At 67.2% G+C, this 115343-nt stretch carries 98 protein-coding genes, 2 tRNA genes and 1 pseudogene (2 of these 101 running past the window's edge); 66 read left to right on the forward strand and 35 right to left on the reverse strand.

Going from position 1 to position 115343, the window contains the following annotated elements:
- The 6 genes from hutI to AC3WLY_RS26860 all read left to right on the forward strand — a co-directional run.
- A protein-coding gene (gene hutI / locus AC3WLY_RS26835) for an imidazolonepropionase (RefSeq protein ID WP_492310520.1) crosses the window boundary here: on the forward strand, positions 1–993 show its 3' portion. 231 nt of this gene lie to the left of the window's left edge; the window shows 993 of its 1224 coding nt (coding positions 232–1224); its start codon lies off the left edge, out of view; the stop codon is at positions 991–993.
- A gap of 153 nt (positions 994–1146) precedes the next feature.
- Positions 1147–2523, forward strand: coding sequence for a formimidoylglutamate deiminase (locus AC3WLY_RS26840; RefSeq protein ID WP_492310519.1), 1377 nt, complete (start codon positions 1147–1149; stop codon positions 2521–2523).
- A 59-nt stretch (positions 2524–2582) separates the two neighbouring features.
- Complete coding sequence (hutG, locus tag AC3WLY_RS26845) at positions 2583–3380, forward strand: N-formylglutamate deformylase (RefSeq protein WP_072436964.1); 798 nt, start codon at positions 2583–2585, stop codon at positions 3378–3380.
- 746 nt (positions 3381–4126) lie between these two features.
- Positions 4127–4933 carry a gamma-glutamyl-gamma-aminobutyrate hydrolase family protein gene (locus AC3WLY_RS26850; RefSeq protein WP_175964148.1) on the forward strand — a complete coding sequence of 269 codons (807 nt, stop codon included), beginning with the start codon at positions 4127–4129 and terminating at the stop codon, positions 4931–4933.
- 12 nt (positions 4934–4945) lie between these two features.
- Entirely contained in the window at positions 4946–6283 is a 1338-nt protein-coding gene (locus AC3WLY_RS26855) for a glutamine synthetase family protein (protein ID WP_175964147.1), read from the forward strand.
- A 28-nt stretch (positions 6284–6311) separates the two neighbouring features.
- Entirely contained in the window at positions 6312–7709 is a 1398-nt protein-coding gene (locus tag AC3WLY_RS26860; protein ID WP_492332731.1) for an aspartate aminotransferase family protein, read from the forward strand.
- A 213-nt stretch (positions 7710–7922) separates the two neighbouring features.
- Here the strand turns inward: AC3WLY_RS26860 and cysC are convergent, their stop codons facing one another.
- The 3 genes from cysC to AC3WLY_RS26875 form a co-directional block, all read right to left on the reverse strand.
- Positions 7923–8465: an adenylyl-sulfate kinase gene (gene cysC / locus AC3WLY_RS26865; RefSeq protein ID WP_310141567.1), complete on the reverse strand. Its 543-nt coding sequence runs from the start codon at positions 8463–8465 to the stop codon at positions 7923–7925.
- A gap of 374 nt (positions 8466–8839) precedes the next feature.
- A tRNA-Val gene (locus AC3WLY_RS26870) sits at positions 8840–8914 on the reverse strand.
- 82 nt (positions 8915–8996) lie between these two features.
- Positions 8997–9479: an Lrp/AsnC family transcriptional regulator gene (locus AC3WLY_RS26875; RefSeq protein ID WP_175961275.1), complete on the reverse strand. Its 483-nt coding sequence runs from the start codon at positions 9477–9479 to the stop codon at positions 8997–8999.
- Between the two features lie 191 nt (positions 9480–9670).
- On the opposite strand from AC3WLY_RS26875, the gene AC3WLY_RS26880 reads away from it, so the two are divergent.
- From AC3WLY_RS26880 to AC3WLY_RS26895, 4 genes are all read left to right on the forward strand, one after another.
- On the forward strand, positions 9671–10885 hold the full coding sequence (locus AC3WLY_RS26880) for an amino acid aminotransferase (protein WP_492309321.1): 1215 nt from the start codon (positions 9671–9673) through the stop codon (positions 10883–10885).
- Between the two features lie 33 nt (positions 10886–10918).
- Complete coding sequence (locus AC3WLY_RS26885; protein ID WP_310141574.1) at positions 10919–11305, forward strand: RidA family protein; 387 nt, start codon at positions 10919–10921, stop codon at positions 11303–11305.
- A gap of 74 nt (positions 11306–11379) precedes the next feature.
- The gene (locus tag AC3WLY_RS26890) at positions 11380–12447 is read left to right on the forward strand and encodes a porin (RefSeq protein ID WP_492309320.1); all 1068 of its coding nucleotides are present in this window, start codon (positions 11380–11382) and stop codon (positions 12445–12447) included.
- A gap of 91 nt (positions 12448–12538) precedes the next feature.
- Positions 12539–13957: an amino acid permease gene (locus tag AC3WLY_RS26895; protein ID WP_492309319.1), complete on the forward strand. Its 1419-nt coding sequence runs from the start codon at positions 12539–12541 to the stop codon at positions 13955–13957.
- A gap of 25 nt (positions 13958–13982) precedes the next feature.
- Here AC3WLY_RS26895 and AC3WLY_RS26900 read toward each other — a convergent pair whose 3' ends face one another.
- Entirely contained in the window at positions 13983–14885 is a 903-nt protein-coding gene (locus tag AC3WLY_RS26900; protein WP_492309318.1) for a LysR family transcriptional regulator, read from the reverse strand.
- A gap of 173 nt (positions 14886–15058) precedes the next feature.
- On the opposite strand from AC3WLY_RS26900, the gene AC3WLY_RS26905 reads away from it, so the two are divergent.
- From AC3WLY_RS26905 to AC3WLY_RS26915, 3 genes are all read left to right on the forward strand, one after another.
- On the forward strand, positions 15059–16810 hold the full coding sequence (locus AC3WLY_RS26905; RefSeq protein ID WP_492309317.1) for an acyl-CoA dehydrogenase family protein: 1752 nt from the start codon (positions 15059–15061) through the stop codon (positions 16808–16810).
- Positions 16807–18015, forward strand: a complete 1209-nt coding sequence (locus AC3WLY_RS26910; RefSeq protein WP_175961269.1) for a CaiB/BaiF CoA transferase family protein — start codon at positions 16807–16809, stop codon at positions 18013–18015. The genes AC3WLY_RS26905 and AC3WLY_RS26910 overlap by 4 nt, the downstream gene beginning before the upstream one ends.
- Positions 18016–18117: 102 nt before the next feature.
- Complete coding sequence (locus AC3WLY_RS26915) at positions 18118–19530, forward strand: MFS transporter (RefSeq protein WP_175961268.1); 1413 nt, start codon at positions 18118–18120, stop codon at positions 19528–19530.
- Between the two features lie 108 nt (positions 19531–19638).
- On the opposite strand, the gene AC3WLY_RS26920 is transcribed toward AC3WLY_RS26915, so the two are convergent.
- Positions 19639–19914 (reverse strand): oxidative damage protection protein, encoded by a 276-nt coding sequence (locus AC3WLY_RS26920; protein ID WP_006478357.1) that lies wholly within the window; start codon positions 19912–19914, stop codon positions 19639–19641.
- 51 nt (positions 19915–19965) lie between these two features.
- Entirely contained in the window at positions 19966–21345 is a 1380-nt protein-coding gene (gene argA, locus AC3WLY_RS26925; RefSeq protein ID WP_072436978.1) for an amino-acid N-acetyltransferase, read from the reverse strand.
- 23 nt (positions 21346–21368) lie between these two features.
- Here argA and hrpA point away from each other — a divergent pair, with 23 nt between their 5' ends.
- From hrpA to AC3WLY_RS26950, 5 genes are all read left to right on the forward strand, one after another.
- Positions 21369–25571: an ATP-dependent RNA helicase HrpA gene (hrpA, locus tag AC3WLY_RS26930; protein WP_492309316.1), complete on the forward strand. Its 4203-nt coding sequence runs from the start codon at positions 21369–21371 to the stop codon at positions 25569–25571.
- A 182-nt stretch (positions 25572–25753) separates the two neighbouring features.
- Positions 25754–26743 carry a YVTN family beta-propeller repeat protein gene (locus AC3WLY_RS26935; RefSeq protein WP_310141590.1) on the forward strand — a complete coding sequence of 330 codons (990 nt, stop codon included), beginning with the start codon at positions 25754–25756 and terminating at the stop codon, positions 26741–26743.
- A 16-nt stretch (positions 26744–26759) separates the two neighbouring features.
- The gene (locus tag AC3WLY_RS26940; RefSeq protein WP_492309315.1) at positions 26760–27734 is read left to right on the forward strand and encodes a sterol desaturase family protein; all 975 of its coding nucleotides are present in this window, start codon (positions 26760–26762) and stop codon (positions 27732–27734) included.
- Positions 27735–27845: 111 nt separating this feature from the next.
- Positions 27846–28673: an EI24 domain-containing protein gene (locus tag AC3WLY_RS26945; protein ID WP_072436982.1), complete on the forward strand. Its 828-nt coding sequence runs from the start codon at positions 27846–27848 to the stop codon at positions 28671–28673.
- Positions 28670–29485 carry a competence/damage-inducible protein A gene (locus AC3WLY_RS26950; protein ID WP_072436983.1) on the forward strand — a complete coding sequence of 272 codons (816 nt, stop codon included), beginning with the start codon at positions 28670–28672 and terminating at the stop codon, positions 29483–29485. Before AC3WLY_RS26945 ends, AC3WLY_RS26950 begins: the two co-directional genes overlap by 4 nt.
- A 110-nt stretch (positions 29486–29595) precedes the next feature.
- Here the strand turns inward: AC3WLY_RS26950 and AC3WLY_RS26955 are convergent, their stop codons facing one another.
- Positions 29596–30060 carry a rhodanese-like domain-containing protein gene (locus AC3WLY_RS26955; protein ID WP_034183537.1) on the reverse strand — a complete coding sequence of 155 codons (465 nt, stop codon included), beginning with the start codon at positions 30058–30060 and terminating at the stop codon, positions 29596–29598.
- Between the two features lie 405 nt (positions 30061–30465).
- Here AC3WLY_RS26955 and glnA point away from each other — a divergent pair, with 405 nt between their 5' ends.
- The 4 genes from glnA (at position 30466) to AC3WLY_RS26975 (ending at position 36955) form a co-directional block, all read left to right on the forward strand.
- Positions 30466–31881: a type I glutamate--ammonia ligase gene (glnA, locus tag AC3WLY_RS26960; protein ID WP_034183538.1), complete on the forward strand. Its 1416-nt coding sequence runs from the start codon at positions 30466–30468 to the stop codon at positions 31879–31881.
- 160 nt (positions 31882–32041) lie between these two features.
- Complete coding sequence (glnL, locus tag AC3WLY_RS26965; RefSeq protein ID WP_034183539.1) at positions 32042–33184, forward strand: nitrogen regulation protein NR(II); 1143 nt, start codon at positions 32042–32044, stop codon at positions 33182–33184.
- A 46-nt stretch (positions 33185–33230) separates the two neighbouring features.
- The gene (ntrC, locus tag AC3WLY_RS26970) at positions 33231–34748 is read left to right on the forward strand and encodes a nitrogen regulation protein NR(I) (protein WP_175961264.1); all 1518 of its coding nucleotides are present in this window, start codon (positions 33231–33233) and stop codon (positions 34746–34748) included.
- Positions 34749–34837: 89 nt separating this feature from the next.
- The gene (locus AC3WLY_RS26975) at positions 34838–36955 is read left to right on the forward strand and encodes a prolyl oligopeptidase family serine peptidase (protein ID WP_492309314.1); all 2118 of its coding nucleotides are present in this window, start codon (positions 34838–34840) and stop codon (positions 36953–36955) included.
- 20 nt (positions 36956–36975) lie between these two features.
- Here the strand turns inward: AC3WLY_RS26975 and xth are convergent, their stop codons facing one another.
- The gene (gene xth, locus AC3WLY_RS26980) at positions 36976–37752 is read right to left on the reverse strand and encodes an exodeoxyribonuclease III (RefSeq protein ID WP_492309313.1); all 777 of its coding nucleotides are present in this window, start codon (positions 37750–37752) and stop codon (positions 36976–36978) included.
- A 182-nt stretch (positions 37753–37934) separates the two neighbouring features.
- On the opposite strand from xth, the gene AC3WLY_RS26985 reads away from it, so the two are divergent.
- Positions 37935–38011, forward strand: a tRNA-Met gene (locus tag AC3WLY_RS26985).
- A 112-nt stretch (positions 38012–38123) separates the two neighbouring features.
- Here the strand turns inward: AC3WLY_RS26985 and AC3WLY_RS26990 are convergent.
- A complete protein-coding gene (locus tag AC3WLY_RS26990; RefSeq protein ID WP_425131663.1) occupies positions 38124–38816 on the reverse strand; it encodes an aspartate/glutamate racemase family protein in 693 nt (230 codons plus the stop codon).
- Positions 38817–38953: 137 nt separating this feature from the next.
- On the opposite strand from AC3WLY_RS26990, the gene dinB reads away from it, so the two are divergent.
- The gene (gene dinB, locus AC3WLY_RS26995; RefSeq protein ID WP_034183544.1) at positions 38954–40117 is read left to right on the forward strand and encodes a DNA polymerase IV; all 1164 of its coding nucleotides are present in this window, start codon (positions 38954–38956) and stop codon (positions 40115–40117) included.
- Between the two features lie 73 nt (positions 40118–40190).
- Here the strand turns inward: dinB and AC3WLY_RS27000 are convergent, their stop codons facing one another.
- The 4 genes from AC3WLY_RS27000 to fixL all read right to left on the reverse strand — a co-directional run bounded on the left by AC3WLY_RS27000 (position 40191) and on the right by fixL (position 46769).
- Complete coding sequence (locus AC3WLY_RS27000) at positions 40191–42278, reverse strand: M3 family metallopeptidase (protein WP_175961260.1); 2088 nt, start codon at positions 42276–42278, stop codon at positions 40191–40193.
- 249 nt (positions 42279–42527) lie between these two features.
- The gene (gene folD, locus AC3WLY_RS27005) at positions 42528–43388 is read right to left on the reverse strand and encodes a bifunctional methylenetetrahydrofolate dehydrogenase/methenyltetrahydrofolate cyclohydrolase FolD (RefSeq protein WP_175961259.1); all 861 of its coding nucleotides are present in this window, start codon (positions 43386–43388) and stop codon (positions 42528–42530) included.
- Positions 43389–43617: 229 nt separating this feature from the next.
- Entirely contained in the window at positions 43618–44256 is a 639-nt protein-coding gene (gene fixJ / locus AC3WLY_RS27010) for an oxygen response regulator transcription factor FixJ (protein ID WP_006493245.1), read from the reverse strand.
- Positions 44253–46769 carry an oxygen sensor histidine kinase FixL gene (fixL, locus tag AC3WLY_RS27015; RefSeq protein WP_310141613.1) on the reverse strand — a complete coding sequence of 839 codons (2517 nt, stop codon included), beginning with the start codon at positions 46767–46769 and terminating at the stop codon, positions 44253–44255. The genes fixJ and fixL overlap by 4 nt, the downstream gene beginning before the upstream one ends.
- A gap of 273 nt (positions 46770–47042) precedes the next feature.
- On the opposite strand from fixL, the gene aceE reads away from it, so the two are divergent.
- The 3 genes from aceE to lpdA all read left to right on the forward strand — a co-directional run bounded on the left by aceE (position 47043) and on the right by lpdA (position 53507).
- Positions 47043–49739 carry a pyruvate dehydrogenase (acetyl-transferring), homodimeric type gene (aceE, locus tag AC3WLY_RS27020; protein ID WP_175961257.1) on the forward strand — a complete coding sequence of 899 codons (2697 nt, stop codon included), beginning with the start codon at positions 47043–47045 and terminating at the stop codon, positions 49737–49739.
- 68 nt (positions 49740–49807) lie between these two features.
- Positions 49808–51469, forward strand: a complete 1662-nt coding sequence (gene aceF / locus AC3WLY_RS27025; RefSeq protein ID WP_492332732.1) for a dihydrolipoyllysine-residue acetyltransferase — start codon at positions 49808–49810, stop codon at positions 51467–51469.
- A gap of 277 nt (positions 51470–51746) precedes the next feature.
- A complete protein-coding gene (lpdA, locus tag AC3WLY_RS27030; protein ID WP_492309310.1) occupies positions 51747–53507 on the forward strand; it encodes a dihydrolipoyl dehydrogenase in 1761 nt (586 codons plus the stop codon).
- Between the two features lie 206 nt (positions 53508–53713).
- Here lpdA and AC3WLY_RS27035 read toward each other — a convergent pair whose 3' ends face one another.
- A complete protein-coding gene (locus AC3WLY_RS27035) occupies positions 53714–54280 on the reverse strand; it encodes a phasin family protein (RefSeq protein WP_034183551.1) in 567 nt (188 codons plus the stop codon).
- A 651-nt stretch (positions 54281–54931) separates the two neighbouring features.
- Here AC3WLY_RS27035 and pbpG point away from each other — a divergent pair.
- Positions 54932–56095 carry a D-alanyl-D-alanine endopeptidase gene (pbpG, locus tag AC3WLY_RS27040; protein WP_175961254.1) on the forward strand — a complete coding sequence of 388 codons (1164 nt, stop codon included), beginning with the start codon at positions 54932–54934 and terminating at the stop codon, positions 56093–56095.
- 100 nt (positions 56096–56195) lie between these two features.
- Here pbpG and AC3WLY_RS27045 read toward each other — a convergent pair whose 3' ends face one another.
- Entirely contained in the window at positions 56196–57005 is an 810-nt protein-coding gene (locus tag AC3WLY_RS27045) for an IclR family transcriptional regulator (protein ID WP_034183553.1), read from the reverse strand.
- Between the two features lie 182 nt (positions 57006–57187).
- On the opposite strand from AC3WLY_RS27045, the gene AC3WLY_RS27050 reads away from it, so the two are divergent.
- From AC3WLY_RS27050 to iscX, 12 genes are all read left to right on the forward strand, one after another.
- Positions 57188–57910: a (Fe-S)-binding protein gene (locus tag AC3WLY_RS27050; protein WP_034183554.1), complete on the forward strand. Its 723-nt coding sequence runs from the start codon at positions 57188–57190 to the stop codon at positions 57908–57910.
- 35 nt (positions 57911–57945) lie between these two features.
- Positions 57946–59358, forward strand: coding sequence for an LUD domain-containing protein (locus AC3WLY_RS27055; RefSeq protein ID WP_310141618.1), 1413 nt, complete (start codon positions 57946–57948; stop codon positions 59356–59358).
- A gap of 129 nt (positions 59359–59487) precedes the next feature.
- Positions 59488–59715 (forward strand): hypothetical protein, encoded by a 228-nt coding sequence (locus tag AC3WLY_RS27060; RefSeq protein WP_175961252.1) that lies wholly within the window; start codon positions 59488–59490, stop codon positions 59713–59715.
- A 101-nt stretch (positions 59716–59816) separates the two neighbouring features.
- A complete protein-coding gene (locus AC3WLY_RS27065; RefSeq protein WP_492309309.1) occupies positions 59817–60299 on the forward strand; it encodes a low molecular weight protein-tyrosine-phosphatase in 483 nt (160 codons plus the stop codon).
- 114 nt (positions 60300–60413) lie between these two features.
- A complete protein-coding gene (gene iscR / locus AC3WLY_RS27070; protein ID WP_009691731.1) occupies positions 60414–60953 on the forward strand; it encodes a Fe-S cluster assembly transcriptional regulator IscR in 540 nt (179 codons plus the stop codon).
- Between the two features lie 65 nt (positions 60954–61018).
- Positions 61019–62242 carry an IscS subfamily cysteine desulfurase gene (locus AC3WLY_RS27075; protein ID WP_175961250.1) on the forward strand — a complete coding sequence of 408 codons (1224 nt, stop codon included), beginning with the start codon at positions 61019–61021 and terminating at the stop codon, positions 62240–62242.
- Between the two features lie 67 nt (positions 62243–62309).
- Positions 62310–62717: a Fe-S cluster assembly scaffold IscU gene (iscU, locus tag AC3WLY_RS27080; RefSeq protein WP_006481982.1), complete on the forward strand. Its 408-nt coding sequence runs from the start codon at positions 62310–62312 to the stop codon at positions 62715–62717.
- Between the two features lie 65 nt (positions 62718–62782).
- Positions 62783–63106 carry an iron-sulfur cluster assembly protein IscA gene (iscA, locus tag AC3WLY_RS27085; RefSeq protein WP_175961249.1) on the forward strand — a complete coding sequence of 108 codons (324 nt, stop codon included), beginning with the start codon at positions 62783–62785 and terminating at the stop codon, positions 63104–63106.
- A gap of 94 nt (positions 63107–63200) precedes the next feature.
- A complete protein-coding gene (gene hscB, locus AC3WLY_RS27090) occupies positions 63201–63728 on the forward strand; it encodes a Fe-S protein assembly co-chaperone HscB (RefSeq protein WP_175961300.1) in 528 nt (175 codons plus the stop codon).
- A gap of 54 nt (positions 63729–63782) precedes the next feature.
- Positions 63783–65651: a Fe-S protein assembly chaperone HscA gene (gene hscA / locus AC3WLY_RS27095; RefSeq protein WP_175961248.1), complete on the forward strand. Its 1869-nt coding sequence runs from the start codon at positions 63783–63785 to the stop codon at positions 65649–65651.
- Between the two features lie 88 nt (positions 65652–65739).
- Positions 65740–66081: an ISC system 2Fe-2S type ferredoxin gene (gene fdx, locus AC3WLY_RS27100; RefSeq protein ID WP_047898490.1), complete on the forward strand. Its 342-nt coding sequence runs from the start codon at positions 65740–65742 to the stop codon at positions 66079–66081.
- Between the two features lie 17 nt (positions 66082–66098).
- Positions 66099–66308 carry a Fe-S cluster assembly protein IscX gene (gene iscX, locus AC3WLY_RS27105; RefSeq protein WP_175961247.1) on the forward strand — a complete coding sequence of 70 codons (210 nt, stop codon included), beginning with the start codon at positions 66099–66101 and terminating at the stop codon, positions 66306–66308.
- Between the two features lie 123 nt (positions 66309–66431).
- Here the strand turns inward: iscX and AC3WLY_RS27110 are convergent, their stop codons facing one another.
- The 5 genes from AC3WLY_RS27110 to AC3WLY_RS27130 all read right to left on the reverse strand — a co-directional run bounded on the left by AC3WLY_RS27110 (position 66432) and on the right by AC3WLY_RS27130 (position 73155).
- Complete coding sequence (locus tag AC3WLY_RS27110; protein ID WP_492309308.1) at positions 66432–67163, reverse strand: glycine zipper 2TM domain-containing protein; 732 nt, start codon at positions 67161–67163, stop codon at positions 66432–66434.
- A 348-nt stretch (positions 67164–67511) separates the two neighbouring features.
- Positions 67512–69038, reverse strand: a complete 1527-nt coding sequence (gene lysS / locus AC3WLY_RS27115; protein ID WP_492309307.1) for a lysine--tRNA ligase — start codon at positions 69036–69038, stop codon at positions 67512–67514.
- Between the two features lie 83 nt (positions 69039–69121).
- A protein-coding gene (gene prfB, locus AC3WLY_RS27120; RefSeq protein WP_110281339.1) for a peptide chain release factor 2 occupies positions 69122–70226 on the reverse strand; the annotation gives its coding sequence in 2 pieces (ribosomal slippage) (positions 69122–70144 and positions 70146–70226; 1104 coding nt in all).
- A 152-nt stretch (positions 70227–70378) separates the two neighbouring features.
- The gene (recJ, locus tag AC3WLY_RS27125) at positions 70379–72076 is read right to left on the reverse strand and encodes a single-stranded-DNA-specific exonuclease RecJ (RefSeq protein WP_175961244.1); all 1698 of its coding nucleotides are present in this window, start codon (positions 72074–72076) and stop codon (positions 70379–70381) included.
- Positions 72077–72090: 14 nt separating this feature from the next.
- Positions 72091–73155 (reverse strand): regulator, encoded by a 1065-nt coding sequence (locus AC3WLY_RS27130; RefSeq protein WP_492309306.1) that lies wholly within the window; start codon positions 73153–73155, stop codon positions 72091–72093.
- Between the two features lie 162 nt (positions 73156–73317).
- Between AC3WLY_RS27130 and AC3WLY_RS27135 the strand changes: the two genes are divergently transcribed.
- From AC3WLY_RS27135 to ftsB, 9 genes are all read left to right on the forward strand, one after another.
- Positions 73318–74571 (forward strand): lipoprotein-releasing ABC transporter permease subunit, encoded by a 1254-nt coding sequence (locus AC3WLY_RS27135; protein WP_310141630.1) that lies wholly within the window; start codon positions 73318–73320, stop codon positions 74569–74571.
- Entirely contained in the window at positions 74564–75322 is a 759-nt protein-coding gene (gene lolD / locus AC3WLY_RS27140; RefSeq protein ID WP_371287048.1) for a lipoprotein-releasing ABC transporter ATP-binding protein LolD, read from the forward strand. The genes AC3WLY_RS27135 and lolD overlap by 8 nt, the downstream gene beginning before the upstream one ends.
- Before the next feature lie 69 nt (positions 75323–75391).
- Entirely contained in the window at positions 75392–76180 is a 789-nt protein-coding gene (locus AC3WLY_RS27145; RefSeq protein WP_492309305.1) for a TatD family hydrolase, read from the forward strand.
- Positions 76181–76237: 57 nt separating this feature from the next.
- Positions 76238–78721: a DNA internalization-related competence protein ComEC/Rec2 gene (locus AC3WLY_RS27150; RefSeq protein WP_492309304.1), complete on the forward strand. Its 2484-nt coding sequence runs from the start codon at positions 76238–76240 to the stop codon at positions 78719–78721.
- Between the two features lie 137 nt (positions 78722–78858).
- A complete protein-coding gene (locus AC3WLY_RS27155; RefSeq protein WP_492309303.1) occupies positions 78859–79704 on the forward strand; it encodes an alpha/beta fold hydrolase in 846 nt (281 codons plus the stop codon).
- Between the two features lie 179 nt (positions 79705–79883).
- A complete protein-coding gene (gene pyrG, locus AC3WLY_RS27160; RefSeq protein ID WP_492309302.1) occupies positions 79884–81542 on the forward strand; it encodes a CTP synthase in 1659 nt (552 codons plus the stop codon).
- Positions 81539–82393, forward strand: coding sequence for a 3-deoxy-8-phosphooctulonate synthase (gene kdsA / locus AC3WLY_RS27165; RefSeq protein WP_175961238.1), 855 nt, complete (start codon positions 81539–81541; stop codon positions 82391–82393). Before pyrG ends, kdsA begins: the two co-directional genes overlap by 4 nt.
- Positions 82394–82499: 106 nt before the next feature.
- Positions 82500–83783: a phosphopyruvate hydratase gene (gene eno, locus AC3WLY_RS27170; RefSeq protein ID WP_011352544.1), complete on the forward strand. Its 1284-nt coding sequence runs from the start codon at positions 82500–82502 to the stop codon at positions 83781–83783.
- An 81-nt stretch (positions 83784–83864) separates the two neighbouring features.
- Entirely contained in the window at positions 83865–84290 is a 426-nt protein-coding gene (gene ftsB, locus AC3WLY_RS27175) for a cell division protein FtsB (protein WP_492309301.1), read from the forward strand.
- An 86-nt stretch (positions 84291–84376) separates the two neighbouring features.
- Here the strand turns inward: ftsB and AC3WLY_RS27180 are convergent, their stop codons facing one another.
- From AC3WLY_RS27180 to AC3WLY_RS27190, 3 genes are all read right to left on the reverse strand, one after another.
- On the reverse strand, positions 84377–84727 hold the full coding sequence (locus AC3WLY_RS27180; RefSeq protein ID WP_492309300.1) for a hypothetical protein: 351 nt from the start codon (positions 84725–84727) through the stop codon (positions 84377–84379).
- A 129-nt stretch (positions 84728–84856) separates the two neighbouring features.
- Positions 84857–85807, reverse strand: a complete 951-nt coding sequence (gene hslO / locus AC3WLY_RS27185) for an Hsp33 family molecular chaperone HslO (RefSeq protein ID WP_034183574.1) — start codon at positions 85805–85807, stop codon at positions 84857–84859.
- Positions 85808–85832: 25 nt separating this feature from the next.
- Positions 85833–86357: a gamma carbonic anhydrase family protein gene (locus AC3WLY_RS27190; RefSeq protein WP_034183575.1), complete on the reverse strand. Its 525-nt coding sequence runs from the start codon at positions 86355–86357 to the stop codon at positions 85833–85835.
- A 143-nt stretch (positions 86358–86500) separates the two neighbouring features.
- Between AC3WLY_RS27190 and AC3WLY_RS27195 the strand changes: the two genes are divergently transcribed.
- The 10 genes from AC3WLY_RS27195 (at position 86501) to AC3WLY_RS27240 (ending at position 95585) form a co-directional block, all read left to right on the forward strand.
- Entirely contained in the window at positions 86501–87355 is an 855-nt protein-coding gene (locus AC3WLY_RS27195) for a DUF455 family protein (protein WP_310141650.1), read from the forward strand.
- Between the two features lie 186 nt (positions 87356–87541).
- Complete coding sequence (locus AC3WLY_RS27200; protein ID WP_175961235.1) at positions 87542–88432, forward strand: alpha/beta fold hydrolase; 891 nt, start codon at positions 87542–87544, stop codon at positions 88430–88432.
- Positions 88433–88520: 88 nt separating this feature from the next.
- On the forward strand, positions 88521–89351 hold the full coding sequence (locus AC3WLY_RS27205; protein ID WP_492309299.1) for a 3',5'-nucleoside bisphosphate phosphatase: 831 nt from the start codon (positions 88521–88523) through the stop codon (positions 89349–89351).
- Between the two features lie 72 nt (positions 89352–89423).
- Positions 89424–90056: an L-threonylcarbamoyladenylate synthase gene (locus tag AC3WLY_RS27210; RefSeq protein ID WP_175961233.1), complete on the forward strand. Its 633-nt coding sequence runs from the start codon at positions 89424–89426 to the stop codon at positions 90054–90056.
- Positions 90057–90107: 51 nt separating this feature from the next.
- Positions 90108–90770, forward strand: a complete 663-nt coding sequence (locus AC3WLY_RS27215) for a site-2 protease family protein (protein WP_175961232.1) — start codon at positions 90108–90110, stop codon at positions 90768–90770.
- 8 nt (positions 90771–90778) lie between these two features.
- Positions 90779–91981 carry a tryptophan--tRNA ligase gene (locus tag AC3WLY_RS27220; RefSeq protein ID WP_006487046.1) on the forward strand — a complete coding sequence of 401 codons (1203 nt, stop codon included), beginning with the start codon at positions 90779–90781 and terminating at the stop codon, positions 91979–91981.
- A 14-nt stretch (positions 91982–91995) separates the two neighbouring features.
- Complete coding sequence (locus tag AC3WLY_RS27225; protein ID WP_425131647.1) at positions 91996–92598, forward strand: class I SAM-dependent methyltransferase; 603 nt, start codon at positions 91996–91998, stop codon at positions 92596–92598.
- Positions 92599–92644: 46 nt separating this feature from the next.
- Complete coding sequence (gene dapA, locus AC3WLY_RS27230) at positions 92645–93550, forward strand: 4-hydroxy-tetrahydrodipicolinate synthase (RefSeq protein ID WP_175961230.1); 906 nt, start codon at positions 92645–92647, stop codon at positions 93548–93550.
- A gap of 111 nt (positions 93551–93661) precedes the next feature.
- Positions 93662–94804, forward strand: coding sequence for an NlpB/DapX family lipoprotein (gene bamC, locus AC3WLY_RS27235; protein WP_175961229.1), 1143 nt, complete (start codon positions 93662–93664; stop codon positions 94802–94804).
- A gap of 4 nt (positions 94805–94808) precedes the next feature.
- Positions 94809–95585 (forward strand): MBL fold metallo-hydrolase, encoded by a 777-nt coding sequence (locus AC3WLY_RS27240; protein ID WP_034183583.1) that lies wholly within the window; start codon positions 94809–94811, stop codon positions 95583–95585.
- 114 nt (positions 95586–95699) lie between these two features.
- On the opposite strand, the gene AC3WLY_RS27245 is transcribed toward AC3WLY_RS27240, so the two are convergent.
- From AC3WLY_RS27245 to AC3WLY_RS27255, 3 genes are read right to left on the reverse strand one after another with little or no spacing between them, the layout of a single operon-like run.
- A complete protein-coding gene (locus tag AC3WLY_RS27245) occupies positions 95700–95963 on the reverse strand; it encodes a hypothetical protein (RefSeq protein WP_041493100.1) in 264 nt (87 codons plus the stop codon).
- Positions 95893–96138: a hypothetical protein gene (locus AC3WLY_RS27250; protein ID WP_011657350.1), complete on the reverse strand. Its 246-nt coding sequence runs from the start codon at positions 96136–96138 to the stop codon at positions 95893–95895. Before AC3WLY_RS27250 ends, AC3WLY_RS27245 begins: the two co-directional genes overlap by 71 nt.
- A gap of 56 nt (positions 96139–96194) precedes the next feature.
- Positions 96195–97415: a cupin domain-containing protein gene (locus AC3WLY_RS27255; protein ID WP_175961228.1), complete on the reverse strand. Its 1221-nt coding sequence runs from the start codon at positions 97413–97415 to the stop codon at positions 96195–96197.
- A gap of 32 nt (positions 97416–97447) precedes the next feature.
- Between AC3WLY_RS27255 and AC3WLY_RS27260 the strand changes: the two genes are divergently transcribed.
- Entirely contained in the window at positions 97448–97990 is a 543-nt protein-coding gene (locus tag AC3WLY_RS27260; protein ID WP_034183585.1) for an FKBP-type peptidyl-prolyl cis-trans isomerase, read from the forward strand.
- On the opposite strand, the gene AC3WLY_RS27265 is transcribed toward AC3WLY_RS27260, so the two are convergent.
- The 4 genes from AC3WLY_RS27265 to AC3WLY_RS27280 form a co-directional block, all read right to left on the reverse strand.
- A complete protein-coding gene (locus AC3WLY_RS27265; RefSeq protein WP_425133110.1) occupies positions 97970–99241 on the reverse strand; it encodes a hypothetical protein in 1272 nt (423 codons plus the stop codon). The two genes, AC3WLY_RS27260 and AC3WLY_RS27265, sit on opposite strands and share 21 nt — an antisense overlap.
- Positions 99222–101879: a DNA mismatch repair protein MutS gene (mutS, locus tag AC3WLY_RS27270; RefSeq protein WP_492309298.1), complete on the reverse strand. Its 2658-nt coding sequence runs from the start codon at positions 101877–101879 to the stop codon at positions 99222–99224. Before mutS ends, AC3WLY_RS27265 begins: the two co-directional genes overlap by 20 nt.
- 210 nt (positions 101880–102089) lie before the next feature.
- Entirely contained in the window at positions 102090–103712 is a 1623-nt protein-coding gene (locus tag AC3WLY_RS27275) for an NAD(P)/FAD-dependent oxidoreductase (protein WP_310141744.1), read from the reverse strand.
- Between the two features lie 472 nt (positions 103713–104184).
- Positions 104185–104988 (reverse strand): inositol monophosphatase family protein, encoded by an 804-nt coding sequence (locus tag AC3WLY_RS27280; protein WP_072437022.1) that lies wholly within the window; start codon positions 104986–104988, stop codon positions 104185–104187.
- Between the two features lie 280 nt (positions 104989–105268).
- Here AC3WLY_RS27280 and AC3WLY_RS27285 point away from each other — a divergent pair, with 280 nt between their 5' ends.
- Together AC3WLY_RS27285 and cysE are read left to right on the forward strand one after the other, a co-directional pair.
- Positions 105269–106093 (forward strand): RNA methyltransferase, encoded by an 825-nt coding sequence (locus tag AC3WLY_RS27285; protein ID WP_072437023.1) that lies wholly within the window; start codon positions 105269–105271, stop codon positions 106091–106093.
- A 295-nt stretch (positions 106094–106388) separates the two neighbouring features.
- The gene (gene cysE, locus AC3WLY_RS27290; RefSeq protein ID WP_492309297.1) at positions 106389–107162 is read left to right on the forward strand and encodes a serine O-acetyltransferase; all 774 of its coding nucleotides are present in this window, start codon (positions 106389–106391) and stop codon (positions 107160–107162) included.
- Between the two features lie 56 nt (positions 107163–107218).
- Here cysE and AC3WLY_RS27295 read toward each other — a convergent pair whose 3' ends face one another.
- The 4 genes from AC3WLY_RS27295 to AC3WLY_RS27310 all read right to left on the reverse strand — a co-directional run bounded on the left by AC3WLY_RS27295 (position 107219) and on the right by AC3WLY_RS27310 (position 109969).
- Entirely contained in the window at positions 107219–108019 is an 801-nt protein-coding gene (locus AC3WLY_RS27295; RefSeq protein ID WP_175961222.1) for a UDP-2,3-diacylglucosamine diphosphatase, read from the reverse strand.
- 23 nt (positions 108020–108042) lie between these two features.
- A complete protein-coding gene (locus tag AC3WLY_RS27300) occupies positions 108043–108534 on the reverse strand; it encodes a peptidylprolyl isomerase (RefSeq protein WP_006478428.1) in 492 nt (163 codons plus the stop codon).
- Positions 108535–108622: 88 nt separating this feature from the next.
- On the reverse strand, positions 108623–109204 hold the full coding sequence (locus tag AC3WLY_RS27305; protein ID WP_175961221.1) for a peptidylprolyl isomerase: 582 nt from the start codon (positions 109202–109204) through the stop codon (positions 108623–108625).
- A gap of 39 nt (positions 109205–109243) precedes the next feature.
- Positions 109244–109969 carry a tetratricopeptide repeat protein gene (locus tag AC3WLY_RS27310; RefSeq protein WP_175961220.1) on the reverse strand — a complete coding sequence of 242 codons (726 nt, stop codon included), beginning with the start codon at positions 109967–109969 and terminating at the stop codon, positions 109244–109246.
- A 234-nt stretch (positions 109970–110203) separates the two neighbouring features.
- On the opposite strand from AC3WLY_RS27310, the gene cysS reads away from it, so the two are divergent.
- The 4 genes from cysS (at position 110204) to tilS (ending at position 115009) form a co-directional block, all read left to right on the forward strand.
- Positions 110204–111601, forward strand: coding sequence for a cysteine--tRNA ligase (cysS, locus tag AC3WLY_RS27315; RefSeq protein WP_492309296.1), 1398 nt, complete (start codon positions 110204–110206; stop codon positions 111599–111601).
- A gap of 43 nt (positions 111602–111644) precedes the next feature.
- Entirely contained in the window at positions 111645–112469 is an 825-nt protein-coding gene (locus AC3WLY_RS27320; RefSeq protein WP_492309295.1) for a DNA-3-methyladenine glycosylase family protein, read from the forward strand.
- 103 nt (positions 112470–112572) lie between these two features.
- Complete coding sequence (locus AC3WLY_RS27325; protein ID WP_006478433.1) at positions 112573–113544, forward strand: acetyl-CoA carboxylase carboxyltransferase subunit alpha; 972 nt, start codon at positions 112573–112575, stop codon at positions 113542–113544.
- Between the two features lie 46 nt (positions 113545–113590).
- On the forward strand, positions 113591–115009 hold the full coding sequence (tilS, locus tag AC3WLY_RS27330) for a tRNA lysidine(34) synthetase TilS (protein WP_492309324.1): 1419 nt from the start codon (positions 113591–113593) through the stop codon (positions 115007–115009).
- A 123-nt stretch (positions 115010–115132) separates the two neighbouring features.
- Here the strand turns inward: tilS and AC3WLY_RS27335 are convergent.
- Positions 115133–115343, reverse strand: a pseudogene (locus tag AC3WLY_RS27335) (hypothetical protein) (its annotated part continues 27 nt past the right edge of the window); the annotation flags it as partial.

The following is a 115343-nucleotide window of genomic DNA, read 5'->3' on the forward strand; positions in this document are numbered from 1 at the left end:
GCCGACGAATTCGCGCAGCGCCTCGCGGGCGTCAGCTACGAGGAAATCGCGCGGCAGGGCGGCGGGATCGTGTCGACGGTGCGCGCGACGCGCGCGGCCGACGAGACGACGCTGTTCGTGCAGGCCGCCGCGCGCCTGCAGCCGCTGCTCGCCGAAGGCGTGACCGCGATCGAGATCAAGTCGGGCTACGGGCTCGACCTCGCGACCGAACGCAAGATGCTGCGCGTCGCGCGCCAGCTCGGCGAGCGCTTCCCGGTCACCGTCTACACGACCTTCCTCGGCGCGCATGCGCTGCCGCCCGAATACGCGGGCCGCGCGGATGCATACATCGACGAAGTGTGCGAACGGATGCTGCCGGCATTGGCCGACGAGGGGCTCGTCGACGCGGTCGACGTGTTCTGCGAACGCATCGGCTTTTCGCTCGCGCAGACCGAGCGCGTGTTCGAGGCCGCGACGCGGCGCGGGCTGCCGGTGAAGCTGCATGCGGAGCAACTGTCGAACGCGGGCGGCACCGCACTCGCCGCGCGCTACCGCGCGCTGTCCGCCGACCACCTCGAATTTCTCGACGAAGCCGGCATCGAGGCGATGAAGGCGGCCGGTACGGTCGCCGTGCTGCTGCCCGGCGCGTACTACTTCATCCGCGAAACGCAAATGCCGCCGATCGAGCTGCTGCGCAAGCACGGCGTGCCGATCGCGCTCGCGACCGATCACAACCCCGGCACGTCGCCGCTCGAATCGCTGCTGCTGACGTTGAACATGGGTTGCACGCTGTTCCGCATGACGGTGCCCGAGGTGCTGCAGGGCGTCACGCGCCATGCGGCCGCAGCGCTCGGCCGTGCGGATCGGCACGGTGCGCTCGAGGTAGGGCGTCAGGCCGACTTCGCCGCATGGTCGGTCGGTTCGCTGTCGGACCTCGCCTACTGGATCGGCCGGCCGCTGTGCGAGCAGGTCGTGCGCGGCGGCGCGACCGTGTTTCGTCGGATGAACGGATAGATTTGCATGGGGCCGGACCAAGCGCTGAAGCGTATTTCGGTCTGGTCGACTGCAACGGGGCACGCGCCAGCGCCGATGCGCCGGCACCTGCCAACCGTGGAATGGGATCGGATCGAGCGCTGGAGCGTCGATTCCGGTCAATGAGGACTCGCAATGACCGACACCATGTTGTTCGCGGACCATGCCTACCTGCCCGATGGCTGGCGCCGCAACGTGCTGCTGCGCTGGGATGCAGCCGGCACGCTGACTGAAGTGACGCCCGACACCGATGCACCGGCAGGCGTCGCGCGCGCGGCCGGGCCGGTGCTGCCCGGCATGCCGAACCTGCATTCGCACGCATTCCAGCGCGCGATGGCAGGGCTCACCGAATACCGAGCGAATCCCGCCGACAGCTTCTGGAGCTGGCGCGACCTGATGTACCGCTTCGCGTTGAAGATCACGCCCGACGCGCTCGCGGCGGTCGCGCGCTGGCTGTACGTCGAGATGCTCAAGTGCGGCTACACGTCGGTGTGCGAATTCCACTACGTGCATCACGCTCAGGACGGTTCGCGCTATCCGCAGATCGCGGAACTTGGCACGCGCGTGGTCGACGCCGCGCGCTCGGCCGGCATCGGCATCACGATGCTGCCCGTGTCGTACCAGTTCGCGGGCTTCGGCAACAAGCCGCCGCGCGACGACCAGCGCCGCTTCATCAACACGCCCGAAGGCGTGCTCGAACTGCTCGACGCCATGCGTCGCGCCGCGCCCGAGCACGGCGGGCTGCGCTACGGCGTCGCGCCGCACTCGCTGCGCGCGGTGTCCGAGAACGGGCTGCGCGCGCTGCTCGACGGGCTGCCCGACGACGCACCGGTGCATATCCATATCGCCGAGCAGACGGCCGAAGTCGACGACTGCGTCCGTACATACGGGGCGCGCCCCGTGCAATGGCTGCTCGATCGCTTCGACGTCGATGCGCGCTGGTGCCTCGTGCATGCGACGCACATCGACGCGGCCGAAACCGCAGCGCTCGCGAAGCGTCGCGCGGTCGCCGGCCTGTGCCTGACGACCGAAGCAAACCTCGGCGACGGTGTGTTCCCGGCGGTCGACTATCTCGCGCAGGGCGGCGTGATCGGCGTCGGCTCGGACAGCCACGCATCGGTCGACTGGCGCGCCGAGCTGCGCCTGCTCGAATACGGGCAGCGGCTCGTGCACCGCGCGCGCAACGTGCTGGCGAGCGACACGCAGGCGCATGTCGCCGATCGCCTGTTCGATGCATCACTCGCGGGCGGCGCGCAGGCCAGCGGGCGGCGCGTCGGTGCGCTGCGCGAAGGCTGCCGCGCCGACTGGCTCGTGCTCGATCCCGATCATCCGGCGATCGCCGAACACGGCAGCGCGTCCTGGCTGTCGGGCACCGTGTTTGCCGAGCACGGCGAGACGCCGGTGCTCGACGTCTACACGGGCGGCGAGCGCGTCGTGAGCGGCCGCCGCCATCGCGACGAAACCGTCGCGTATGCAGACTACCGCGCCGCGCTGGCGCAACTGCTGCGCTGACGCGCGGCAACCGGCGCACGCCGCCCGCGTGCGCCGGCAGACTCTAACGGTGATGCGACATGACTGAACAACCGGCTGTAATTACGCTGAAGCAGGGCACGCTGCCGCTGCTGATCTCGATTCCGCACGCAGGCACGCACATCCCCGACGACATCGCCGCGACGATGACGCCCGACGCGCGCTTCGTCGACGATTGCGACTGGCATCTCGAGCGGCTGTACGGGTTCGCGGCGGGCCTCGGCGCATCGATCCTCGTGCCGTCGCATGCGCGCTACGTCGTCGACCTGAACCGTCCGCCGGACAACGAGAACCTGTATCCGGGGCAGGACACGACGGGGCTCGTGCCGGTCGATACGTTCGACAAGGCGCCGCTGTATCCGGCGAACGCGCTGCCCGGCAACGACGAGATCATGCGTCGCCGCGACCGCTACTGGCGTCCGTATCACGACGCGCTGCAGGGCGAGGTCGCGCGCCTGAAGCGCGAGCACGGCCGCGTGCTCGTGTGGGAGGCGCATTCGATCCGCTCGCACGTGCCGCGCTTCTTCGAAGGCCGCCTGCCGGACTTCAACTTCGGCACGTCGGGCGGCGCGAGCGCAGCGCCGGGCCTCGCGGAGGCACTGGCCGAGCGCGTGCTCGCACATGGCGGTTATACGGCCGTCGCGAACGGACGCTTCAAGGGCGGCTACATCACGCGTCACTACGGCGTGCCCGACACCGGTGTCGAAGCCGTGCAGCTCGAGCTGTCGCAGATCACCTACATGGAAGAGACGCGCCCCTACGCGTACGACGAAGCGCGTGCAGCGCGGATCGTGCCGCTGCTGCAGACGCTCGTCGAAACCGCGCTCGCGTATCGCTGAGCACGGGCCGCCCGCTTGCGGCGGCGCGGCGGAGCAGCGGGCGGCAGCCCGCCGGCGCGCAGTATGTGCGCCGACGCAATGCACAACACGGCATCGATCCCGGCGATCGATGCCGTTTTTTTGTCTGATCGATATCGTCATCGGGACCTGAAAATTTGACGCAATTTTTAGGTGATATAAGCTGAATGTCAGGAAGTCGTCTCGCGCGCGCACCGGCGGCGGAGCCATCGATCATGGCCGCACCGCGCCGGAATCCGTTGCGAGACACCTTGCCGACGTGTCGCCGCGCGGCATTGCCGCATGCGCTTCATCGCGACACGTGTCCTGCATCCGTCAGTCAGTCGAGTACGATCGTGAAAGCCGCCAGCCCTTCGATACGCCGGACCCGAAGTCCGTCGGCGGGCGCGCCGCCTCAGGCCGGGCCGATCCGGCATGCTGATCGCGGCACGCGTGCCGCCCCTTTACGCGAGCCTCGTTTATTCGCTGTTTCCCATCGCGTGCTGCGCCGCTACAACCTCGTGACCGCGCACGTGTTCAGCGCGGTGCAGTGCGACGGCAGCGCATCGTTGTTGCCCTAGCGTCCTTTTCCGCTTTCGTCCCGGGCTGCATCGCCTGTTGCCGCATTGTCCGCGCGGCGGGATCGCGCATGCCCATGCGTCGCGTCGTGGTGCGCGCGTGCGGCGCAACCGCGGACCCTTGTCGTCCCGCGCGCGAACGAGTTGCGCGCGATCACCGGAGAAGCGCCCATGCGTGCTCGCCCGATCGTAGCCGTCACCGCCGACCGTATCCTGCGCGGTGCGCATCCGAATCACACGGCTGGCGAGAAATACCTTGCCGCGCTCGTCGACGGCGCAGGCGCGCTTGCGTTCGTGCTGCCCGCGCTCGGCGCGCGCCAGCCGGCCGATGCGATTGTCGCGGCGGTCGACGGGCTGCTGTTTACCGGCAGCTACTCGAACGTCGAGCCGCATCATTACGGCGGCACTGCGAGCGCGCCCGACACGCTGCACGATCCCGCGCGCGATGCGACCGCATTGCCGCTGATCCGCGCGGCGATCGACGCCGGCGTGCCGGTGCTCGCGATCTGCCGCGGCATGCAGGAGCTGAACGTCGCGTACGGCGGCACGCTGCATCAGCGGCTGCACGCGACGACCGGCTTCGACGACCATCGCGAGCGGGCGGCCGATCCGCTCGAACGGCAGTACGGCCCCGCGCACGTCGTGCAGCTCGCGCCGGGCGGCCTGCTGCAGCGGGTCGCGCGCGGCGCGCACGAGGCGACGGTCAATTCGCTGCACGACCAGGGCATCGCGCGTCTCGGCGCGGGGCTCGTCGTCGAAGCGAGCGCGCCCGACGGACTGGTCGAGGCCGTCAGCGTGCGCGGCGCGCGCGCGTTCGCGCTCGGCGTGCAGTGGCATCCCGAATGGCGTTTCGCGGAACAGCCGCTGTCGCGCGACATCTTCGCGGCATTCGGCGCGGCGTGCCGCGCGCGCATGACGCATCGCATTCATGCGGCCGGCGGCGCGACGCCGTCGCAGGCCGCATCCGACGTCGACTGAAAGAGGCCGATCATGCAACCCGAACTGAGCGAATTCCTGCGACAACACCGCATCACCGAGGTCGAGGCGATCATTCCCGACATGGCCGGCATCGCGCGCGGCAAGATCATCCCGCGCAACAAATTCGAATCCGGCGAATCGATGCGGCTGCCGCAGGCCGTGATGGTGCAGACCGTCACCGGCGACTATCCGGAGGACGGCTCGCTGACCGGCGTGACCGACCCCGACATGGTGTGCGTGCCCGATCCGTCGACGATCTGCCTGATTCCGTGGGCTGTCGATCCGACCGCGCAGGTGATCCACGACTGCGTGCATTTCGACGGCTCGCCCGTCGAGATTTCGCCGCGCTACGTGCTGCGCCGCGTGCTCGACCTGTACAACGCGAAGGGCTGGAAGCCCGTGGTCGCACCGGAACTCGAGTTCTATCTCGTCGACATGAACGCCGATCCGGACCTGCCGCTGCGTCCGCCCGTCGGCCGCACGGGGCGTGCGGAGACCGGCCGTCAGTCGTATTCGATCGAGGCCGTCAACGAGTTCGATCCGCTGTTCGAGGACATCTACGAGTACTGCGAGATGCAGGGCCTCGATATCGAGACGCTGATCCACGAAGTCGGCGCCGCGCAGATGGAGATCAACTTCGTGCATGGCGACGCGCTGCCGCTGGCCGACCAGGTGTTCCTGTTCAAGCGCACGGTGCGCGAGGCCGCGCTGCGGCACAACATGTACGCGACGTTCATGGCCAAGCCGATGGAGGGCGAGCCCGGTTCCGCGATGCACATCCACCAGAGCCTTGCGGACGCGCGCACGGGGCGCAACCTGTTCGCCGACGAAGACGGCGCCGTGTCGCCGCTGTTCCACAGCTATCTCGCGGGTCTGCAGAAATACACGCCGGCGCTGATGCCGATCTTCGCGCCGTACATCAACTCGTATCGCCGGCTGTCGCGCTTCATGGCCGCGCCGATCAACGTGCAGTGGGGTTACGACAACCGCACGGTCGGCTTCCGCATCCCGCAGTCGAGCCCCGTGGCGCGACGCATCGAGAACCGGATTCCGGGCGTCGACTGCAACCCGTACCTTGCGTTCGCGGCGACGCTCGCCGCCGGTTATCTCGGCATGACGCAGCAGCTCGCGCCGACCGAGCCGATCGCATCGGACGGTTACGACCTGCCGTACCAGCTGCCGCGCAATCTCGAGGAGGGCATCTCGTTGATGGCCGCGTGCGAGCCGCTCGCCGGCATCCTCGGCGACAAGTTCGTGAAGGCCTACCTGGCGTTGAAGGAAACCGAATACGAAGCGTTCTTCCGCGTGATCAGCTCGTGGGAGCGCCGGCATCTGCTGCTGCACGTATGAGCGTGCGGCACTGCTTTACGGAGGAAACATGACCGACCGAAACGAAGCCGTTTCACCGCGACCGGCCGCGCACACGACCGCCGAATACCGCGCGCTCGACGCCGCGCACCACATCCACCCGTTCTCGGACATGGGCGCGCTGAACCGCTCGGGCAGCCGCGTGATCGTAAAGGCCGACGGCGTCTACCTGTGGGACTCGGACGGTAACAAGGTCATCGACGGGATGGCCGGCCTCTGGTGCGTGAACGTCGGCTACGGCCGCAAGGAACTTGCCGATGCAGCGTATCGCCAGCTGCGGGAACTGCCGTTCTACAACACCTTCTTCAAGACGACGCACCCGCCGGTGATCGAACTGTCAGCAATGCTCGCGGAAGTGACACCCGCCGGCTTCAACCACTTCTTCTATTGCAACAGCGGCTCGGAAGGCAACGACACCGTGCTGCGCCTCGTACACCAGTACTGGCGCGTGCAGGGCAAGCCGCAGAAGAAGTACGTGATCTCGCGCAAGAACGGCTACCACGGCTCGACGATCGCGGGCGGCACGCTCGGCGGGATGGGCTACATGCACGAGCAGATGCCGTCGAAGGTCGAGCACATCGTGCATATCGATCAGCCGTATTTCTTCGGCGAAGCGCAGCCGGGCGAAACGCCCGAAGCGTTCGGCCTCGCGCGTGCGCAGCAGCTCGAAGCGAAGATTCTCGAACTCGGCGCGGAGAACGTCGCGGCGTTCATCGGCGAGCCGTTCCAGGGCGCGGGCGGCGTGATCTTCCCGCCGTCGACGTACTGGCCGGAAATCCAGCGGATCTGCCGCAAGTACGACATCCTGCTGGTCGCCGACGAAGTGATCGGCGGCTTCGGCCGCACCGGCGAATGGTTCGCGCACCAGCACTTCGGCTTCGAACCGGACCTGATCACGATGGCGAAGGGCCTCACGTCGGGTTATGTGCCGATGGGCGCGGTCGGGATCCACGAGCGGGTTGCACGCCCGATCATCGACAACGGCGAATTCAACCACGGCCTCACGTACTCGGGCCATCCGGTCGCCGCGGCCGTCGCGGTCGCAAACCTGAAGCTGCTGCGCGACGAAGGGATCGTCGAGCGCGTGAAGAACGACATCGGTCCGTATTTCCAGCGCCGGCTGCGCGACGCGCTGGGCGACCATCCGATCGTCGGGGAGATTGCGGGAACGGGGCTGGTCGCCGGCGTTCAGCTTGCGCGCGACCGCGGCCGGCGTGAGCGATTCGGTGCGGATGTCGATATCGGCACGCTCTGCCGCGACTTCTGCTTCAACGGCAACCTGATCATGCGCGCGACCGGCGACCGAATGCTGCTGTCGCCGCCGCTCGTGATTCGCGAGGCGGAGGTCGACGAGATCGTCGACAAGGCGACGCGCGCGTTCGACGCGACGGCGGAGCGAGTGGGGTAGTCGCGCAACGATTGACGCGACGCGCGTGCGGCCGCAATCATGCGGCAGCGCGGTGCGTCATTATCGACGGAGATTCGATGAATTCCGGCGGGCCGGATAGGCGTGAGGTTCTGGCGACGCTGCCCGGCGTTCCCGGGTCGGCCCTTGAGGCCGGCCCGATCGCTGGAAAGCGGGCAGCGCGTCACCTGGATGTGAAATAACGACGGACCGGGATTACGCGTGCGCGAATCGCTGCCGCTCGAAATCCATGACGAGCGCTACCGAAGAGGCGATATCCATCGTTCCCGTTTCAACGACGAGATCGGGAGCGGTTGGTACTTCGTATGGGTCCGAGATGCCGGTAAATCGCGTCGTCTGGCCGGTGATCGCTCTTGCATAAAGCTGCTTCGGATCTCGTGCGGAACAAGTTGCAATATCGGTTTTCAGGTAGACCTCGATGAACCGGTCCGCGCCGACAATTTGCCGTGCCCGCTGCCGGTCGGCTTCGTAAGGCGAGATCAGGGCGACGATTACGGTAAAGCCCTGGGTATTGAGCAATTTCGCGATTTCGGCGGTGCGACGACAGTTTTCGGTGCGATCTTCCCGCGTGAAGCCGAGATCGGGAGAAACGCCCGCCCGCAATTCGTCTCCGTCGAGTATGCAGGTCGGAATATTGCGCGCGCGCAACTTCCCGGCAATTTCGCGCGAGAGGGTTGACTTGCCGGCGCCGCTCAGGCCGGTAAGCCACAGGGTGCAGCCGTTCTTCTGTGGTGACATGGGTGTGAAATTTCTATCGCCAGCCCACCATCGCAAGTCATGCCTGAATGCGATGCCGATTCGGCTGGCAGTTATATGGCGTAACGATTCTATGCATCCGGATTTCTACAAATGTTACTAAACAGTTACCAAAAGTTACACTGGTAATTTTCGTTTTTTTTCGTGCTGAAAGCCTGGTGATGGTTTGAATATATGTCTGAACTTTGTGCGGAAGCTGGACCTGCAGGTCAGATAAAGGCGCCGGCAATGGCAGCGAGCATGCTGATCGAGTTCGAAGCAGCGGATGCGTGCCGGGGGAGGGGCGAGCGGGTAGTGAATGCCGAGTACCAAAACGAAAAGGGCCTGCGTCGTGAGACGCAGGCCCTTGAATTCTTTGGTGGGCGGTACTGGGATCGAACCAGTGACCCCTGCCGTGTGAAGGCAGTGCTCTACCGCTGAGCTAACCGCCCAAAGAAGCTGAAATTATGTCAGAGCTTTTGGGGTTCGTAAAGCCCTTTCTGCAAATTTTTTTCAGGCCCGCGCAACGATCGGTCAGCCAGCCGTCGACGGCTCGACGAGATCGAGGATCGAACCGTCGCGCTTGAGCGTCGCGAGCACGATGCTCGAATTGATCGACATCACGCCCGCCGCGCGGTGCAGCCGGTTGATCACGAAGTCCGAGTAGTGATCGAGGTCGCGCGCGCGAACCGTCAGCACGTAGTTCGATCCGCCCGTCACGATCTGCGCCGCGATGACTTCCGGCCACTGCTGGATCGCCTCGACGAACCGGTCGTGCCACTCGGGCACGTCCGGCCGCATCGACACATGCACGAGCGCCTCGAACGCGACGCCGACCTTCTTCGGCTCGATCGTGCAGCGATACCCCGAAATGGCACCGCGTTCCTCGAGCAGCTTCACGCGCCGCAGGCACGCCGACGGCGACAGCGCGACCGCGTTCGCGAGGTCCTGATTGCTGATGCGTCCGTCACGTTCGAGGTGCCGGAGGATTCGCATGTCGGTTCGATCCAGAGTCATTTCGCAGAATCCGGTGAATTTTGAGACGAGAATCGCAGACTCTACTGCAATCGGGCCGGTTCGTCATCGAAAAATGAAGCTCATTCTATTTCGTCCTCGATAACATGCGCCCCATGCCTCGACCGCACGGCCCGACGCAACGCGATGTCGCCGGTCGTGCCGCCGCCTTCAATCTTTACCGTCATTCCGCCATGTACGAACACATTCCCGCCTATCCGGGCGATCCGATCCTGTCGCTGTTCCAGGCGTTCCAGCAGGATGCGCATCCGCATAAGGTCAACCTGAGCATCGGCCTCTACTACGACGACGCGGGCCGGATTCCGGTGCTCGACAGCACGCGCATCGCGGCCGGGCGCGTGCGCGAAGCCGGTGCGCCGCACACGTATCTGCCGATGGAAGGGCTCGCCGCGTATCGACAGGGCGTGCAGCGTCTCGTGTTCGGCGACGATTGCGCGGCGTTCGCGCAAGGGCGCATCGCGACGCTGCAGACGCTCGGCGGATCGGGCGCGATCCGGCTCGGTGCGGAATTCGTGAAGCGCTATTTCCCCGACAGCGCGATCTGGATCAGCGACCCGACGTGGGACAACCATCGCGTGATCTTCTCGGCGGCCGGCCTCGACGTGCACACGTATCCGTACTACGACGCAGCGCGCAACGACATCCGCGTCGACGCGATGCTCGCGACGCTCGACGCGTTGCCGGCGCGCAGCGTCGTGCTGCTGCAGCCGTGCTGCCACAATCCGACAGGGCTCGACCTCGACCGCGATGCATGGCGCGCGGTGATCGACGTGCTCGCGCGGCGCGGGCTGATTCCGTTCCTCGACATGGCGTACCAGGGTTTCGGCGACGGTCTTGCCGATGACGCATGGGCCGTGCGCACGATCGTCGATGCGGGGCTGCCGGCGATCGTCGGCAACTCGTTCTCGAAGAACTTCTCGCTGTACGGCGAGCGCGTCGGCGGGTTGTCGATCGTCTGCGCGAACGACGGCGAGGCCGCGACGGTGCTGAGCCAGTTGCAGGCCGGCGTGCGACGTACCTATTCGAGCCCGCCGCTGTTCGGTGCGCAGCTCGTGTCGACGGTGCTGAACGACGACGTGCTGCGCGCGCGCTGGGAAGACGAAGTCGCGCAGGTGCGCACGCGCATCAAGCGGATGCGCGGCGAGCTGAAGGCGCGCCTCGATGCGCGCCTGCCGGGACGCGCGTTCGACGCGCTCGTCGCGCAGCGCGGGATGTTCAGCTATACGGGCATCGCCGCGGCCGACGTCGACCGGCTGCGGGCATCGCACGGCGTCTATCTGCTGCGCTCGGGCCGCATGTGCATCGCGGGCCTGAACGACGCGAACGTCGACCATGTCGCGAACGCGATCGCCGACGTGCTCGGCGGTGCGTCGCGCCACGCCGCCTGAGCGTCCCGATCCAGATCATAAGGAGGACAAACGATGGCTGAAACGATCCCGGTCGACTTGCCGCAGCTCGCGCAACCGTTCTCGTGGGCGACCCGCGCGGGCGGGCTGATGTTTACCGGTCACGGGCCGGTCGCTGCGTCCGGCGCGATCGTCGGCGACACGATGGCCGAGCAGGCGCGCGTCACGCTCGCGAATCTCGCGAAGGCCGTCGCGGCGGCCGGCGCGACGATGGACGATGTCGCGCAGGTGCTCGTCTACCTGTCCGACGTGAAGGCGATGCCCGAATTCGACGCCGAATACCGGCGTCACTTCCGCGAACCGTATCCGAACCGTACGTGTGTCGGCGTGCAGGGTTTCGCGCATCCGGCGATGTGCGTCGAGCTCGTCGCGTACGTCGCGCTGCCCGTGGCGCGCATCTAGCAGGAACGCCGCGTTGCGCGGCGTGCAGTTACCACAATCATCGAGAAACGAGAACAGGACTGGAGGAGAGCATGATGAAGACCTATCGATTCGCACTGCCAATGATGATGGCCGCGCTCACCGCGAGCGGCGCGATGGCGCAGAGCGGCGTGACGCTGTACGGCATCGTCGACCAGAGCATCCGCTACACGACGCATGCCGACGCGTCGAACGACGCGAGCGTGCAGATGACCAACGGCGCGATCACGAACAGCCGCTGGGGGCTTAAGGGGAGCGAAGCGCTCGGCGGCGGGCTGCAGGCGATCTTCCGGCTCGAGAGCGGCTTCGAGCCGCAAAACGGGCAGCTCGACGGTGCGTTGTTCGGCCGCTACGCGTATGTCGGCCTCGCGAGCGACTGGGGCACCGTGAAGCTCGGTCGCCAGGCGACCGAGGCGTTCAACCTGTTCGGCGATCTCGATCCGCTGACGGTCGGCAACTACACGGCCAACATGTGGCCGTACTTCCTCACGCAAGGCCGCGCGAGCAACGTCGTCAGCTACGACGGCACGTTCGGCGGGCTGAACGTCGGCGCGAGCTACGGCTTCGGCGGCGTCGCGGGCAGCCTCGGCGCGAATGCATACTGGGGCACGCACGTGTCGTACACGCAGGGCGGCCTGATGGTCGGCGCGACGTACCAGCAGGTGCGCGACCTGAAGAGCCGCGCGCAGCAGGCGTGGGGTGCGGGCGCGCGCTACGCGTTCGGTGCGGCGACGCTGTACGCGGGTTATCTCGGCGGCATCGATCGCTCGGGCGTGCTCGACGAGACGCTGCTGAACGCGCCGGGCCGCCAGGTGAGCTACGGGTCGTTCGCGGACAACCCGCGCCGCGACGCGATCTTCTACACGGGCGCGAGCGTCAAGGTCACGCCGGCGGTGTCGGTGACGGGCGTCGCGTATTACGACGACATCCGCAACGTCAACGGCGTCGCCGGCAACGGCGGCAAGCGCTATACGGGCGTGCTCGAGGCCGAGTACGCGCTGTCGAAGGCGACGCAGGTCTACGCGACGGTCGACTACAACCGCGTGACCGGCGGCGCATTCACCGAAATGTCCGGGCGCGGCAACCAGACGGGCATCGCGGCCGGCCTGCGCCATCTGTTCTGAACCCGCGGCGCGCGGCGGCCGGCCGGTCCGGCGCCGGCCCGCGCGCCGCCGACGTTTCGACCGGACAATCGCTTTCGAACGAGGTCATTCGATGCAATCAGAAGGGCAATTCCAGCATATCGCGGCGCGCGAGCAAGGTCTGCGCCGCACGCTTTCCGCGCGGCAGATGGCGATGATCGCGATCGGCGGCGCCATCGGCACCGGTCTTTTTCTCGGCAGCGGCTTCGCGATCGGCTTCGCGGGCCCGAGCGTGCTCGTCAGCTACGCGATCGGCGCATTCATCTCGCTGCTGCTGATGGGCTGTCTCGCCGAGATGACGGTCGCGCACCCGACATCCGGTTCGTTCGGCGCGTACGCCGAACATTACGTGAGCCCGTGGGCGGGGTTCCTCGTGCGCTACGCGTACTGGGCGTGCATCGTGCTCGCGGTCGGCACCGAGGTCACCGCGATCGCGCTGTACATGAAGTATTGGTTGCCCGGCGTGCCGGGCTGGCTGTGGATCGTCGGTTTCTCGGCGCTGCTGGTGTTCGTCAACGCGCGCAGCGTCGACGTGTTCGGCGCGGTCGAATACGGTTTCTCGGTCGTGAAGATCGCGGCGATCGTCGGCTTCATCGTGCTCGGCGCGTATGTCGTGTTCGGCAATCCGGGGCTGGTCGGCGACGGCGCGGCACGCGCGGGCTTCCACCATTACACGGATCGCGGCGGCTTCTTTCCGAAGGGCCCGTGGGGGACGTGGGTCGCGGTGATCGTGTCGATCTTCAGCTACCTGAGCATCGAGATGATCGCGGTCGCGGCCGGCGAAGCGGAGGATCCCGAGCGCGCGGTTACGCGTGCGTTCCGCTCGACGATCGTGCGGCTCGTGCTGTTCTACCTCGTCACGCTCGCGCTGATGCTCGCGATCGTCCCGTGGACGGCGGCGGGGCGCGACGAAAGCCCGTTCGTGAAGGTGATGGAGGCGATCCGCCTGCCGGGCGCGGCCGGGCTGATCAACTTCGTCGTGCTGGTTGCCGCGCTGTCCGCGATGAACAGCCAGCTCTACATCACGACGCGGATGATGTTCAGCCTGTCGCGCGCGGGGCACGCACCCAAGGCGCTCGGCGAAGTGAACGCGCGCGGCGTGCCGTTCGGCGCGCTGATGCTGTCGACGCTCGGCATCGCGCTCGCGACGGTGCTGAGCGTGCTGTATCCGGACGCGTCGTTCACGATCATGATGGCGGTGTCGATGTTCGGCGCGCTGTTCACGTGGATGATGATCTTCGTCACGCATTACTGTTTCCGGCGGCGCCGCGCGGCGCTCGGCCTGCCGGCGCCCGCGTTCCGGATGCGAGGTTTTCCGCTGCTGACGCTGCTCGGCGCGGGCCTGATGCTCGCGGTGATGGTGACGACCTACTTCACGGCCGAATTCCACATGACGCTGATCTTCGGCATTCCGTTCCTGGTCGCGCTGTCGGTCGTGTACGCGGTGTGGTATCGGCGTGCGCAGCCGGTGCTGCAGCCCGAAGCGAAGTAGCGAAGTAGCGGAGCCGTGCTCCTGCTCAGCCCGCGAGCGCGGGCAGTGCGTCGATCGACGCGCGCACGTAGTCGGCGAAGCGCAGCGCCACCGGTTCGGCGGTGCCGCTGCGCTTCAGCGCGAGCGTGCGCGATTCGAGCGACGCGTCCTTCAGCGGCCGGAACGCGAGCCGGTCGCTTTTCACCTGCTGCAGCACGCGCGGCACCAGCGCGATGCCCATCCCGAACTCGATCATCGACAGGATCGTCTGCCACAGCCGCGCCTCGTGGCGGATCAGCGGGCTGAATCCCGCGTTCACGCACTGCGCGATGATCAGGTCGTGATAGTGCGGCGCGGCGTCGCGCGGAAACAGGATGAACGGTTCCGCCGCGAGCGCGGCGAGCGCGACCTGCTTGCGACGTGCGAGCGGATGCGCGGCCGGCAGGCAGCATACGAACGGCTCCGCATAGACGGGCGCCGATTCGACCTCGGGCGGGAAATGGCCCCAGTGCGCATAACCGAGATCGATCTGGCCGCGCTGGATTGCCTGCACCTGCGCGTGCGTGTTCATCTCGCTCAGCACGACCTCGACGCCCGGATAGTCGGCCTCGAAGCGCCGCACCGCATCGGGCAGCCCGCGATACAGCATCGAATGGACGAAGCCGATCCGCAGCCGGCCCGCGAGGCCCGACGCGGAGCGCACCGTCAGGCGCTCGGCCTCGGCTGCCTGCAGCAGCAGCCGGCGCGCTTCGCCGAGCAGCACCTCGCCCGCGTTGGTCAGCGCGACGGTCTTGTTGGTGCGCGAGAAAAGCTGCACGCCGAGCGCGTCCTCGAACTTGCGGATGTCGAAGCTCAGCGCGGGCTGCGAGATGTACAGACGCTTCGCCGCGCGCCCGAAATGCAACTCCTCGGCGACCGCCACGAAGTAGCGCAACTGCCTCAGTTCCATGGTGTCGCCTCCCGGCGTTGGCATCGATAAGCGATATCTATCGTACCGGATAAATCCTGTATTGGACGCTTATCGATCGCACGCCTACGCTCTGCGGAAGCCTTGGCACGAGGCCGGCCGGGCGCCGCGGCGCCCGCTCCGGCCGACGTGCAGGCAACCCAGGAGACGCACGCATGAACGACACCACCCGAACGCCGGATACCGGCGCATCCAACATCCCCGACAGCCGGGGCATCGATTTCTTCGCCGCCGATCCCGATCTCGGCGCGTTGCTGAAGCTGCATCTCGGCGACGCGCACTATGCCGAACTCGAACCGCAGCTCCGTGCGCTCGGCGCGCGCGTATCGGGTGAGCTCGACGAATGGGCGTCGCGCGCGGACAAGCACCCGCCCGTGCTCGAGCACCGCAACCGGCGCGGCGAGGCCGTGCAGCGGATCGACAAGGATCCCGCGTATGTCGCGCTCGAACGCGTCGCGTATTCGGAGCTCGGGCTCGCGGCGCTGAGCCACCGGTCCGAATCCGTGCCGCCGCTCGTCAAGTACGCGCTGACGTTCCTGTTCGTGCAGGCGGAATTCGGGCTGTGCTGCCCGGTCAGCATGACCGATTCGCTGACGCGCACGCTGCGCCGCTTCGGCGATCCGGCGCTCGTCGCGCGCTACCTGCCGATGCTCGCGTCGCGCGACTTCGACACGCTGTACCAGGGTGCGATGTTCATGACCGAGCAGGCGGCCGGCTCCGACGTCGGCCGCATCGCGACGCGCGCGGCGCGCGAGACCGACGCGCACGGCGAGACCGTCTGGCGCCTGACCGGCGACAAGTGGTTCTGCTCGAACGCGGATGCCGATCTCGCGATGGTGCTCGCGCGGCCCGACGGCGCGCCGGACGGCATCAAGGGTCTCGCGCTGTTCCTGCTGCCGAAGACGCTGCCGGACGGCACGCGCAACCGTTACCGGATCGTGCGACTGAAGGACAAGCTCGGCAGCCGTTCGATGGCGAGCGGCGAGATCGCGCTCGAAGGCGCGCAGGCCTACCTGATCGGCGAGATCGGTCGCGGTTTCCACCAGATGGCCGACATGATCAACATGTCGCGGCTGTCGAACGGCGTGCGCGCGGCCGGGCTGATGCGGCGCGCGCTGAACGAGGCGCTGCACGTCGCCGCGCACCGCGAGGCCTTCGGCCGCAAGCTGATCGAGATGCCGCTGATGCAGCGCCAGTTGATGAAGATGCTGCTGCCGGCCGAGGCCGCGCGCGCGATGTTCATGCAGATCGCGCTGCTGCTGCCGCAGGCCGATGCGGGCGACGAGCAGGCCGCGCGCTGCGTGCGGATCCTGACGCCGCTGATCAAGTTCCGCGCGTGCCGCGATGCGCGCCGCGTGACGGGCGATGCGATGGAAGTGCGCGGCGGCACCGGCTACATCGAAGAGTGGAGCGATGCGCGGGTCGTGCGCGATGCGCATCTCGGCTCGATCTGGGAGGGCACGAGCAACATCGTCGCGCTCGACGTCGCACGGGCCGCGCAGCGCGAGCACGCGCTCGACGCGCTGCGCGCGTTCCTCGGCGACCGGCTCGGCGCGGCGCCGCTGCCGGACGCGAGCCGCGAGGCGCTGCGGCGCGTTCTCGCGCGCGCATGCGATGCGCTCGCGCGGGTCGCGGCCGAAGGCGACGATTCGCGCGTGCGGCAGGCCGCCTCCGCGCTGTACTACACGAGCGCGGCCGTGCTGATGGCCTGCGAGGGCGTGCGGCTTGCGCCGGATTTCCGGCGCCTCGCGCTCGCGCACCTGGTCGTGCGCCACAAGCTGCTGCCGGTCGATCCGTTCGCGCCGGCGTCGCGCGACGACGAATCGGCCGCATTCGACGCGCTGCTGCGCGGCACGCCGATCGCGCTCGACACGGCGCTCGACCTGCTGCCGGAGGTCGAGCGATGAGCGCGACGCGAGGCGCACTGGACGGCCTGAAGGTCGTCGACCTGAGCCGCGTGCTCGGCGGCCCGTACTGCACGCAGGCGCTGGCCGACCACGGCGCGACGGTGGTCAAGATCGAGCCGCCGGCCGGCGACGAGACGCGCGGGTGGGGGCCGCCGTTCCTCGGCGACACCGCGTGGTACTTCATGGGCGTCAACCGCAACAAGGAAGGGCTCGCGCTCGACCTGTCGCGCGAAGAAGGGCGCGCGATCCTGTGGCGCCTGCTCGAAGACGCCGACGTGCTCGTCGAGAACTTCAAGCCCGGCACGCTCGCGCGCTGGGGAATGGACTATGCGCGCGACCTGCAGCCGCGCTTCCCGCGCCTGATCCACTGCGCGGTGACGGGTTTCGGTGCAGACGGTCCGCTCGGCGGGCTGCCCGGCTACGACGCGGTGATCCAGGCGATGGCGGGGCTGATGAGCGTCAACGGCGAGCGCGACGGCGACGCGACGCGCATCGGCTTGCCGATCGTCGACATGGTCACGGGGCTCAACGCGCTCGCGGGCATCCTGCTGGCGCTTGCGGAGCGCGAGAAGAGCGGGCGCGGGCAGTCGATCGACATCGCGTTGTACGACTGCGGCGTGTCGCTGCTGCATCCGCACCTGCCGAACTTCTTCGGCTCGGGGCGCGTCCCGGCGCGCAGCGGCAATGCGCATCCGAACATCGCGCCGTACGACAGCTACTGCACGTCGACCGTGCCGATTTTCCTCGCGGTCGGCAACGACCGGCAGTTCGCGCGGCTCGTCGCGCATCTCGGCGCGCCGGCGCTCGCGGGCGATCCGCGCTTCGTCGACAACCGCAGCCGCTGCGCGCACCGGCCCGAGCTGAAGGCCGAACTGGAAGCGCGGCTCGCCGCGCATGCCTGCGAGCCGCTCGCGCGTGACCTGATGGCGGCCGGCGTGCCGTGCGGGCCGGTGCGAACGGTGGCCGACGTCGCGCACGATCCGCATGCGCTGCACCGGAACCTGTTCGTCGAGATCGGCGCGTATCGCGGTACCGCGTCGCCGGTGAAGCTGTCGCGCACGCCGGCCACCTATCGAACGCCGCCGCCCGCGCTCGGCCGCGACACGCGCGCGGTGCTCGATCGGCTCGGCGTCGATCGCACGCTTCAGCAGCAACTGCTCGATGCCGGCGTGCTGAAAACGACACCCGGCCAGGTGCCCGACTAGGCGCACCCGACCGACACGACGCCGCCGGCCGGCGGCGCAATGCCGGCCAACCGGGAAAGGCGCGCGGCAGTCGCGCCCCCGAACACCAACCTGGAGACATCGATGAGCCGTCCGCAATCCCCGCCCGCCGTTCAGCCGCGGCCCGGCCGCGCCGCCTTCGCGGCGTTCGTCGGCACCACGATCGAGTGGTACGACTTCTACATCTACGGCACGGCCGCGGCGCTCGTGTTCGGCAAGGTGTTCTTTTCGAGCACGATGGACCCGGGCGTCGCGACGCTGCTCGCGTTCGTCACGTTCTGGGCCGGCTTCGCCGCGCGGCCGCTCGGCGGAATCGTGTTCGGGCATCTCGGCGATCGCGTCGGCCGCAAGACCGCGCTCGTGATCACGCTGGTGATGATGGGCCTCGCGACGACCGGCATCGGCCTGCTGCCAGGTTATGCGCAGATCGGCGTATGGGCGCCGGCCGGCCTCGTCGTGCTGCGCGTGCTGCAGGGCATCGCGGTCGGCGGCGAGTGGGGCGGCGCGGTGCTGATCGCGAGCGAGAACGCACCGAAGCACCGCAGCATCCTGTATGCGGCGTTCGCGCAGCAGGGCTCGCCCACCGGCAACCTGCTCGCGACCGCCGCGTTCTTCGCGCTGAGCGCGCTGCCGACGCCGTCCTTCCTGATGTGGGGCTGGCGCATTCCGTTCCTGCTGTCGGCGGTGCTCGTGATCATCGGCATGGTGATCCGGCTGAAGCTCGAGGAATCGGCCGACATGCAGCGCGTGCTTGCGCGCAAGCGCACGGTGAAGCTGCCGCTGCGCGACGTCGTGCGCGATCACTGGGTGGTCGTGCTGCTCGCGGCCGGCACGCTGCCGGTGATCAACGTCACGTATTTCCGCAGCACGTTCGCGCTGTCGTGGGCGACCAAGGAGCTTGGCTACGCGCAGGGCACGTTCCTCGGCATCCTGTCGATCTCGCTCGTCGTGCAGTTCCTGATGCAGCCGGTCGGCGCGTGGTTCGTGTCGAAGATCGACATGCGGCGCGCGATGTGCTGGATCCTGATTCCGGAAATCGTGCTGATGCCCGTGATGTTCCATGCGCTCGCGACGCGCTCGTACTGGGTGGCCGTCGCGGGCATGTGCATCTCGACGATTCCGTCCGCGATGTTCTACGGCGCGGTCGGCGGCGTGCTCGCGCGCGTGTTTCCGGCCAACATCCGCTATACGGGCCTGTCGCTCGCGTATCAACTGAGCGCGCTCGTCGTCGGCGGCGGCACGCCCGTGCTCGCGCAGGCGATCCTCAATTCGACCGGCAGCATCGTCGGCGTCGCGGTCGCGTCGGGACTTTACGCGCTCGTGTCGCTCATTTGCATGTTGGCGCTGCTGAACCGCACCGGCTATCGCGCGGACGAGCTGTCGAGCGCCGAGCGCAGCGATGCCGCGGAATGGGGTACCGAAGGCGGAAGCGCCGAAAGCGCGAGCGGCGGGCCGCAGCAGCCGGGCGACGGCGGCGCGCTGAAACCGGCCGGTTGAGTCGCGTCGATCGCGCGACCCCAAATGAAAAACGGCACCGTGCGATACACGGTGCCGTTTTCTCTGGATCACGCGGCCGGCAGGCTGCCGATTCCGCGCATCACGTCATCAGCCTTCCGTCGGCGGCACGTAGCCGGACGCCTGGTCCGCGCCGTCGCCGAAGAAGTACTTCTCGGTCTGCTTCATCAGGTACTGGCGTGCACGCGGGTCGGCCATGTTCAGGCGGTTTTCGTTGATCAGCATCGTCTGCTGCTTGAGCCAGCCCTGCCAGGCTTCCTTCGAGACGCTTTCATAGATGCGCTTGCCGAGTTCGCCCGGCAGCGGCGGGAAATCGAGACCTTCGGCTTCCTTGCCGAGCTTCGCGCATTGAATCATACGGGCCATCGTGTACTTCTCCTGTAATCGGACTGGGGGAGGGCGGGCGTCTTGCGCCGCTCAGAGCTGTTTCATCAGCACGAGCGACTTGCGCTGCCAGTTATAGAGTTTGCGGCGGTCTTCCGGCAGGTCGTCGACGCTGACCTTGACGAAGCCGCGCTTGAGGAACCAGTGCTCGGTGCGCGTCGTGAGCACGAAGATGTGCGTGAGGCCGCGCGCGCGCGCGCGCTGCTCGATGCGCTTGAGCAGGCGTTCGCCGTCGCCCGAGCCCTGCGCTTCCGGCGCGACCGTCAGGCACGCCATCTCGCCGATCTTCTCCTGCTGATACGGATACAGCGCCGCGCAGCCGAACAGCACGCCATCGTGCTCGATCACCGAGAAGTGGTCGATGTCGCGTTCGATCTGGTGGCGGCCGCGCCGCACCAGCGTGCCGTCCGTCTCGAGCGGCTCGATCAGCGACAGGATGCCGCCGACGTCGTCCGGCGTCGCTTCGCGCAGGCTTTCGAGGTTCTCGTACGAGATCATCGTGCCGACGCCGTCGTGCAGGAACAGTTCGAGCAGCATGCTGCCGTCGAGCGATTGCGGAATCAGGTGCGCACGCGTCACGCCGCCGCGGCACGCGCGGATCGAGTGCTTCAGGAAGAACGCGTCGTCGCCCTGGATGTTGCCGGAATCGAGCAGCTCCGCCGCCGCGTCGAGCGACATTTCGCGGATCAGCCCGCCTTCGTCGTCGACGATGCCGGGGCCGTCGGTCAGGAACACGATCTTGTCGGCGCGCAGCGCGATCGCGGCGGCCGACGCGACGTCTTCCATCGACAGGTTGAATGCCTCGCCGGTCGGCGAGAAGCCGAGCGGCGACAGCAGCACGAGCTTGCGGCTCGCGAGCGAATGGCGGATCGATTCGGCGTCGATCTTGCGCACGATGCCCGTATGCGCGAAATCGACCCCGTCGAGAATCCCCACCGGCCGCGCGGTCACGAAGTTGCCCGACACGACGCTGATGTGCGCGTGCGCCATCGGCGAGTTCGGCAGACCCTGGCTGATCGCGGCCTCGATGTCGAGACGCACTTCGCCGGCCGCTTCCTTCGCGGATTCGAGCGCGCGCGCATCGGTGATGCGCAGGCCGTGCGAAAACTCGGATTCGACACCGTGCAGGCTCAGCTGCTCCTCGACCTGCGGGCGCGAGCCGTGCACGAGCACGATCTGGATGCCCATCGCCTGCAGCAGCGCGATGTCGGACACGAGCGCGTTCAGCAGCCCCTGCTGCACCACCTCGCCGCCGAACCCCACGACGAACGTGCTGTTGCGGAACTTGTGGATATAGGGCGCGACGGAGCGCATCCAGTCGACGAACTGCGCGTGGCTGGCGGCCGAATCGTCGGCGGCCGGCGGCGTCGCGGCGCCGGTCTGGGCGGGAGGGAGGTCGGTTTGGGAATTCATGGGCGGGATTATAATGCGCCCCCATGTCGAATGTACCTAAAAGTCCCGCGCCGACGCGGGCCAAAGCGCCGTCGGCCCGGCACCCGGATGGTGCGGCCGATGCGCGCGAGCAGCAGGGCCGGCCGCCGCGCCAGCAGCAGGAAAAGCAGGCGGGCCAGCCGCCGCGCGGGCCGCGCGGCGACGAACGCCGCGGCGATGCGCGCCAGCCGGCCGCGGCGGCGGATGCGCCCCGCGCAGCGGATGCACGCCCTCCGCGCCGCGAGCGTGCGCCGCGCGCCGCCGTCGCGCCCAATCCCGTCCCGCCGATCACCTACCCCGAAAGCCTGCCGGTGTCGGGCAGGCGCGACGAAATCGCGCGCGCGATCGCCGGTCATCAGGTCGTCATCGTCTGCGGCGAAACCGGCTCGGGCAAGACCACGCAGTTGCCGAAGATCTGTCTCGATCTCGGCCGCGGCCTCGGCGCCGGCGGCACGGGCCTGATCGGCCATACGCAGCCGCGCCGGCTCGCCGCGTCGTCGACCGGCCGCCGGATCGCCGAGGAGCTCGGCACGCCGTTCGGCGAGGTGGTCGGCTACAAGGTGCGCTTTACCGACAACCTCGCGCCGGGCGCGTCCGTGAAGCTGATGACGGACGGCATCCTGCTCGCGGAGACGCAGACCGACCCGCTGCTGAAGGCGTACGACACGCTGATCATCGACGAGGCGCACGAGCGCAGCCTGAACATCGACTTCCTGCTCGGCTACCTGAAGGAAATCCTGCCGAGGCGGCCGGACCTGAAGCTGATCGTCACGTCCGCGACGATCGACGCCGATCGCTTCGCGCGCCATTTCGGCAGCGACGAGCGCCCGGCGCCCGTGATCGAGGTGAGCGGGCGGCTGTATCCGGTCGAGATGCGCTACCGCCCGGTGGCCGAGGATCGCCCGGCCGTGAAGCATGCCGAAGGCACGGCCGGCCGCGACCGCGTGAAGACCGCGCGCGAGGCCGAGCGCGACCTGATGGACGCGATCGTCGACGCGGTCGACGAGCTGTGTCGCGAAGGCCCGGGCGACGTGCTGGTGTTCCTGCCCGGCGAGCGTGAGATCCGCGAGGCGGCCGAGGCGCTGCGCAAGCACCATCCGCCGCACACCGAGATCCTGCCGCTGTTCGCGCGGCTCTCGGCGGCCGACCAGGACAAGGTGTTCAAGGCGTCGAACGCGCGCCGCATCGTGCTCGCGACCAACGTTGCCGAAACGTCGCTGACGGTGCCGGGCATCCGCTACGTCGTCGATACCGGTCTCGCACGCGTAAAGCGCTATTCGTACCGGAACAAGGTCGAGCAATTGCAGGTCGAGTCGATCTCGCAGGCTGCGGCGAACCAGCGCGCGGGCCGCTGCGGCCGCGTGGCCGACGGCGTCTGCATCCGCTTGTACGAGGAAAGCGACTACCAGGCGCGTGCGCGCTTCACCGATCCGGAAATCCTGCGCTCGTCGCTCGCGTCGGTGATCCTGCGGATGAAATCGCTGCACCTGACGGCGATCGAATCGTTCCCGTTCCTCGAGCCGCCGCCCGGCCGCGCGATCGCGGACGGCTACCAGTTGCTCAACGAGCTCGGCGCGGTCGACGACGACAACGCGCTGACGCCGCTCGGCCGCGAACTCGCGCGGCTGCCGCTCGACCCGCGCGTCGGCCGGATGATTCTCGCCGCGCGCGACCAGCAGTCGCTGCGCGAGGTGCTGATCATCGCGAGCGCGCTGTCCGTGCAGGACCCGCGCGATCGGCCGATCGAAGCGCAGGAGCAGGCCGACCAGGCGCACCGCCGGTTCGCCGACGAGCGTTCCGAATTTCTGCAGTGGCTGAAGATCTGGGCGTGGTTCGAGGAAGCCGTCGCGCACAAGAAGTCGAACCGCCAGCTGGTCGACGCGTGCCGGCAGAACTTCCTGTCGCATCTGCGGCTGCGCGAGTGGCGCGACGTCCATTCGCAGTTGCTGACCGTCGTGCGCGAGCATGGCTGGCGGCTCAACGAAGTCGAGGCGACCTACGAACAGGTCCATCTGGCCCTGTTGACGGGCCTGCTCGGCAACCTTGGCCTGAAGGCCGACGACGATCCGCACTACCTCGGCGCGCGCGGGATCAAGTTCTACCTGTGGCCGGGCTCCGTGCTCGCGAAGAAGGCCGGCCGCTGGGTGATGGCGGCCGAGCTCGTCGAGACGAGCCGGCTGTACGCGCGCTGCCTCGCGAAGATCGAGCCCGAATGGGTCGAGAAGATCGGCGCGCACCTGCTGAAGAAATCGCTGTCGGAGCCGCACTGGGAAAAGCGCCCGGCGCAGGTCAGCGCGTACGAGCGCGCGACGCTGTACGGGCTGCCGATCTACCACCGCCGCCGCGTCGCGTTCGGCAGGCAGGATCCGGCGCGCGCGCGCGAGCTGTTCATCCGCGGCGCGCTGGTCGAAGGCGAGTTCGACACGAAGCTCGCGTTCTTCGCGCACAACCGCAAGCTGCTCGCCGACATCGAGCAGCTCGAGCACAAGTCGCGCCGGCAGGACGTGCTGGTCGACGACGAGCTGATCTACGCGTTCTACGACCAGGCGATTCCGGAAGGGATCCACACGGGCGTCGCGTTCGAGCGCTGGTATCGCGACGAGGTGAAGCAGGGCGGCCAGCCCGAGGACAAGCTGCGGCTGCTGTACCTGTCGCGCGACGACCTGATGCGCCACGAGGCGGCCGGCGTGACGACCGAGCTGTTCCCGAAGCGCGCGACGATGGCCGGCGTCGAGATGGCGCTCACGTACCACTTCGAGCCCGGCACGCCGCGCGACGGCGTGACGCTCGCGGTGCCGCTGTACGCGCTGAACCAGGTCGACGCGCGCCGCTGCGAGTGGCTCGTGCCGGGGATGCTGAAGGAAAAGGTGCAGTTGCTGCTGAAGTCGCTGCCGCAGAAGCTGCGCCGCCACTGCGTGCCGCTGCCCGAGTACGCGGCCGGCTTCGTCGAGCGGATGGGCCGCGAGCGCTTCGGCGCGGGCGGGCTCGTCGAGGCGCTGATCGCCGACGTGCGCGGCGAGACGCAGGTCGCGATGAAGACGGCCGACTTCAAGCTCGAGACGCTGCCCGCGCACCTGTTCATGAACTTCAAGGTGATCGACGAGCACGGCCGCCAGCTCGCGATGGGGCGCAATCTCGCGCAGCTTCGCCAGGAACTCGGCGCGCAGGCGCAGCAGCAGTTCCAGAAGATCGCCGCGGCGTCGACGATCTCGACCGGCGGCGAGGCCGATGCCGGTCCGGCAGCCGGCCAGGCCACGGCGCCTGCCGCCACGGCCGGTGCCGCCGGCCGCGGTGCGAAGGCCGGCAAGGGCGCGGCGCCGCAGACGGCGGCTGCGGCGGAAGCCGGCGCGACGGCGCTGTACGAGAACCTGACGACGTGGAATTTCGGCAAGCTCCCCGAGCTGCTGGAGATCCGCCGGCGCGGCCAGACGCTGTACGGCTACCCGGCGCTCGTCGATCGCGGCACGCATTGCGACGTCGAGGTGTTCGATTCGCCGGAGGAGGCCGCGCGCATCCATCGGGCCGGCTTGCGGCGGCTGTTCGCGCTGCAGCTGAAGGAGCCGATCAAGTTCCTGGAGAAGAACCTGCCGGGCCTGCGCGAGATGGCGATGCAGTACATGTCGCTCGGCACGCAGGACGAGCTGCGCGACCAGCTGATCGACACGGCGCTCGACCGCGCGTGCCTGCAGGATCCGCTGCCCGACGACGACGCGAGCTTCCACGCGCGGCGCGACGAGGGCCGCAGCCGCCTGAACCTGCTCGCTCAGGAAATCTCGCGGCTCGTCGGGCAGATCCTCGCCGAATATGCGGGACTCGTGAAGAAACTCGCGCAGGCGAAGCCGTTCGCGCAGGCCCACGCGGATCTGCAGCAGCAGCTCGCCGCGCTGGTCGGCAAGCGCTTCGTGATCGACACGCCTTACGTGCAGCTTGCGCACTTCCCGCGCTACCTGAAGGGCATCGCGCTGCGGATCGACAAGCTGAAGGCCGATCCGGCGCGCGACGCGAAGCAGTCAGCCGACCTGCTGCCGCTCGCTCAGCAGTACCAGCGCGCGGTGTCGCAGCGCGGCGGCGTCGCCGATCCGCGGCTCGCGGAATTCCGCTGGCTGCTCGAGGAACTGCGAATTTCGCTGTTCGCGCAGGAACTGCGCACGCCGATGCCGGTCTCTGTCAAGCGTCTGCACAAGGTCTGGGAGTCAATGCAGCGTTAGCGCAACAGCGGTTCTCCGGGCCCGCACCGGCGGCCGGCCCCGGCTGCCCGCACGGCGCATGCCGCGGCGCCGGCCTGTCCGGCGCCGCGGCATGCGTCGAAGTGGCGCAACGCCGATTTCGGTCAACCGGCGAGGCCGGTTGAGCGTTTTACAATGACGGTTGTTCCACGACGTGAGTCTTCATGCCCACTTTCCTTTCCCTCGGCCGCACGCTCGCGCTGGCCGCCGCCGTACTGGCGCCCGCCGCACACGCGAATAACGTGATCGTCCTCAATTCGGCCGAAGCGACGCTTTCCCTGATCGATCAGCAGACCCGCGAGGTCGTCGGCACGATGCCGACCGGCAAGGAGCCGCACCACCTGATGGCGGCGCCCGACAATTCGTCGCTGATCGTCGCGAATTCGATCTCGAACAGCCTGATGTTCCTCGATCCGAAGACGGGCAAGCTGCAGCGCACCGTCGAAGGGATCGACGATCCCTACCAGCTCGGCTTCTCGCCCGACCGCAAGTGGTTCGCGGCGGCAGGTCTGCGGCTCGACCGTGTCGACATCTACGGCTACGACGGCCAGAACCTGAAGCTCGTGAAGCGCGTGCCGCTCGCGGTGATGCCGAGCCACCTCGCGTTCACCAAGGACAGCAAGACGCTGCTCGTGTCGCTGCAGGTGTCCGGCGAGATCGCGGCGATCGACCTGCCGACCCAGACGGTCAAGTGGAAGATGAAGGTCGGCAACGTGCCGGCCGGCCTGTGGCTCACGCCGGACGACAAATTCCTGCTCGTCGGGATGACCGGCGCGGATTACGTCGCGGTGGTCGACTGGCGCAACCAGAAGGTCGTCAAGCAGATCTACACGGGCAAGGGCGCGCACAACTTCCGCTCGCTCGCCGACGGCACGCACGTCGCGGTGACGAACCGGGTCGCGAACACGATCAGCATCATCGACGAGAACACGCTCACCAACGTCGGCGACATCACCGGCCTGCTGCCGGGCCCGGACGACATGGAGCTGTCCGCCGACAAGAAGACGCTTTGGGTAACGTTCCGCTTCGCGAAGAAGGTCGGGATCATCGACCTGGCGTCGCGCAAGCTGGTGCAGACGATCGCCGTCGGCCGCTCGCCGCACGGCATCTACTTCTACGACCGCGCGCCGTGGAAGGCGGCGAACGGCGCGTAACGGGCGGGGGCGAACGATGCTGCACCTGATCGATGCGTTCGTGTCGGACATCCAGACCTGGCTGTACGTCGACGTCGTGCAGCCGCTCCTCTTCAAGTTCAACCTGATGGACTATGACGAGGACACCTACGACGCGCTGTACTGGGTGATCATCGGCGCGCTGCAGATGGTGCTGATGTTCGCGCTGCTGCGCCCGCTCGAGGCGCTGCTGCCGGTCGAACGCTGGAAGAACCGCCGCGCCGTGCGGGTCGACGTGATCTACACGGCGATCTCGAAGCTCGGCATCTACACGCTGTTCTTCTTCTTCGCGCTGCAGCCGGTATTCGACAACTTCCAGGCATGGCTGCGCCTGCACGGCGTCGCGAACATCAACCTCGACTATCTGTGGCCGGGCGTGACCTCGCAGCCGATCGTCGCATTCGCGATCTATCTCGTCGTGCTCGACTTCGCCGGCTACTGGTATCACCGCTGGCAGCACAAGTTCGGCATCTGGTGGGAGCTGCACGCCGTGCACCACAGCCAGCGGCAGATGTCGCTGTGGTGCGACGACCGCAACCACCTGCTCGACGACGTGATCCAGTCGTGCTTTTTCGCGGCGATCGCGCTCGTGATCGGCGTGACGCCGTCGCAGTTCGTCGTGCTGACCGCGTTCACGAACTTCATGCAGAGCATCCAGCATACGAATGCGCGGCTGTCGTTCGGCCGGCTCGGCGAGCGCCTGCTCGTGAGCCCGATCTTCCATCGGCGCCACCACGCGGTCGGCTACGGCCACGAAGGCACCAAGTACGGCTGCAACTTCGGCGTGCTGTTCCCGTGGTGGGACATGATGTTCGGCACCGCGTCGTGGAACCGCACGGTCGAACCGACCGGCATCCGCGAGCAGGTCGACGGCATGTCCTACGGCGAAGGCTTCTGGGCGCAGCACGGCCTCGCGTTCGTGCGGATCTTCCGGCGCCTGTTCCCCGCGAAGCGCGGCGCGGCGTCGGCCTGATCCGGCCACACTCCCGTTGAGCGGCTCTCCCACGCGGCCCGCATGCGCTTTGGCGCATGCGGGCCGCGTGGTTTATCCTTTCCGCGTTTTTCTCCGTCGATACAGGCTCGCATGAACGATTTGCTGCGTTCCTTCGTCCGGGCATTGGCGAGCGCATTGCACCCGCGCATGCTCTGGCTCACCCTGATGCCGTTTCTCGTCTCCGCCGTCCTGTGGGGCGTCCTGCTGTGGTTCTCGTGGCAGACGCTGCTGGACCTCGCGCGCGGCGCGCTCGACGGCTTCGTGCTGACGGCCGCGCTGTATCGTGCGTTCGACATGATCGGCATGTCGCAACTGCATGCGGTCGTCGCGCCGTTCGTGGTCGTGTCGCTCGCGATCCCGCTGATCGTGCTGACCGTGCTGCTGCTGATCGCGACGATTTCGATGCCGGTCGTGATCAAGCACCTGTCGAACCGGCAGTTCGCGGCGCTCGAGCCGAAGCGGGGCGGCACTTTCTTCGGCAGCGTGTTCAATTCGCTGTGGGCGGCACTGGCCGGCGTTGTCGTGCTCGTCGTCACGATTCCGCTGTGGCTGATCCCGCCGTTCTTCGCGCTGCTGCCGCCGGTGATCTGGGGTTGGCTCACCTACCGCGTGATGACCTACGACGCGCTCGCGCTGCACGCGAGCCGCGACGAGCGCCGCGCGCTCGTGCGGCAGCATCGCTGGCCGCTGATCGGCATCGGCGTCGCGACCGGGCTGCTCGGCACCGTGCCGACCTTCGTGTGGGTATCGTCGGTCTGGATGATGGTGCTGTTCCCGTTCGTCGCCGCGGCCATGATCTGGGTTTACGCTTTCATCCTCGTCTTCTCGGCGCTGTGGTTCGGGCACTATTGCCTGCGCGCGCTGGAGGACCTGCGCGCGAGCGCGCGCGCCACCGCAATCGACATGGGGCAGGCATGAGCATCGGCATCATCATCATCGGCGACGAAATCCTTTCGGGCCGCCGGCAGGACAAGCATCTGGCGAAGGTCATCGAGCTGCTCGGCGCGCGCGGCCTCGCGCTCGACTGGGCCGAATATGTCGGCGACGATCCGGCGCGCATCACGGCGACGCTCGCACGCGCGATCGCGTCGGGCGACATCGTGTTCTCGACGGGCGGGATCGGCGCGACGCCGGACGACCACACGCGCCAGTGCGCGGCCGCCGCGCTCGGCGTGCCGCTCGAACTGCATCCGGAAGCGAAGGTGCTGATCTCGGAGCGGATCCGGGAAACGCACGGCGATCCGGCCAAACCGGTCGACTTCGACTCGCCGGAGAACCAGCACCGCTTCAACATGGGCGTGTTTCCGGTGGGCGCGACGATCATCCCGAACGGCTATAACCGGATTCCCGGCTTCTCGGTCGGCGATCTGCATTTCGTGCCGGGCTTCCCGGTGATGGCCTGGCCGATGATCGAATGGGTGCTCGATACGAAGTACGCGCACCTGCATCACGCGACGCCGCACGCGGAGCGCTCGCTGTACGTGTTCGAGCTGCCGGAATCGACGCTCACGCCGCTGATGGAGCGCATCGAGCGCGACTTCCCGGGCGTGCGCGTGTTCAGCCTGCCGAGCGTCGGCGATGCGGAGCGCGGCGGCATCTACGCGCGCCGTCACATCGACCTCGGCGTGAAAGGGGAGCCGGAAGCGGTCGCGGCCGCGTTCGTGAAGCTGCGCGAAGGCGTGCACCTGCTCGGCGGCGACGTCGTCGAGCCCGACACGTCGCGCGCCTGACCGGGAACGCGCGTACAAAAGGCGACGGGCCGCGCAACGCGGCCCGTCATCGGCATGTCATCGCCCGGCTCGACGATGAGGCTGTCGCAACCGGTCGGGCGCGCGCGCCGTCAGGCGCCGATCCACGGCAGTTTGCGGAAGCACCAGCCGTCGACCGTCTTGCGGTGGCCTTCGGCGTCCTTGGCACCCTCGAAGCCTTCGAGCAGGTCGAACGCCTTCGTGAAGCCGGCCTGCGACGACGCGACCGCGGCGAGCTTCGAGCGCGCGGCGCTGCGGCACAGGAACAGCACGGGCGTATCGGGCGCGATGGCCGCCTTCAGTTCGTTGACGAACTCGGCGTTCGGCACGCCGCCCGGGTAGCGCGTCCATTCGAGGTGCAGGTACTGGCCGTCGCCGACGAGCGGACGGCCGATCCAGTCGAGCTCGGCACGGGTGCGCACGTCGACGAGGCGTGCCGACGGGTCGAGCTGCAGCAGTTCGAATGCCTCGACCGGCAGCAGCGCGCCGGCGTAGTTGAGCGCGCCTTGTGCGCGGCGTTCGTCGGCCTTCGCGTAAAGCTGGTCGAGCGTACTCATGGTGGGAGTCTCCTGATCGGTCAAACAAATATTCTAGCGCGGCGCCGCGGCCCGGACGGCCGTATGCGGCAAGGTGGACGCACCGCACACGTGTTCACCAAAAGAGTGCAGAATGGCGCGCATGCACCAGAATGATTCGGCGGGCGCGGCGCATCGCGACGATTGCACCATCGCGGTGCTTCCGGCTGATGGCCGGTGCGGCGCCAGGCCCCGGAATCGCGCAGCGCAGCCCCGTCGCGGCGAGCGCCGGCGCGATTCGTGCCAGTCTTGCGCATGGGTGGCACGGAAGCTGCTTTATAGAATTCGGTCGAATCGGGGCGCGCTGCGCCAAAGCAAGACCCCGATCAGCTCGATAAACGAGGCGGTTCCCAGTCCGCCGGAATTGTTCAATCAGGAGAAGAGGTTATGAGTAAAACCGTCGCCGACGTCATGCAGCTCGTGAAGGACGAGGACGTCAAGTTTGTCGATTTCCGCTTCACGGATACGCGCGGCAAGGAACAGCACGTGTCGGTGCCGGTTTCGGCGTTTGACGAAGACAAGTTCGAAAGCGGTCATGCATTCGACGGTTCGTCGATCGCGGGCTGGAAGGGCATCGAGGCGTCGGACATGCTGCTCATGCCGGACCCGAGCGCCGCATTCGTCGACCCGTTCTATGAAGAGTCGACCCTCGTGCTGACCTGCGACGTGGTCGAGCCGGCCGACGGCAAGGGCTACGAGCGCGATCCGCGTTCGCTCGCGAAGCGCGGCGAAGCGTACCTGAAGAGCACGGGCATCGGCGACACGGCCTACTTCGGTCCGGAACCGGAATTCTTCATTTTCGACTCGGTCCAGTGGAACACGGACATGTCGGGCTGCTTCGTGAAGATCAACTCGGAAGAAGCGCCGTGGTCGTCGGGCAAGGAATTCGAAGGCGGCAACACGGGCCACCGTCCGGGCACGAAGGGCGGCTACTTCCCGGTCGCGCCGGTCGACACGTTCCAGGACATGCGTTCGGAAATGTGCCTGCTGCTCGAACAGCTCGGCATCCCGGTCGAAGTGCACCACCACGAAGTGGCGGGCCAGGGCCAGAACGAAATCGGCACGAAGTTCTCGACGCTCGTGCAGCGTGCGGACTGGACGCAATGGTCGAAGTACATCATCCATAACGTCGCGCACTCGTATGGCAAGACGGCGACGTTCATGCCGAAGCCGGTCGTCGGCGACAACGGTTCGGGCATGCACGTTCACCAGTCGATCTGGAAGGACGGCCAGAACCTGTTCGCGGGCAACGGCTACGCCGGCCTGTCGGAACTGGCGCTGTTCTACATCGGCGGCATCATCAAGCACGCCCGTGCGCTGAACGCGATCACGAACCCGACGACGAACTCGTACAAGCGTCTGGTCCCGCACTTCGAGGCACCGGTCAAGCTGGCCTACTCGGCACGCAACCGTTCGGCATCGATCCGCATTCCGCACGTGTCGAACCCGAAGGGCCGCCGCATCGAAACGCGCTTCCCGGATCCGATGGCGAACCCGTACCTGTGCTTCACGGCGCTGATGATGGCCGGCCTCGACGGGATCCAGAACAAGATCCATCCGGGCGAAGCAGCGGACAAGAACCTGTACGACCTGCCGCCGGAAGAGGATGCAAAGATCCCGACCGTCTGCGCGGGCCTCGACCAGGCACTCGAAGCGCTCGACAAGGATCGCGAGTTCCTGACGCGCGGCGGCGTGTTCACGGACGGCATGATCGATGCGTACCTCGCGCTGAAGGAGCAGGAGCTGGCGAAGTTCCGCATGACGACGCACCCGATCGAGTTCGAGATGTACTACTCGCTGTAATCGGCGATGGCGCTTCGATTCAGCGCCGTCACGCCGGTTCGTTCCCGTCGCGCAGCCTGCGGCGGGAACGGCGGAGTCTGAAAGGGGCGGCATCCAGCCGTCCCTTTTTTGTTCCGACGATTTTCATTTTCTGGCCCGTTGAGGCGCGACAAGCACGCAGATGGTTCTGAAGAATCTGATCAAGGCGAAGACGGGGCAGCCCGAGCGGCTGACGGACGACGAGCGGCTTGCGCGTTCGGGCCTGCTTGCGGGGCTGGAAGCGCTGCCGACGGTCGTGATCGTGCTCGACCGCAAGACGCTGCGGATCGCGTTCGCGAACCCGTCGGCGGAGGCGATGCTCGACATCTCGCGCAGGCAGCTCGCGCAGCGGCCGTGGGGCGAGATTTTTCCGAACGCGAACGAACTCGCGTCGACGATCACCGCGATCGGCGAGGAGCGCTTTCACGCGACGCACCTCGATACCGTGCTCGACCGGCCCGGCCGCGAACCGCTGCACGTGCACGCGATCGTCGGCTTCCTCGAGACCGCGCCCGATTTCGTGCTCGTCGAGCTGTTCGAGAACGAGCGGCAGTCGCGCACCGATCGCGAGGAGCGCATTCACGACCTGACCGCGGTCAACAAGCAGTTGATCCGCAACCTCGCGCACGAGATCAAGAACCCGCTCGGCGGAATTCGCGGCGCAGCCCAGCTGCTCGAATTCGAGCTCGGCGAGCGCGAGCGCGGCGAGCTGCGCGAATACACGCAGGTGATCATCAAGGAGTCCGACCGCCTGCAGACGCTCGTCGACCGGTTGCTGGAGCCGCACCGGCATCCGCACATCGTCGGCGACGTGAACATTCATGAAGTGTGCGAACGCGTGCGCGCGGTGATGCTCGCGGAATTTCCGCGCGGGCTCACGATCGAGCGCGACTACGACGTGAGCGTGCCGGATCTGCGCGGCGACAAGGAGCAACTGATCCAGGCGCTGCTCAACATCGTGCGCAACGCCGCGCAGGCGCTGCGCGAACGGATCGCGCAGGGCGACGCGAAGATCGAGCTGCGCACCCGCATCGCGCGCAAGATCACGATCGCCAAGCGCCTGTACAAGCTGGCACTGGACTTGCACGTGATCGACAACGGGCCCGGCATTCCGGAAGAGATCCGCGACCGGATCTTCTACCCGCTCGTGTCCGGGCGCGACGACGGCAGCGGCCTCGGCCTCACGCTCGCGCAGACGTTCGTGCAGCAGCACGACGGGATGATCGAGGTCGAGAGCCGGCCCGGACGTACCGAATTTCAGATTCTGCTGCCGCTCGACCATTGAGCGGCGACAGCACGATTCACCGGATTTACCCATACCTGACCGACCTATGAAGCCGATCTGGATAGTAGACGACGACCAATCGATCCGCTGGGTGCTTGAAAAGGCACTCGCCCGGGACAGCTTCGCGACGAAGAGCTTCGCGAACGTGCGCGACGCGCTGTCCGCGCTCGACCACGAGACGCCGCAAGTACTCGTGTCCGACATCCGGATGCCGGGCGGCTCGGGCCTCGAGCTGCTGCAGGCGATGCACGAGCGGCTGCCGGGCCTGCCCGTCATCATCATGACGGCGTTCTCCGATCTCGACAGTGCCGTCGCGGCGTTCCAGGGCGGCGCGTTCGAATATCTCGCGAAGCCGTTCGACGTCGACAAGGCGGTCGAGCTGATTCGCCGCGCGGTCGAGGAAAGCCTGCGCGGCGGCGCGCCGCAGGACGAGCGCGTCGCCGAGGCGCCCGAGATGCTCGGCCAGGCGCCCGCGATGCAGGACATGTTCCGCGCGATCGGCCGCCTGTCGCATTCGGCCGCGACCGTGCTGATCACCGGCGAGTCGGGCACCGGCAAGGAGCTCGTCGCGCGTGCGCTGCACCGTCACAGCCCGCGCGCGAACGGGCCGTTCATCGCGCTGAATACCGCGGCGATTCCGAAGGACCTGCTCGAATCCGAGCTGTTCGGCCATGAGCGCGGCGCGTTCACCGGCGCGCAGACGACGCGGCAGGGCCGCTTCGAGCAGGCCGAGAACGGTACGCTGTTCCTCGACGAAATCGGCGACATGCCGTTCGACCTGCAGACGCGTCTGCTGCGCGTGCTGTCGGACGGGCAGTTCTATCGGGTCGGCGGGCACAACCCGCTGCGCGCGAACGTGCGCGTGATCGCCGCGACGCACCAGAATCTCGAATCGCGCGTGCGGCAGGGGCTGTTCCGCGAGGATCTTTACCACCGGCTCAACGTGATCCGGCTGCGCCTGCCGCCGCTGCGCGAACGCAGCGAGGACATTGCACTGCTCACGCGCCACTTCCTGCAGAAGAGTGCGCGCGATCTCGGCGTCGAGCCGAAGCGCGTGTCCGACGATGCGCTGGCATACCTGACGTCGCTCCCGTTTCCCGGCAACGTGCGGCAGCTCGAGAACCTCGCGAACTGGCTGACCGTGATGGCGCCCGCGCAGACGGTCGAGATCAAGGACCTGCCGCCCGACCTCGTGCCGGCCGGTGCTCCGGTCCTCGCGACGGGCGACGGCGCGGATGCGCGCGGCAGCGGCGGCGATGCCGCGCTCGCGCAACCGATGATCGGTGCGGCGCCGGTGGTGTCCGCGCCTGTCGCGGCCGCGCCGAGCGGCGGCGCGCCGGCCGGCTATCCGGTGTGGGAGCATGGCCTGCGCACCGAAGTCGCGCGGCTGTTGCGCGAGAACTCGGCCGACGTGATGGACGAGCTCGCACGCCGCTTCGAGGCGGCCGTGATCCGCGAGGCGCTCGACTTCACGCGCGGCCGCAAGGTCGAGGCCGCGGAGCGGCTCGGCATCGGCCGCAACACGATCACGCGCAAGATCCAGGAACTGCACCTGGAGCCCTGAGTACGATTCGCGGCATGCGCGGGCGTCGCGCATGCCGCGATCGGACATAATCGCGGTTTGTACGCAGTTTCCCAATCCGCCGATCCGCAATGTCCGATTCCTTCCGCTGGCCCGCCGGGGCCGACCCGTTCCGTTTCCTCGAAGCGCTCGACAGCAAGCGCGCCCGCACGTGGGTCGACGAGCAGAATGCGCGCACGCGCGCCGCGCTGCGCGACGACGACGCGTTTCGCACGCTCACGGCGCGTCTCGCGAAAGCATATCTGCCGCGCGAACGCCCGGTGATTCCGACCCGCTGGCGCGACTGGGCCTACGACCTGTGGCAGGACGATCTCCATCCGAAGGGGCTGTGGCGCCGCACGCGCTGGGACGACTGGCGCGCCGGCCGGCCGGCGTGGGAAACGCTGCTCGACGTCGACGCGCTCGGTGCCGAGGAGGGCGAGTCGTGGGTGTTCGAGCAGGAGGCGATCCTGTATCCGGACGGCGATCGCGTGCTGCTGTCGCTGTCGCCGGGCGGCGCCGACGCGGTCGTCGTGCGCGAATTCGATCTCGTCGAGCGCCGTTTCGTCGCCGGCGGTTTCACGATCGATGAGCCGGGGCATCACACGATCGGCTGGATCGACCGCGATACCGTCTACGTGAGCTGGGATCGCGGCGCAGCGCATGCGACCGCGGCCGGTTATCCGTATGAAGCGCGGCGCTGGGTGCGCGGCACGCCGCTTGCCGACGCGCCCGTCGTATTCCGCGGCGAACCCGACGATATCAGCGCGGGCGCGGGGTTCGATCCGATCGACAACCGCCACGTCGCATGGCGCAGCGTCGATTTCTTCGACGCGCATGCGTACCGGCTGACGGAGGCGGGCGAGTGGGCGCGCTACGACGTGCCGACGCATGTCGAGGTCGGGTTCTGGGAAGGCTGGCTCGTGCTGGAGCCGCGCCTCGACTGGGACTGCGGCGGCTTGCGCCATGCGGGCGGCTCGCTGCTCGCGATCCGCGAGCAGGCGTTCCTGGCCGGGTCGCGCGAGCTCACGACGCTGTTCGCGCCGCAACCGTCGACGTCCGCCTGCACGTGGACGCACACGCGCACGATGCTGATCGCGAGCTGGCTCGACGACGTGCACAACCGCACGATGCTGTGGCAGCCGCGGCAGGCCGACGACGGCACGTGGACGTGGGACGCGCGGCCGTTCGACTGGCCGGGCGACGCGCAGATCGACGTCGAGCCCGTCGAGTCGACGCTGAACGACGAGGTCTACGTGGACGTCGACACCTATCTCGATCCGCCCGAATGCTGGCTGGCCGATCTTGCCGATCGCGCGGCCGATGCGCCGTCGCGCCGCGTGCTGCTCGACCGGCCGCCGGTGCAGTTCGATGCGGCCGGGCTCGTCGTGCGTCGTGCAAGCGCGCGCTCGCGCGACGGCACGGTGGTGCCGTACACGCTGATCGGGCCGCGCGATGCGCTGGACGCCCTCGATGCGCCCGGCAGCGCCGCGCGCGTCGCGCGGCCGTGCCTGCTGTCGGGCTATGGCGGCTTTGCGATCCCGAACCTGCCGGGCTATAGCGATGCGTTCGGCATCGGGTGGCTCGAGCGCGGCGGCGTTTTGGCGTTCGCGCACATCCGCGGCGGCGGCGAGTTCGGGCCGCGCTGGCACGTCGACGCGCAGCGCGAACACCGGCAGCGTTCGTTCGACGACTTCATCGCGGTGGCCGAGGATCTGGCGGCTACCGGCGTGACGACCGCCGCGCAGCTCGGGATCGAGGGCGGCAGCAACGGCGGGCTGCTGGTCGCCGCGTGCATGGCGCAGCGGCCGGAGTTGTTCGGCGCGGTGCTGTGCCGCGTGCCGCTGCTCGACATGCGCCGCTATCCGAAGCTGCACGCGGGCGCCGCGTGGCTCGACGAGTACGGCGACCCGGACGATCCGCGCGAGGGCGCGGCGCTGGCCGCGTATTCGCCGTATCACCGCGTGCGCGAAGGCGTCGCGTATCCGCCGCTGCTGCTGACGACGTCGACGCGCGACGATCGCGTGCATCCCGCGCATGCGCGCAAGATGGCCGCGCGCATGCATGCGCTCGGTCACGAACGGGTGTGGTACTGGGAGAACACCGACGGCGGCCACGGCAGCGCCGACGATCTGGAACGCGCCGAATCCGACGCGGCCGAATTCGGGTTCCTGTGGGCCCATCTCGGGCCGGCGCCCGCGCGGCGCTGAACGCGCGGGCTACGGCGCGATCAGCCGACGACCGCGATGACGGGCGTGTGGTCGGACGGCTGTTCCCACGTGCGCGGCGTGCGGTCGACCTCGCACGACGCGCAGGTTGCGGCGAGCGCCGGCGACAGCAGGATATGGTCGATGCGCAGCCCCGCGTTGCGGCGGAACGCCATCATCCGGTAGTCCCACCACGTGAAGGTCTTCTCGGGTTGTTCGAAGCGGCGGAACGCATCGACGAAGCCGAGCTCGATCAGCTTCGCGAAGTGCGCGCGTTCCTGCGGCGACACGAGGTTCTGGCCTTCCCATTTCGCGGGATCGTGCACGTCGCGGTCTTCCGGCGCGATGTTGTAGTCGCCGAGCAGCGCGAGCTTCGGGTGGCGCTGCAGCTCGGTGCTCAGCCATGCGTGCAGCGCGTCGAGCCACTGCATCTTGTAGACGAACTTGTCGGAGTCGGGCGCCTGGCCGTTCGGAAAATAGGCGGACACGATGCGCACGCCGTCGATCGTCGCGGCGACCACGCGCTGCTGCGGATCGTCGAAGCCGGGGATGTTGCGCACGATGTCCGATTCGTCGACGGGCAGCGTGTCGCGCGCGAGGATCGCGACGCCGTTGTAGGTCCTCTGGCCCGTGAACCAGCTGCGGTAGCCGATCGCTTCGAGATCGGCGCGCGGAAATTTCTCGTCCGGCAGCTTCAGTTCCTGCAGGCACAGCACATCGGTGCCGCTTTGCGCGAGCCAGTCGAGCACATGCTGCTTGCGGACGTTGAGCGAGTTGACGTTCCAGGTGGCGATTTTCATGAACGGGAATGGGCGTGCGGGGTGAATGCGAAGGCCGCCATCTTACCGCGAGCACGCGGCGCGAACGCGCGCGATGCGCGACGCGGCGAAGGTGTCACGCGTCGCTCCATCGAGGAGGGGAAAGAAATTGTGACAAAAGTGTTGACGTAAGCACTCCCTCACCCTATAATTTATTTCTCTGACGCGGGGTGGAGCAGTCTGGCAGCTCGTCGGGCTCATAACCCGAAGGTCGTAGGTTCAAATCCTACCCCCGCAACCAAGCACACCAGACGATGTGCAGCGCAAGTGACCGATGCGCGCTTCGTCGACAGGAACCCGGCCTCGTGCCGGGTTTTTTGTTTTCTGCGCGCGCGTCGTTGCGTGTCGTGCCGCTATCGTGCAGCCCACTCCACGGCCGCCTTCGCATGCAGCGCGGTCGTGTCGAATACCGGCAGCGGCGAGTCGTCCGCGCCGATCAGCAGCGTGATTTCCGTACAGCCGAGGATCACGGCCTGCGCGCCGCGCTTCGCCAGTCCTTCGATGATCGTCACGTACGTCGCATGCGATTCGGGCGAGATGACGCCGTGACACAGCTCGTCGTAGATGATCCGGTGCACGTCGTCGCGCCCGCGTTCGTCGGGCACGAGCACGTCCATCCCGAACTTCCCGCGCAGCCGTTCCGCATAGAACGGCAACTCCATCGTGTAGCGCGTGCCGAGCAGCGCGACGCGCTCGACGCCCGCGTCGCGCAGCGCGGTGCCTGTCGGATCGGCGATGTGCAGGAACGGCAGCGTCACCGCGGCTTCGATCGCGTCGTGCACGCGGTGCATCGTATTGGTCGTCAGCACGACGAGATCGGCGCCGGCCGCTTCGAGCTGCCGCGCGGCGTCGGCCATCCGTTCGCCGAGCGCGGCCCAGTCGTGCGTGCGCTGCAGCGCTTCGATCTCCGCGAAATCGACCGTCACCAGCACGCTCTTCGCGTTGTGGTGTCCGCCATGCAGCGCCTTCGAGTGCCGATTGATCATCCGGTAGTACTCGGCCGACGATTCCCAGCTCATTCCGCCGATCAGTCCGATCGTCTTCATCCGTCACCTTTGCGTTTCGTGTGTCGCGGCAGACGAGTATAGGCGCCGCTCCCCGCGCACGGCCGGTACGATCCGCGCAAAGCGGGCCGGTACGGCGCAGCCGGGCGCGGCTGCACGCGACAGTTGAAACCGGCACTGTGTTTTTGTACAGTATCGGCACCGTGAACCCGACCACCATTCCGCCTGCCGATCCGCACGCACCGCCGCCGGGCGACGCGCTGCCGCGCATGCGCAAGATCATTCATTGCGATTGCGACTGCTTCTACGCGTCGGTCGAGATGCGCGACGACCCGTCGCTGCGCAACCGGCCGCTCGCGGTCGGCGGCCGGCCCGACCAGCGCGGCGTGATCGCGACCTGCAACTACGAGGCGCGGCGCTACGGCGTGCATTCGGCGATGTCGTCGGCGCTGGCGATGCGCAAGTGCCCGGACCTGCTGATCCTGCCGTCCGCGATGGACAAGTACCGCGCGGCGTCGCGGCAGATCATGGCGATCTATCGCGACTACACGCCGGATGTCGAGCCGCTGTCGCTCGACGAGGCGTACCTCGACGTCAGCGGGTCCGAGCGGTGCCAGGGCAGCGCGACGCTGATCGCGCGGGAGATCCGCCAGCGCGTGCACGACACGGTCGGCGTGACCGTGTCGGCCGGCGTCGCGCCGAACAAGTTCATCGCGAAGATCGCGTCCGACTGGAACAAGCCCGACGGCCTGTTCGTCGTGCGGCCGCACGAGATCGACGCGTTCGTCGCGGCGCTGCCGGTGCGCAAGCTGCACGGCGTCGGCAAGGTGACGGCCACGCGGCTCGACCGGCTCGGCATCCAGACCTGCGCGCAATTGCGCGACTGGCCGCTGATCGACCTGCACCGCGAATTCGGCGCGTTCGGGCGGCGGCTGTACGAGCTGTCGCGCGGGATCGACGAGCGGCCCGTGCAGGCCGACCAGGAGCGCAAATCGGTCAGCGTCGAGACGACTTACGTGACCGACCTGACGACGCTCGAGCAATGCGCGGAGGAAATCCGCCGCCTGGTCGTGCAGCTCGACGCGCGAATCGCGCGCGCGGGCGCCGCGAGGTCGATCCGCAAGCTGTACGTGAAGATCCGCTTCGCCGATTTCCAGCGCACGACGGTCGAGTGCGTGGCCGACGCGACGAATGCGGATACGGCCGTCACGCTGCTCGCGAAGGGGCTGCAGCGGCGCGCGCAGGCCGTGCGGCTGCTCGGCGTCGGCGTACGCATCGACGAGGACACGGCCGAGCGTCACGGGCAGTTCTCGCTGTTCGACGACGAATCGCCCGCACCATGAAAAAAGGCACCGCCGAAGCGGTGCCTTGCGGTGCCTTTCGATGCAGCCCGAAGGGCCGGGCGGCGCGGCGCGCTCAGTGCGCGGGCGCGGTCATCCCGTTGTGGCGCAGCAGCGCATCGATTTCCGGCTCGCGGCCGCGGAACGCCTTGAACGAATCCATTGCCGGACGGCTGCCGCCGACCTCGAGGATTTCGCGGCGATAGCGCGTGCCGGTCGCCGCGTCGAGCACGCTGCCGCTCGCGGCGGCCGCTTCCTCGAACGCCGCGTACGCGTCGGCCGACAGCACCTCGGCCCACTTGTAGCTGTAGTAGCCGGCTGCATAACCGCCCGCGAAGATATGGCTGAACGTGTTCGGCCAGCGCGAGAACGCCGCCTGCGGGATCACGTGATAGCGCTCGTTGATCTCGCGCGCGAACGCGGTTACGCCGGTCGAGCCAGCCGGGTCGAAGTCGACGTGCAGCAGCATGTCGAACATCGAGAACACGATCTGGCGCAGCGTGCCGAGCCCGCTCTGGAAATTCTTCGCGGCGATCATCTTGTCGAACAGTTCGCGCGGCAGCGTGGCGCCCGTGTCGACGTGCGACGACATCGACGACAGCACGTCCCATTCCCAGCAGAAGTTCTCCATGAACTGCGACGGCAGCTCGACCGCATCCCATTCGACGCCGTTGATGCCCGACACGCCGAGCTCGTCGACGCGCGTGAGCATGTGATGCAGCCCGTGGCCGAACTCATGGAACAGCGTGATGACTTCGTCGTGCGTGAAGCACGCGGGCTTGCCGCCGACCGGCGCCGAGAAGTTGCAGGTCAGGTACGCGACCGGCGTCTGCACGGTGCTGCCGCGCTTCGCACGCGAACGCGCGTCGTCCATCCAGGCGCCGCCGCGCTTGCCTTCGCGCGCGTACAGGTCGAGATAGAACTGCGCGACGAGCGAGCCGTCGCGGTTCTCGACGCGGAAAAAGCGCACGTCCTTGTGCCATACCGGCGCGTCGTCCGGCTCGATCCGCACGCCGAACAGCGTCTCGGTGACGGTGAACAGGCCCTTCAGCACGGCCGGCTCGGGGAAGTACTGCTTGACCTCGTTTTCCGAGAACGCATAGCGCTGCTCGCGCAGCTTTTCGGCCGCGTACGCGACGTCCCACGGCGCGAGTTCGGCGAGGCCGAGTTCCTTCGCGGCGAACGCGCGCAGTTCGTCCCAGTCCTTGTCCGCGTGCGGGCGCGCGCGCGTCGCGAGATCCTCGAGGAATGCGATCACCTGCTGCGGCGATTCGGCCATCTTCGGTGCGAGCGACACTTCGGCGAAGTTGCGGTAGCCGAGCATCTGCGCCTCTTCGCGGCGCAGCTTCAGCTCGTCGGCGACGATTGCCGTGTTGTCCCATTCGGCGTTGCCGCCGCCGTACTGCGGCCCGAGTTCCGACGCGCGCGTCGCATAGGCGCGGTAGAGCGTCTCGCGCAGCGCGCGGTTGTCCGCGTACTGCAGCACCGGGAAGTACGACGGGAAGTGCAGCGTGAATTTCCAGCCGTCCTTGCCGTCCTTCTGCGCGGCTTCGCGGGCGGCCTCGATCGCGTCGCCGGGCAGGCCGGCCAGTTCGGCGTCGTCCTGCGCGAAGTACGCGTACGCGTTGGTCGCGTCGAGCACGTGGTCGGAGAACGCCTTCGACAGCGCGGCCTGCTGTTCCTGCAGTTCCGCGAAGCGCGGCTTCTGGTCTTCGGGCAGTTCGGCGCCCGACAGGCGGAAATCTCGCAGTGCATTGTCGAGGATCTTCTTGCGCTCGGCGGACAGCGTCGCGTATTCGGCACTCGCGGCGATCGCCTTGTATTTCTCGTACAGCGCGAGATTCTGGCCGACGCTCGACCAGAACTCGGTCACGCGCGGCAGGTTCTCGCCGTACGCGGCCCGCAGCTCGGGCGTGTCGGCGACCGCGTTCAGGTGACCGACGATGCCCCATGCGCGGCCGAGCGGCTCCGTCGCCTGCTCGACCGTCTCGACGACGGCGGCCCAGGTCGACGGCGTCGCGGGCGCGCTCGCGGTGTCGACCGCGCGACTGGCTGCGTCGAGCAGCGTATCGAGCGCGGGCGTCACGTGTTCCGGACGGATTTCGCCGAAGCGGGGCAGGTCGGAGAAGTCGAGGAGCGGATTGGTGTTGGCGCTGGCGGACATAAGACTCCCTGTCTGTTGCCGGATGAACCGGGATGAAAAGGGTAACGGCGCGATGGCGCCCGATACCGACATTATTGGGGCGCATCGTGCGCTTTCCAATCGTTAGTTTCTAACGGCGCGATTGACGCAGGGTCGGATGCGGGGCGGAAAGCCGTCGGGCAACGTGCGGCTGGCGTGGTGCAGCCGGCGCGGTGCGGCTGGCGAGACGCCGGCGCACGAAAACCGCGCGCCGGCTGAACGGGCGGGGGGTCAGGCGGCCGCGGCGGCAGCGCGCTCGGCAGCTTCGATCGTGTTGATCAGCAGCATCGTGATGGTCATCGGGCCGACGCCGCCCGGCACCGGCGTGATGTGGCCGGCGACTTCCTTCACGCCCGCGAAGTCGACGTCGCCGCACAGCTTGCCTGCGTCGTCGCGGTTCATGCCGACGTCGATCACCGTCGCGCCGGGCTTCACCATGTCGGCCGTCAGGATGTTGCGCTTGCCGACCGCGGCGACCACGATATCGGCCTGCCGCGTGTGCGCGGCGAGGTCGCGCGTCTTGCTGTGGCAGATCGTCACGGTCGCGCCGGCTTCGAGCAGCAGCATCGCCATCGGCTTGCCGACGATGTTCGAGCGGCCGATCACGACCGCGTTCGCGCCCTGCAGCGCGATGTCGTGCGCAGCGAACATCTTCATCACACCGTACGGCGTGCACGGGCGGAACAGCGGCTTGCCGGTCATCAGCGCGCCGGCGTTCGCGACGTGAAAGCCGTCGACGTCCTTCTCCGGCGCGATCGCCTCGATCACCTTGTGGCTGTCGATGTGCGCGGGCAGCGGCAACTGCACGAGGATGCCGTGGATCTTCGGGTCGCGGTTCAGCTCGTCGATGCGCGCGAGCAGGTCGGCTTCCGACAGCGTGGCCGGGTACGTATCCTTCAGCGAGAAGAAACCGTTGTCCTCGCACGCCTTGATCTTGTTGCGCACGTAGACTTCGCTCGCCGGGTTCTCGCCGACGAGGATCACCGCGAGGCCGGGCTGGTGGCCGCGTGCGGTCAGGGCGGCGGCGCGTTCAGCGGCCTGCGCGCGCAAGGTCTTCGAAAGGGCGTTGCCGTCGATGAGGAGGGCTGTCATGGTGGTGGGTCCTGCCGGGAAGTTGGAATGCGTGCGTACGGCACCGAAGCGCCGCAGCAAAACACGCAATTATACCGTTCGCCTGCTGCCGTCCGACAGCGAATCAGCAGGAAGCGTCATGACCGCGGCGCTCGCGCGCCGGGAGGAAAGGCCGCCGCCGCGCGAGTGGGCCGCATCGCGCGGGGCGGCTACGGGCCGGGCGGGCAGTGCCGCCGCGGCCGGCGAACGCTCAGGCCTGTTTCTTCGACAGCGCGAGGCGCAGCAGGTCGGCCACCGTGTTGACGTTGAGCTTTTCCATGATGTTCGCGCGGTGCGCTTCGACCGTCTTGATGCTGATGCCGAGGTCGTCGGCGATCTGCTTGTTCAGGCGGCCCGCGATGATCCGTTCGAGCACCTGCTGCTCGCGCGCGGTCAGCTTCGACAGGCGTTCGCTCGCGGCACGCTGTTCCTGGACGCTCTTGCTTTCGCTTCGGGCCTTGTCGAGCATCCGCTCGACGAGCTTGCGCAGCTCGGCTTCGTCGAACGGTTTCTCGATAAAGTCCATCGCACCCTTTTTCATCGTCGATACGGCCATCGGCACGTCGCCGTGACCGGTGACGAAGATGATCGGCAGCGCGGCGTTGTCGGCGATCAGGCGCTCCTGCAGTTCGAGGCCGCTCATGCCCGACATCCGCACGTCGAGGATCAGGCATGCGATCTGGCCGGCCTGCTGCGCAGGCTGGTATGCATCGAGGAATTGTTCGGCGCTCGAGAAGCATTGCACGCGATAGCCGTTCGCCTCCAGCAGCCAGCGCAGCGAGTCCCGTACGGCCTCGTCGTCGTCGACGACAAAGACGGTTTCCTGAGTGGTGGTGACAGGGCTATTCATAGTTCTCCCGTAACGGTATGTGATGCCGATGCCTCGCGCCCCCCTCGGCCGAGATCAGCGGGTTCCCCAATGGGCAGGCTGCAGTGGAACGTCGCGCCGGAAATGCGGCCATCCGGCTCGACGTTGTTGACCACCCACAGACGCCCCCGATGCGATTCGATGATCGAACGGCAGATGTTCAGCCCCATGCCCATGCCATCGGACTTGGTGCTGTAAAACGGTTCGAACAGGCGTTCGGCGGTCGCTTCGTCGACGCCCGGACCCTGGTCGATCACGCGGATGTCGACGAAGCCCGCATCGATGTCGGCGACGACGCGGATCACGCCGTCCGCCGACGCCGGCTTCACGTCGGCCATCGCCTCGGCCGCGTTCTTCATCAGGTTCATCAGCACCTGCTCGATCAGCACGGGGTCGACATAAATAATAGGCATTCTTGCGAGGATTTCCGTGACGATCCGGATCCTGCGCTTCCTGGCCTCGATTTCGGCGAGCCCGACCGCGTCGGCGACGATGTCCGCGACGCGCGCCGGCTGGCGCTTCGGCTCGCTGCGCTTCACGAATTCGCGGATCCGCTTGACGATCATCCCTGCCCGCAGCGCCTGCTGCGCGGTCTTTTCCAGCGCGGGCTGCAGCGTCTCGGGCGTGCCGCGGCCGCTCTTGACCAGCGCGAGCGTGCCCGAGCAGTAGTTGTTGATCGCGGCGAGCGGCTGGTTCAATTCGTGAGCAATCGACGACGCCATTTCACCCATCGTCATCAATCGGCTCGTGAACTGCAGCTTCTCCTCCTGCTGGTGCGCGAGTTCCTGCGCCTTCTTGCGGGTCGTGATGTCGGTCGCGATCTGCATCTGCGCGAGGTGGCCGTCCACCCACTGGATGTACTGGCGGCGCACCTCGAACCATTTCTGGATGCTCTCGACGTACACCTCCTGCGCATCGGCGGTGCTGCTCGTCAGCGCGGCGGCCGGCAGGCCCGCGAACGCATCGACCATGTCGATCGAGTCGGACGATGCCTGCGCGCGGTCGAAGCCGCCGCCCGACAGCTCGAGATGGCCGTCCGGGCGGATGCCGAACAAGTGGCGGTAGTAGCGGTTCGCGAACAGCAGCTCGGCCTCGTCGGCGGCCAGCACCGACACCGCGGCGTCGAGGCTTTCGAGCACCGTCGTGAAGCGCTCGTGCGCGGCCGCGAGTTCCTCGCGCGCGCGCTTCGGCTCGGTGATGTCGGTCATCGACGACATCCAGCCGGTCTGGCGGCCGGAACTGTCGATCAGCGGCGATACGTACAGGCGCGCATGGAACAGCGTGCCGTTCTTGCGCCGCACGCGCAGCTCGAACCCCGAGCTCGGCGCCTTGCCGCGCAGCGTCATGTCGAGCTGGCGCTGCATTTCCGGGTAAGCGTCGCGCGGCCAGTACGGGAACGGCGCGACCTTGCCGACGAGGTCGGTTTCGTCCCAGCCGGTCATCCGGCAGAACGCGGGGTTCACGTGCGTGATGCGGCCGTGCATGTCGAGCACGCGCATGCCGATCAGCACCGAGTTCTCCATTGCGCGGCGGAAGAACGCCTCCGCGTACAGCGCCTGCTGCGCCTCGAAGCGCTGGCGCGTGTGCTTCCACAGGCTCCAGAGGCTCCACAGCACGAAGCACGACAGCCCCGCGACGAGCCACACGAGCGTGTTGTTGGTCAGGTTCGTGAGTTGCGGGAACGCGTACACGCGCACGGTCAGCCCCTGGCCGGGCGGATCGAGCGGCAGGTCGTAGTGCGAGTCGCGCGGCAGGCGCGGGCGCGTCGACGTGGACGACAGCTCGCGGTTGTTCGAGTCGGTGATCGAGATCTTGTACTTCGACGACAGCTCCTGCGGGATGTCGTGCTTCAGGATGCCTTCGACCGAGAACACCGCGGCGATCGAGCCGAGATATTCGCGGTCGCCGCGCATCACCGGCGTCTGCAGCGTGATGAAGCCGTTGCCGAAGTCGTCGTAGATCAGCGGCGAATAGGCCTGGCGGCGCGTGCTGCGCGCTTCGTCGTAGGCGCCGCGCACGGCGTCCTGCATCTGCGCGTCGCCGGGCTTCGCGAGCCGCTGGCCGAGCAGCGGCGGATGCACGGCCGGCCAGCGCTGCACGCCGGGGGAGGTGTACCAGTTCAGGTAGAGGATTTCCGGATGCGTCTGCATCACGTCCGCGACGGCCATCTGGAACGCGTTCTGGTCGAGGCGGCCCGACGCGAGATCGCGCGACAGCGCCTGGAGCTGTTCCTGCGCGCCCGTCATCGACAGGCGGATCTGCTGCTGCGCCCACGCGACGTTACGGAAGAGGGTGTCTTCCTGCTGCTGCTGTTCGCGGCGATTGAGGCTCCACAGGATGAGGCTCATCACCACGAGGAACACGAGGATCGACAGCAGCGGCGTCAGCAAATAGGAATTGGACCACCACGGTCCGTGGTGCCAACGGGACGGCTGCGACTCCGCCGGCGGGCCCGACGGTCGCGCCGAGCGTGCGAAAAGCCGATCGGTCAACATGGCAGGATTGTAGCGCAGCGCAATACATGGAAAACCCATACCGGATATGTTGAACGGAAACGGATTTATGCCGCCGGGACGTGCCGCAGAGCCCCGAAGCATGGGTGCGGCGCAGCAATATTCCGTATTATGAGAAAAGATCTCACGATTCGAAAATTTTGTTGCGCAGGCCTGCGCACGCTCATTACAATCCGCTGGAGCTTGCCCGCAGCCGGTCGCGTCGCGTCGTCTGCACGAGAGCGATCCTCACATTCCAGGACCCAGGAGACGAGAATGTCCGCTGTACCGAACGAAGTGATGAAATATGTCGCCGCCGAACATGACGACGACCCGCAAGAAACCGTCGAGTGGCTGGAGTCGCTCGATGGCGTGATCTCCTCCGTGGGCACCGGCCGCGCGCACTACCTGATCGAAAAGCAGATCGAGTTCGCCCGCATGCACGGCGAGCACCTGCCGTTCTCCGCGAATACCCCGTACATCAACACGATTCCGGTCGAAGCCCAGGCGAAGATTCCGGGCGACCAGGACATCGAGCACCGCATCCGTTCGTACACGCGCTGGAACGCGCTGGCGATGGTGCTGCGCGCTGGCAAGGACACGAACGTCGGCGGCCACATCGCATCGTTTGCGTCGGCCGCGACGCTCTACGACGTCGGCTACAATCACTTCTGGCACGCAGCGTCCGACCAGCACGGCGGCGATCTCGTGTTCGTGCAGGGCCACTCGTCGCCGGGCGTGTATTCGCGCGCGTTCCTGCTCGGCCGCCTGAAGGAAGAGCAGCTCGACAACTTCCGCCAGGAAGTCGACGGCAACGGCATTTCGTCGTACCCGCACCCGTGGCTGATGCCGGACTTCTGGCAGTTCCCGACCGTGTCGATGGGTCTCGGCCCGATCATGGCGATCTACCAGGCGCGCTTCATGAAGTACCTGCAGGCGCGCGGCATCGCGACGACGGAAGGCCGCAAGGTGTGGGCGTTCCTCGGCGACGGCGAGACGGACGAACCGGAATCGCTCGGCGCGATCGGGATGGCGAGCCGCGAGAAGCTCGACAACCTCGTGTTCGTGATCAACTGCAACCTGCAGCGTCTCGACGGCCCGGTGCGCGGCAACGGCAAGATCATCCAGGAACTCGAATCGGAATTCCGCGGCGCCGGCTGGAACGTGATCAAGGTCATCTGGGGCAGCCGCTGGGATGCGCTGTTCGCGCGCGACAAGACGGGCGCGCTGATGCGCCGCATGATGGAAGTCGTCGACGGCGAATATCAGACGTACAAGTCGGAATCGGGCGCGTTCGTCCGCGAGCACTTCTTCAACTCGCCTGAGCTGAAGGCGCTGGTCGCCGACTGGTCGGACGACGACATCTGGGCGCTGAACCGCGGCGGCCACGATCCGCACAAGATCTATGCGGCGTTCCACGAAGCCAGCAACACGAAGGGCGCGCCGACCGTCATCCTCGCGAAGACCATCAAGGGCTACGGGATGGGCGAGTCGGGCCAGGCGATGAACATCACGCACCAGCAGAAGAAACTGCCGGTCGAGCAACTGAAGAAGTTCCGTGACCAGTTCCGCCTGCCGATCAGCGACGAGCAGATCGCCGACGTGCCGTACCTGAAGTTCGAGGAAGGTTCGAAGGAGCTCGAATACATGCGCAAGCAGCGCATGGACCTCGGCGGCTACCTGCCGCACCGCCGCGAGAAGGCGACGTCGCTGCCGGTGCCGGCGCTCGACGCGTTCGAGCCGCTGCTGAAGGGCACGGGTGAAGGCCGCGAGATCTCGACGACGATGGCGTTCGTGCGGATTCTGAACATCCTGCTGAAGGACAAGGCGCTCGGCAAGCGCGTCGTGCCGATCGTCCCGGACGAATCGCGCACGTTCGGCATGGAAGGCCTGTTCCGCCAGATCGGCATCTGGAACCAGGAAGGCCAGAAGTACGTGCCGGAAGATTCCGACCAGCTGATGTTCTACAAGGAATCGCAAACCGGCCAGATCCTGCAGGAAGGCATCAACGAAGCGGGCGGCATGTGCGACTGGATCGCGGCAGCGACGTCGTACTCGACGCACGGCGAGATCATGGTGCCGTTCTACATCTTCTACTCGATGTTCGGCTTCCAGCGGATCGGCGATCTCGCATGGGCCGCGGGCGACATGCGCTCGCGCGGCTTCCTGCTCGGCGGTACCGCGGGCCGCACGACGCTGAACGGCGAAGGCCTGCAGCACGAAGACGGCCACTCGCTCCTGTGGGCGGCATCGGTGCCGAACTGCGTGAGCTACGACCCGACCTTCGGCTACGAACTGGCCGTGATCATCCAGGACGGCCTGCGCCGCATGGTGCAGGACCAGGAAGACGTGTACTACTACATCACGGTGATGAACGAGAACTACGAGCACCCGGCGATTCCGCAGGGCGAGCACGTGGCGGCCGACATCATCAAGGGCATGTACGCGTTCAGGAAGGCCGACGCCGACAAGAAGGCGCCGCGCGTCCAGTTGCTCGGCGCGGGCACGATCTTCAACGAAGTGATCGCCGCCGCCGACCTGCTGAAGAACGACTGGGGCGTCGCCGCCGACCTGTGGAGCGTGCCGAGCTTCACCGAGCTCGCGCGCGAAGGTCACCAGGTCGAGCGCTGGAACCTGCTCCATCCGACCGAGGAGCGTCGCCTGTCGCACGTGCAGAAGTGCCTGAAGGACACGCAGGGCCCGGTCATCGCATCGACCGACTACGTCCGCGCGCTGGTCGACCAGATTCGCGGCCAGATCGATCGCCGCTTCGTCGTGCTGGGCACGGACGGCTTCGGCCGCTCGGATACCCGCGAGAAGCTGCGTCACTTCTTCGAGGTCGACCGTCACTGGGTCACCGTCGCTGCGCTCAACGCGCTGGCCGACGAAGGCACGATCGAGCGCAAGGTGGTCGCGGACGCGATCGCCAAGTACAACCTCGATCCGTCCAAGCCCAACCCGATGACCGTTTAACGCACACGCCGTGTGATGTCGCGCGTCGCTTCCGCGAGGAGCGCGCGCGGCCATGGAGACAGATACAGATGAGTCAAGCGATCGAAGTGAAGGTGCCGGATATCGGCGATTACAAGGACGTGCCCGTCATCGAGGTGCTCGTGAAGGCGGGCGACACGGTCGAGCCCGAGCAGTCGCTCGTCACGCTCGAGTCCGACAAGGCGACGATGGACGTCCCGAGCCCCGCGGCGGGCACGGTCAAGGAAGTGAAGGTGAAGGTGGGTGACTCGGTGTCGGAAGGCACGCTGATCATCCTGCTCGAAGGCGGCGCGGCCGCACAGCCGAACGGCGCGGCTGCGCCGGCTGCAGCCCCGGCTCCGGCGGCAGCGCCGGCACCGGCCGCAGCAGCACCGGCTGCCGCACCGGCAGCGGCCGGCGGCACGCTCGAAGTGAAGGTGCCCGACATCGGCGACTACAAGGACGTCCCGGTGATCGAGATCGGCGTGAAGGTCGGCGACACGGTCGAGAAGGAGCAGTCGCTCGTCACGCTCGAATCGGACAAGGCGACGATGGACGTGCCGAGCCCGGCTGCGGGCGTCGTGAAGGACATCAAGGTGAAGGTCGGCGATTCGGTGTCGGAAGGCACGCTGATCGTGCTGCTCGAAGCCGCAGGCGCACCGGCTGCCGCTCCGCAGGCGAGCGCACCGGCTCCGGCCGCTGCTGCACCTGCCCCGGCGCCCGCCGCCGCACCCGCGAAGGCTGCGCCGGCACCGGCACCGGCACCGGCTGCGGCCGCGGCCGCGGCCGCGGCGCCGTCGGGCGAATACCGCGCCAGCCATGCTTCGCCGTCGGTGCGCAAGTTCGCGCGCGAACTCGGCGTCGAAGTCGCACGCGTGCAGGGTTCGGGTCCGAAGGGCCGCATCACGAAGGACGACGTCACCGGCTTCGTGAAGGGCGTGATGACGGGCCAGCGCGCAGCGCCGGGCGCGGCAGCGGCCGCGCCGGCAGGCGGCGGCGAGCTGAACCTGCTGCCCTGGCCGAAGGTCGACTTCTCGAAGTTCGGCCCGTTCGAGGCGAAGCCGCTGTCGCGCATCAAGAAGATCTCGGGCGCGAACCTGCATCGCAACTGGGTGATGATCCCGCACGTCACGAACAACGACGAAGCGGACATCACCGATCTCGAGGCGCTGCGCGTCCAGTTGAACAAGGAGCACGAGAAGGCGGGCGTGAAGTTCACGATGCTCGCGTTCGTGATCAAGGCGGTCGTTGCCGCGCTGAAGAAATTCCCGACCTTCAACGCGAGCCTCGACGGCGACAACCTCGTGTTCAAGCAGTACTTCCACGTCGGTTTCGCCGCCGATACGCCGAACGGCCTCGTCGTGCCGGTGATCCGCGATGCGGACAAGAAGGGTCTCGTCGATATCGCGAAGGAAATGAGCGACCTGTCGAAGGCCGCGCGCGACGGCAAGCTGAAGCCGGACCAGATGCAGGGCGGCTGCTTCTCGATCTCGTCGCTCGGCGGGATCGGCGGGACGAACTTCACGCCGATCATCAACGCGCCGGAAGTGGCGATCCTCGGGTTGTCGCGCGGGCAGATGAAGCCGGTGTGGGACGGCAAGCAGTTCGTGCCGCGTCTCATGCTGCCGCTGTCGCTGTCGTATGACCATCGCGTGATCGATGGCGCGGAAGCCGCGCGGTTCAATGCGTATCTCGGCGCGTTGCTCGGCGATTTCCGGCGCATCGTTCTTTGATGAGCGGGGAGGGGCTCGCGGGGGCGTGGGGTTTATGTTGGTTATCCACGCTTTGTCGTTGAACTGGCTTTCCTGACGGTCTGCTAGCGTCGCCCCTGCGCGGGGCGGCGGTCACTTTTCTTTGTCTTCCAAAGAAAAGTAACCAAAAGAAAGGCGCGTCCTTGGGCGGACGGCAAAGGTGGTCCTGCCCAGCGTCACGGTCTTTCTTTTGCCAGGCCGTAGTTCGCTCGCGAGTTTCTCCCCCCTCTGTCTGCAGCTAATCAAGAAGGGGACAGTAATGAGTCTCATCGAAGTCAAGGTTCCGGATATCGGCGATTTCAGCGGCGTCGATGTCATCGAAGTCAACGTGCAGCCGGGCGACGTGATCGAAAAAGAGCAGACGCTCATCACGCTCGAATCGGACAAAGCCTCCATGGAAGTGCCCAGCGACGTCGCCGGCACCGTCAAGGAAGTCAAGGTCAAGGCCGGCGAGAAAGTCTCGCAAGGCACCGTCATCGCCATCGTCGAAGCAACGGCCGCCGCCGCCGCACCCGCGAAAGCACCCGAACCGGCCAAGCCCGCAGCGGCTGCTCCGGCACCGGCCGCAGCCGCGCCCGCGCCGCAAGCCGGCAGCTACGCCGGCGCAGTCGACATCGAATGCGACATGCTCGTGCTCGGCGCCGGCCCCGGCGGCTACTCGGCGGCGTTCCGCGCAGCCGATCTCGGCATGAAGACGGTGCTCGTCGAACGCTACCCGACGCTCGGCGGCGTGTGCCTGAACGTGGGCTGCATCCCGTCGAAGGCGCTGCTGCACACGGCGCTCGTCATCGACGAAGCCGAGGCGCTCGCGTCGCACGGCATCACGTTCGGCAAGCCGCAGGTCGATCTCGACAAGCTGCGCGACTTCAAGGGCGGCGTCGTCAAGAAGCTGACGACGGGCCTCGCCGGCATGGCGAAGGCGCGCAAGGTCGAAGTCGTCACGGGCGTCGGCGCGTTCGTCGATCCGTATCACATGGAAGTGCAGGGCGAAAACGGCAAGAAGGTCGTCAAGTTCAAGCAGGCGATCATCGCCGCGGGCTCTCAGGCCGTGAAGCTGCCGTTCATGCCGGAAGACCCGCGGGTCGTCGATTCGACGGGCGCGCTCGAACTGCGCCAGCTGCCGAAGCGCATGCTCGTGATCGGCGGCGGCATCATCGGCCTCGAAATGGCGACGGTGTACGCAACGCTCGGTGCCGAGATCGACGTCGTCGAAATGATGGACGGCCTGATGATGGGCGCGGACCGCGATCTCGTGAAGGTCTGGGAAAAGTACAACGCGAAGCGCTTCGGCAACGTGATGCTGAAGACCAAGACGGTCGGCGCGGAAGCGAAGGAAGACGGCATCTACGTGAAGTTCGAGGGCGAGAAGGCGCCGGCGGAAGCGCAGCGCTACGACCTCGTGCTCGTCGCGGTGGGCCGCAGCCCGAACGGCAAGAAGATCGGCGCCGACAAGGCAGGCGTTGCCGTCACGGATCGCGGCTTCATCGACGTCGACAAGCAGATGCGCACGAACGTCCCGCACATCTTCGCGATCGGCGATGTCGTCGGCCAGCCGATGCTCGCGCACAAGGCCGTGCATGAAGGCCACGTCGCAGCGGAAGCCGCGCACGGCGAGAAGGCGTACTTCGACGCACTGCAGATCCCGTCGGTGGCGTACACCGATCCGGAAGTGGCGTGGGCCGGCAAGACGGAAGACCAGTGCAAGGCCGAAGGCATCAAGTACGGCAAGGCCGTGTTCCCGTGGGCCGCTTCGGGCCGCGCGATCGCGAACGGCCGCGACGAAGGTTTCACGAAACTGATCTTCGACGAGGAAACCCATCGCGTGATCGGCGGCGGCATCGTCGGGCTGAACGCGGGCGACCTGATCAGCGAAGTGTGCCTCGCCGTCGAGATGGGCGCGGACGCGGAAGACATCGGCAAGACGATCCATCCGCACCCGACGCTCGGCGAATCGGTCGGCATGGCCGCCGAACTGTACGAAGGTGTCTGTACGGACCTGCCGCCGCAACGCAAGAAGTAACGCGACCGGCACGGCCGCTCCTGTACCGGCCATGAAAAAACGCCGCCGCCCGGGCAATCCAGGCGGCGGCGTTTTCTTTTGCTCGCGGCCGGCGCGGCGCTCGAACGGCCGTTCGAGCGTAGCGAACGGCTGCCGGTTCGCGCCGTTTCCGGCGCCGGAAACGAAAAAGCCGCGCTGGGCGCGGCTCTTTCAGGAGCAGGGGACGCTTACGCGGCCGGCTTGCTCGAACGACGCGCAGCGGCGGCGGTGGCAGCCTTCGTTGCGACGGCAGCAGCAGCGTTGAAGTTCGTTTCGGCGATCTCGACGGCTTGCTTCGTTGCCTTCTGAACCGTTTCGTACGTGGTGTTCGCAGCGTTCAGTGCCGACTTCAGCGCGGCGACAGCCGTTTCCGAACCGGCCGGAGCGTTCTTCGCGACGTTGTCGACGAGTGCCTGGACCTTCTTGTTCTGCTCTTCGAATTGCGCTTCGGCAACCTTCGTGAATTCGGCTTGCGTCGACGATGCGATTTCGTACAGGTGACGGCCGTACGACAGCACCTTTTCCGCGACCGGCTGCGACAGGCTCGCTTGCAGCGCGATCAGTTCCTGAGCGTCCTTCACCGACAGCAGACGCTGTGCGTTTTCCTGGCTCTCGACCAGCGTCGACTTCACGACCTGCAGGTTCAATTCGATCAGCTTTTCGACGCCTTCGAACGCCTTGGTCGTCAGACCGAACAGGCTTTCGAGGTTGGCTTTCTGTGCGGCGGCGATTTGCTCGGGGGTCAGCAAGGACATGTCAAGCTCCTGAAAAGCGATCGCGTCGATCGCAGGGTAAGGGGCACTACGATGGGGAAACTCGGATGCGCGTGCTTTGTGCAACGCAGCAATGAAACATATTTTAGGGCAGAGAAAACGGATGTCAAGTATTTTTTGTGCGTTGCACAATCGTGACAAATTATCGATAAAACAATGAGTTATCATGGCCGTTCGGAATCGGTTTCACGCTCGATCCCAAATGGTGCGCACGGGCGCGGGGCAGGCGCGGCGCACCATGAGCATGCACAGGTAAACCTGACAGGCTTGTGGAACGTTATCCTTCCGTTCCTGTCGAAAACGCGCCGTTTCGATGCGCATGCCGTGGCGACGTGCCTTCGCCATGGTCAAGAGGCGCTGCAGGCACGCCGAGCGCCGGATACGTAGTTTCCCCGCTTTAAATTGCCCCGAAAGTGACGTTATCTCAATTAACCGTGTGGTAATCGGGAGACGGGCGCTGTCGGGCAGTGCTTCCCATGATTTTTTTCGATGGGGGCGGGAGGGTCGATTGGTCTGAGGTTGGCTGACCCTTACATTCCGGTTTAACGACGATCGGTAAGTGCCTAATATTGCTCTTTTTTTAAGCTTTAACTACACTTGCGGAAACCTCCCGCCCGCTTTGTCCAGACCCCAATGAAAGCCGAATCGTTTTCACCGCGCAGATTGTTGCAGAGCATGACGCTCGGCGCGGCTGTGTCGGTCGCCGTCGCCTTGCTGGCGACCGCCGCGTCCGTCGCGCCCGCTGACGCCTTTGCCGCCACTGCGAAGACCCAACAAGCCGCCAAGAAAAAGGCCGTCGCTCCTGCTTCGTCCGCGAAGAAGTCGGTCAAGGCAGCATCCAGCCAATCCGCCAGGGTCGCCGCGGCCGATGCGCCGCGCGCGAAAGCGTCGCGCAAGCGCATGACGCTCGCGGCGGGCGTGCACGGCGGCCACCGCGGCGCAGTGCGCCAGGTCGCGTTCCAGCCGCGTCGCCCGACCGTCGGCCAGGCGTTCGGCCTGCACGACACGCCGGACGCGCTCGCGCTGCGCTCGAGCGTCGCGTACGTCGTCGACCAGAATTCCGGCGAGCCGCTGTTCGACAAGAATTCGCATGCCGTCGTGCCGATCGCGTCGATCTCGAAGCTGATGACGGCGATGGTCGTGCTCGACTCGAAGTCGCCGATGGCCGACCAGATCGAAGTCACCGACGAAGACCGCGACTACGAGAAGGGCACGGGCTCGCGCCTGTCGGTCGGTTCGGTGCTGTCGCGCGAGGACATGCTGCATATCGCGCTGATGGCGTCGGAAAACCGCGCGGCCGCCGCGCTGTCGCGTTACTACCCGGGCGGCCGTCCGGCGTTCGTCGCCGCGATGAACGCGAAGGCGAAGGCGCTCGGCATGACCGACACGCACTTCGAGAATTCGACGGGCCTGTCGAGCTCGAACGTGTCGAGCGCGCGCGACCTCGTGAAGATGGTCAACGCCGCTTACCAGTACCCGATGATTCGTCAGTTCTCGACCGATCGCACGTACGAGGTGTACACGGGCAAGCGCAACCTGGTCTACAACAGCACGAACGCGCTGATCCGCGGCAATGGCTCGTGGGACATCGGCCTGCAGAAAACGGGCTTCATCAACGAAGCGGGCGAGTGCCTCGTGATGCAGGCGACGATCCACGGCCGGCCGATGGTGATGGTGCTGCTCGATTCGTTCGGCAAGTATTCGCGCTTCGCCGACGCGGCACGCCTGCGCAACTGGCTCGATGCCGGCGGCGGCGAGCGCCTGACGGCAGCCAACACGCCGAACGGCGGCACCTGATCGTCTGCGGCGGTCCGCCGCCGCGCCGACTGGCTGCAAGAAAAAACCCCGCAATCGCGGGGTTTTTTCGTTCGGGAGAACCGGGGCCGGTGAAGGCGGCTTATGCCTGCCGCTGCAGCCCGTCCGCATCCTTCGCGGGCGCCGGCCGGTAGCCGAGCGATTCCGAAATGGTGAGCGCCGTGCGGCTCAACTGGCCGAGCCACGCGTCCTGCAGGCGATCGGCCGGCGCCGACAGCGACAGGCCCGCGACGAGCTTGCCCGAATCGTCGTAGATGCCGGCCGCGATACAGCGCACGCCGAGCTCCAGTTCCTCGTTGTCGCGTGCGCACGATTGCTGGCGGACGATCGTCAGCTCGCGCTCGAGCTTTGCGATGTCGGTGATGCTGTTCTGCGTATGGCCGGACAGACCCGTGCGCGTCGCATAGGCGCGTACGCGCGACGTTTCGTCGGCCGCGAGGAACAGCTTGCCGACCGACGTGAGGTGCAGCGGCGCGCGGCCGCCGATCGCGCGGACGACCTGCATCCCCGAACGCTCCGAATATGCGCGCTCGATATAGACGATCTCGTCGCCCTGGCGCACCGACAAGTTCACGGTCTGCCCGGTGAGACGGTGCAGCTCGCGCATCGGCATCAGCGCCGCGTCGCGCACCGACAGGCGCGCCTTCACGAGGTTGCCGAGCTCGAGCAGCCGCATGCCGAGGCGGTACGTGCCGGGGTCGGAGCGGTCGACGAGACGGCAGGTCACCATGTCGTTGAGGATGCGGTGTGCGGTCGACGGATGCAGCTCCGTCCGCTGCGCAAGTTCCTTCAGGCTGACGGGGTCGCTGTGCGCGGCGAGCGCGTCCAGCAGCCGCATCATGCGTTCGATCACCTGGATCGACGTTTTTGAATCCGGGGTGGGTTGGCTCATGTCGGGGAGGAATCGGTTGACGCGTCAGGCGGGGTTGGGCCGATTGTATCTCGTATTGTGAAAAAAGCGAACGCCGTTCGAGGAAGTCCTCGCTTCGCGCCGCGCGGGCTTGCGCGCAAGCCCGCGTTGGTCTTGCCGGCCAAACGGCGGATAATGAGAGCCGTTTTCTCGAAGGAGCACGTATGCGAGTCGGTTTGTTCGTGACCTGCCTGGTCGATCTGATGCGCCCCGAAATCGGTTTCTCGGCGCTCAAGCTGATTCGCGACGCCGGCTACGAGGTGATCGTGCCGCCCGCGCAAACTTGCTGCGGCCAGCCGGCCTACAACTCCGGCGAGCGCGCGCTGGCGCGCGATCTCGCGGAAAAGACGCTGCGCGAGTTCGAGCAGTTCGATTACGTGGTCGCGCCGTCGGGTTCGTGCGGCGGGATGATCCGCACCCACTACGGCGACCTGTTCCGCGACGACCCCGAACTGATGGGGCGCTACGCGCGGTTTCAGCAGAAAGTCTACGAACTGACCGATTTCCTTGCGAACGTCGCCAAGGTCTCGCTCGAGCCCGGTGAATTCACCGGGCCCGTTACCTATCACGACTCGTGCTCGGGCCTGCGCGAACTCGGCGTGAAGGCGCAGCCGCGCGCGCTGCTCGCGCAGCGCGGCATCGCGGTCACCGAGATGAAGGACTGCGAGCACTGCTGCGGCTTCGGCGGCACGTTCGCGGTCAAGTACGGCGATATTTCGGCGGCCATCGCGGACGAGAAATGCGCGAACGTGCGTGCGTCGGGCGCGGGCGCCGTCGTGCTCGGCGATCTCGGCTGCATGCTGAACATCGAAGGGCGGTTGCGCCGCACCGGCGACCGCGACACGCGCGTGCTGCACGTCGCGCAAGTGCTGGCGGGCGACGTCTGACGCCCGGTTCCGCTCACTTTTCCCCCGATACCGCGATGCAAGTCCAATCGATGCATTTCAAGGCGCGCGCCGGCCAGAAGCTGGCCGACCAGCGCCTGCAGCAGAACCTGAAGAAGCTGTCGACGAAGTTCGTGTCCGCGCGCGCCGACGCGATGACCGCGATCGACTTCCCGGCCACGCGCGCCGCGCTCAAGGCGCGCCGCAACCGCGCGCTGGAGAACCTCGACGTGTGGCTCGACGCATTCGAGCGCGAGGCGACGCGGCGTGGCACGACGGTACTGTTTGCCGAAACGACCGCGGATGCCGCGCGGCTCGTGGCCGACATCGCGCGCCGGCACGACGTGAAGAAGGTCATCAAGACCAAGTCGATGGTGTCCGAGGAGATGCGTCTGAACGCGGTGCTCGCGGAGATGGGCGTGCAGTCGATCGAGACGGACCTCGGCGAATACATCCTGCAGATCAACGACAACGAGCCGCCGAGCCACATCATTGCGCCCGTCGTGCACAAGGACAAGGACGAGATCGCCGACCTGTTCGCGCGCACGCACCACCGCGAGCGGCTCACCGAGATTCCGGACATGACGCGCGAGGCGCGCGAGGTGCTGCGCCCGCATTTCATGTCGGCCGACATGGGCGTGACGGGAGGCAACTTCGTGATTGCCGAGACGGGTTCGGTCGCGATCGTGACGAACGAAGGGAACGAGGGGATGTGCACGGTGATGCCGCGCGTGCACGTCGCGGTGACGGGCATCGAGAAGGTGCTGCCGACGCTCGAGGATCTGGCGACCGCGATGCGCCTGTTGCCGCGCTCGGCAACGGGGCAGAAGACGTCGAACTATTTCTCGCTGCTGACCGGGCCGCGCGGGCCGGGCGACGAGGACGGCCCCGAGCACAACTACGTGGTGCTCGTCGATGGCGGCCGCACGGGCCTGATCGGCGGCGAGTTCCAGGAGATGCTGCGCTGCATCCGCTGCGGCGCGTGCATGAACCACTGCCCGGTTTACCAGAAGGTCGGCGGCCATGCGTACGGCTGGGTCTACCCGGGGCCGATGGGGGCGGTGCTGACGCCGAGCTACGTCGGGCTCGAGCGCACGCTCGACCTGCCGCAGGCCGCGACGCTGTGCGGCGAATGCGACAGCGTGTGCCCCGTCGGGATTCCGTTGTCGCACCTGTTGCGCACGCTGCGCGAGAAGCAGGTCGAGCGGCACCTGCGGCCGTGGCGCGAGCGGGCTGCGCTCGCCGCGTGGGGCTTCGTCGCGCGGCGGCCGTCGCTGTACGCGCTGACGACCAAGCTCGCGGTGCGCGTCCTCGAGCGGCTGGGCGGCAACGGCGGCACGCTGCGGCGCCTGCCGATGATGGGCGGCTGGATGGACACGCGCGACATGCCGACGCCGACCGGGCGCACGTTCCGCGAACTGTACGCGGCATCGCAGAGCCATCTCGGCTGAGCACTGTTCATCCGGCGACAACAGTGCGTTCGCTATTTGCATATTTATCTCGATAGATGCGGTCTATAGAATCCTGTCTGTAGTCCCCGGAATCGGGTTTCGGGGAACGAGGTCAAGGAGGTCCGCATCATGAAAAAGACAATATCGATGTACTGGCCGCTGGCAATCGTCGTCCCGCTGGCCGCGGCTGCCTATCTGCATGCGATGGCCGATGCGCCGGCGCGCGGCCCGCTCGCGGTTCACCAGGCGTCTGCCGAACTGGCGCGCGCGGTGTCGTTCGGGCTGGTCGACGACGCGGCGAAGCCGCTGCCGGCGGCATCCGGCGACGTCGTGCTCGCCGTGCCGAAGGCGCTGTAATGCACGGCGCCGTCGCTTTGCGCGGCGGCGCGATTTCGGGCGCCTTTGTATAATGACGCGTTCTTCTCCCACGCGGTCCGCCGCGGCTTTCCGATAGTGCGATGACCCGCGTTGCGATCTGTTTCGTCTGTCTCGGCAACATCTGCCGTTCGCCCACCGCGGAAGGCGTGATGCGCCATCAGGTCGACGCTGCCGCACTGGCGGACCGGATCGCGATCGATTCGGCCGGCACCGGCGACTGGCATGTGGGCGAGCCGCCCGATGCGCGTGCGCAGGCTGCCGCGCGCAGCCGCGGCTACGACCTGTCGGCGCTGCGCGCGCGGCAGGTGAGTGCGGCGGATTTCGAACGTTTCGACCTGCTGCTCGCGATGGACGAAGCGAATCTCGCGGAACTGCACCGCCGCTGTCCGGCGCAGCATCGCGACAAGGTGCGCCTGCTGATGGAATTCGCGCCGGGTGCGACCGAAACCGAAGTGTCCGATCCCTATTTCGGCGGCGCGCAGGGCTTCGAGCAGGTGCTCGATCAGGTCGAACGCGCGTGCGCGGGCCTGCTGGAGACGCTTCGGGCCCGCACGGAGCGCTGATCGCACGGTATTCAGCGATTTGCGAATACCCTTTCGAAGGCATGGATACTTGACTAAATTCGTCAAATATTTATACTTGACCAAAATCGTCAAGATTGCAGTCCCCTAGACACCATGAGACTCACCACCAAAGGCCGTTTCGCCGTCACGGCGATGATTGACTTGGCACTGCGCCAGGAGCAGGGCCCGGTGACGCTTGCAGGCATCAGCCAGCGCCAGCGGATTTCGCTCTCGTATCTCGAACAGCTGTTCGGCAAGCTGCGCAGGCATGAAATCGTCGAATCCGTGCGCGGCCCGGGCGGCGGCTACAACCTCGCGCGTCGCGCGCAGGACGTCACCGTTGCCGACATCATCATCGCGGTCGATGAACCGCTCGACGCCACGCAGTGCGGCGGCAAAGGCACGTGCGACGGCTCGAAGCAGCCCGACGGCCATTGCATGACGCACGAGCTGTGGTCGACCCTGAACCAGAAGATGGTCGAATACCTCGATTCCGTGTCGCTGCAGGATCTCGTCGATCAGCAGCGCGCACGCGAGGGCGCGCCCGCGGTGCTGCGCGACCGGCGCACGCCGGAGCCCGTCGCCGCGCCGGCCGAGCCCGTGCGCACGATGCCGCTCGGCCCCAATTCGGTGTTCAACATCGCGAGTTCGTGAGCGCGAAGGCGCCCGCCATACCCCATAACGCACATAGTCCCTGCACAGAATATCCGGAGCGACAGATGACCCAAGAGACTCTCCACCTGCCCATCTATATGGATTACAGCGCGACGACGCCCGTCGATCCGCGCGTGGTCGACAAGATGGTGCCGTACCTGCGCGAGCAGTTCGGCAACCCGGCGTCGCGCAGCCACGCTTATGGCTGGGACGCGGAGCGTGCGGTCGAGGAAGCGCGCGAGCAGGTGGCCGCACTTGTGAACGCGGATCCGCGCGAGATCATCTGGACGTCCGGCGCAACGGAATCGGACAACCTCGCGATCAAGGGTGCCGCGAACTTCTACAAGGGCAAGGGCAAGCACATCATCACGGTGAAGACCGAGCACAAGGCCGTGCTCGATACGTGCCGCGAGCTTGAGCGCGACGGTTTCGAAGTCACCTACCTCGACGTGAGGGATGACGGCCTGATCGACCTCGACGTGTTCAAGGCCGCGCTGCGCCCCGACACGATCCTCGTGTCGGTGATGCACGTGAACAACGAGATCGGCGTGATCCAGGACATCGAGACGATCGGTGAAATCTGCCGCGAGAAGGGCATCATCTTCCACGTCGACGCCGCGCAGTCGACCGGCAAGGTCGTGATCGACCTCGCGAAGCTGAAGGTCGACCTGATGTCGTTCTCGGCGCACAAGACCTACGGCCCGAAGGGCATCGGCGCGCTGTATGTGCGCCGCAAGCCGCGCGTGCGCATCGAGGCGCAGATGCACGGCGGCGGCCATGAGCGCGGGATGCGTTCGGGCACGCTGGCGACGCACCAGATCGTCGGCATGGGCGAAGCGTTCCGCATCGCGCGCGAAGAAATGGCGACCGAGAACGAGCGCGTCCGCATGCTGCGCGACAAGCTGCTGCGCGGCCTGTCGCAAATCGAGGAAACGTACGTGAACGGCGACATGGAGCACCGTGTCCCGCACAACCTCAACATCAGTTTCAACTTCGTCGAAGGCGAGTCGCTGATCATGGCGATCAAGGACGTCGCGGTGTCGTCGGGCTCCGCATGTACGTCGGCGTCGCTGGAGCCGTCGTACGTGCTGCGTGCGCTCGGCCGCAACGACGAGCTCGCACACAGCTCGATCCGCTTCACGGTCGGCCGCTTCACGACGGAGCAGGAAGTCGACTTCGTGGTCAACCTGCTGAACAGCAAGATCGCGAAGCTGCGCGAACTGTCGCCGCTCTGGGAAATGCACCAGGAAGGCATCGATCTGTCGACGATCGAATGGGCCGCACACTGAACACCGCATTGAATGCACCCGCGGGCGGATTGGCGCACGCAGCGTAACGAGTCAAGGAGTCTGAGTCATGTCTTACAGCAACAAGGTTCTGGATCACTACGAAAACCCGCGCAACGTCGGTTCGTTCGCGAAGGACGACGACACGGTCGGCACGGGCATGGTCGGCGCGCCGGCCTGCGGCGACGTGATGAAGCTGCAGATCCGCGTCGGCGCGGACGGCGTGATCGAAGACGCGAAGTTCAAGACCTACGGTTGCGGCTCGGCGATCGCGTCGAGCTCGCTCGTGACCGAATGGGTGAAGGGCAAGACGCTCGACGAGGCGCTGTCGATCAAGAATACGCAGATCGCCGAAGAGCTCGCGCTGCCGCCGGTGAAGATTCACTGCTCGATCCTCGCGGAAGACGCGATCAAGGCAGCCGTGGCCGACTACAAGAAGCGCCACGACACGAAGGAAGGCGATCAGGCAGCGGCCTGAGCGGCATCGAGCGGGCTTCAGACGGAACGCGGCGGGCCCCGGTGGCGTGCCGCGGCAAGGACATCATGGCAATTACACTGACCGAAAAAGCAGCACAGCACGTGCAGAAATACCTCGTCCGTCGCGGCAAGGGTGTTGGCCTGCGGCTTGGCGTTCGCACGACCGGGTGCTCGGGGCTCGCGTACAAGCTCGAGTATGTCGACGAGCTGGCTCCCGAGGATCAGGTGTTCGAGAGCCATGGCGTGAAGGTCGTCGTCGATCCGAAGAGCCTCGCGTATATCGACGGCACCGAGCTCGACTTCGCCCGCGAAGGCCTGAACGAAGGGTTCAAGTTCAACAACCCGAACATGAAGGACGAGTGCGGCTGCGGCGAATCGTTCCGCGTGTGACGCGGATCTCCGCGCGATGCGGGCAAGAGGCGGCACGGGCCGCCTTTTTAATGTGCGGCGTTTGCCGCGCGACGAACCGGAATTGAACGCGACGATGGTCTCGCTGAAAGACAGCCACTTCGACCTGTTTCACCTGCCGGCGCAATTCGCGCTCGACGAGACGGCGCTCGACGCCGCCTATCGGACGGTGCAGACGCAGGTGCATCCGGACCGCTTCGCGGCGGCCGGCGACGCGCAGAAGCGCATCGCGATGCAATGGGCAACCCGCGCGAACGAGGCGTACCGCACGCTGCGCGATCCGCTGAAACGCGCGTCCTATCTGCTGTTGCTGCGCGGCGTCGACATCGGCGCAGAAAACAACACCGCGATGGAACCGGCGTTCCTGATGCAGCAGATGGAGTGGCGCGAGGGCATCGAGGATGCCGCGGCCGCCCGCAACGTCGCCGCACTCGACACGCTGCTCGCCGAGTTGCGCGACGAGAAGCGCGTACGCGTCGAGCGCCTCGGCACGCTGCTCGACAGCGGCGCCGATCAGGCGGCCGCCGAGGCCGTGCGCCAGCTGATGTTCATCGAACGCGTCGCGTCGGAAGTGGGCGCACAGATCGAGCGCCTCGAAACTTAACCGCGTGCCTTGCGGCACGCGCAGCAAACGGGCCGAGCGCCCGAACGAACCAAGATGGCTTTACTGCAAATTTCCGAACCGGGCATGGCGCCGGCGCCGCACCAGCGGCGACTCGCCGTCGGGATCGATCTCGGCACGACGAACTCGCTCGTCGCGGCCGTGCGCAACAGCGTGGCCGAAGTGCTGCCGGACGAAGCGGGCCGCGTGCTGCTGCCGTCGGTGGTCCGTTACCTCGAGAAGGGCGGCCGCCGCATCGGCCACGAAGCGAAAGAGCAGGCCGCGACCGATCCGCGCAACACGATCGTGTCGGTCAAGCGCTTCATGGGCCGCGGCAAGGCCGAGGTCGAAGGCGCGGCGAACGCGCCGTACGAATTCGTCGATGCGCCGGGCATGGTGCAGATCCGTACCGTCGACGGCGTGAAGAGCCCGGTCGAAGTGTCGGCCGAGATTCTCGCGACGCTGCGCTATCGCGCCGAGGATTCGCTCGGCGACGATCTGGTCGGCGCGGTGATCACGGTGCCCGCGTATTTCGACGAAGCGCAGCGCCAGGCGACCAAGGATGCCGCGCGTCTCGCGGGCCTCAACGTGCTGCGCCTGCTGAACGAACCGACTGCCGCGGCGATTGCCTACGGCCTCGACAACGCAGCCGAAGGTCTCTACGCGGTGTACGACCTCGGCGGCGGCACGTTCGACCTGTCGATCCTGAAGCTGACGAAGGGCGTGTTCGAAGTGCTGGCCGCGGGCGGCGATTCCGCACTCGGCGGCGACGACTTCGATCACGTGCTGTTCGATCACGTGCTCGCGCAGGCCGGCATCGACGCAAAGACGCTCGCGCCCGAGGACGTGCGCCTGCTGCTCGACCGCGTGCGTGTGCTGAAGGAAACGCTGTCGTCCGCGCCGCACGCGTCGCTCGACGTGACGCTGTCGGGCGGCGCGCACGTCGTGCAGACGATCTCGCACGACACGTTCGCATCGCTCGTCGAGCCGCTCGTGCAGCGCACGCTCACACCGACCCGCAAGGCGCTGCGCGACGCGCAGGTGACGCCGGCCGACATCAAGGGCGTCGTGCTCGTCGGCGGCGCGACGCGCATGCCGGTAGTCCGTGACGCGGTCGCGACGTATTTCGGCCAGCCGCCGCTCGTGAACCTCGATCCGGACCAGGTCGTCGCGCTCGGTGCTGCGATCCAGGCCGACTTGCTCGCGGGCAATCGCGGTACCGGCGACGACTGGCTGCTGCTCGACGTGATTCCGCTGTCGCTCGGCGTCGAGACGATGGGCGGCCTCGTCGAGAAGATCATTCCGCGCAACTCGACGATTCCGATCGCTCGTGCACAGGAATTCACGACTTTCAAGGACGGCCAGACCGCGATGGCGATCCACGTCGTGCAGGGCGAGCGCGAGCTCGTCGCCGACTGCCGGTCGCTCGCGCGCTTCGAGCTGCGCGGCATTCCGCCGATGACGGCCGGTGCCGCGCGGATTCGCGTGACCTATCAGGTCGATGCGGACGGCCTGCTGTCGGTGTTCGCACGCGAACAACTGTCGGGCGTCGAGGCGTCGGTCGTCGTGAAGCCGTCGTACGGCCTCGCCGACGACGACATCGCGAAGATGCTCGAGGACAGCTTCAAGACCGCCGAAATCGACATGCGCGCACGCGCGCTGCGCGAAGCGCAGGTCGAGGCCGAGCGGATGCTCGAGGCGACGCAGGCCGCGCTGGCGACCGACGGCGAACTGCTCGATGCGGACGAGCGCACGCAGATCGACGCGCTCGCCGCGGCGCTGCGCGCGGTTGCGCAAGGCGACGATACGAATGCGATCGAAGCGGCGACCAAGACGCTGGCCGACGGCACCGACGAATTCGCGGCGCGCCGGATGGACAAGAGCATCAAGCGCGCACTGTCGGGCCGCCGGCTCGACGAGATCTGAATTCACGAACTGCGCATCGGCCGGCGACGGCCCGCGCGATAATGAACCGTGCGGCGCCTGTCGCCGCACCCTGACTGACGGAACGGACATGCCTCAACTGGTGGTGCTGCCTCACGTCGAACTGTGCCCGGACGGCGCAGTGATCGACGCGACGCCCGGCAAGAGTATCTGCGACAACCTGCTCGACCACGGAATCGAGATCGAGCATGCATGCGAGAAGTCGTGCGCGTGCACGACGTGCCACGTGGTGATCCGCGAAGGCTTCAACGATCTGACGCCGTCCGAGGAGGACGAGGACGATCTGCTGGACAAGGCGTGGGGCCTCGAGCCGACGTCGCGCCTGTCGTGCCAGGCGATCGTGAACGAAGATTCGGACCTGGTGGTCGAGATTCCGAAGTACTCGATCAACCACGCGAAGGAAAATCACTGACAAACCGGAGGCAGGCGATGAAATGGACCGAATCGCGCGAAATAGCCATTGCGCTGGCGGACAAGTACCCGGACATCGACCCGCAGCGGATCAACTTCGTCGACCTGCGCCAGTGGGTGCTCGAGCTCGACGGTTTCGACGACGATCCGAAGCATTCCGGCGAGAAGATTCTCGAAGCGATCCAGGCGCACTGGATCGACGAATCGGATTTCGACGACGAGGACTGAGCACGGCATGCGCCGCAATGGCGCATACGGCCCGAATGAGAAAACGGCTCGTGAGCATATCGCTCACGAGCCGTTTTTGTTGTCAGGTCGCTTGTCCGCGCACGACACGCGGGCAGGGGGCGCTTACGCGCCGACCAGCGTGCCGTTCTCGACCCGCACGCGCTGGCCCTGGCCGAACGGCGGCGGGTTGTGGTACGTGAACGTACGCGTCGCGCCGCTTTCCATCTGCACTTGCACCTGATAGTCGGTTTCCGCGCGTACCTGCTTCTCGACCTGGTTGCCGGCGAGACCGCCGCCTAGCGCGCCGATGATCGTCATCGCGGTGCGGCCGTTACCGTTGCCGAACTGGTTGCCGAGCAGGCCGCCGGCCGCTGCACCGCCAACGGCGCCGATCCCCGAGCTCTGGCCCGGCGTGCGCGTCTGCGTGATTGCGACGACCGTGCCGCAGCTCTGGCAGTAGGCCGCCTGTGCAGGCGCCGACGGCTGCTGCTGCGCATATTGCGGCGGCTGCGGTGCCGGCGTGTGACGGCGGTGCGTGGTCACCGGGCGCGGCGCGGGCTTCGGTTCGGCCTGCACGATCGCCTTCTGCTGCGCGGCGGCTTGTTCGGCCGCCTGCTGCCGGGCTTGCGCGGCCAGCGCGGCGCTGGCGGCCGCAGCCGTATCGACGGCCGGCTGCGACGCGATCAGCGCGGCCTGGGTTTGGCCGTTCTGTTCGTTGCTGCTGCTGGCCTTCGGGAATACGCCCGTGATCGCTGCCGTCGCCGCAAGGCTGGCGACGATAACGGCGCCGGCTGCAGTGGCGATCAGCGGATGGAGGCGTTGCTTTTGCGGCGTGGTCTGATTCTGGTTGTCCATTTTTTTCTCCGATGTCGATCCGGATCGGCGCGTTGGCGCCGGGCTGGATCCCGCGCTTCGGGATCGAGCAGACTCGGCGTTCCGGCGCCTCGTTCTGGTCCCGTGGTCATGCGCGGTGACGCAAAAAGAGTGTCGTCCAGCGGCGAGGGGCGCGCCGTATCAAGGTGTAACGAATTGCAGCAGGGCGCCGGCGATCGTTGCCGGGAAAACCCTGGGCAGGCCGTCGCAACAAGGGAATAAAACGGGGAAGGATAGAAAGCCGACGGACGCCGGCTGGCGGGATTTACGCGTCGTTACAAAGCAGACGCGTGTACGCCGCAGGGCGCGGCGCACACGCGGGCGTGGCCGTCAGTCTTCGCGGCGCAGATGGGGGAACAGCAGCACGTCGCGGATCGTCGGGCTGTCGGTCAGCAGCATCACGAGACGGTCGATGCCGATCCCGCAGCCGCCGGTCGGAGGCATCCCGTATTCGAGCGCACGGATGTAGTCGGCGTCGAAGAACATCGCTTCCTCGTCGCCCGCGTCCTTCTGCTCGACCTGCTTCTTGAAGCGCGCGGCCTGATCTTCCGGATCGTTCAGCTCCGAGAAGCCGTTCGCGATCTCGCGGCCGGTCATGAACAGCTCGAAACGCTCGGTGATGCCTGGCACCGTATCCGATGCGCGTGCGAGCGGCGACACCTCGACCGGGTAGTCGATGATGAACGTCGGTTCCCAGAGGTGCGCTTCGGCCGTTTCCTCGAACAGCGCGAGCTGCAGCGCGCCGGTGCCTGCGTTCAGGAACGCCGGCTGCGTGACGTCGACGCCGAAGCGCTTCAGTTCGGTGCGCAGGTACGCGTCGTCCGACAGTTGGCCGGCGGTGTAATCCGGCGCGTACTTCTGAATCGCCTGCGTGATCGTCAGGCGATGGAACGGCTTCGCGAGGTCGAGCTCGCGGCCTTGATACTGGATCGTCGCGGTGCCGAGCGCGTCGATCGCCGCCTGGCGGATCAGCTGCTCGGTGAAGTCCATCAGCCAGCGGTAGTCGGTGTACGCGGCGTAGAACTCCATCATCGTGAATTCCGGGTTGTGACGCGGCGACACGCCTTCGTTCCGGAAATTGCGGTTGATTTCGAACACGCGCTCGAAGCCGCCGACGATCAGGCGCTTCAGGTACAGCTCCGGCGCGATGCGCAGGAACATCTGCATGTCGAGCGCATTGTGATGCGTGACGAACGGCTTCGCGGCCGCGCCGCCCGGGATCGGGTGCAGCATCGGCGTCTCGACTTCCATGAAGTCGGCCGAATCCATGAACTTGCGGATCGACGCGATCGTCTTGGTACGCGCGCGGAACGTGTCGCGCGTTTCCGGCGTGACGATCAGGTCGACATAGCGCTGGCGGTAGCGCATTTCCTGGTCGGAGAGGCCGTGGAACTTGTCCGGCAGCGGACGCAGCGCCTTCGACAGCAGGCGCAGCTCCTTGCACTGGACCGACAACTCGCCCTTGTTGGTGCGGAACAGCACGCCGCGCGCGGCGACGATGTCGCCGAGGTCCCACTTCTTGAACGCGTCGTAGGTTTCCGCGCCGACGTCGTTCGGCGTCACGAAGAACTGGATCTGGCCCGACCCGTCCTGCACCGTCGCGAAGCTCGCCTTGCCCATCACGCGCTTGAGCATCATGCGGCCGGCAACCGACACCTCGACCGGGTTCGCTTCGAGCGCGGCCTTGTCCGAGTCGGCGAATTTCACCTGCAGATCGGCAGCGTGGTGCGTCGGCCGGAAGTCGTTCGGGTAGGCGACGCCTTGTTCGCGCAAGGCGCGCAGCTTCTCGCGGCGCTCGGAGATGATCTGGTTTTCGTCCGCTGCGACGGCGGGCTGCGTTTGGGTCGGTTCGGTCATGATGGTCGGAATTCGGAGTGGGTGCGGCAACGCAAACGGGAAGGGCAAGGGCGGCGCGACCTGGCCAGGCCGCGCCGCGGCGCTTACACGCCCTGTTTGAGGCTCGCGCTGATGAAGTCGTCGAGATCGCCGTCGAGCACCGCGCGGGTGTTGCTCATTTCGACGTTCGTGCGCAAATCCTTCACGCGGCTCTGGTCGAGCACGTACGAGCGGATCTGGTGGCCCCAGCCCACGTCGGTCTTGCTCGATTCGAGCTTGTCCTGTTCGGCCTGGCGCTTGCGCATCTCGACTTCGTACAGGCGCGACTTCAGCATCGCCATCGCTTCCGCGCGGTTGCGGTGCTGCGAGCGGTCGTTCTGGCACTGCACGACGATGCCGGTCGGCATGTGCGTGATCCGCACGGCCGAGTCGGTCTTGTTGATGTGCTGGCCGCCGGCGCCCGAGGCGCGGTACGTGTCGATGCGCAGGTCGGCCGGGTTGATCTCGACTTCGATCGAGTCGTCGATTTCCGGATACACGAACACCGACGAGAACGACGTGTGGCGGCCGCCCGACGAATCGAACGGCGACTTGCGCACGAGACGGTGGATGCCCGTTTCGGTGCGCAGGAAGCCGTATGCGTATTCGCCCGAGACCTTGACCGTCGCGTTCTTGATGCCGGCGACGTCGCCGTCGGACTCTTCGAGCACCTCGGCCTTGAAGCCCTTGCGTTCGCAGTAGCGCAGGTACTGGCGCAGCAGCATCGACGCCCAGTCACACGCCTCGGTGCCGCCGGCGCCGGCCTGGATGTCGATGAAGCAGTTGTTCGGGTCGGCCGGGTTCGAGAACATCCGGCGGAACTCGATGTCGCCGACGCGTGCCTCGAGCTTCGCGGCGTCGTCTTCCGATGCGACGAGGGTATCTTCGTCGCCTTCCTCGCGGGCCAGCTCGAACAGGTCGAGCGCGTCGCGCAGGTCGCTATCGAGCGCGGTCAGCGTCGTGACGACGCCTTCGAGCAGCTTCTTCTCGCGGCCGAGTGCCTGGGCGTTCTTCGAATCGTTCCAGACGTTCGGGTCTTCGAGTTCCTTGTTGACTTCGATCAGACGCGCAGCTTTGGCGTCGTAGTCAAAGATACCCCCGGAGCTCGCCCGCGCGGTTGCGCAGGTCGAGCAGGGAGCTTTCGATCGCGTTGAGACGTTCCGCTTCCATGATCGCTCGCTATTCTTGCTTCGTAAAAAAGCGGAATTATAGCCGATCGGCAGGGTTGCCCGGTGACGCGAATGGTGCTCGCACGCGCGCCGCGGCCCCGTCCGGCGCAGCGTGCATGCATCGGCGGGCACCGCGGGCCGGGCGGCCCGCGCTCAGCCGGCCGCGTGTTCGACGATCAACTGGACGCGCGTGACGCCGTTCCACGTGTCGGCGACGAGGCGGTACGCGATCAGCGCGCTCGCCGGCAGCGGCTCGGTATGGTTGAACCAGATCGCGTTGAAGCGCTGGCGGCCGCGCGCCAGCTGCAGCTTCAGGTGCTTTTCCTTCACGAGCGACTGCGATACGACGTCGAATTCGCCCGAGAAAAGCGGGGCCGGAAAACCTTGTCCCCAGACGGCCTCGTCGAGCAGCCCGACGAACTGCGGCGTGAAGTACGCGTCCTCGAGTTCGCCGTCGGTCTCGATCACGCGGGCGAGCGCGTCGTCGGACAGCCATTCGCGTGCGACGGCCTCGAACGCGGCCGCGAAGCGCGGCACGTTCTCGGTATCGAGCGTGAGGCCGGCCGCCATCGCATGGCCGCCGAACGCGACGATCAGGTCCGGTTCGCGTTTCGACACGAGGTCGAGCGCGTCGCGCAGGTGGAAGCCGGCGATCGACCGGCCCGATCCCTTGACCCGCTTGCCTTCGTCGTCCGCGTGCGCGAACGTGAACGACGGGCGGTGGAATTTTTCCTTGAGCCGCCCGGCGACGATGCCGATCACGCCCTGGTGCCATTCGGGGTTGAACAGCGTGATCGTGCACGCGTCGGCCGGGTCGACGTCGGCGAGATCGGCGAGCGCCTGCTGCTGCATGCCGGCCTCGATCTCGCGGCGCTCGCGGTTCATTACGTCGAGCTGCTGCGCGAGATCCCACGCGCGGCCGATGTCGTCGGTGATCAGGCATTCGATGCCGAGCGACATGTCGGACAGCCGCCCCGCGGCGTTGAGCCGCGGACCGAGGCCGAAGCCGAGGTCGAAGCCTGACGCGGTGCGCGCTTCGCGCGCGGCGGCGCGGAACAGCGCGGCGATGCCCGGCTGCATGCGGCCGTTGCGGATGCGCTGCAGCCCCTGCGCGACGAGCACGCGGTTGTTGCCGTCGAGCCGCACGACGTCGGCGACGGTGCCGAGCGCGACGAGGTCGAGCAGGCCGTCGAGGCGCGGCTCGGCTTCCTTGCTCGCGAATGCGCCGCGGCGGCGCAATTCGGCGCGCAGCGCCAGCAGCACGTAGAACATCACGCCGACGCCGGCGATGTGCTTGCTCGGGAACGCGCAGCCGGGCTGGTTCGGGTTGACGATCGCACGGGCGGCGGGCAGCGCGTCGCCGGGCAGGTGGTGGTCGGTGACGAGCACGTCGATGCCGCGCGCGTTCGCGGCTTCGACGCCCGCGACGCTCGCGATCCCGTTGTCGACGGTGATCAGCAGGTCGGGCTTGCGCGCGGCAGCGAGCTCGACGATCTCGGGCGTGAGGCCGTAGCCGTATTCGAAGCGGTTCGGCACCAGGTAGTCGATCTGCGCGCCGAACATCCGCAGGCCGCGTACCGCCACCGCGCACGCGGTTGCGCCGTCGCAGTCGTAGTCGGCGACGACGAGCAGGCGTCGTTGGTCGGCGATCGCGTCGGCGAGCAGCGACGCCGCGTCGGCGCAGCCCTTCAGCTCGGTAGGCGGGACGAGGCGCGCAAGCGCGGTCTCGATGTCGGTCGGGGACTGCACGCCGCGCGACGCATACAGGCGCGCGAGGACGGGATGCAGGCCGTGGCGCGCGAGCACTTCGGCGTCGGCGGGCGCGACGGGGCGGGTAACGATCCGGGTCATTCGGGGTCTGCTTGTTATTCGAACAGGGAGGCGAGCGCACGGCGCCGCCAGAACTTGCGCAGGTCGCCGCGCGTCGCGTGCAGCGTTACGGAGCTCGTATCGCCGCACAGCGTGAATTCGACGCTGGCGAGCGTGCCGTTTTGCAGCGCGGCGAGCACCGGCGCGAACCAGTCGCGCTCGAGCGCGGCGAGCCCGTCGTGCCAGCGCGCCCAGTCCTGTTCGATGAATGGGGTGGTCAACACCGGGAGTTCGACGAGCGTCGCGCCGTCGCCGGCGGGCAGCGCGCCGAACGCGGCGGGTGGGGCGCCGGCTTCGGCCTGTGCGGCGCGCGCGAGGCCGAGCGCGGCGGGCGACGCGGACAGCACGCGCGCGAACGGCTTGCCGACCGGCTTCAGCGTGCCCTGCGCATGGAACCAGATCGAATTGACGGCCGGCAGGCCACGCGCCTCGCGGGCTTCGTTGACCGGGTGCTGGAACCACGCCATCTGCACTTCGTTCTGCAGTTTCATCCACATCCGCGAGCGTTCGCCCGTGTGCGCCTCGTGCGGCAGCCAGATCTCGATGTTGCGGCCGCTTGCGCGCAGCGGCGCGGCGCCGGCGAGCCGTGCGAGCTGTTCGCTCGACAGGTACCAGCGCGCGGGGTTCGGCGCTTCGAGCCGCACGCCGAGCTCCTCGATCAGCGGCCGCGCGACCGCGAGCAGCGCGGCCGCGTCGCCGTCGTCGAGCGCGAGGGCCGCCGGATCGACGAGCACCAGGTGATCGTGCGCGATTTCGACGTGCACGGGCTCGACGCATGCCCATGCCTGTGCGCCGGGGGCGCCGCCGTCCGCCAGCAACATGTAGGGCGCGAGCGGCGCCTCGTCCGCGGCGTTGCCCTGGGTCGCGCCGAACTGGCGGGCCAGCCAGCGCTCGTGCGGCAGCGTGCGCTGGAAGTCCTCGCCGGCCACGCGCTCGACGAGGCGCGCGCGGGCGAGCAACTTTTCGAGCGCGGGGCTGTCCAGCGTGTGCAGGGACGAGGCCGCATCGGCCGCCGACGGCAGCGCGAACGGAACGAGAAAATGGAGGCGTCGGTCGTGCATGATGGTGCGCATTGTATGGCAAACTGCGCGCGTGATCGGGCCGGCAGACGGCCCGTTCGCGTCCGGCGGCCGTTTTTCGACCGTGCCCGGGCCGGTGGCCGCCGCCGGGCGGCGGTCCGGCCGCGGGGCGCCTTCCCGCCGTAACCAGCAGAAAGGATTCGCTTGAAACTTCCGTACGAATGGCAGATCGGCTGGCGCTATACGCGCGCCGGCAAACGCACGACCGGCAACGGCTTCATTTCCTTCATCGCCCTCGTGTCGATGCTCGGGATCGCGCTTGGCGTCGCGGCGCTGATCGTCGTGCTGTCGGTGATGAACGGCTTCCAGAAGGAAGTGCGCGACCGCATGCTGTCGGTGCTCGCGCACGTCGAGGTGTTCTCGCCGACGGGCTCGATGCCCGACTGGCAACTGACCGCGCAGGAAGCGCGCCGCAATCCGTCGGTGACCGGCGCGGCGCCGTACGTCGACGCGCAGGCGCTGCTCACGCGCCAGGACGCGGTGAGCGGCGTGATGCTGCGCGGCGTCGAGCCGACGCTCGAGCCGCAGGTATCCGACATCGGCAAGGACATGAAGGCCGGGCAGCTCGGTGCGCTCGTGCCGGGCCAGTTCGGCATCGTGCTCGGCGACGCGCTCGCCGGCAACCTCGGCGTGACGGTCGGCGACAAGGTCACGCTGGTCGCGCCCGAAGGCTCGATCACGCCGGCCGGCATGATGCCGCGCCTGAAGCAGTTCACGGTCGTCGGCGTGTTCGAGTCGGGCCACTACGAATACGACAGCACGCTCGCGATGATCAACATCCGCGATGCCGAGGCATTGTTCCGGATGACTGCGCCGACCGGCGTGCGGCTGCGGCTGACGGACATGCAGAAGGCGCCGCAGGTCGCGGTCGAGCTGTCGCATACGCTGTCGGGCAGCCTGTACATCCGCGACTGGACACAGCAGAACAAGACGTGGTTCTCGGCCGTGCAGATCGAGAAGCGGATGATGTTCATCATCCTGACGCTGATCATCGCGGTGGCCGCGTTCAACCTCGTGTCGTCGCTCGTGATGACCGTGACCAACAAGCAGGCCGACATCGCGATCCTGCGCACGCTCGGCGCGCAGCCGGGGTCGATCATGAAGATCTTCGTTGTGCAGGGCGTGACGATCGGCTTCGTCGGCACGGCGTCGGGCGTCGCGCTCGGCTGCCTGATCGCGTGGAGCATCCCTTGGCTGATCCCGATGATCGAGCACCTGTTCGGCGTGCAGTTCCTGCCGCCGTCCGTGTACTTCATCAGCGAGCTGCCGTCCGAACTCGTCGCGAGCGACGTGATCCGGATCGGCCTGATCGCGTTCGCGCTGTCGGCCGTCGCGACGCTCTATCCGAGCTGGCGCGGCGCGAAGGTGAAGCCGGCGGAGGCGCTTCGCTATGAATGACCGCGCAACCGCATTCGCGGATTCAGAACAACACAACAGACAGGATTCGGCAGGTATGCAGGAATACGTGCTTCAGGCGCGCGGGATCACGAAGGCGTTCGTGCAAGGCGGCTTCAACGTGCAGGTGCTCAACAACACCGAGCTGACGGTGCGGCGCGGCGAGAAGCTCGCGGTCGTCGGCGCGTCGGGTTCCGGCAAGAGCACGCTGCTGCATGTGCTGGGCGGGCTCGACGAGCCGAGCGCGGGCGAAGTGTCGCTGCTCGGCAAGCCGTTTACGCAACTCGCCGAACGCGAACGCAACGAATTGCGCAACCGCGCGCTCGGCTTCGTCTACCAGTTCCATCACCTGCTGCCCGAGTTCACCGCGCTAGACAACGTCGCGATGCCGTTGCGCATCCGCCGGATGACGACCGAGGACGCGCGCGCGCAGGCCCAGGCGATGCTCGAACGCGTCGGTCTCGGCCCGCGTGCGAAGCACCGGCCGGGCGAACTGTCGGGCGGCGAGCGGCAGCGTGTCGCGATCGCGCGCGCGCTGGTCACGAAACCCGCGTGCGTGCTCGCCGACGAGCCGACCGGCAACCTCGACGGCACGACGGCGGACACGGTGTTCAACCTGATGCTCGAACTGTCCGAGACGCTCGAAACGAGCTTCGTGATCGTCACGCACGATCCCGATCTCGCCGCGCGCTGCGACCGCATCATGCGGCTGCGCGACGGCGTGCTGCACGAGGAGCCGGCGCTGCCGGTGTAAGCGAACGCCCCTGGCCGGGCCGCCGGGTTCGTCCCGGCGCGGCGCGAGGGGTACAGGAATGATGCCGTCATGTGGATCGATACGCACTGCCATCTCGATGCCGGCGAGTTCGACGCCGACCGTGACGCGGTCGCGCAGGCGGCACGCGCGGCCGGCGTGTCGCGCATCGTGATCCCGAGCATCGGGCGCGATAACTTCACGACGGTGCGCGAACTTGCGCAGCGCACGCCGGGTGCCGTCTATGCGCTCGGCATCCATCCGATGTATACGCCGCACGCGCGCGACGAGGATCTCGACCGGCTGCGCATGGAGATCGAAGCGAGCCTCGACGATCCGCGCTTCGTCGCGATCGGCGAGATCGGCCTCGACTATTTCGTGCCGGGACTCGACGAGGACCGGCAGCAGTTCTTCTACCAGGGGCAGCTGAAGCTGGCGCGCGAATTCGACCTGCCCGTGCTGTGCCACGTGCGCAAGTCGCAGGACCGCGTGCTCGCGGGGCTGCGCCGCTTCGGCGTGCGGCGCGGCATCGCGCATGCATTCAACGGCAGTTTCCAGCAGGCCGAAGCGTATCTCGCGCAGGGGCTGCATCTCGGCTTCGGCGGCAACGTGACATTCACGCGCGCGTTGCAGATCCGCCGGCTTGCGGCGCAATTGCCGCTCGACGCGATCGTCGTCGAGACGGACGCGCCCGACATCGCGCCCGAATGGGCGTACAAATCCCGCAACACGCCCGACCAGGTGCCGCGCATCGGCGACGTGCTCGCCGAACTGCGCGGTCTCGACGCCAGTTCACTCGGCCTATCCACTTCGGCTAACGCGCTCGCCGCGCTGCCGCGACTCGCGCTTTCGTCCGCATAATCGTTGCCGGAAGGCGCCGCATTCGCAATGGCGGCGCCAGGTCGACGAGGAGGCGGGATGCGCGTGTGGTGGATCGCGTTCGCGCTCGGCGTCGTCGTGCTGCAGCGGCAGGCGGCGTTACCGGGCGCGATCGCATGGACAGCCGGTGCGGCCGCGCTTGCCGGTTGCGCGGCGCTGGGAGTGTGGTGCATGCGCCGCCGGCGCACGCGCACGGCCGTCGCGCTCGGATGGATGCTGTGCGCGCTCGCGGCCTGCGTGGCGGGGTTCGGTTATGCGGCGGCGCGGGCCGAGTGGCGGCTGCACGACAGCTTGCCCGTCGACTGGGAAGGGCGCGACATCGTCGCCACCGGCGTGATCCGGGGGCTGCCTGTCGTCGACGAGACGGGCGCGCGGCTGCTGCTCGCGGTCGAGTCGAACGATGCGGGGCTGGCCCGTTTTCCGCCATTGGTCCGGCTGTCGTGGCGCGCGTATGGCGCATCCGCGACACGCGATCCGCTCCCCGAACTGCGTGCCGCGCAGCGCTGGCGCTTCGTCGTGCGCCTGAAGCGCCCGCACGCCGAGGCCAATGCCGGCGTGCGCGACAGCGAGGCGGCGTGGCTCGCCGCCGGTATTCGCGCAATCGGTTACGTCAGTGCGCCGCGGCGATCGGTATTGCTCGATGCGCACGCATCGGGTTGGCGTGCATCGATCGACCGCCTGCGCGACGTGCTGCGGGCACGCATCGGCGCGACGCTCGGCGTCGACGCCGGTCATCGCGGCATCGTCGCCGCGCTCGCGATCGGCGACCAGTCCGGCATCGGCGACGACGACTGGCGCGTGCTGCGCAACACGGGTACGAGCCATCTGGTCGCGATCTCCGGTCTGCACGTCGGGCTCGTCGGCGCGATCGCGGGCGGGCTCGTGTCGATGGTCTGGCGTCGCCTGCGCTGGCGTGCGCGGGCCGCGACGCTCGTGTTGCCGGCGCCGTATGCGGCATCGCTTGCCGCGCTGGCGGCCGCGGCCGGCTATGCGGCGCTCGCCGGTTTCAACGTGCCGGCGCAGCGTGCGTGGTGGATGATCGCGGCCGGCGGCATCGCGTATCTGGCCGGGCGCAGCGTGCCGACGTCGGCGGTGCTGTGCGCGGCGCTCGGCGGCGTGCTGCTCGCCGATCCGTGGGCCGTGCTGTCGGCCGGGTTCTGGCTGTCGTTCGGGGCGGTCGCCGTCATTCTGCTGACCGTCGCGGGTTGGCGCGCGGCGCGTGAGGTCGACGCGCAAGGCGAGGAGGGCCGCGACACGGCCGGCCTGTCGAGTCGGTTGCGCGCGTGGGGGAGGCGCGCCGCGAGCCGTATCGTGGAAGCCGCGCGCGTGCAGTACGCGGTGACGATCGGTCTCGCACCGCTGACGGCGGCGTGGTTCGCGCAGATTTCGCTGTCGGGCCCATTCGGCAATGCGTTCGCGATTCCCTGGGTGGGCACGGTCGTGACGCCGATCGTGCTGGCCGGCATCGCGTTGCCCGCGCCGCTCGATGCGTATGCATTCCGGCTTGCGCATGCGGCGCTCGAACCGATGATGACGCTGCTCGGGCACCTCGCCGACTGGCCGGCCGGCGTGTTCTGGCTGCGCATGCCCGACTGGCCGGTGCTGGCGCTTGCGTGCGTGGGTGTCGGATGGGCGCTGATGCCGCGCGGCTGGCCGTTGCGCTGGGCGGCGCCGCTCACGTGGCTGCCGCTCGTCGCGCCGGCACCCGATGCGCCGCCGCCGGGCGGCTTCCGGCTGACCGTGCTCGACGTCGGGCAGGGCGCGTCGGTGCTGGTGGAGACTGCGCGCCGAACCTTGCTGTTCGATGCGGGGCCGGGCGCGGAGTCGACGCATGCCGGGGCGCGGATCGTCGCGCCGGCGTTGCGCTCGCGCGGCATCGCGGTGATCGATTCGCTCGTGCTCAGTCACGCGGACGCCGATCACGCGGGCGGCGCGCCGGCCGTCTATGCGGCAGCCGACGTGCGCCAGCTGCTGGCCGGCATTCCGTCGAAGAACCGGCTATGGCGCGACGCGACGGCCGCAGGCGTCGCCGACCGGCTGCCGTGCGCGGCCGGGCAGCGCTGGACCTGGGACGGCGTCGTCTTCACGATGCTCTGGCCAGCGGGCGGCCCGGACACGGGCGCGTCGAACGGGCAATCGTGCGTGCTGCGTATCGACGCGGGCGGCACGTCCGCGCTGCTGACGGGCGACATCGAAGCACGCGCCGAACGCCAGCTCGTGGACGCCGCGCGCGACGCGCTGGCCGCACAGATACTGGTCGTTCCGCACCACGGCAGCCGCACGTCGTCGGTCGAGCCTTTCCTCGATTCGGTCGGGCCGCGCGTCGCGGTATTTCCTGTAGGCTATCGCAATCGGTTCGGACATCCGCACCGGACCGTCCTCGCGCGCTACGAGGCACGCGGGATTCCGCTGCCGCGCACCGATCGCGACGGCGCCGTGCGGTTCGACGTCGCACCGGCCGACGGCGGGTTTGCATTCGAGCGCTATCGCGATGTACGGCGACGGTACTGGATGGACCGTTGAGCGGGGCGAGGGCCGGTTTATAGAGAATGCATGGGGCCCGCGCAAAGTGCCGGAGCACTGGGTCGATAGAACGCGAAGCACGGGACGGGAGTAAGTGCTGGAGCACATACTCCCGTCGACAAAGGAGACATCGGCGTTTGAAGGACATCCTCCACTTCTCGCATGCGAACGGCTTTCCGGCGTCGACGTACCGGACGATCTTCGCCGAACTGGCCGACGACTACGAGCTGCGCTACATCGAACGGATCGGCCACGACCGCCGCTACCCGGTGACGCGCGACTGGCCGCATCTCGTCGAACAGCTGCTCGACGACATCGGCAGCCGCTACGAGCGTCCCGTCTGGCTCGTCGGCCATTCGCTCGGCGGCTACCTGTCGCTGATGGCCGCGCTGAGGAAACCGCAATGGGTGCGCGGCGTCGTGATGATCGATTCGCCGATCATCGCGGGCTGGCGTGCCGGCGCGTTGCGCGCGAGCCAGTGGGCGGGGCTCGACGAGCGGCTGTCGCCGGCCGCCGCGACCCGCAACCGGCGCACGCACTGGGTGAGCCGCGACGAGGCCTGGCGGCATTTCCGCGAGAAGCCCGCGTTCGCGCGCTGGGACGAACGGATGCTGGCCGACTACATCGACTACGGCATTCCGCAGGCCGGTGCCGACGGCGAGCGTGCGCTCGCGTTCGACCGGCAGGTCGAATACCTGATCTACCGGACGCTGCCGCACACGCTCGGCCCGCGGCTCGCGCACGGCGCGCCGGTGCCGATCGGTTTTCTCGCCGGCACGCGTTCGCGCGAGGTGCGGCAGGTCGGGCTCGACGCGACGCGCCGTGCGGCGCGCGGCCGCGTCGAATGGCTCGAGGGCAGCCACCTGTTCCCGATGGAGCGGCCGCTCGAGACCGCCCGTGCATTGCAGCGGATGCTGAATTCGCTGAAGGCGGAAGAGGGCGGTGTGTCGCAGGGCGGCGCCCCGCTCGCGAAGCGCGCCTGACGCTCCGTCCGGCGGTCCGGTACGCGCCGCGGCGGGTGCGGCCGCGCCGACCGGCCGGCCGGTGCGCCCCCGGCGCACGGTTGGCGCGGGTCCGCCCGAAAGGGCGCGATCATCACGTCAGTTGCTGAGAAAAGGGCGGGCTTTACGGTATAATCCGTTTTTCCCGCGAGCATCCAGCGATGACCAAATATGTTTTCGTCACCGGCGGCGTAGTTTCTTCCCTTGGCAAGGGTATTGCCGCCGCTTCCCTCGCCGCGATCCTCGAATCGCGCGGTCTGAAAGTCACCCTCCTCAAACTCGATCCCTACATCAACGTCGACCCCGGCACGATGAGCCCGTTCCAGCACGGCGAAGTGTTTGTGACGGAAGACGGAGCGGAGACGGACCTCGACCTCGGCCACTATGAGCGCTTCATCAGCACGAAGATGCGCAAGGCCAACAACTTCACGACCGGCCAGATCTACGAATCGGTGATCCGCAAGGAACGCCGCGGCGACTATCTCGGCAAGACCGTGCAGGTCATTCCGCACATCACGAACGAAATCCAGGCGTTCATCGAGCGCGGGGCGGCATCGGCCACCTGCGGCGAGCCGGATGTCGCGATCGTCGAGATCGGCGGCACGGTCGGCGACATCGAGTCGCTGCCGTTCCTTGAAGCCGCGCGCCAGATGAGCCTGCGCCTCGGCCGCAACAGCGCGTGCTTCGTGCACCTGACGCTGGTGCCGTACGTCGCGACGGCCGGCGAGCTGAAGACGAAGCCGACCCAGCACAGCGTGCAGAAGCTGCGCGAGATCGGCATCCTGCCGCACGTGCTGCTGTGCCGCGCGGATCGCCGCATCCCCGACGACGAATCGAAGAAGATCTCGATGTTCTCGAACGTGCCGGAAGACGCCGTGATCTCGGTGTGGGACGCCGACAGCATCTACAAGATTCCGCAGATGCTGCACGACCAGGGCCTCGACAAGATCATCTGCGACGAGCTGAAGCTGACGCCGCACGATGCCGACCTGAACATGTGGTCGGAGCTCGTCGAGAAGCTGGAGAACCCGAAGCACGAAGTGACGATCGGCATGGTCGGCAAGTACGTCGACCTGACCGAATCGTACAAGTCGCTGATCGAGGCGCTGCGTCACGCGTCGCTGCACACGTCGACCAAGGTCAACATCGAGTACATCGACTCGGAAGAGATCGAGACGAACGGCGTCGACAGCCTGAAGCACCTCGACGCGGTGCTGGTCCCGGGCGGTTTCGGCCGTCGCGGCACCGAAGGCAAGATCGCGGCGATCCGCTATGCGCGCGAGGCGAAGGTGCCTTATCTCGGCATCTGCCTCGGCATGCAGCTCGCGGTGATCGAGTTCGCGCGCGACGTCGTCGGCCTGAAGCAGGCGAACAGCACGGAATTCGATCCGGACACGCCGGAACGCGTGGTCGCGCTGATCACCGAGTGGTACGACCGCGACGGCAAGGTCGAGACGCGCACCGAGGAATCCGATCTCGGCGGCACGATGCGCCTCGGCTCGCAGCGCTGCCCGATCAAGCCCGGCACGATGGCGGAAGAAATCTACGGCAAGGACGTGAACGAGCGTCATCGCCACCGTTATGAAGTCAATAACCGCTTCGTGCCCCAGCTCGAAAGCGGCGGCCTTATCATCAGCGCGCGTACCCCGAGCGAGGATCTGCCGGAAATGATGGAGCTGCCGCGCTCGATGCACCCGTGGTTCGTCGGCGTCCAGTTCCACCCGGAATTCACGTCAACGCCGCGTGACGGTCATCCTCTCTTCAAGTCGTTCGTCGAAGCCGCGCTCGCCAACAAGCAAGCGCGCGGAGTGAAAGCATGAAGCTGTGCGATTTCGAGGTCGGTCTCGACAAGCCTTTCTTCCTGATCGCGGGTACCTGCGTCGTCGAATCGGAGCAAATGACGATCGACACGGCGGGCCGCCTGAAGGAGATCTGCGCGAAGCTGAACGTTCCGTTCATCTACAAGTCGTCGTACGACAAGGCGAACCGCAGCTCGGGCAAGTCGTTTCGCGGCCTCGGAATGGACGAGGGCCTGCGGATCCTGTCCGAGGTGAAGCGCCAGCTCGGCCTGCCGGTGCTGACCGACGTGCATTCGATCGACGAGATCGAGCAGGTCGCGTCGGTCGTCGACGTGCTGCAGACGCCCGCGTTCCTGTGCCGCCAGACCGATTTCATCCATGCGTGCGCGCGCTCGGGCAAGCCCGTCAACATCAAGAAGGGCCAGTTCCTCGCGCCGCACGACATGAAGAACGTGATCGACAAGGCGCGCGACGCGGCACGTGAAGCGGGGCTGTCGGAAGACCGCTTCATGGCGTGCGAGCGCGGCGTCTCGTTCGGCTACAACAACCTCGTGTCGGACATGCGTTCGCTCGCGATCATGCGCGAAACGAACGCGCCCGTCGTATTCGACGCGACCCACTCGGTGCAATTGCCGGGCGGGCAGGGCACGAGCTCGGGCGGCCAGCGCGAATTCGTGCCGGTGCTCGCGCGTGCGGCGGTCGCGACGGGCGTCGCCGGCCTCTTCATGGAAACGCACCCGAATCCGGCCGAGGCGAAGTCGGACGGCCCGAACGCGGTGCCGCTGAACCGGATGGGCGCGCTGCTGGAGACGCTCGTCACGCTCGACCAGGCGGTGAAGCGCAATCCGTTCCTGGAAAACGATTTCAATTAAAGATCGAATGAACCTTGCGACGGCTTCGCGCGTCAGTAGCGAAAGCGGTTCCGGCACGCACGCCGTCGCAGTTTGAAGAATCCATCGTCATTCTCAGAGGAAACCCATGAGTGCAATCGTAGATATCATCGGCCGCGAGATTCTGGATTCGCGCGGCAACCCCACCGTCGAATGCGACGTGCTGCTCGAATCGGGCACGATGGGCCGCGCGGCGGTGCCGTCGGGCGCGTCCACGGGCTCGCGTGAAGCGATCGAACTGCGCGACGGCGAAGCCGGCCGCTACAACGGCAAGGGCGTGCTGAAGGCAGTCGAGCACATCAACACCGAAATCTCCGAAGCCATCATGGGCCTCGACGCGTCGGAACAGGCGTTCCTCGACAAGACGCTGCTCGAGCTGGACGGCACCGACAACAAGTCGCGCCTCGGCGCGAACGCGATGCTGGCCGTGTCGATGGCCGTCGCGAAGGCTGCCGCCGAAGAGGCAGGCCTGCCGCTGTACCGCTATTTCGGCGGTTCGGGCGCGATGCAGCTGCCGGTGCCGATGATGAACATCGTCAACGGCGGCGCGCACGCGAACAACAGCCTCGACATCCAGGAATTCATGATCGTCCCGGTCAGTCAGCCGACGTTCCGTGAAGCCCTGCGTTGCGGCGCGGAAGTGTTCCACGCGCTGAAGAAGATCCTGAGCGACCGCGGCATGAGCACGGCAGTCGGCGACGAAGGCGGCTTCGCGCCGAACTTCGGCAGCAACGACGAGTGCCTGTCGACGATCCTGCAGGCGATCGAGAAGGCCGGCTACCGCGCGGGCGAGGACGTGCTGCTCGCGCTCGACTGCGCGGCATCCGAGTTCTACCACGACGGCAAGTACCAGCTCGCGGGCGAAGGCCTGCAACTGTCGTCGGCCGAATTCACCGACTACCTCGCGACGCTCGCCGACAAGTTCCCGATCGTGTCGATCGAGGACGGCATGCACGAAAGCGACTGGGAAGGCTGGAAGCTGCTGACCGATCGCCTCGGCAAGAAGGTGCAGCTCGTCGGCGACGACCTGTTCGTCACGAACACGCGCATCCTGAAGGAAGGCATCGAGAAGGGCATCGCGAACTCGATTCTCATCAAGATCAACCAGATTGGTACGCTGACCGAAACGTTCGCGGCGATCGAAATGGCGAAGCGCGCGGGCTACACGGCCGTGATCTCGCACCGCTCGGGCGAAACGGAAGATTCGACGATCGCGGACATCGCGGTCGGTCTGAACGCCGGCCAGATCAAGACGGGTTCGCTGTCGCGCAGCGACCGCATCTCGAAGTACAACCAGCTGCTGCGCATCGAGGAAGATCTCGGCGACATCGCGAGCTACCCGGGTAAATCGGCTTTCTATAACCTGCGCTAACGCGCTAATATCGGGTTCGTCATATCGACGCCGCTCTGTGCCTGTGCGCGGAGCGGCGCTTCTTATATCTGCGTCTCTTACATGCGGCTTGTCACTGTCGTCCTGATTGCCTTGCTGGCGCTCATTCAGTACCCCCTATGGTGGGGACACGGCGGCTGGCTGCGGGTGCATGAATTGCGTCAGCAGCTCGGCGACCAGCTCCAGAAGAATGCAGACGAAAAGCTGCGCAACGAGCGGACCGCAGGCGAAGTGCAGGATCTGCAGGGCGGCACCGCGGCCATCGAGGAGCGCGCGCGCTACGAGATGGGCATGGTGAAGGACGGCGAAGTATTCGTGCAGTTCGTGTCGCCGAATGCACCGGCGGTGCCGCTGAGCAACACGCCTTCGAACACGTCGACGCGCGGTGCCGTGTCGGCGGCGCCGGTGCGTGTCGTGCCGAATCCGCAGTCGATCGCGAAGCCGTCGCGGCATCATGGCGGCGACAAGGGCAAGGCCGCGCATCACTGAGATGCGGTAGCTCGAATCATTGAAAAAGCGCGGGAAATACCGCGCTTTTTTATTTCCTGCCAGTGTTCAATCGGCCGGGCGATCGCTTACCACCACCAGCCCGGGTAGCCGTAGCTGATGCCCGTTCCCCAGCGATTTCCCCATCCGCCGTAATACCCGCCATAGAAGGTCACGGGCGGCGGCGAGTAATAGGCCCACGCGCGCGCGGCTGCCTCGGCCGCCATCGCGCTGTTCTGTTCGCGCAGCACCTGCTGGTCGATCTCGTCGTAGCGCTTGCGTTCGGCGCTCGACAGCACGGGCGGCCGGCCGCCCGACGCGCCCGGTTCGGGCAGGCGGCTCAGGATCGTGGAGGACGGCGGCGGCATCGCGCAGCCGGCAAGCGCGAGCGTGCCGGCGGCAACGCTCGTCAGGACGATGGTGCGAAACGGGCGATTCATGTGTTTCTCCTGCAGCGCGCCGACCGCGGGAAGCGGCTTGCGCCGAAGGTTGAGCCTTCGGCGTCGTGCGTGCGGCGCTTGGGCGTCATTATGCGCCCGTGCCCGGACGGCGGGCATCGGGCGCGCCGCTCAGTGACGCTGGCCGGTCGCTGGCGCGATGCCGGTCTCGACGCCGGGCGCCGCGAACAACTGCGCGACGTCGACGGGATCGAATTCGTAGCGCTGGTTGCAGAACTCGCAGTGGATCTCGACGTGGCCGCGCTCGACGATCACGCTGTCGACTTCGTCGCGGCCGAGCATGCGCAGCATCGCACCGACCTTCTCGCGCGAGCATGAGCACTGGAAGCGCGTGCCGGCCGGCTCGAAGTGCTGAACGTTCTCCTGCCAGAATAGTCGGCGGAACACGACTTCCGGTTCGACCTCGAGCAGCTCCTTCGCGGACAGCGTGCCGCCGAGCGTGCAGACGCGCTCCCACGTGTCGATATCGGTTTCGGCGTTGCGCGGCACGATGCCGCCGTCGCCCGGCAGTTTCTGCAGCAGCATGCCGACCGCACGGTCGCGATCGGCCGCGAGCCACAGCCGCGTGTCGAGCTGCTCCGAGTGATGCATGTAATGCTCGAGCACCTGCGACACCGACTCGAGCGGACCGTCGACGCCGTTCAGCGGCACGATGCCCTGGTACGGCTGCTGGCCCGGCAGCTTGTCGGCCGGGTCGAGCGTGATCACGCAGCGGCCGTGGCCGCTCGCGTTGACGAGCGACGCGAAACTCGTGTCGTCGCCGATCGTTTGCGCCGCGTCGCCGGAGAATTTCGCGGTGGCCCGCATCGACAGATCCGAACCGCACTGGACGACCAGCATCTGAACCGGCCCGTCGCCGAAGATCTGCATGATCAGGGTGCCGTGAAATTTCAGGTTCGCGGACAGCAGCGCGCACGCGGCCATCATCTCGCCGAGCACCGTGCGCACGGGGGCAGGGTAGTCGCGGCGGGCGAGCACTTCCTGCCACGTATTGCGCAGCGAAACGATCTCGCCGCGCACCGGCGCCGCATTGAACATGAATTTCTGTAACTGGTCGCTCACTCTTCTTCCTTGAAATCCGCGCGAATCACCCGATCCGCACGAGTTGCTCCTTGAAATGCGCACGCCGCTCGACATACGTCTTCGCGTTCGCGCGCAGCCGCGCGATGTCTTCTGCCGACAGCTCGCGCACGACTTTCGCCGGTGCGCCGAGAATCAGCGAATTGTCCGGGAACGTCTTGCCTTCCGTCACGACCGCGCCGGCACCAACCAGACAGTTGCGGCCGATGACCGCTCCATTCAAGACCACCGCCTGAATACCGATCAGCGAACCTTCGCCGATCGTGCAGCCGTGCAGCATCGCCTGGTGCCCGATCGTCACGTTTTCGGCAATCGTCAGCGGAAAACCGGGGTCCGTGTGCAGTACCGCGCCTTCCTGGACGTTGCTGCCGGCGCCGACGGCAATCGTCTCGTTGTCGCCGCGAATCGTCGCGCCGAACCAGACGCTCGCGTTTTCCTCGAGCACGACCTTGCCGATGATGGCCGCCGTATCGGCGACGAATACGCTTTCGTGGATCGTCGGGGCCGTATCGCCCAGCTTGTAGATCGTCACGGAGTCTCCTTGTCTCTTCGGTAATGGGCGCCGGTAGAATGACGCGTCTGGTTTGCCCGGCGCATGGCGCCGCGGAACGATCGCATATTGTAAACCGTCGCGTGCGTGCGCTCCCGCGATGCGCATGCAGGGTGTCCCCGTTTATGAGCATGGAGTCTTCTTCTTTCGGTCATCCGGCCTGCGTGCGCCACGCCGCGCTCGACGCGCTGCGCGCATCCGAACCGGCGGCCAAGGCCGCGCAGGTGCGTTCGCTGTACGATGCGCTGCTGGCCGGGCAGGCCGCGATCGCGCCGTCGCTCGAACTGCGCGAACCGGCCGGCCTGCCCGGGCGCCCGGCGCGTCCGGCGCTGGTCGAGCCGCGCCAGCTCGGGCGGCGCAGCATGCGTTCGCCCGAAGGGCGCGCGGTGCTGCTGCACGCGCTCGCCCATATCGAATTCAATGCGATCAATCTGGCGCTCGACGCGGTCTGGCGCTTTGCGGGCCTGCCGGACGCGTTTTATGCGGACTGGCTGAAGGTCGCGGCCGAGGAGGCCTATCACTTCACGCTGCTGTCCGACCGGCTGGCAGCATTCGGGCATGCGTACGGCGATTTTCCCGCGCACAACGGGCTGTGGGAGATGTGCGAGCGGACCAAGGGCGATGTGCTGGCGCGCATGGCGCTCGTGCCGCGCACGCTCGAGGCCCGCGGGCTCGATGCTTCGCCGCCGATCCGTGCGCGGCTCGTACAGGCGGGCGACGATGCGTCGGCCGCGATCCTCGATGTGATCCTGCGCGACGAGGTCGGTCATGTCGCGATCGGCAACCGCTGGTTCCGGTATCTGTGCGACGAAACCGGCCGCGATCCGGTGCCGGCCTACCGCCAGCTCGCCGAGCAATACCACGCGCCACGGCTGCGCGGCCCGTTCAACTTCGATGCGCGTCGCGATGCCGGATTCGAGCAGGCCGAACTCGACGAACTGGCCGCGCAGGACGCAGCGGACGGAAACGCCGCGCGTTAGCAGGATCGCGTCCGGCTGCGTGCTGTTTGCCGCCAGGCCGGCCCGCGCCCGGCTGGTGGCGGTCCCCGGCAGACCCTTGACGACCCTTGACGACCCGGCCGCTAGAGCTTGACCTCGAATGCCGACCGCCGGAACGGAGGCGTCGCCGCTATAATCGAACGATCATTCTTTTTTCTGGCGGCTGCAATGAGTGCGTCGAGTTCTGTTTCCGATTTCGTCACGGTGCGCGGCGTGAAGCTGCATGTGCGGCGCTGGGGCCGGCCCGATGCGCCGACGCTGTTCATGCTGCACGGCTGGATGGACGTTGCGGCGTCGTTCCAGTTCGTAGTCGATGCGCTCGCGGGCGACTGGCAGGTGATCGCGCCCGATGCGCGCGGCTTCGGGCTATCCGACTGGCCGGTCGCGCGGCAGGGCGGCGGCCACTACTGGTTCCATGAATACCTGGGCGACCTCGATGCGCTCGTCGATCACTATGCGCCGACCGGCGAAGTCAACCTGGTCGGGCACAGCATGGGCGCGAACGTCGTGTGCCTGTACGCGGGCGCGCGGCCGGAACGCGTGCGGCGCGTGGTCGACCTCGAGGGTTTCGGGCTCGCGCCCGCGCGGGCCGAGCAGGCGCCGCGCCGGCTGCGCGGCTGGCTGGACGAACTGCGCGAGCCGCCCGCGCTGCGCCCTTACGCGTCCCTCGACGACGTGGCGGCGCGCCTGACCAGGACCAATCCGCGGCTCGACCCGCGCCGCGCTGCGTTCCTCGCCGCGCACTGGTCGAAGCGCGGCGACGACGGCCTCCATCACCTGTTGGCCGACCCCGCGCACAAGATGCCGGGGCCGCTGCTGTACCGGCTCGACGAGGTGATGGCCACCTGGGCGCAGGTGCGCGCGAAGGTGCTGCACGTCGAGGCCGTCAATTCGCCGACGCTCGCGCACCTCGCTGGCGACATCCCGCTGCCGGAATTCAAGGCGCGTTTCAACGCGTTCCCCGACTGGCGCGAGAAGCTCGTCGAGGATGCCGGCCACATGGTGCATCACGACCAGCCCGAGCAGATTGCGGCGCTGATCGAGGCGTTCTGCGCGTAGGTCTGCGACGGCGACGGCGGCGGCGGGGCAGGCTGGCGGTGCAATTGCCGCATTGCAGTAGAATGAAGCCTTACCTGCCATGCCGACAATGAACGCTGATCTCCACTGCCATTCGAATGTTTCCGACGGGTTGCTGTCGCCTGCCGACGTCGCGCGCCGCGCCCATGCCGGCGGCGTGACCCTGTGGGCGCTGACCGACCACGACGAGATCGGCGGCCAGGCTGAGGCGCGCAGCGAGGCGGAAGCGCTCGGCATGCGTTACCTGAGCGGCGTCGAGATTTCGGTCACGTGGGCATCGCGCACCGTGCATATCGTCGGCCTGAACATCGATCCCGCGAACCCGACGCTCGTCGACGGCCTGTACCGCACGCGTCACGGCCGTGCCGCACGCGCGCTGGCGATCGGCGCGCAGCTCGCGACACTCGGCATCCCCGGCGCGTATGAAGGCGCGCTGAAGTACGTATCGAATCCCGACCTGATCTCGCGCACGCACTTCGCGCGGTTTCTCGTCGAGCACGGCCACGCCGAATCGACGTCCGACGTGTTCGACCGCCTGCTCGGCGACGGCAAGCCCGGGTTCGTCCCGCATCGCTGGGCCGCGCTGTCCGATGCGGTCGGGTGGATCCGCGCGGCGGGCGGCGAAGCCGTGGTCGCGCATCCGGGCCGTTACCGCTATACGCCCGTCGAATTCGACGCGTTCTTCGGCGAGTTCATCGAGCTGGGCGGCCGCGCGATCGAGGTCATCACGGGCAGCCACACGCCCGATCAGTACCGTGAATATGCGGACGTTGCCCGCCGCTTCGGCTTCGAAGCGTCGCGCGGCTCGGATTTCCATGCGCCGGGCGAGGGCCGCGTCGAGCTCGGCAGCCTGCCGCCGCTGCCGTCCGACCTGACACCGGTCTGGGAGCGCTGGCTCTGACACCGGGCGGCTGCCCGTCGCCCGCGTCGTGGCCGACGCGCGCATCCGACTCCTCCCTCTTTACCTGCTTCCATGTCCCAGTTCTTCAGGATTCATCCGGATAATCCGCAGCCGCGCCTGATCAAGCAGGCCGTCGAGATCGTCAGCAAGGGCGGCGTGATCGCGATGCCGACCGATTCGAGCTATGCGCTCGCGTGCCATCTCGACGACAAGGATGCGATCGAGCGGGTGCGCCGGATTCGCGGCCTCGACGAGAAACGGCACCTGTCGCTGCTCGTGCGCGACCTGTCGGAGCTCGCCAACTTCGCGATGGTCGACAACCGCCAGTACCGGCAGATCAAGTCGGTGACGCCGGGCCCGTACGTATTCATCCTGCAGGCGACGAAGGAAGTGCCGCGCCGGCTGTCGCATCCGTCGCGCAAGACGATCGGGCTGCGTGTGCCCGATCACGCGATCACGCTTGCGCTGCTGGAATCGCTCGGCCAGCCGCTGCTCGGCACGACGCTGATCCTGCCGCCGGACGACGAGCCGCTCAACGATCCCGACGACATCCGTGCGCGGCTCGAGAAACAGGTCGATCTCGTGATCGACGGCGGCGCGTGCCCGCGCGAGCCGTCGACGGTGATCGACCTGACCGGCGACGCGCCGGAACTCGTGCGCGCGGGGCGCGGCGCGCTTGAACCGTTCGGACTCTCGGCCGCGTAAGCGCGCGCCGTTCCAATTTTTGCGCGAGTGCGCTTGTTACAATAACGCGATATGGATGCTTCCCTGATACAGACCATCGCCGTCTACGCGCTGCCCGTGATCTTCGCGATCACGTTGCACGAGGCCGCGCACGGCTACGCCGCCCGCCTGCTCGGCGACAACACCGCCTACGTGATGGGGCGCGTGTCGTTCAATCCGATGCGCCATATCGACCCGATCGGCACGATCGCGATCCCGCTCGCGATGTATTTCCTGACGGGCGGCGCGTTCCTGTTCGGCTATGCGAAGCCGGTGCCGGTTTCGTTCGGCAACCTTCGCGATCCGCGCTGGGGCAGCCTGTGGGTAGCGCTCGCGGGCCCGGCCTGCAACTTCGTGCAGGCGCTGATCTGGGGCCTGCTGACTCTCGTGCTGCCGGCGGTCGGCATCGACGAGCCGTTCTTCACGCGGATGGCGTTTGCCGGCGTCAGCGCGAACCTCGTGCTCGGCGTGCTGAACCTGTTTCCGCTGCCGCCGCTCGACGGCGGCCGCATCCTGGCGGCGCTGCTACCGCCGAAACAATCGATCGCGCTGTCGCGCATCGAGCCGTACGGTTTCATCATCGTCCTCGTGCTGGTCGCGACGGGCGTGCTGACGAACTTCTGGCTGCGCCCGCTCGTCAACGTCGGCTATGCCGTGCTGAGCGCCATCCTGTCTCCATTCGCCTCGCTTTTCTAACGACAATCATGTTCCCAGAACGTATTTTCTCCGGCATGCGACCCACCGGGTCGCTGCACCTCGGTCATTACCACGGCGTGCTGAAAAACTGGGTGAAACTGCAGTCCGAGTACCCGTGCTTCTTCTGCGTCGTCGACTGGCATGCGCTGACGACGCACTACGAGACTCCCGAGGTCATCGAGAAGAACGTCTGGGACGTGCTGATCGACTGGCTCGCGTCCGGCATCGATCCGGCGCAGGCGACGCTGTTCATCCAGAGCAAGGTGCCCGAGCATGCGGAGCTCGCGCTGCTGCTCGGCATGAGCACGCCGCTCGGCTGGCTCGAACGCGTGCCGACCTACAAGGAGCAGATGGAGAAGCTGAAGGACAAGGACCTGTCGACCTACGGCTTCCTCGGCTACCCGGTGCTGATGGCGGCCGACATCCTGCTGTATCGCGGCTCGCTCGTGCCGGTCGGCGAGGATCAGGTGCCGCACGTCGAGATGACGCGCGAGATCGCGCGCCGCTTCAACTACCTGTACGGTCGTGAGCCCGGTTTCGAGGAGAAGGCGCTCGAGGCCGCGAAGAAGCTCGGCGGCAAGCGCGCGAAGCTCTATCACGAGCTGCGCAACGCGTATCAGCAGGAAGGCGACGACGAGGCGCTCGAACAGGCGCGTGCGATGCTGCAGGAATCGCAGAGCCTGTCGATGAGCGACCGCGAGCGCCTGTTCGGCTATCTCGAAGGCGCGCGCAAGATCATCCTCGTCGAGCCGCAGGCGCTCCTGACCGAAGCGTCCCGGATGCCGGGCCTCGACGGGCAGAAGATGTCCAAGTCGTACGGCAACACGATCGGCCTGCGTGAAGACGCAGAGACGATCACGAAGAAGGTCCGCACGATGCCGACCGATCCGGCGCGCGTGCGCCGCACCGATCCGGGCGATCCCGACAAGTGCCCGGTGTGGCAGCTGCACCAGGTCTACACGGACGAAGCGACGCACGAGTGGGTGCAGAAGGGCTGCCGCTCGGCGGGCATCGGCTGCCTCGACTGCAAGCAGCCGGTCGTCGAAGGCATCCTGCGCGAGCAGCAGCCGATGCTCGAGCGCGCGCAGAAGTACATGGACGATCCGTCGCTGCTGCGCGCGATCGTCGCGGACGGTTGCGACAAGGCGCGCAAGTACGCGACGGAAACGATGCGCGACGTGCGCGACGCGATGGGCCTGTCGTACAACTGATCCGGTCCGCGCGCATGAACGAATCCGTCATCGTCGCCGCGGGCGGCCACGTCGCACAGGCCGAGCCGTCGCGCTGGGTCGCCCGGTGGTCGCCGCTCGTTCCGGCGGGCGGCGCGGTGCTCGACGTCGCCGCGGGCGGCGGCCGCCATGCGCGCTGGTTCGCGTCGCACGGGCATCCGGTCGTCGCGCTCGACCGCGACCCGGCCGCGCTGGCCGCGTTGCGCACGATCGCGGGCGTCGATGCGCGCGACGCCGACCTCGAAGGCGCGCCGTGGCCGTTGCCGGCCGGTGAGCGGTTTTCCGCCGTGATCGTTACCCATTATCTGCACCGTCCGCTCTGGCCCCATCTGCTCGATGCAGTTGCGCCGGGCGGCGTGCTCATCTACGAAACTTTCGCGCAAGGAAACGAAACGGTCGGCAAACCGTCCAACCCCGCGTTCCTGCTCGCCCCGGGCGAGCTGCTGGACGCCGTGCACGGCCGCCTGCGGGTGGTCGCGTACGAGGACGGTTTCGTCGCCGCGCCGCGCGAGGCGTTCGTCCAGCGTCTCTGCGCAGTGCGCGAGGGCGCGACCCCGAAGGCGGGGGCGGGAATTCCACGTTACGAACTGCCCGGCTAATCCGCTACAATCTCAACGTTTACCGGTACACAATCAATCGCGTTTCATGGCTAACGGCACCCAAGACGGCATTCAAATCCGCGGCAGCATCCCCGCGATCGTCACCCCGATGCTCGAAGACGGCAGTCTCGACCTGCCGGCGTTTCGCAAACTGATCGACTGGCACATCGCGGAAGGCACCGATGCGCTCGTCGTGGTCGGTACGAGCGGCGAGTCGGCAACGCTCAACGTCGAAGAGCACATCCTGATGATCCGCACGGCGGTCGAGCATGCGGCGAAACGCATCCCGATCATCGCGGGCGCGGGCGGCAACTCGACCGCCGAGGCGATCGAGCTGACGAAGCACGCGAAATCGGTCGGCGCGGACGCGACGCTGCAGGTCGTGCCGTACTACAACAAGCCGACGCAGGAAGGCATGTACCGTCACTTCAGGACGATCGCCGAAGCGGTCGACCTGCCGGTGATCCTGTACAACGTGCCGGGCCGCACGGTCGCCGATATGGCGAACGAGACGATGCTGCGTCTCGCGCAGGTGCCAGGCATCATCGGCGTGAAGGAAGCGACCGGCAACATCGATCGCGCCGCGCACCTGATCAAGGCCGCGCCGAAGCATTTCGCGATCTACAGCGGCGACGATCCGACCGCGATCGCGCTGATGCTGCTCGGCGGCCACGGCAACATCTCGGTGACGGCGAACGTCGCGCCGCGCGCGATGAGCGAGCTGTGCCGCGCGGCGCTGGCCGGCGACGTGCAGACGGCCCGCGAACTGCACATGAAGCTGCTGTCGCTGCACAAGAACCTGTTCATCGAGGCGAACCCGATTCCGGTGAAGTGGGCGCTGCAGGCGATGGGCAAGATGCAGGGCGGCATCCGGCTGCCGCTCACGGCGCTCGACGAGCGCTGCCACGATGCCGTGCGTTCGGCCCTCGTCGAGGCCGGCGTCCTCGCCTGATGCCGAGGCGGCCGCGTCCTGCGGCCGCCGGCTCGACCCCTGATCAACCCGCACCGGCCGGCTCCGTCCGGCGCCGCTCCTGACGAGCGTTCAAGCAAGACGAAGGATTTCATGAAACGTTTCGCCTTTTCCTCTCGCGCCATCCAGATGTCGATGGTGGCGCTGGCGCTGGGCGCGCTCGCTGGCTGCGATACGCTGAACGACTACCTGGCTCCCGACCGGGTCAACTACAAGAACACCGGTTCGGCGCCGCCGCTCGCGGTGCCGAGCGACCTGAAGCCGGTGCCGACGACCCAGCAGTTCGTCGCGCCGCCGACCAACGCGGGGCTCGGCACGCTGCCGCCGCGGGCCACGACGCAGGCCGGCAACGCGACCGACGGCATCCCGAGCGCGCAGGATCCGCTCGGCATGCACATCGAGCGCGACGGCGATCGCCGCTGGCTCGTCGTCGATGGCCGGACGCCCGAGCAGCTGTGGCCGATCCTGAAGGAGTTCTGGCAGGAGAACGGCTTCTCGCTGAAGACCGACGCGCCGTCGACGGGCATCATGGCCACCGACTGGGCCGAGAACCGCGCGAACATTCCCGACGACTGGTTCCGCCGCACGATCGGCAAGGTCATCGATTTCGCGTACTCGTCCGGCACGCGCGACCGTTTCCGTACGCTCGTGAACCGCACGTCGGACGGCAATACCGACATCTCGATCACGCACAGCGCGATGGAAGAAATGATGGTCGGCCCGCAGGGCGGCACGTCATCGCGCTGGGAAGAGCGTCCGCGCAACCCGGTGCTCGAAGCCGTGTTCCTGTCGAAGCTGATGCAGAAGTTTGGCCTGACCGACGCGCAGGCGAAGCAACTGCTGACCGATGCGCGTCCCGCGACGGCGCCGGCGCAGGTCAGCGACACGAGTAGCGGCGCGGCGACGCTGCAACTGGCCGAGTCGTTCGACCGGGCGTGGCTGCGCGTGGGCCTCGCGCTCGACCGTACCAACTTCACGGTCGACAATCGCGACCGCGAGAAGGGCGTGTACACCGTGCGCTATGCGAATTCGATGGAAGAGCTCAAGCGCGACGGCCTGTTCGGCAAGCTGTTCTACGGCGGTCCGGCGGCGGCGAAGCCGGGCAGGGAATTCCTGGTCAACGTGCGTGCGCAAGGCAATGGCGCGCAGGTCGCTGTGGTTGGCGCAAACGGCCAGATCGACAACTCGTCGGACGCGCAGCGGATCATTTCGCTGCTGCACGCGCAGCTGAACTGAGCGCGTGCGATTCGCCAGCCTCGGAAGCGGCAGCGAAGGCAACGCGCTGGTCGTCGAGGCCTCGAGCGGCACGACGACCACCCGCGTGCTGCTCGACTGCGGCTTTTCCGCCAAGGAGGTCGAGCGCCGGCTCGGCCGACTGAATCTCGGCATCGATGATCTCGATGCGATCCTCATCACCCATGAACACAGCGACCACGTCGGCAGCGCGCTGACGCTCGCCCGGCGCGCGTCGCTACCGCTCTATATGAGCTGGGGCACCGCGCGCGCGGTAGGCGCGGACGAAGCCGATGTCGATCTCCACGTGCTGTGGGGCGACGAGACGGCCGCGATACGCGATCTGGCCGTCATGCCCTATACGGTTCCTCACGATGCGCGCGAACCGCTCCAGTTCGTCTTTATGGACGGCTGCAGCCGGCTCGGCGTGCTGACGGACGTCGGGATGGCCACGCCGCACATCACGGCCGTCCTGAGCGGCTGTGACGCGCTGGTGCTCGAATCCAACCATGACCCCGCGATGCTGGCCGCGAGCCGCTATCCGCAGTCGCTGAAGGCGCGGATCGGCGGCAACCACGGCCACCTGAGCAACGACGCGGCGGCGGACATCCTCGCGTCGCTCGAACGCAGCCGCCTCAAGCACCTGGTCGCTGCGCACCTGAGCCAGCAGAACAACCTGCCGGAACTGGCGCGCCAGGCGTTTGCCGGCGTGCTGGGGACGAGCGGGGAGGAGGTGGTCGTGGCCACGCAGGACGCGGGATTCGACTGGCTGATGCTCGGATGAGCGGGGCAGGGCCGCTGCGGCGGCCCGGTGCGGGCTGACGGGCGATCGATCCGGAATCCGCAGACGTAAAAAAACCGGCCCTCGGGCCGGTTTTTTTTCAGCTGACGCTGAGGCTTACTGGCTTGCGCCCGAAGCCGGAGCAGCCGTCGCTGCCGAAGCAGCCGACGCCACTGCAGCAGCAGCGTCGCTCGCAGCAGCCGTTGCCGACGAAGCAGCAGCCGAAGCGTCGCTCGCAGCACCAGCAACTGCCGAAGCAGCCGTCGAAGCAGCAGCAGCTGCGTCGCTTGCAGCCGACGAAGCAGCTTGATCAGCGCTCTTGTTGCAAGCAGCCAGTGCAACAGCAGCCAACAGGGAAGCTACGAGGAGGGATTTCTTCATGATCACGTCCTTTTATGGTTAAAGGTAAGCAACAGCGCGAAACAATACCGGTAATGTGCTCCAACACCGACCTGGGCCGCTGGTGGAGACGCACTTCTAGAGCGTGAATCTTCCCTACGGCTTGGGCGGAAATTATATGCACTTTCCTATCGACCGTCGACAAATGCGGGGTCAATACGTTGTCTTTCCCATACAGAATTTGATCTGTACGGGCATACGGGGCGACTCACACTAATTCCGGCTTCCGACCCGTATCCAGCCCGCACGATACCACTCGTGCAACAAGGCTGTCATCGAGGGAACCCGAGATAGTGTTACAAACCGTTTCGCCTCCATCTGGCGTTGATTGGCCAGTTCGGGCAGCCATTCGCCGGCTTGCTCGAGCGGTCCTTCCTCGCCATTAATGAAGTACGATCGCGCGTTATACATCAATGCGGCCCTTCTGTCGAGACACACGCCGCGGCGTGACGCTTGCGCGACGAACGCGGCTTCGGTCAGCGGGCGTGCGGGCGGGTCGAATACGACGTTCGGTTTGGGCTCGCTCAGGTAGCAGCCGAGGAATTCGGCGACGTCGCGCTTGCGCCAGCGGATTGCGTCGACGATCTCGGCGACGCGTTCGACCATCGCCGGAGGCAGTTGCGCGGGCACGTCGACGGCCGGCTGCTTCGGATCGCGGTAGAGGTCGTCGCCGTTCCCGTCGCGCAGGCCGCCGCGTTCAGCGAGATAGTACAGGAACTGGGCGCCCAGTTCGCCCGCGGACGGGGCCCGGAAGCCGATCGAGCAGGTCATGCATTCGCCTTCTGCGACGCCGTCGTGCGCGATGTGCGGCGGCAGGTACAGCATGTCGCCGGGCTCCAGCACCCATTCGTCGCTCGGCTCGAAGTTTTCGAGGATCTTCAGCGGTACGTCCGGCTGCAGCGACAGGTCTTTCTGCGCACCGACGCGCCAGCGGCGCCGGCCTTCGACCTGCAGCAGGAATACGTCATACGAATCGAAGTGCGGGCCGACGCCGCCGCCGTCGGTCGCATACGAGATCATCAGGTCGTCCAGCCGCGCGTCCGGGATGAAGCGGAAGCGGTCGAGCAACGCACGTGCCGCGTCGACATGCAGGTCGAGCCCCTGCACGAGCAGGGTCCAGGACTTGCGCGTGACGGCCGGCAGCGAGCCGGGCTCGAACGGGCCGTGCGCCAGTTGCCACTTGTTACGAAAATGGGTGATCAGTCGCGATTCCGCGTCATAGTCGGATGCGAGCTCGAACAGCGCATCGCGCGTGACCGGCGACGCAATGCCGGGGATTGCCTGGCGGATCAGGAGCGGCTTCTTTTGCCAGTAGCCGCGCATGAATTGCGCCGGCGTAAGACCGCCGAGCAGCGGTGTGGGAAGATCGGAAGGCGGCGCGCCGAGCGGGGCGGCAGCGGCATCCCGCGGTTCGGCTTGAGACCGGTTGCGCATCGTATAATGAGACTTGTATTTGGGAGAATTGGATGAAAATCGCAAAAAACACCGTCGTGTCGGTCACTTACAAGCTGTCGGATGCACAGGGCAATCTGATCGAGGAAAGCGACGAGCCGATGGTCTATCTGCACGGCGGCTATGATGGCACGTTCCCCAAGATCGAGGAACAGCTCGACGGGCACGAGCCGGGTTACCAGGCGCAGATTCAGCTCGAGCCGCAGGACGCGTTCGGCGACTACGATCCCGAACTCGTGAAGATCGAGCCGCGCGATCGTTTCCCCGAGCCGCTCGAAGTGGGCATGCAGTTCGAAGGCACGCCGGAAGACGGCGACGAGGACGTCGATTCGCTGATCTATACGGTCACCGACGTCGCCGAAGACAAGGTCGTGCTCGACGGCAATCACCCGCTGGCAGGCATGGCGCTGCGTTTCGCACTCACGGTGAAGGACGTCCGCGAAGCAACCGAAGACGAAATCGAGCATGAGCACGCGCATGGCGCGGAAGGGCTCGAGATCGTCGACGAGGACGAAGACGAAGACGGCGAATCGCCGTCAGGGCGCACCCTGCACTGAGCTCGCAGGCAGGCCGGGCGCCGGCCCCGATGCAGGGGGCGGTGCCGGCCGCGACGCGCCGCCGGGTGCGGCGCCGTCACCCTGCAGCGGCGGCGCGACCGCCGACGAGTCGGGCAGCACCGGCAACGCGGGGATTTCCGGCATCTGCGGCAGCGGAACCTCGTCGTGCGGCACGGGCGGCAGCGCGGGCGGCACAGGCAGGTTCTTCGGTACCTCCTGCAGGCTCACGTTGAAGATCGTCTGCCGTGCCGGCGACACGCTCACCTTTACCCACTGATTCGCCGGATGGCGCGGTCCGATCGCGACGCGCGTCACGTTTCCCACCGGGTCGCCGTCGTCGGTCCGCAGCGGTCGATCGATCAGAAAGCCGTTCGCGAGCGGTTCGCCGCTCGCGTGCATCACCAGTATCGGGCCGCGGAACGTCGCCGCCGCCTTCACCAGCGTTCGTTTCAACTCGCGGAAGCCGTCGCGCACGCGCGGCCGGTTGAAACGCAGCCACGCGAACCGCTCCGAGCGTTCATAGCGTTCGAATTGCGGATCGCCTTCGAAAATTACCACCATCGCACGCGCTTCGCGCCGCTTCGCGTATTCGGCTGCGTGATCGATCCAGAATCCGTTCGCGATGACGCGGTCCTCGAATTCGCCGTTGCGGCCGCCGGCCGTCAGGAAGTGGTTGTTCGGCGCCGGTGCGTTGAGTGCGACATAGACAATGTCGTCGCGCATCCAGCGTGCGTTTTCGCGATACGGCCGGAACCGGGCGATCTCGCTTTCCCGCGTGATCTGCAGCGCGCCCGGGTCGGGCAGCGCCGAATCGGCGAGCAGCGTCTGCCGCAGGAAGTCGAGCCGTTCGACCGGATCGTAGCTGCCGCCGGCCACGGTGTTGCACGTTACCCAGTCGTCGTGGCCGGGGATGAATACGAGCGGCACGCGTGCGGCGTCCAGGATCGCGCCGCGCTGCGAATACAGTGCATCGCGGCACGCTTCCTTCGAGCCCTTGAGATCGCCCGCATAGACGACGAAAGCGAGGTTGCGCTCGCGCGCGATCGAATCGAGCAGCCGCTGGGTCGCCGGTTCGTCCGCCGGTACGTTGATGACGCCCGACACGACCGCGAACGAGTAGGGCGCGGTGGCACGCTTCGGCGGCGCTGCCAGCGCGCCGGCCTGCGCGAGCGCCAGCACCGCCGCTGCGAGCGTGGCGGCGGCGCGGGCCGGCAGGCGCCGCGGGATGCGCTTACGCGTGCCCGTCGGCATCGTGCGACCGGACCAGCGTGCGCAGTTCGTACAGCAGGTCGAGCGCCTCGCGCGGCTTGAGATCGTCAGGGTCGATGTCGCGCAGCTTCTCGAGCGCCGGATGCGGCGTGTCGGGCAGCGCCGGCGTGTCCGCGCATTCGAAATCGTCGGCGACCACCGGCTGCGCGCTGAACAGGTCGAGTTGTGGCGTGTGTTGTACCGCCGACTGCTGTTCGAGATAGGCGAGGTGCTTGCGCGCGGCGCGGATCACGGGCGCCGGGACGCCCGCGAGCTGCGCGACCTGCAGGCCGTAACTCTGGTTCGCCGGGCCTTCGTTGACCGCGTGCAGGAACACGATGCCATGGCCGTGCTCGACGGCCGACAGATGCACGTTGGCTGCTTGCGGGAATTCGGCCGGCAGTTGCGTCAGCTCGAAGTAGTGCGTCGCGAACAGCGTGTAGCAGGCGTTGTGCGCAAGCAGGTGGCGCGCGATGGCCCACGCGAGTGCGAGGCCGTCGAACGTCGACGTGCCGCGGCCGATCTCGTCCATCAGCACGAGGCTTTGCGGGGTCGCGTCGTTGAGGATCGCCGCGGCCTCGGTCATCTCGACCATGAACGTCGAACGGCCGCCCGCGAGATCGTCGGCCGCGCCGATGCGCGTGAAGATCCGGTCGATCGGACCGAAGCATGCGGACTTCGCCGGCACGTAGCTGCCGACGTAAGCCATCAGCGCGATCAGTGCGGTCTGCCGCATGAACGTCGACTTACCGCCCATGTTCGGACCGGTGATCAGCAGCAGCTTGCGTTCGGTGCCGAACCGGCAGTCGTTCGCGATGAACTGCTCGACCTGTGCTTCGACGACCGGGTGGCGGCCTTGTTCGATTTCGATGCCGATCTCGTCGGTGAAGGTCGGCGCGACCCAGTCGAGCGCGCGTGCGCGTTCTGCGAATGCGGCGAGCAGGTCGAGCTCGGCGAGTGCCGACGCGACGCGCTGGCATTCGGGGATGAACGGCAGCAGCGCCTGCAGCACCGCGTCGTACAGCGCGCGCTCGCGCGCCAGCGCGCGTTCCTGCGCGGACAGTGCCTTGTCCTCGAAGGTCTTCAGTTCGGGCGTGATGTAGCGCTCGGCGTTCTTCAGCGTCTGGCGGCGGCGGTAGTCGTCGGGCACCTTGTCGGTCTGGCCGCGCGTGACCTCGATGTAGAAGCCGTGCACCTTGTTGTATTCGACGCGCAGGTTCGCGATGCCGGTGCGCGTGCGTTCGCGCGCTTCGAGATCGATCAGGAACTGCCCGCAGTTCTCCGAGATGTCGCGCAGCTCGTCGAGCTCGGCGTCGTAGCCGCGCGCGATCACGCCGCCGTCGCGCACCATGGCGGCCGGCTCGGGCGCAATCGCGCTCGTCAGCAGGTCGAGGCATTCGGCGGGCGGCGCGAGCGCCGCGTCGACACGGGTGAGCGCGTCCGCATTCGCGACGATCGTGCTGATGCGCTCGCGCAGCGCCGGCAGCGCGGCGAACGTATCGCGCAGGCTCGACAGGTCGCGCGGGCGTGCGGACAGCAGCGCGAGACGCCCGGTGATCCGTTCGACGTCGGCGATCTGGCGCAGCGCGCTGCGCAGCGCATCGAGGCTGGCGTTTGCCGGTGCCTCGAGCAGCGCGCCGATCGCCTGCTGGCGCGACTGCGCGGCGACCGACGCGCGCGGCGGGTGATGCAGCCAGTGACGCAGCAGGCGGCTGCCCATCGTCGTGCAGCAGGTGTCGAGCAGCGAATACAGCGTCGGCGACTCGGTGCCGCGCAGCGTCTCGGTCAGTTCGAGGTTGCGGCGCGTGGCCGGATCGAGCCCGATGTATTCGGTTTCGTTCTCGACCTTCAGGCTGCGCACGTGCCGCAGCTGCTGGCCTTGCGTGGCCGCTGCATAGAGCAGCAGTGCGCCCGCGGCGCCGCAGGCGCTCGTCAGTGAGTGCGCACCGAAACCGTCGAGGCTCGCGACATCGAGTTGGTCGCACAGGCGCTGCGTGCCCGACGCGATGTCGAAGTGCCACGCCGGCACGCGCTTGGTTGCGCCCGTGCCTGCCGGCACGGCGTCGGTTGCGCCGTCCGCCGTCAGGATTTCTGCCGGCCGGATGCGCTCGAGCGCGGCGCCGAGCTGCTCGGGTTCGATTTCGGCGAGCCGCAGCGCACCGCTTGCGAGGTTCAGCCACGCGAGGCCGATGTTGACCGCGACGCCGCGCTTGTTGTGGCCCGTGCACATCGCGAGCAGGTAGACGTCGTTCTTGTCGGACAGCAGTGCGGCATCGGTCAGCGTGCCGGGCGTGACGACGCGCACGACCTTGCGCTCGACGGGGCCTTTCGACGTGGCCGGATCGCCGATCTGCTCGCAGATCGCGACCGATTCGCCCATCTTCACGAGCTTCGCAAGATACTGCTCGACCGCGTGATGCGGCACGCCGGCCATCTTGATCGGCGTGCCGGCCGACGCGCCGCGCTGCGTGAGGGTCAGGTCGAGCAGGCGCGCGGCCTTTTCGGCATCTTCGAAAAACAGCTCGTAGAAGTCGCCCATCCGGTAGAACACGAGCGTGTCGGGATGGTCGGCCTTGATGCGCAGGTACTGCTGCATCATCGGGGTGTGGCCTGCAAAGGCTTCGGGCGACAACGTGGTCATAGGTCAGGCATCAGGTTTGTTGCTTTGGTCGCCCGAGTTTACCAGCGGCCCCGACGTGCAAGTGCGAAGTTCGCCGTTCGGCCAGGTGCCGGCGACCACGACCGGCTGCTGCCGGCGCTGTCCGACGAATCGACCCCGCACTCGGGCGGGCCCGCGAAAGTCGGCGTCACCCGGCTCACGGCGCTTCGCGCGCCGATCTTGCCCGGCACCTCAGGACGCGAGCGTCGACGTCAGACTGAGTGCCACCGCTTGCGCGACTTCGATGCCGTCGATGGCCGCCGAATAGATGCCGCCCGCATACCCCGCGCCTTCTCCGGCCGGATACAGGCCTTCGACGTTCATGCTTTGGTAATCGTCTTTGCGTCGAATCCGGATCGGCGACGAAGTGCGCGTCTCCACGCCGGTGAGCACGGCGTCGTGCATCGCGAAGCCCGCGATCTTCTTGTCGATCTGGGGCAATGCTTCGCGGATCGCTTCGATCACATAGTCCGGGAGCGCGGTGCTGAGATCGGTCGGGCGCACGCCGGGCTTGTACGACGGCTCCACGGAGCCAAGCGACGTCGACGGCCGGCCTGCGATGAAATCCCCGACCAGTTGGCCCGGCGCGTGGTAATCGCCGCCGCCGAGTTCGAATGCGCGCTCTTCCCATTTGCGCTGGAACGCGATGCCCGCCAGCGGACCGCCGGGATAGTCCTCCGGCGTGATGCCGACGACGATGCCCGCATTCGCGTTGCGCTCGGCCCGGGAATACTGGCTCATGCCATTGGTGACCACACGGCCCGGCTCGGAGGTCGCCGCAACCACCGTGCCGCCAGGGCACATGCAGAAGCTGTAGACCGCCCGCCCGTTGCTGCAGTGGTGGACCACCTTGTAGTCGGCCGCGCCGAGCTGCTTGTGGCCCGCAAACTTGCCGAAGCGGCTGCGATCGATCAGCCCCTGCGGATGCTCGATGCGAAAACCCAGCGAAAACGGCTTGGCTTCGATATACACACCGCGATCGTGCAGCATCTGGAAGGTGTCGCGCGCGCTGTGGCCCACGGCCAGCACCACGTGGTCGCACCGGAGTGTTTCCCCGTTCGAGAGCTTGAGCGAGCGCACCTTGCCTTGATCGATTTCGATGTCGTCGACCCGGGTTTCGAAGCGCACTTCACCACCCAGTTCGTGGATGGAAGCGCGCATTTTTTCTACCATGCTGACGAGGCGGAACGTGCCGATGTGCGGCCGGCTCAGATACAGGATGTCTTCCGGTGCGCCCGCCTTGACGAATTCGTCGAGCACCTTGCGGCCATAGTGGTTGGGATCCTTGATCTGGCTGTACAGCTTGCCGTCGGAAAACGTGCCGGCCCCGCCTTCGCCGAACTGCACGTTGGATTCGGGATTGAGTACGCTCTTGCGCCACAGGCCGAAGGTGTCCTTGGTGCGCTCGCGCACGGCCTTGCCACGCTCGAGGATGATGGGGCGGAATCCCATCTGCGCGAGGATCAGTCCTGCAAACAGGCCGCACGGCCCCATGCCGATGACGACCGGGCGCAGGAAAGCGGTGTGCTCGGGGGCCTTCGCGACAAAGCGGTACGCCATGTCGGGCGTGACGCCGCAATGCGGCTTGCCGGCGAGTCGCTCGAGCGCGGCCGCTTCGTCCTTGACTTCGACGTCGACGATATACGTCAGCTTGATGTCGGAGCGCTTGCGTGCATCGTGCGCACGGCGGAACACGGTATATCGGACGAGCCCGTCTGCCGCCACGCCAAGCTCCTCGAGGCGCGCGCGAATCGCGGCTTCGAGAGCGCTTTCGGGATGGTCGAGGGGGAGTTTAATTTCGCTTAGCCGTAACATGGGTACTCGGATGCTGTCGCCACGACGTCGTGGCGGTGTTGAAACAGGCGGGGCAGGCATGCGGGTGGGGGCGTTGTTCGCCACGCGGACATCCCGGATGCAAATCATTCATCGCTGGAAAACGCGGTACGACGGGCTGCACACTGACCAGGCCGGACAACTCGGGCAACTTCAGGACGGGAGCGTGAAGCGCGGGGAAGATTTTTCCGTCCCCGAACCATTGGAAGGCGAAAGTCGCTCCATCATCACGGTGCTGGCGAGTGGTTTGTCGAAAGCCACGCCAGGCGGGCGTAGCGCCCTTGTCGTTCATGCCGGCCAACATAGCACATCGATATAAATGCTACGCAAAAATGCGGCCGCCAGAGCGAGAAGGCGGTAGCGACGCACTCGGCATCGCTTTACCGACGGCCCGTGCCGCGTGAAGCGGGCCCGGGCCGTCGAAGCGCACCGCACCGGCGGGCGCGGCCGGGGCTTATTCGGCCGCCGGATGCACGCGGGTGTAGCGGTTCAGGATCGGGATCATCTGCGCGTAGATCTTCGGGTTCGCGGCGACGATCTCATGGCGATGCAGGAAATCGGCATCGCCCGTGTAGTTGCCGACGAGGCCGCCGGCCTCGGTGATCAGCAGGCTGCCCGCCGCCATGTCCCACACGTTGATGCCTTGTTCGAAGAACGCGTCGAGGCGGCCGGCCGCGACGTTCGCGAGGTCGAGTGCCGCCGCGCCCGGGCGGCGCAGGCCCGTGCACGCCTGCGTCATTTCGGTGAAGAGGCGCGCATACGCGTCGAGGCCGTCCTTCTCGCGGAACGGGAAACCCGTGCCGACCAGTGCGTCGGACAGGCGGTCGCGGCGGCCGACGCGGATGCGGCGATCGTTCAGGTACGCGCCGCGGCCACGCGTGGCCGTGAACAGGTCGTTCTTGTTCGGATCGTAGACGACGGCCTGCGTGACGACGCCCTTGTGCTCGAGCGCGATCGATACGCAGTAGTACGGGAAGCCGTGGATGAAGTTGGTCGTACCGTCGAGCGGATCGATGATCCACTTGAATTCGGATTCGTTCTCCGATTCGCCCGATTCTTCCGCGAGGATCGCGTGGTCGGGGTAGGCGGTCTTCAGCGTCTCGATGATCGCCTCTTCGGCGGCCTTGTCCACTTCGGTGACGAAGTCGTTCTGCTGCTTCCTGCGGATCTCGATCAGGTCGAGATCGAGGGACGCGCGATTGATGATCTGTCCGGCGCGGCGCGCAGCCTTGACAGCAATGTTGAGCATGGGATGCATGAGCCTGGATCCTGTAGCCGGCGGCACGGGCCGCCACGAAGTGGAACAACCGCCCGGGACGGCGCAAGCGTGCCGGGCGAGGTGAGACGCGAATTGACAAAGAGCGGGGTACGACCCGCGTCGCACGGAGCGCGACGCGTAAAGGCATGATTTTACCCGATTTTTGGCGGTTTCAGGCGACCGGAATGCGGGGAAACCCCCGCTGGCCGTCCGGACGAGTGGGTTTGCCGGAGCGATAGCGCTACCATACGGCCATTCTGATGAACCGAGTCGTATCGTAGTGGAAACCCCGCAGAACACCGCCGCGCCGTCCGAGTCGGGCGCGGACACGTCCCGGCCGCCGTCCGGCGGCTTCACGTCCACCCGTTTCGTGCTCGTCGAGCCGAGCCATCCCGGCAATGTCGGGGCGGCCGCCCGCGCGCTGAAGACGATGGGCTTCTCGCGTCTCGTGCTGGTTGCGCCGCGCGTGCCGCACGTGCAGAGCGACCCCGAGGCGATCGCGATGGCCAGCGGCGCGGACGACGTCCTCGCGTCCGCGCATGTCGTGCCGACGCTTGGCGACGCGCTGTCCGGCGTCCACTGGTCGATCGCGCTGACCGCGCGCACACGCGAATACGGGCCGCCGCGCCTTGCGCCGCGCGCGGCCGCCGCGCAGGCGTGCGCGCAGGTCGGCGCGGGCGACATCGCGCTCGTGTTCGGCAACGAGCGCACGGGCCTCGCGAACGAGCATGTCGAGCAGTGCAGCGCGCTTGCACACATCCCGGCGAACCCTGCATACAGCTCGCTGAACCTCGCACAGGCCGTGCAGGTGCTCGCGTACGAGCTGCGCGTCGCGTTTCTCGAGCAAGCGAGCGAGCCTTCGCCGCAACCGCCGGCCGAGGCCGGCACGCTCGCGCAGAGCGACGAGATCGAGCGGATGTACGTGCACCTCGAGAACGCGCTGATCGCGCTCGATTTCCTCGACCCGCGCAATCCGAAGAAACTGATGCCGCGGCTGCGGCGCCTGTTCGCACGCACGGGCCTCGAGCGCGAGGAGGTCAACATCCTGCGCGGCGTCGCGAAGCACATCCTGCTGAAATCGGGCAAGCCCGACGGCGACGCGTAAGCGGCCGGCGCACCGGCAACCTGGCGTTCAGGTGTGGCGTCACGGCCGGGCAGGCGTTTTGTCGGCCTTCGGGAGCGCCGGGCCCCGAGCGTTTCCGACCGGCCGAACCTCCCGCGAACACCGCGACAGCGAGCCTCCCGCCCGAATACCCGCGCCGGCGGCGGGGTGAACGCGCGACCTCGTGCGGCCGTGTGCGACTGGCCCTACAATCGCCGGACGTCATAAGCAAATTACCCGGCGCGATAACGGCCGGTCATTGCCGGCGGTGCGCGCCGGCCTTTTCCCCGATCAGATCATGTTCACGAGACTGCGCGAAGACGTTGCAACGATTCGCGAGCGGGATCCCGCCGCTCGCAGTGCCTGGGAAGTGCTGACCTGTTATCCGGGGCTGCATGCGCTCGTGCTGCACCGTTTCGCGCATGCCTGCTGGCGCGCAAAGCGCTATTGGCTTGCACGTTTCGCGTCGCAGGCCGGGCGGTTTCTGACGGGTATCGAGATCCACCCCGGTGCGACGATCGGCCGGCGCGTGTTCATCGATCACGGCATGGGTGTCGTGATCGGCGAGACGGCGATCATCGGCGACGACTGCACGATCTATCAGGGCGTGACGCTGGGCGGCACGTCGCTCACGCGCGGCGCGAAGCGCCACCCGACGCTCGAGGCCGGCGTGATCGTCGGCGCGGGCGCGAAGGTGCTGGGCGGTTTCACGGTCGGCGCGGGCGCGAAGATCGGTTCGAACGCGGTCGTCGTGAAGCCGGTGCCGGCGGGCGGCACGGCGGTCGGCAATCCGGCGCGCATCGTGATGCCGGCGCAGCCGAAGCCGCAGCCGGAACGCGCGGCGTTCTGCGCATACGGGATCACGCCGAACGCCGACGATCCGATGTCGCTCGCGATTCACGGGCTGATCGATCACGCGGCGAAGGAAAGCCGCCGCGTCGATGAGATCGTCGCGGCGCTCGAGCGGCTCGGCACGCATCTGGAAGCGCTGCAGGGCGCCGATGCGGCGCGCCTCGACCTGCGCAGGCTGTCGGCGGTGCTGGAAGGAAACGCGGTCGAGCGTCAGTCGTAATGCGATGCACGCCGACGGCTGCCAGTCGGTGAGACGGTGAGACGGCAGCGGCGGCGTCAGTCGAGCGGCATCGCGTGGATGCCTTCCGCGTCGATGCGCAGGTAGCCGCCGCGCGGCGCACCATGGTCGAGATCCCAGTCGGGCAGCACCCAGCGGATGCCGCCCGGTTCGGCGTGGCTCGCGGGGCGGTGCGTGTGGCCGTGAATGATCACGGTTGCGCGGCTTTTCCGGAACAGCGCGGCCACGCCTTCACGCGTGACATCGTAGATCGCCGAAGCAGGGCGCATCCGGCCCGCTTCGCTGTTCGAGCGCATGCGTTGCGCGAGCGCGCGGCGCCAGCGCAACGGCCACGCGAGAAACAGCCATTGCGCGACGCGGTTGCGTGCGAAGCGGCGGAACACCTGGTAGCCGCGGTCGGCCGTGCATTGCGCGTCGCCGTGCGCGAGCACGATGCGCTGGCCGAACGCCATGATCAGCGACGGGTCGGGCAGCAACATCGCGCCGGCTGCTTTCATGAAGCGCCGGCCGAGCAGGAAATCGCGGTTGCCGTGCATCACGTAGAGCGCGATCCCGCGTTCCGAGAACGTGTGCATCAGCGCGGCCATGCGCGCCGCGAACGGATCGTCGTCGAGGATGTCGTCGCCGATCCAGTATTCGAAAAGATCGCCGAGGATGAACACCGAGTCGGCGCTGTCGGCGGTGTATTTCACGAAATGCTCGAACGCGGCGACCGTCTTCGGAATCGCCTCGCTCAGATGCAGATCGGAGAGCAACAGGAACGGGCGTGCGGCTTGCGCGTATTCGCGCTCGCCCGGCACGCCCGCGGAGACGCTTCGCGGCGGACTCTCCTGCAACATCGAAGTGCCTCCGTTACCGTGCGTCAGACCACGACGGCCTTCTCGATCACGACGTCGTCGGTCGGCACGTCCTGGTGGAAACCGGCGTTGCCCGTCTTGACGCCCTTGATCTTGTCGACCACGTCCTGGCCTTCGACGACCTTGCCGAACACCGCGTAGCCCCAGCCTTGCGGCGTCGGCGACGAGTGGTTCAGGAAGTCGTTGTCGTTCACGTTGATGAAGAACTGGGCGGTCGCCGAGTGGGGATCGTTCGTGCGCGCCATCGCGACCGTGTAGTTGTCGTTCTTCAGGCCGTTGTTCGCTTCGTTGTCGATCGGCGCGTCGGTCGGCTTCTGCTTCAGGCCCGGCTCGAAGCCGCCGCCCTGGATCATGAAGCCGTTGATCACGCGATGGAACACGGTGCCGTCGTAGTGGCCCTTCTTCACGTAGTTCAGGAAGTTCTCGACCGTCTTCGGTGCCTTCGCGGCGTCGAGCTCGAGCTTGATCACGCCGTGGTTCGTATGCAGTTCAACCATGATGAATTCCTTCGATGAGGCGGTTTAAATGGCACGCGGCCGGTCGTGCGACGCGGCCGCGTGAGTCGCCGGACGTGCCGGCAGGTTCTTACTTCGAGACGATGCTGGCCGATTCGATCACGACCGGTTGCGCGGGCACGTCCTGCATCGGGCCGCGCGAGGTCGTCGCCACGCCTTCGATCTTCTTCACGACGTCGAGGCCCGACACGACCTTGCCGAACACCGCATAGCCGTTGCCGTCCGGGTTCGGGTAGTCGAGGCCGCTGTTGTCGACCGTGTTGATGAAGAACTGCGCGGTGGCCGAGTTCGGATCGCTCGTGCGTGCCATCGCGATCGTGCCCGTCAGGTTCTTCAGACCATTGCGGCTCTCCAGCGGAATCGGCGCGCGGGTCGGCTTCTCTTCGAAGCTGGTCTTGTAGCCGCCGCCTTGGATCATGAAGCCCTTGATCACGCGATGGAAGATCGTGCCGTTGTACTGGCCGGCCTTCACGTAATCGAGGAAGTTGGCGACCGACTTCGGCGCCTTCTCCGGGTAGAGCTCGACACGGATGTCGCCCTGCGAGGTCTTGAGCTGCACGACCGGGTGCGCGGTGGCCGTTTGCGCGAAAGCGGGCGCGGTCGCGGTCGCGAGAAGGGCGGCGCCGCCAAGCGCCAGCAACAGACGTTTCATTGCGATCCTCAGGTTGGGAGGGAAAGGGGGCCGCGCCGCTTATTGCGACGGCGGCGCGACATACGGTGCCGCCAGTGCGCCCGACGGACCGCTGAACTGGAACGTCGGCGACATCGGCAGCGTGGTGGTGCTCACGTTCGCGGCTGCGCGGTCGGAGTAGTCGCGCGTGGACGGCGCGACCGCGCGGGCATTCGGTGCGACCTTCGGCGGCGACACGATCTTCTGCAGGTCGGCGAGGCGCTGTGCGGTCGCGCCGCTCGTGCGGCCGAGCGATTGCGCACGCTTGTACGATTCGGCCGCGAGGCGCAGGTACAGGTCGCCGAGGTTCTCGTACGCGAGCGAGTAGCTCGGGTTCGATTGCGTCGCCGTGACGAGCGCGGTGCGCGCTTCGTCGTAGCGGCCATGCTTCGCGTAGAGCGCCGCGAGGTTGTTGTACGGCTCGGGCAGTTCGGGGTACGCCTGCGTGATCGCGACGAACTGCTGGATCGCATCGTCGTCGCGGTTCAGGCGGGCCAGCACGGTGCCGCGCTTGAACTGCGCCTGCACGTCGCGCGGGTTCGACGCGATGCGCGCGTCGAGCTGCGCGAGCGCCTGCTTCCACTGCTTGCCGGCGATCGACGCGTCGATTTCGGGGGTGCCGTCGGCGGTGGCCGGGGCTTTCTGCGCATGCGCCGCGGGGGCCGCGAACAGCGTCAGCGCGACGCCCATGACGGTGGTCGCAACGAGGGTCGCAGCGCTCGGCGCGCGGCCGCGATGAGGTTTCATAGGCGTAAATCGGAATGTTATACTCCGAGCCATTCTAACAAAACGTCTGCGCGTTCCGGCGAGCCGCAGGCAGTCTTTCTTAGCCTCTCGTGGCCGTCACCGCTGTGCTTGCAGCCTGACCGCCCCATGTGATAGCGAGGACGCTCGGCCTGGCGCCGCAGCAGATGGTCCGTCCGCTTCGCATGCTGGGCGAGCTTCGCCAGGGCGGTTTCCTTCGGCTCACGGTTCATCTCTATGGAATCACTGCGCATCTACAACACGCTCGCGCGTGACAAGCAAGTTTTCGTGCCGCGCCAGCCCGGCGAAGTGCGGATGTACGTATGCGGAATCACCGTCTACGACTATTGTCACGTGGGCCACGCGCGCATGCTGGTCGTGTTCGACCTCGTCCAGCGCTGGCTGCGTGCGATCGGCTACCGGGTCACGTATGTGCGCAACATTACCGACATCGACGACAAGATCATCCGCCGCGCGGTCGAGAACGGCGAGACGATCAAGTCGCTGACCGACCGGTTCATCGGCGCGATGCACGAGGATGAAGGCGCGCTCGGCATCCAGCGGCCCGACATCGAGCCGCGTGCGACGCAATTCATTCCGCAGATGCTCGGCATGATCGAGACGCTCGAGACGAACGGTTACGCATACCAGGCGACCGACGGCGACGTCAATTACTCGGTGCGCAAGTTCGCGAACTACGGGAAGCTGTCGGGCAAGTCGCTCGACGATCTTCGCGCAGGCGAGCGCGTCGCCGCGAACGACGCGAAGGAAGATCCGCTCGATTTCGTGCTGTGGAAGCGCGCGAAGCCGGAAGATCCGGAAGGCGCGTCGTGGGCGTCGAAGTACGGGATGGGCCGCCCGGGCTGGCACATCGAGTGCTCGGCGATGGGCTGCACGCTGCTTGGCGATCATTTCGACATCCATGGCGGCGGGCAGGATCTGCAATTCCCGCACCACGAGAACGAGATCGCGCAGAGCGAAGGCGCAACCGGCCAGACGTTCGTCAACTACTGGATGCACAACGGCTTCGTGCAGGTCGACAACGAGAAGATGTCGAAATCGCTCGGCAACTTCTTCACGATCCGCGAAGTGCTCGAGCGGTACGACGCCGAAGTCGTGCGCTTCTTCATCGTGCGCACGCACTACCGGTCGCCGCTGAACTACAGCGACGTGCATCTCGACGATGCGCGCGCGTCGCTCACGCGTCTCTATACCGCACTGAAGGATGTCGAGGCCGACACGCTCGCGCTCGACTGGAACGAGCCGCATGCGCAGCGTTTCGCGGCCGCGATGAACGACGACTTCAACACGCCCGTCGCGGTGGCAACGCTGTTCGAGCTGGCGGGCGAGGTGAATCGCACGCGCGACGCGGCGCTCGCGCGGCAACTGAAACAACTGGCAGGCCTGCTCGGCCTGCTGGGCCGCGAACCGCGCGCGTTCCTGCAGCAGGCGTCCGGCGCCGCGCAGGCGGGCGCGCTCGCCGCCGACGAGATCGAAGCGAAGATCGCCGCGCGCGTCGCGGCGAAGCAGGCGAAGGACTATGCCGAAGCGGACCGGATTCGGGCAGAACTGCTCGAGGCCGGCATCGCACTTGAAGACAAACCGGGCGGATCGACCGAATGGCGTCGCGTATGAGCGCGGTGCGTTCCACTGACCGATCCGTCAGGTAGGAGGCAGGATGGCAACGGCCAGAAAAGCGCCGGTCAGGCGCGCGACCCCGGTCGCCGCGCGTCCGGCAGCCAAGCGCGTGCCGTCGAAGGCGGACGCGACGCGCGCCGCGCCGAACGGCGCGCTCAACGGTCATGCGCAGCCGGCGGCTGTGCTGCCGGCCGCCGACGCGGCCCGCAAGACGCGTGTGTCCGAAGCGGACGGCGAGGAGGTTGTCGTGCGTCCTGCATACTGGGACAAGGCATGCGCCGACCTCGTCAAGCGCGACCGGATCCTGAAGAAACTGATCCCGAAGTTCGGTCCCGCGCATCTCGTAAAGCGCGGCGACCCGTTCGTCACGCTCGCGCGCTCGGTCGTCGGCCAGCAGATTTCGGTGCCGTCCGCGCAGTCGCTGTGGGCGCATATCGAGGACGCCTGTCCGAAACTCGCCCCGCAGCCGGTGATCCGGCTCGGCGCGGACAAGCTGATCGCTTGCGGGTTGTCGAAGCGCAAGACCGAATACATCCTCGATCTCGCGCAGCATTTCGTGTCGGGCGCGCTGCACGTCGACAAATGGACGTCGATGGACGACGAGGACGTGATCGCGGAACTCACGCAGATCCGCGGCATCAGCCGCTGGACGGCCGAGATGTTCCTGATCTTCAACCTGTCGCGGCCGGATGTGCTGCCGCTCGACGACCCGGGCCTGATCCGCGCGATCAGCGTCAATTACTTCAGCGGGGAACCCGTCACGCGTAGCGAGGCGCGTGAGGTCGCGGCCAACTGGGAGCCGTGGCGCACCGTGGCGACCTGGTACATGTGGCGCAGCCTCGATGCACCCGACACCGACGCCTGACTGTTAGCTATCGGGTTTTAAACATCAATAGTTGAGAACCGGTTTTGAGCGTCGCCCGCGCGGGTAGAATACGCGCTGCCGCAAGACCCAAGGATTCGAACACATGAAGACCACGTTTCTGGATTTCGAACAGCCGATCGCCGAACTCGAGGCCAAGATCGAAGAACTGCGATTCGTGCAGGATGACTCGGCTGTCGATATTTCGGAAGAAATCGAGCGGCTGTCGAAGAAAAGCCAGCAACTGACGAAGGACCTCTACGCGAACCTGTCGCCGTGGCAGGTTTCGCAGATCGCGCGGCACCCGCAGCGTCCGTACACGCTCGATTACGTTGCGGAACTGTTTACCGATTTTCACGAGCTGCACGGCGACCGCGCATTCGCGGACGATCTGTCGATCGTCGGCGGTCTCGCGCGCTTCGGAGGCCATCCGTGCATGGTGATCGGTCACCAGAAGGGCCGCGACACGAAGGAGCGCGCCGCGCGCAACTTCGGGATGCCGCGTCCGGAAGGCTATCGCAAGGCCGAACGCCTGATGCGTCTCGCCGAGAAGTTCGGGCTGCCGATCTTCACGTTCGTCGACACGCCGGGCGCGTATCCGGGCATCGGCGCGGAAGAGCGCGGCCAGTCGGAAGCGATCGGCCGCAACCTGTACGTGATGGCCGAGCTGAAGACGCCGATCATCACGACGGTGATCGGCGAGGGCGGTTCGGGCGGCGCGCTCGCGATCGCCGTGGCCGACACCGTGATGATGCTGCAGTTCTCGACCTACTCGGTGATCTCACCGGAAGGCTGCGCGTCGATCCTGTGGAAGAGCGCCGCGAAGGCGCCGGAAGCCGCGGAAGCGCTGGGCCTGACCGCGCACCGCCTGAAGGCGCTCGGCCTGATCGACAAGATCATCAACGAGCCGCTTGGCGGCGCGCATCGCGATCCGAAGGGCATGGCTGCGCTGCTGCGCCGCGCGCTCGCCGATTCGTTGCGCCAGTTCCAGGGCATGAGCATCGATGCGCTGCGCGAGCGCCGCTTCGAGCGCCTGATGGCCTACGGCAAGTTCAAGGAAACCACGCCGGGCGCATGACCGGCTGCGTGCTCGATACGCGCGCCGCTGCGTGCGCGTCCCTCTCGTGATCCCACCGACCGAATTCTCCGCCGACCGCGTCGTACTCGACGCGGTCGGCGTTGCGCTTTCCGGCATGCCGTCCGATGCACGCATCGCGATCGCCTACAGCGGCGGCCTCGATTCGACGGTGCTGCTCGACGCGGCCGTGCGTGTCGCGGGCGCGTCGCGCTGCGTCGCGCTGCACGTGCATCACGGCCTGAGCGCGAACGCCGACGCGTGGGTCGCGCATGCCGAGGCGGCAGCGGCGCGGCTCGGCGTCGAATTCGAATCGATGCGCGTCGACGTGCCGCGCGACAGCGGCCTCGGTATCGAGGCGACCGCGCGCGAGCGTCGTTATGCCGCGCTCGACGCGATGTGCGAACGCCATGGCGCGGCCGCGCTGTGGCTCGCGCAGCATGCGGACGACCAGGCCGAGACGGTGCTGCTGCAATTGCTGCGCGGCGCAGGGATCGCGGGGCTCGCCGCCATGGCGCCGCGCTACCGTCCCGACGGCGCGAGCGTCGAGCGCGTGCGCCCATTGCTGCGATTGTTGCGCGCGCAACTCGAGCGCTATGCGACGCAGCACGAACTCGAATGGATCGACGACGAATCGAACAGCGACACGCGCTACGCGCGCAATGCGCTGCGCATCGATGTGCTGCCGGCACTGGCCGTGCATTTCCCGGGCTTTCGCGACGCGCTCGGTCGCGCGGCCCAGCATGCGGCCGCCGCGCAGCGGCTGCTCGACGATCTGGCCGAACTGGATTTCGCCGTCGCCGCGCGCGATGACGGGCGGGCGCTGTCGCGCGAGTCGCTGGTCGCGTTCGACGACACGCGCGGCGCGAACCTGCTGCGCTTCTGGATGCGCCGGCTCGGTTTGCCGGGTGCGTCCGCCGCCCGGCTCGCCAACATGATGCGGCAGTTGCGCACCGCGCACGACGCGCATGCGCTGCGCGTCGATCACGCGGGGCAGTGCCTGCGGCTCTATCGCGACGTCGTCTACTGGGAAGCGGGCGACAGCGCCGAACCGGCCGACGACGGCACCGGCACGCCGCACCCGGAATCGGCGCTCGCGTGGGACGGGCAGGAAGTCTGGCACCTGCCGGGATGGCGCGGCACGTTCGTGTTCGCGCCGGCCGACGCGGGAAGCGCCGGCGCGGTGCCGGAGGCGCTGCTGCGCGCCGCGCCGCTCGCCGCGCGCGCCCGGGCGGGCGGCGAGCGGATGCGCACGTCGCCGGGCGGCCCGGGCCGGACGCTGAAGAACCTGTTCCAGGAGCGCGGCGTGCCGGCATGGCAGCGCGACGTGCCGCTGCTGTTCGCGGGCGACCGGCTGATCTACGTGCCGCGGCTTGGCGTGAACCGCGATGGCGAGTTGTTCGACAACGGGCCGTCCGGCGGCGCATGGCGCCGGATCGAATGGCGTCCCGACCTGCTGATTGCGTAACGGCGGGCGGGCTTCCGGCGGCGTGATGGCGCGCCCATTTTCACCATTTGGTAAACAGCGCCGGAACGGCCGTGGACACGGCGAGCGGCTTGTCAAGCGGGCTTCTATCGGGTACGCTCGGACGTTTGCTCGGCTCGATTTTTGAGCGATTTGTGCAGGTTTCCCGCGTGACGTACCCGGTTTGCGCGGCCTGATCGGCCTTCCGGGCAAAATCCGTCACGCTTGCGTGTTGCGTCCCAGCCGTCCCCCTCGTCGTCCGTCCACAGCCACAAGCCGCGTGACCGAACGGCAACGCGGCCTGCCCAGCGCGCCCGTGCGGTCTCTCCTCCAGTTC

Source organism: Burkholderia sp. FW306-1C-G01B (assembly GCF_058781685.1).

What these genes read in the sequence shown, in the direction of transcription:
- fixL (WP_310141613.1), bottom strand. Translation starts at nt 46,769, where the DNA reads ATGTTGACCGATCGGCTTTTCGCACGCTCGGCGCGACCGTCGGGCCCG.
- AC3WLY_RS27195 (WP_310141650.1), top strand. Translation starts at nt 86,501, where the DNA reads ATGAGCATGGAGTCTTCTTCTTTCGGTCATCCGGCCTGCGTGCGCCAC.
- AC3WLY_RS27045 (WP_034183553.1), bottom strand. Translation starts at nt 57,005, where the DNA reads ATGAGCCAACCCACCCCGGATTCAAAAACGTCGATCCAGGTGATCGAA.
- AC3WLY_RS27255 (WP_175961228.1), bottom strand. Translation starts at nt 97,415, where the DNA reads ATGCGCAACCGGTCTCAAGCCGAACCGCGGGATGCCGCTGCCGCCCCG.
- dapA (WP_175961230.1), top strand. Translation starts at nt 92,645, where the DNA reads ATGGCTAACGGCACCCAAGACGGCATTCAAATCCGCGGCAGCATCCCC.
- AC3WLY_RS27065 (WP_492309309.1), top strand. Translation starts at nt 59,817, where the DNA reads ATGACCCGCGTTGCGATCTGTTTCGTCTGTCTCGGCAACATCTGCCGT.
- AC3WLY_RS27310 (WP_175961220.1), bottom strand. Translation starts at nt 109,969, where the DNA reads ATGAAACCTCATCGCGGCCGCGCGCCGAGCGCTGCGACCCTCGTTGCG.
- lolD (WP_371287048.1), top strand. Translation starts at nt 74,564, where the DNA reads ATGAATGACCGCGCAACCGCATTCGCGGATTCAGAACAACACAACAGA.
- AC3WLY_RS27205 (WP_492309299.1), top strand. Translation starts at nt 88,521, where the DNA reads ATGAACGCTGATCTCCACTGCCATTCGAATGTTTCCGACGGGTTGCTG.
- AC3WLY_RS27320 (WP_492309295.1), top strand. Translation starts at nt 111,645, where the DNA reads ATGGCAACGGCCAGAAAAGCGCCGGTCAGGCGCGCGACCCCGGTCGCC.
- AC3WLY_RS27300 (WP_006478428.1), bottom strand. Translation starts at nt 108,534, where the DNA reads ATGGTTGAACTGCATACGAACCACGGCGTGATCAAGCTCGAGCTCGAC.
- AC3WLY_RS27215 (WP_175961232.1), top strand. Translation starts at nt 90,108, where the DNA reads ATGGATGCTTCCCTGATACAGACCATCGCCGTCTACGCGCTGCCCGTG.
- AC3WLY_RS27325 (WP_006478433.1), top strand. Translation starts at nt 112,573, where the DNA reads ATGAAGACCACGTTTCTGGATTTCGAACAGCCGATCGCCGAACTCGAG.
- AC3WLY_RS27150 (WP_492309304.1), top strand. Translation starts at nt 76,238, where the DNA reads ATGCGCGTGTGGTGGATCGCGTTCGCGCTCGGCGTCGTCGTGCTGCAG.
- AC3WLY_RS26890 (WP_492309320.1), top strand. Translation starts at nt 11,380, where the DNA reads ATGAAGACCTATCGATTCGCACTGCCAATGATGATGGCCGCGCTCACC.
- AC3WLY_RS26850 (WP_175964148.1), top strand. Translation starts at nt 4,127, where the DNA reads ATGCGTGCTCGCCCGATCGTAGCCGTCACCGCCGACCGTATCCTGCGC.
- AC3WLY_RS26950 (WP_072436983.1), top strand. Translation starts at nt 28,670, where the DNA reads ATGAGCATCGGCATCATCATCATCGGCGACGAAATCCTTTCGGGCCGC.
- AC3WLY_RS26940 (WP_492309315.1), top strand. Translation starts at nt 26,760, where the DNA reads ATGCTGCACCTGATCGATGCGTTCGTGTCGGACATCCAGACCTGGCTG.
- glnA (WP_034183538.1), top strand. Translation starts at nt 30,466, where the DNA reads ATGAGTAAAACCGTCGCCGACGTCATGCAGCTCGTGAAGGACGAGGAC.
- iscR (WP_009691731.1), top strand. Translation starts at nt 60,414, where the DNA reads ATGAGACTCACCACCAAAGGCCGTTTCGCCGTCACGGCGATGATTGAC.
- lpdA (WP_492309310.1), top strand. Translation starts at nt 51,747, where the DNA reads ATGAGTCTCATCGAAGTCAAGGTTCCGGATATCGGCGATTTCAGCGGC.
- AC3WLY_RS27180 (WP_492309300.1), bottom strand. Translation starts at nt 84,727, where the DNA reads ATGAATCGCCCGTTTCGCACCATCGTCCTGACGAGCGTTGCCGCCGGC.
- cysS (WP_492309296.1), top strand. Translation starts at nt 110,204, where the DNA reads ATGGAATCACTGCGCATCTACAACACGCTCGCGCGTGACAAGCAAGTT.
- fdx (WP_047898490.1), top strand. Translation starts at nt 65,740, where the DNA reads ATGCCTCAACTGGTGGTGCTGCCTCACGTCGAACTGTGCCCGGACGGC.
- AC3WLY_RS26915 (WP_175961268.1), top strand. Translation starts at nt 18,118, where the DNA reads ATGAGCCGTCCGCAATCCCCGCCCGCCGTTCAGCCGCGGCCCGGCCGC.
- AC3WLY_RS26900 (WP_492309318.1), bottom strand. Translation starts at nt 14,885, where the DNA reads ATGGAACTGAGGCAGTTGCGCTACTTCGTGGCGGTCGCCGAGGAGTTG.
- lysS (WP_492309307.1), bottom strand. Translation starts at nt 69,038, where the DNA reads ATGACCGAACCGACCCAAACGCAGCCCGCCGTCGCAGCGGACGAAAAC.
- AC3WLY_RS27225 (WP_425131647.1), top strand. Translation starts at nt 91,996, where the DNA reads ATGAACGAATCCGTCATCGTCGCCGCGGGCGGCCACGTCGCACAGGCC.
- AC3WLY_RS26880 (WP_492309321.1), top strand. Translation starts at nt 9,671, where the DNA reads ATGTACGAACACATTCCCGCCTATCCGGGCGATCCGATCCTGTCGCTG.
- eno (WP_011352544.1), top strand. Translation starts at nt 82,500, where the DNA reads ATGAGTGCAATCGTAGATATCATCGGCCGCGAGATTCTGGATTCGCGC.
- hscB (WP_175961300.1), top strand. Translation starts at nt 63,201, where the DNA reads ATGGTCTCGCTGAAAGACAGCCACTTCGACCTGTTTCACCTGCCGGCG.
- AC3WLY_RS27265 (WP_425133110.1), bottom strand. Translation starts at nt 99,241, where the DNA reads ATGCCGACGGGCACGCGTAAGCGCATCCCGCGGCGCCTGCCGGCCCGC.
- kdsA (WP_175961238.1), top strand. Translation starts at nt 81,539, where the DNA reads ATGAAGCTGTGCGATTTCGAGGTCGGTCTCGACAAGCCTTTCTTCCTG.
- ntrC (WP_175961264.1), top strand. Translation starts at nt 33,231, where the DNA reads ATGAAGCCGATCTGGATAGTAGACGACGACCAATCGATCCGCTGGGTG.
- AC3WLY_RS27305 (WP_175961221.1), bottom strand. Translation starts at nt 109,204, where the DNA reads ATGAAACGTCTGTTGCTGGCGCTTGGCGGCGCCGCCCTTCTCGCGACC.
- AC3WLY_RS27060 (WP_175961252.1), top strand. Translation starts at nt 59,488, where the DNA reads ATGAAAAAGACAATATCGATGTACTGGCCGCTGGCAATCGTCGTCCCG.
- AC3WLY_RS26975 (WP_492309314.1), top strand. Translation starts at nt 34,838, where the DNA reads ATGTCCGATTCCTTCCGCTGGCCCGCCGGGGCCGACCCGTTCCGTTTC.
- AC3WLY_RS27035 (WP_034183551.1), bottom strand. Translation starts at nt 54,280, where the DNA reads ATGTCCTTGCTGACCCCCGAGCAAATCGCCGCCGCACAGAAAGCCAAC.
- AC3WLY_RS27145 (WP_492309305.1), top strand. Translation starts at nt 75,392, where the DNA reads ATGTGGATCGATACGCACTGCCATCTCGATGCCGGCGAGTTCGACGCC.
- AC3WLY_RS26990 (WP_425131663.1), bottom strand. Translation starts at nt 38,816, where the DNA reads ATGAAGACGATCGGACTGATCGGCGGAATGAGCTGGGAATCGTCGGCC.
- argA (WP_072436978.1), bottom strand. Translation starts at nt 21,345, where the DNA reads ATGAATTCCCAAACCGACCTCCCTCCCGCCCAGACCGGCGCCGCGACG.
- AC3WLY_RS26840 (WP_492310519.1), top strand. Translation starts at nt 1,147, where the DNA reads ATGACCGACACCATGTTGTTCGCGGACCATGCCTACCTGCCCGATGGC.
- AC3WLY_RS27055 (WP_310141618.1), top strand. Translation starts at nt 57,946, where the DNA reads ATGCAAGTCCAATCGATGCATTTCAAGGCGCGCGCCGGCCAGAAGCTG.
- cysE (WP_492309297.1), top strand. Translation starts at nt 106,389, where the DNA reads ATGTTCACGAGACTGCGCGAAGACGTTGCAACGATTCGCGAGCGGGAT.
- recJ (WP_175961244.1), bottom strand. Translation starts at nt 72,076, where the DNA reads ATGACCCGGATCGTTACCCGCCCCGTCGCGCCCGCCGACGCCGAAGTG.
- AC3WLY_RS27260 (WP_034183585.1), top strand. Translation starts at nt 97,448, where the DNA reads ATGAAAATCGCAAAAAACACCGTCGTGTCGGTCACTTACAAGCTGTCG.
- AC3WLY_RS26875 (WP_175961275.1), bottom strand. Translation starts at nt 9,479, where the DNA reads ATGACTCTGGATCGAACCGACATGCGAATCCTCCGGCACCTCGAACGT.
- AC3WLY_RS27280 (WP_072437022.1), bottom strand. Translation starts at nt 104,988, where the DNA reads ATGCATCCCATGCTCAACATTGCTGTCAAGGCTGCGCGCCGCGCCGGA.
- ftsB (WP_492309301.1), top strand. Translation starts at nt 83,865, where the DNA reads ATGCGGCTTGTCACTGTCGTCCTGATTGCCTTGCTGGCGCTCATTCAG.
- AC3WLY_RS26920 (WP_006478357.1), bottom strand. Translation starts at nt 19,914, where the DNA reads ATGGCCCGTATGATTCAATGCGCGAAGCTCGGCAAGGAAGCCGAAGGT.
- pbpG (WP_175961254.1), top strand. Translation starts at nt 54,932, where the DNA reads ATGAAAGCCGAATCGTTTTCACCGCGCAGATTGTTGCAGAGCATGACG.
- AC3WLY_RS27130 (WP_492309306.1), bottom strand. Translation starts at nt 73,155, where the DNA reads ATGCACGACCGACGCCTCCATTTTCTCGTTCCGTTCGCGCTGCCGTCG.
- bamC (WP_175961229.1), top strand. Translation starts at nt 93,662, where the DNA reads ATGAAACGTTTCGCCTTTTCCTCTCGCGCCATCCAGATGTCGATGGTG.
- mutS (WP_492309298.1), bottom strand. Translation starts at nt 101,879, where the DNA reads ATGACCACGTTGTCGCCCGAAGCCTTTGCAGGCCACACCCCGATGATG.
- AC3WLY_RS27110 (WP_492309308.1), bottom strand. Translation starts at nt 67,163, where the DNA reads ATGGACAACCAGAATCAGACCACGCCGCAAAAGCAACGCCTCCATCCG.
- xth (WP_492309313.1), bottom strand. Translation starts at nt 37,752, where the DNA reads ATGAAAATCGCCACCTGGAACGTCAACTCGCTCAACGTCCGCAAGCAG.
- AC3WLY_RS26885 (WP_310141574.1), top strand. Translation starts at nt 10,919, where the DNA reads ATGGCTGAAACGATCCCGGTCGACTTGCCGCAGCTCGCGCAACCGTTC.
- fixJ (WP_006493245.1), bottom strand. Translation starts at nt 44,256, where the DNA reads ATGAATAGCCCTGTCACCACCACTCAGGAAACCGTCTTTGTCGTCGAC.
- AC3WLY_RS27050 (WP_034183554.1), top strand. Translation starts at nt 57,188, where the DNA reads ATGCGAGTCGGTTTGTTCGTGACCTGCCTGGTCGATCTGATGCGCCCC.
- hutG (WP_072436964.1), top strand. Translation starts at nt 2,583, where the DNA reads ATGACTGAACAACCGGCTGTAATTACGCTGAAGCAGGGCACGCTGCCG.
- AC3WLY_RS27245 (WP_041493100.1), bottom strand. Translation starts at nt 95,963, where the DNA reads ATGAAGAAATCCCTCCTCGTAGCTTCCCTGTTGGCTGCTGTTGCACTG.
- AC3WLY_RS27220 (WP_006487046.1), top strand. Translation starts at nt 90,779, where the DNA reads ATGTTCCCAGAACGTATTTTCTCCGGCATGCGACCCACCGGGTCGCTG.
- AC3WLY_RS27200 (WP_175961235.1), top strand. Translation starts at nt 87,542, where the DNA reads ATGAGTGCGTCGAGTTCTGTTTCCGATTTCGTCACGGTGCGCGGCGTG.
- folD (WP_175961259.1), bottom strand. Translation starts at nt 43,388, where the DNA reads ATGACAGCCCTCCTCATCGACGGCAACGCCCTTTCGAAGACCTTGCGC.
- AC3WLY_RS26895 (WP_492309319.1), top strand. Translation starts at nt 12,539, where the DNA reads ATGCAATCAGAAGGGCAATTCCAGCATATCGCGGCGCGCGAGCAAGGT.
- AC3WLY_RS27295 (WP_175961222.1), bottom strand. Translation starts at nt 108,019, where the DNA reads ATGTTGCAGGAGAGTCCGCCGCGAAGCGTCTCCGCGGGCGTGCCGGGC.
- glnL (WP_034183539.1), top strand. Translation starts at nt 32,042, where the DNA reads ATGGTTCTGAAGAATCTGATCAAGGCGAAGACGGGGCAGCCCGAGCGG.
- iscX (WP_175961247.1), top strand. Translation starts at nt 66,099, where the DNA reads ATGAAATGGACCGAATCGCGCGAAATAGCCATTGCGCTGGCGGACAAG.
- AC3WLY_RS26935 (WP_310141590.1), top strand. Translation starts at nt 25,754, where the DNA reads ATGCCCACTTTCCTTTCCCTCGGCCGCACGCTCGCGCTGGCCGCCGCC.
- AC3WLY_RS27000 (WP_175961260.1), bottom strand. Translation starts at nt 42,278, where the DNA reads ATGTCCGCCAGCGCCAACACCAATCCGCTCCTCGACTTCTCCGACCTG.
- AC3WLY_RS26905 (WP_492309317.1), top strand. Translation starts at nt 15,059, where the DNA reads ATGAACGACACCACCCGAACGCCGGATACCGGCGCATCCAACATCCCC.
- pyrG (WP_492309302.1), top strand. Translation starts at nt 79,884, where the DNA reads ATGACCAAATATGTTTTCGTCACCGGCGGCGTAGTTTCTTCCCTTGGC.
- AC3WLY_RS26860 (WP_492332731.1), top strand. Translation starts at nt 6,312, where the DNA reads ATGACCGACCGAAACGAAGCCGTTTCACCGCGACCGGCCGCGCACACG.
- iscU (WP_006481982.1), top strand. Translation starts at nt 62,310, where the DNA reads ATGTCTTACAGCAACAAGGTTCTGGATCACTACGAAAACCCGCGCAAC.
- AC3WLY_RS26910 (WP_175961269.1), top strand. Translation starts at nt 16,807, where the DNA reads ATGAGCGCGACGCGAGGCGCACTGGACGGCCTGAAGGTCGTCGACCTG.
- AC3WLY_RS26855 (WP_175964147.1), top strand. Translation starts at nt 4,946, where the DNA reads ATGCAACCCGAACTGAGCGAATTCCTGCGACAACACCGCATCACCGAG.
- AC3WLY_RS27275 (WP_310141744.1), bottom strand. Translation starts at nt 103,712, where the DNA reads ATGTTACGGCTAAGCGAAATTAAACTCCCCCTCGACCATCCCGAAAGC.
- AC3WLY_RS27210 (WP_175961233.1), top strand. Translation starts at nt 89,424, where the DNA reads ATGTCCCAGTTCTTCAGGATTCATCCGGATAATCCGCAGCCGCGCCTG.
- iscA (WP_175961249.1), top strand. Translation starts at nt 62,783, where the DNA reads ATGGCAATTACACTGACCGAAAAAGCAGCACAGCACGTGCAGAAATAC.
- hrpA (WP_492309316.1), top strand. Translation starts at nt 21,369, where the DNA reads ATGTCGAATGTACCTAAAAGTCCCGCGCCGACGCGGGCCAAAGCGCCG.
- AC3WLY_RS26955 (WP_034183537.1), bottom strand. Translation starts at nt 30,060, where the DNA reads ATGAGTACGCTCGACCAGCTTTACGCGAAGGCCGACGAACGCCGCGCA.
- aceE (WP_175961257.1), top strand. Translation starts at nt 47,043, where the DNA reads ATGTCCGCTGTACCGAACGAAGTGATGAAATATGTCGCCGCCGAACAT.
- hscA (WP_175961248.1), top strand. Translation starts at nt 63,783, where the DNA reads ATGGCTTTACTGCAAATTTCCGAACCGGGCATGGCGCCGGCGCCGCAC.
- cysC (WP_310141567.1), bottom strand. Translation starts at nt 8,465, where the DNA reads ATGTCACCACAGAAGAACGGCTGCACCCTGTGGCTTACCGGCCTGAGC.
- AC3WLY_RS27075 (WP_175961250.1), top strand. Translation starts at nt 61,019, where the DNA reads ATGACCCAAGAGACTCTCCACCTGCCCATCTATATGGATTACAGCGCG.
- aceF (WP_492332732.1), top strand. Translation starts at nt 49,808, where the DNA reads ATGAGTCAAGCGATCGAAGTGAAGGTGCCGGATATCGGCGATTACAAG.
- AC3WLY_RS26945 (WP_072436982.1), top strand. Translation starts at nt 27,846, where the DNA reads ATGAACGATTTGCTGCGTTCCTTCGTCCGGGCATTGGCGAGCGCATTG.